A 115343-nucleotide genomic window follows, 5' to 3' on the forward strand; every position below is an offset into this window, starting at 1 on the left:
TATAGCCGTTAGTATTATTAAGTCGAATTCTAACGTAAGGTAACAAGTACGACTAGGTTTTAACGAAAAAGTTTACTAGAAACTAGGGATTAGGCGACGAATGCCTTTTTTCGTGCTGTAAGCTGTCAGATAGCCACCCCAGTTCGCCTTATTGTTGCCACAATTCGAACATGACCGTGCTACAAGGTGCCTTCAACGGTGTAGGCATTGGGGTAGCCATTTTTACGTAATTGTTCCAGTAAAACATTGGCGGCAGACTTATTTTCGATGGGCCCTAATTGAAGCTTGTAGATGTTGTCGACCCGTGGGAGGTGCGTAGGCACCTGATACAATGCCGAAAGCACATTCGAAATGGATTTTGCCCGCTTTTCATCGGACAGCGCTGCAACTTGGATATAAATGGCAGGCTGGGTGTTTGGTAACCCTGACTTTTCACTGTCTATAGCAGTGGGGCTGGCAGGTACGGTAATGCCCAAGTATTCATCATATGTGATGGTAGGGCGGTTACCCACTGTCACGTTATTGTGTTGGTCAAAGTGAATAACTTCTATTTTTACTTTCGCCGTGCCCTTGTGCTGATAGCCTAGTTTTACCGCCGCTGCATAGGAAAGGTCGATAATTCTATTGTCATGAAACGGCCCTCTATCGTTAACTCGCACAATGGCTTGTTGACCGTTTTCTAAGTTAGTCACTCTTACATAAGAAGGTAAAGGCAATGTCTTATGGGCGGCGGTCATGGCAAACATATTATAAGTTTCACCATTAGACGTCAGGTGACCATGGAATTTTTGACCATACCAGCTGGCGTAGCCAATTTCCTCGAAGCCCTTGCCCGACGCTAGCGGAGAATATCGCTGCCCCAACACTTCATAAGGGCGGCTATTAAACTGCCGGTAGGCTTCGTACTTAGGCACAGCATCAAGTGTTTCAGGTTTTTTTGCCACATAAGCGGGGGCGGTATCTTGTTGCATGGTATAGCGACTTTCTGGTGCCGACTGGCACCCACAGAGTGCAGCCATTATTGCACTTAAAAAAACAAAGGAACGTAACATCATCGAGACATAAATCGTTTCTGTGTAGCAATGGACATCAGAATGCCAAAACCTGCCATCAATGTCACCATTGATGTGCCGCCATAACTGACTAATGGCAAGGGCACCCCCACTACAGGTAATAACCCGGAAACCATGCCCATATTAACAAAGACATAAACAAAAAAGGTGAGAGTAATACTTCCTGCTAACAGCTTGGAATAGGCATCTTGTGCGCGATTAGCAATAATTAATCCCCGTAAAATAATGCATAAATAAATTCCCAACAACACCATCACGCCGGTAAGCCCAAACTCTTCACTAAACACGGAAAAGATAAAGTCAGTATGACGTTCGGGCAAAAACTCTAGCTGAGATTGTGTGCCTTGCAACCAGCCTTTACCGTCCATACCGCCTGAGCCAATGGCAATTTTCGATTGTATAATATGGTAGCCCGCGCCCAATGGATCGCTTTCAGGGTTAAGAAATGTCAGTACCCTTTGTTTTTGGTAGTCTTTCATTAAAAAGAACCACATGATAGGTGCGAATGCGCCGCCCAAGAGACTAACAAACCCAATTAAACGCCAACTCATGCCTGCCAAAAAGATGGCGAATATTCCGGAACTGGCAATAAGCAAAGACGTGCCTAAGTCGGGCTGTTTGGCAATAAGTACAGTGGGTACAGCCACCAATGTGAAACCGGTAATGATGTGAATAGTGCGGGGCGGTAAATTAAACTGGCTAATATACCAAGCCACCATCATAGGCACCGCTAATTTCATCAACTCAGACGGCTGAAAACGAATGAATTTTAAATCGAGCCAGCGCTGTGCGCCTTTCCCTACATCACCAAACAATAACACGGCGATTAACATCAGCAAGCCCACAATATAGGCGTAGGTTGAAAGTCGACGAAAAGCGCCTATGGGAATTTGCGCGAGGACAAACATGACAATAAAGCTTACCCCTAGGCGGGTAAACTGACGTTGCATTTGCCCTTCATCTTGGCCGGAGGCAGAGTAAAGGGTAAATAAGCCAACCGACATCAGCACCAGTAACCCTAATAGCAACCATCCATCTATATGGATACGTTGCAAAAAGCTGATTTTGTTGGTGTTTAACGTATTCTTTTTCATGGTTAGGGCTGAACCTGTGCTATATCAGTGTCAAAAACACGGTCTCGAAAATAGAAGTCCATAATTTCACGCGCCACCGGAGCGGCATTAGAACTGCCACCTCCCGCATTTTCCAGTACCACAGTCACTGAGATTTCGGGGGCTTCAAAGGGCGCATAGCCAACGTACATTGCGTTGTCTCGTAGGCGCTCATCCACTTTGTCGGCATCGTACTTTTCGTCCTGGCCTACGGAAAACAGCTGTGCTGTTCCGGTTTTGCCTGCCGATTGGTAAGGCGCATCTTTAAACACGCTTCTAGCCGTACCTTCGCTACCATGCACTACGTCATGCATAGCGTTTAACACAATATCAATGTTTTCTTGCTGCTTGAACTGTAGTGGACGTAAGGTTTTCAGCGGCAACACGTCCACCGAATTATCGGCTTTCTTAAAGCCGCGAATTATTTGTGGAATATAGCGTTCGCCACGATTCACCAAGGTGTTAAGTGAGTGAGCAAGCTGAATCGGCGTGGTCGTCCAGAAGCTTTGGCCGATACCGACAGGGATAGTATCGCCGATGTACCAAGGCTGATTAAAGCGGGCGCGCTTCCAACCACGACTAGGCATGTTGGCATCGGATTCTTCGTATAAGTCTATTCCTGTAAAATCACCAAACCCAAATTCATACATAGCTTCACTGATTTTATCGATACCTAGCTTGTACGCGAGGTCATAGTAATAGGTGTCGCAGGACACCTCTATGGCTTTCGAAACGTTTACTTTGCCATGTCCCCACTTTTTCCAGTCGCGCCACACATGGGAGACGTTAGGTAATTGATAACGTCCACCATCCATGATGGTGTAGTCTTCAGTAATGATGCCTTCTTCCAAACCAACCAGCGCTAAATGCGGCTTTACCGTGGAAGCAGGCGGGTATTGCCCTTGTGTTGCACGGTTAATAAGAGGGCGGTCCGGTGAATTAAGTAGCGCAGCGTAATTTTTACGGCTAATACCGTGAACAAACAAATTGGGGTCGTAGCTAGGGTTTGAATACAGTGCGAGCACACCGCCAGTTTTAATGTCAGTCACCACCACAGCACCTCGCTGATCGGCTAAGGCTTGCTGCGCAGCAAGTTGAAGCTCAATATCAATATTAAGCACAATGTCCTTGCCGGGAACAGGAGGATCTACGTTCAGCACACGAATAATGCGCCCTTGGTTATTCACCTCTACTTGCTGATAACCTACGCTGCCATGAAGCAGTTCTTCGTGATATTTTTCAATGCCCAATTTACCCATGTCGTGAGTGGCGGCGTAATTTGCTTCTTGACCGGCCTCAACCAATTTTTGTAAATCTTTTTTATTAATACGCGCCACATAGCCTAATAAATGGGTCAGTGTCTCTTTATAGGGGTAGTAACGGGCAAGTCTAGCCTCAATTTGTACGCCGGGGAAAAGATGCTTACTGGCAGAAAAAAGCGCAACATCTTCTTCACTGAGTTTAGTTCGAATTGCAATGGGCTTGAAGCGTCTTTGGCCTTTCAGTTTGCTTTCAAAGTTCTCACGCTCATCGTCTGTGATAGCCATGAGTGTCGATAAACGAGACAGAGTATCGTCTAAGTCGTTGGTTTCTTCGGGTGTTATTTCTAAGCTAAAAACCGGGCGGTTTTCTGCTAACAATACGCCATTTCTATCAAAAATGAGCCCCCGATTGGGAGCCACTGGCAGTACTTTAATTCGATTGCCATTGGACCGAGTTTGGTAATCGTCGTACTGCTCAACCTGCAATGAATACAAGTTGTTTAAAACGATGCCTAACATACAAACCACGATGAAAAATGCCACCGTCGCTCGCCGTGCAAATAAATTTGCCTCAGCGGAGTGGTCTCTTATGGTTTGACGCTTCCTTTGCATTCGCCGTTCCTGCTATTCGCGGTGGTAAGGGTGGTTTTGCGTTACAGACCATGCGCGATATAAGCTTTCAGTAAGAATAATGCGCACAAGTGGGTGAGGGAGCGTTAGCGCCGATAACGACCACTTTTGTTCCGAGGCTGCAATGCACGATGGCGCTAGACCTTCTGGGCCCCCAATTAACAGGCTTACATCTCGGCCATCCATTTTCCAACTATCGAGTTGCTTGGCTAATGTGGGAGTATCCCAAGGGCGACCTGTCACCTCAAGGGTAACAACTTTATTACCTTTAGGAATTGCCGCAAGCATCTGTTCGCCTTCTTTTTCAAGAATACGTTTAATATCGGCGTTTTTTCCACGCTTACCCGCTGCAATTTCGGTAAAGCTTACAGGCATGTCAGAAGGGAACCGGCGAATAAACTCGTCCACGCCTTGGTTAACCCAAGATGGCATTTTTGTACCCACTGCAACAATCTGAATACGCACTAGATTTCCTTCATTCGCCGTTTTACAAGCTATTTTTGAGGCGAGCGTTATTCTGCGCTCCCCAACACAACAGGTTATTACGACCAGAGCTTTTCTAGCTGGTAAAAATCCCGTGCTTCGTCTTGCATGACATGCAAGATCACGTCGCCGAAATCAACCAATACCCATTCACCTGTCTCTTTTCCCTCAATACTGCTAGGTGCAATGTCTGCTTGCTTGGCTTCTACTACTATGTTTTCGGCAATACCAACCACGTGACGTTTAGAATTACCAGAACAGATAATCATGGTATCTGTGATTGTTGATTTACCGCGTACATCAATTTCAATAATGTCACGGCCTTTCATGTCGTCAATTTTGTCTTTTACGAACTGCTTGAGTTGTTGACTCTCCAAGTGTTTTCCTCACTAATTTGATTTATCTTGGTATAAGTGGTGCATATTTATATAGTCTGCAACGGGCGTTGGCAGCCACTCAATACGCGGCGTCAAGGCTGACGTCGTTGCACTAACGGCGTCGCGTATTTGTGTTGAAGACGCTGGGTGTAGTGGGGTGTTAACCAACAGCACACAACCATTGGGTTGGTGATGTAGTTGGTTTATGTCTTCCGTTTTATTCGCGTTTAGCCATGACGTTAATGACGATGGTGGTTCAAAATTATCCCCTTCTCGTCGCATCACAACGAGGTGACAATAATCAAGCAAACGCTCCCACTCAAACCAGGACTGGATATTATACAGTGAATCCGCACCAATGAAAAAGCAGATTGTGTCGGCGTGGTGCTGGCGCAAATTTTCTAACGTGCGAACCGTATAGGACGGGCTAGGCAGGGAAAGCTCAATAAGCTCGGGATACAATCGTTTGTCGAGTTCACACGCTAACTTTACCATTTCTACGCGATGCGCTTCACTCACCGATACGGGTTTGTGAGGGGCGATTTTACAGGGCATAAGCCCTAAGGTGTTCACCTTAATATAATCGAGTAAATACAGTGCCGGCTGGATATGCCCTAAGTGCGGTGGATTAAAGGTTCCACCTAATATGGCCCGAATACTCATATGATTAGGCGTCGACCAAGGGGAGGTGAAAAATATTGATGCCCATAAACATCATACATAGATGACAGAGTTTGACGTAAGGCTTACTGATGACGTTTTGTTTAAAAGCGAGGTCAGCATCACTGAGTGCCTGTTGAATAGCATTAAGCTGAGACGCGGATAAACGTTGTAACGCAGATTGATAAAAGCCTTGTCGATTGCGCCAAATACCAAATTTTTGCCATTGGATGGGCGTACCATCTAGCTGCGCACAATGTAACTTCCAAAGGGTTTCCCACTCTCTGACCAGTGCCCATATAATAATGTTTGGCTCTAGGCCTTCACTTTCTAATCGATAAAGCATTTTTACACAGCGGTGACTGTCACCACTGAGCATAACGTCAACGAGTTGAAATACGTTGTAGCGTGATTGATCCACCATCGCGTATTCAATTTGCTCATCGGTAATGCTTTGTTGGGGGTAAAGCAGAGCGAGTTTGTCTATTTCTTGCTTGGCGGCAAGTAGGTTACCTTCACAAAAATCAGCAATAATTTTGGTACCATTGCCTGACACAGACAGCTGATGGGATTGTAAGTGCTGTGCTATCCAGCTATGAAGTTGTCGGCCTTCAAGGGGGTAGCACATAACTGAGACACCCACCTCATCAAGCACTTTAAACCATTTCCCTCGTTGAACATCTTTGCCAATTTTAGGGCCATGTACTAACAGCAATACATCTTGATGAAGCGCCTTGGCTATCTCTTGCAGCATTTTACTGCCTTCGGTGCCAGGTTTACCGGTAGGAAGTTCCAACTCAATAAATTGTTGTGACGAAAACAACGACATACTTTGTGTTGCTTCCAAAACGTGATTCCACGAGAAGCCCGTGTCGGCAACCAAAACGGTTCTCTCGATAAACCCTTGCTGTTTTGCGGTTTGGCGTATTTGCTCAATAACGTCAAATTTTTGCTGCGGTTCATCACCAAAAACTAAGTAGCAAGATTTTAAGCCTCGTGAAATCTCTTGTCCAAATTGATTTGGATAAACTTGCATCGCCTACTGGCCTTGATAAGTCATGGTGGCTTGGCTGGAAAGTCGGCGGATAATAATGTCAGCCGCTTCATTACGCATTTCGTCTAACACTATATCGAGTTCACGTGACTTCGCCAGTACATGATCTGGGTCGTCTTGATAATCGCGGATAACATCAAAGGTGGCCAAAATGGCTTCTTGGTCTGGAAACTGTACTTTATATCGCACGGTATAAATAAGTTCGTATTCAGCCACTTGTCCAGAGGGGTACACCGACAACAGTCGACGCTCTAGTTTTTCTGGCATTAAAAATACCACCACGCCGTTATCCAACGTGGTGGCATCTTGCGCGTATACGCCGTTTAAACCATACACAGTCACTCGCTTATAAAGTGCTCTGCTCAACAGGGCATGTGTTTTTGCGCTATCGACAATCACAGCATTCACATTGTCTGGTAGGTTAGGGGCGCTACGTAAATGAAACCCGCACCCAGCCAGTGTTAACGTTACTAACAGCGATATTGTGTAGAGAAATAAACGGCTCATTCTTAGTTAGCCACTATGTTAACGAGTCGTCCCGGCACCACAATCACTTTTCTAATGGTTTTGCCATCAATAAACTGCTGCACATTGGGCTGAGCTTTCGCTTCTGCTTCAATGGCTTCTTTGCTTGCGTCCGCAGCAATGGTAATTTTGGCGCGAACCTTTCCGTTGACTTGAACGATAATGAGCTTTTCATCTTCAACCAACGCTTCTTTATCTGCTTTTGGCCAAGGCGCAAGTTCAATATCGTCCTTATGGCCCAACACGTGCCAAAGCGTATGACAAATATGCGGAGTGATAGGGTTTAACAGCAACAATACAGACTCAACGGCTTCTCGCATGATAGCCACGTCTTGTGGTGACTCTTGCGGCGCCTTTTGAAGGTGATTTAACAACTCCATAATGGCTGCAATCGCGGTATTGAATGTTTGGCGGCGACCAAGGTCGTCGCTAACCTTTTCAATGGTCTTATGCACTTCTCGACGCAACGCTTGTTGGTCTTTACTTAACCCACTTACGTTCAAGGCTTCCGGCTCGCCCTTCTCTACGTGTTCAGTGGTCAGTTTCCAGATACGACGTAAGAAACGGTTTGCGCCTTCTACGCCAGAATCAACCCACTCAAGTGTTTGCTCAGGTGGAGCGGCAAACATAGTAAACAAGCGAACGGTATCTGCACCGTATTGGTCAATCACTTCTTGTGGGTCGATGCCATTGTTCTTCGATTTCGACATTTTGGTCATGCCGCCGTGGATCACCGGCTCGCCATCTTCGGTTAACCAAGCTTTGACAATTCTGCCTTTCTCATCTTTTTCTACCGACACCTGTGTGGGTGAATACCAGGTTTTTTTGCCCTTGGCATCTTCGCGGTAGTAAGAATCGGCCAACACCATACCTTGACAGAGTAAGCGTTTAAATGGCTCGTCAGAATCCACCAAGCCTTCGTCACGTAACAATTTGTGGAAGAAACGTGAATACAATAAGTGCAATATCGCGTGTTCGATACCCCCAATATATTGATCAACAGGTAACCAATAGTTCGATGAGGCAGGGTCAAGCATGGCGTCATGGTTGGTTGCGCTGGCGTACCTTGCGTAATACCAAGAAGACTCCATGAAGGTGTCGAAGGTATCCGTTTCGCGTAATGCTGCTTCGCCGTTATACGTGGTCTTCGCCCATTCTGGATCCGCCTTAATAGGGGAGGTTACGCCGTTCATTTCAACGTCTTCGGGTAAAATGACAGGCAGTTCACTTTCAGGAACGGGCACCGACTCTCCATTTTCCAGATTCAACATTGGGATAGGTGCGCCCCAGTAACGCTGGCGACTCACGCCCCAGTCACGAAGACGGTAATTTACTTTACGCTGGCCACAGCCTTTTTCTTCCAAGGCTTTAGCAATAGCGTCAAAAGCATCATTAAATGTAAGGCCATCAAATTTATCAGAATTAACAAGCGCGCCTTTTTCCGTGTAAGCCGCTTCTGTTAAATCACAGGCTTCTTTTGCATCGTCTGCAGGCTGAATCACTTGTTTGATCGTTAGGCCGTATTTGGTAGCAAATTCCCAATCTCGTTGGTCGTGCCCCGGTACCGCCATTACCGCACCTGAGCCGTAATCCATCAATACAAAGTTTGCTACCCATACAGGCAATAACTCACCAGTTAGGGGGTGAATTACCTGCATGCCGGTATCACACCCTTTTTTCTCCATCGTGGCCAACTCTGCTTCGGCCACTTTGGTGTTCCTACATTCTTCAATAAAGTCAGCTAAAGCAGGATTAGACTGCGCGGCAAATTCAGCGAGTGGATGCTGTGCTGCCACCGCCACATAAGTCACCCCATAGAAAGTATCTGGGCGGGTAGTGTAAACGGTTAGGTCGCTTATGTTGCTTGCATTTTTAGCAAGATCGAAGGTGATATCTACACCTTCAGAACGACCAATCCAATTTGCTTGCATGGCACGTACTTGATCTGGCCACTCGTCAAGTTGCTCTAAATCGCTAAGAAGTTCTTCTGCATAATCCGTAATTTTAATAAACCACTGCGGAATTTCTTTTTGCTCCACCAGCGCACCAGAACGCCAGCCACGGCCATCGATGACCTGCTCGTTAGCTAAAACAGTTTGGTCTACGGGATCCCAGTTCACAGTAGAGTTCTTTTTATACACTAACCCTTTTTCGTAAAGGCGGGTGAAAAACCACTGTTCCCAACGGTAGTAGTCTGACTTACACGTAGTGACTTCTCTGTCCCAGTCGTAGCCAAACCCTAAACTGCGAAGCTGATTTTTCATGTAATCAATGTTCGAGTAGGTCCATTTCGCTGGGGCTGTGTTGTTGTTTATTGCGGCATTTTCCGCTGGAAGCCCAAAAGCGTCCCATCCCATTGGCTGGAGTACGTTTTTTCCCTGCATACGCTGGTAGCGACTGATCACATCACCTATGGTGTAGTTTCTTACGTGGCCCATGTGGAGTCTGCCACTTGGGTAAGGAAACATAGAAAGGCAATAGAACTTTTCTTTATCCACATCGTCATTGGCTTTAAATGACTGATTTTCTTCCCAGTATTGCTGAACGCTTTGTTCTATTTCTTTAGGGTTGTACTGATTTTCGGCCATGAAACTTAGGCTTCCGCATTAATATTGGTTTAACGTTAATAAATCGTCTATGAAAAACCGAGTGAGTGAAACGGCTAAGGCCCACGGTTCAACATAGAAATTTAACTTACATATAGCCTTATAGAATACCCTAGCGACGTGTCCACGCTCAATAGCTTAGCGAGTTATAGTGCTATTTTTATCCTCACTTGTTGAAAAACTAATCATTCTTCGTGGATGGGTGGGTTAATCCCATGAAATACTGCCAACACATTAGCGTGCTTCCTCAGCATGCTTCCTCGCCAAAACGTTTAGCGCGCTTTGATTTAACGCACAGTGTTGTGTTTGCTTAGTGTGATTATTTCATCGTTAGCTAACGCGAGTTGTTGTGGTATAAAACAGCGAGCCAAAAAAAGCCATCGAGTATAGCAAAAGAGGGCTCCACTTGATGGTTTATTCATCTAATAGAGACACACAATACAATAAAGCGAGATAAGGGTTTGACAGACCTGCGCTAACGGGTTTCACTTACCACAAAGATTTAAAAAATAAGAACTATGTCAGGCGAAATTAAGCATACATCACTTACTCCTTCTTCTCTTACACCCACGATTAATCGAAAGGCGATAAATAGTGCGTTGAAAGATGATGAAGCACTCCATGCTACTTTTATTGGCCAGGAGCGTGCTCGAGAAGCGCTTACTTTTGGCTTAGGCATTAATGCGAAAGGCTACAACCTTTATGTGATGGGTGAACCCGCCACGGGTCGATTCACCTTGGTGCGCGACTATATTGCACGGCAAGTTGCTAATTTGAACGCGCCCGACGATTGGGTGTACATCAATAATTTCGCCGAAGAACGTGAACCTGTGGCACTGAAATTCCCCACCGGTGGTGGTAAAGCCTTTCATAAAGATATCTCTCAGCTTATTGATGACGTGCTAGATACCTTTCCCGTCGCATTCGATAATCCAGGCTATCAGCGAAAGCGGGCTAATATCTCTCGGGAATTCGATAAAAAGTATGACGAGGCCATTGCTGCGCTAGAGCGTTACGCACAAGCCAATGATGTGGCTTTGTATGAAGAAAATGGCGAAATTTCATTTTCTCCTATTGTTGAGGGCAAGCCACTAACGGATACGGAATTTGCGGCTTTGAATGAAAGCCAGCGTTCGCATTTTTATGCGTTAATTGACGATTTAGAAAATCGCCTCAGCGAGAGCCTACTAAGCTTACCCTCGTGGAAGAGGGAAAATTCTGAACAATTAAGAGCATTAGACAAACAAACTGCAGAGCAGGGGATTAAACCCCTCTTGAAAGTGCTAGAGCATAAGTATTCGGCAGAACTTGGTATTTTGAAGTACTTAAAGCAGTTAAAGACGGCATTGGTTAACGCCATCCTTCTCATTGTGCAAGAAGAGCGAAAAGATGAGAAAAGCGATGAGTTTGATCAACGGGTGTTTTTAGAAGAACAATTTTTGCCGAATGTTCTGGTGGCAAATAATGTTGGAGACACGGCGCCGGTTATATACGAACCAAACCCTACTTACCAAAACCTTTTTGGCAAAATCGAATACACCAATATTCATGGGGGCGTGTTCACTAACTATCGAATGATAAGACCTGGTGCGCTTCATCGCGCCAACGGTGGATATTTACTGCTTGATGTAGACCAACTCATTGAGCAGCCTTACGTGTGGGAAACCCTGAAACTTGCCGTTAAGCTTGGCAGATTAAAAATGGACTTGCCCCAGCAAGATGTCGGTATGGTGAATGCCATCACTTTGCATCCTCAACCTATCGACTTGAATATTAAAATTGTGCTTCTTGGTTCCCGGGATCTCTATTATACGTTGCAAGATTACGACGATGAATTTGATGAGCTTTTTCGAGTATTAGTAGACTTCGACTTAGAAATTCAAGTTTCTCGCCAAGCGTTGTTCGATTTTGTGGGCAAGGTGAGAAAACATTTGGCTCAACTTAACATCCAACACGTGACCGCCAACGCCATGTGTCGGTTGGTAGAATATTCATTGCGAATGGCTGAACACCAACAAAAGTTATCAGCGCATTTTTCCGAGGTGATAGAACTCGTAAACGAAGCGCACTTTTTCTGCATGAAATCTGGTAGTGACACCTTAGAATTGCATCATTTAAAAACGGCGCTGGCGGCGAAGAAACGCAGAACGGGCCGCGTTAGCCAAACCCTGTTAAACGACATAAAAGAAGGGCATGTACTCATTGCTACTGAAGGCAAAGCAATAGGGAAGGTGAATGGGCTGACGGTTTTAGACATAGGTGACACTGCGTTTGGGACGCCGGCGCGAATTACCTCTACTGTGTTCGCCGGTGCAAGTGGCGTTGTAGATATAGAAAGAGAAGTGGAGTTGGGTCAGCCCATACATTCAAAAGGGGTGATGTTGCTAACAGGGTACTTGGGTAACAAGTACGCGCAGCACTTTCCACTGACATTGTCGGCAAATATCGCCTTAGAGCAGTCTTATGGTCACATTGACGGAGACAGCGCATCGCTGGGTGAACTAGTGGCATTAATCTCAGCACTCACTGAAATACCCTGCTTGCAAACGCTTGCGATAACGGGCTCAATCAACCAATACGGTGAAGTTCAGGCGGTGGGCGGTGTAAATGAAAAGATTGAAGGCTATTTCGATCTTTGCCAACATCGAGGTTTAACGGGCACCCAAGGGGTTATTATTCCAAAATCTAATGCCATTAACTTAGTATTAGACTCTACGGTGATAGATGCGGTGAAAAAAGGGTTATTCCACATTTATACTGTAGAAACGGTTGATGATGCATTATCCATACTGATGGAACAGGAAGCCGGTGTACTAAGTTCTCGCAGCCGATACCCGAAAAACACCATCAATTACCACGCGGTGAATCGTCTTTACAACATTGCGCTGATTGTGAATGGGGGGGATGGCGAATAGTCTTAGCGCCACGCTAAAAATGAAAGCGAGCGATATCTAGCTTGCTTTCATTGAGTGGTTGGCGACTGACCTTGCCAGGTTTACTTAGGTGGCATACGTAAACCGCCATCTAAGCGAATGGTTTCCCCGTTTAAATACGCATTTTGTGCAATATGAATAACCAACTTTGCAAATTCTTCAGGTAATCCTAACCGTTTGGGAAACTGTACATTATGCGATAATGCCTGTTGTACATGCTCAGGCATGGCCAATAGCATTGGGGTGCCCATAACTCCAGGGGCTATAGTGTTAACCCGAATGCCTAATGGCGCTAAATCTCGTGCCATAGGAAGGGTAAGCCCAATGATCCCTGCTTTACTGGCGGCATAGGCGGTTTGCCCAATTTGCCCTTCATAGCCGGCCACCGACGCGGTGTTAATAATCACCCCTCGTTCCCCCTCATCATTCACTGCGGATTGGGTAGCCATGGCACTGGCCACTAAACGCGCGACGTTGAAGCTGCCGACTAAATTTATATCAATAGTGTGCTGGAAGTCCTGTAATGGGGCAGGGGCATTTTCTTTGTTAAGGATACGTTTGGCGGGGGCGATGCCTGCACAATTAACGCACAAATGAATATGATTAAATCGAGATTGACACTGACGAATTGCTGATGAGATTTCATCTTCATTGCGGACATCGGCGCGCACAAATAACGTGTTCTCGGTGCCGAGTTCCTCTACCCGTTGCTGGCCTAGTGCTTCGTTCATGTCTAGCAAGCACACTTTTGCGCCAGCCTGACTCAATGCTATGGCAGTCGCATGACCTAGGCCAGAACAGCCTCCGGTCACTAATGCAGTGACTTCAGTAATTTTCATAAATCCCCGTTAACGCTGTTTTTTAACAACATGTTAACGGGGTATCACCATAAAAACCATTTTGCCGCTGTTAAACGGCGAAAATGTTAACTTTATTTTGGCAACTGAATTTTACGCTCTTCATTAGGACGGTATAAAATAAGAGTATGTCCGATAACTTGAAGTTTTTCGGCGTTGGTTTCTCTTACAATGGCATCCATGATGAGCGATTTTTCCTCGCGATCATCTGTGGGCACCTTAACTTTAATTAATTCGTGGAAGTTTAGGGCGTTGTCGATTTCGGCTACAACCCCCTCTGTAAGGCCGTTAGCACCAAGTTGCACAACAGGCTTAAGCGGGTGTGCAAGGCCTTTAAGAAATTGTTTCTGTTTGTTTGAAAGTTTCATGTAGTCAATATTCTTACAATTTATCTATAAATTTACGCTTGAAATAACGTATTCTAACGCCATCTTCTCTACAATCCTAATGACATTGTATTGGAATGACAAAAAAGAAACACTCCGCCAGCAGTAAACGCTGGCTACAAGAACACTTTGATGACCACTATGTGCAAAAAGCGCAGAAGCAAGGTAAGCGGTCCCGTGCCTTCTTTAAACTGGAAGAAATCCAGCAAAAAGATAAGCTTATTAGACCTGGCTCTACGGTTGTTGACCTAGGTGCGGCGCCAGGTGGCTGGTCACAATTGGCTTCAGAGCTCGTGGGTGACCACGGTAAAGTCATTGCTTGTGACATTTTACCTATGGATTCAATCGTGGGTGTCGACTTCTTACAAGGTGATTTTCGAGATGATGCAGTTTTAGACGCATTATTGAACAGAATCGGCGGTAAGAACGTAGATACTGTGTTATCAGACATGGCACCTAACCTGTCTGGTAACGCGGCGGTGGATCAAGCCGGCTCTATGTATCTCTGCGAGCTTGCCTTAGATATGTGTCATCAAGTCCTAAAGCCAGGTGGTAATTTTGCAATTAAAGTTTTTCAGGGTGAAGGGTTTGATGAATTCCTGAAAGATTTGCGTAGCGCCTTTACTACCCTTAAAACGCGGAAACCAGATTCGTCTCGATCCCGTTCAAGGGAGGTGTATTTGGTGGCTTGTGGTTATAAAGTGTAGTACTCTTTCGAGTAAGCGATTTTCGTTGCGAAAGACTGTAGGTAAAGTGAACAAACTCTTGTGTGTTCACTCTAATTCTCAGGCTTTCGGTTTTTTTAGAGGTTAGTAGCATTGAGCGATATGGCAAAAAATTTAATCTTATGGTTGGTTATCGCCGTTGTGTTAATGTCTGTTTTTCAGAGCTTTTCACCCAGTGAATCAGCACGAACGCAGACCGATTACACAACATTCCTAAGAGAAGCTGAACAAGGAAATATCCGTGAAGTTCGCATCAACAATGATGGTGAAATTCGTGGTACTAAACGTTCGGGTGACACATTCCAGACGAACGTTCCTTACTTCGACGACAAGTTAATTTCAGATTTAGTTAAAAATGACGTGCGTGTCTACGGTGAGCCGCCGGAAGAGCAGTCAATTTTAACGTCTATCTTTATTTCTTGGTTCCCCATGTTGTTGCTTATTGGTGTATGGATATTCTTCATGCGTCAAATGCAAGGTGGCGGTGGCCGCGGCGCCATGTCTTTCGGTAAGAGTAAAGCGCGCTTACTGGGCGAAGACCAAATCAAGACCACATTTGCCGATGTTGCTGGGTGTGATGAAGCGAAAGAAGATGTATCAGAATTGGTAGACTTCCTTCGTGACCCATCAAAATTCCAGAAATTAGGCGGTAAAATTCCTAAAGGCGTGCTTATGGTAGGCCCTCCAGGAACAGGTAAAACCTTGCTAGCGAAAGCGATTGCCGGTGAAGCTAAAGTGCCTTTCTTCACTATTTCGGGGTCTGATTTCGTCGAAATGTTTGTGGGTGTTGGTGCATCACGTGTTCGCGATATGTTTGAACAAGCGAAAAAAGCAGCACCATGCATTATCTTTATTGATGAAATCGATGCAGTGGGTCGTCAGCGTGGCGCAGGTTTAGGTGGCGGTCACGATGAGCGTGAACAAACCCTCAACCAAATGCTTGTCGAGATGGACGGTTTCGAAGGTCATGAAGGTATCATCGTTATTGCGGCAACCAACCGTCCTGACGTACTTGATCCAGCATTACTGCGTCCCGGTCGATTCGACCGTCAGGTGGTTGTAGGTCTGCCCGATATTCGTGGTCGTGAACAAATACTTAAGGTGCATATCCGTAAGGTTCCCGTGGCTGATAATGTAGAGCCGTCAGTCATTGCTCGCGGTACCCCAGGTTTCTCTGGTGCCGACTTAGCCAACCTCGTGAACGAAGCTGCATTATTTGCTGCTCGTGGAAACAAGCGCCTTGTTTCTATGGAAGAGTTCGAGAAGGCGAAAGACAAAATCATGATGGGCTCTGAACGTAAGTCTATGGTGATGTCTGAGTCAGAAAAAGAAATGACGGCGTATCACGAAGCTGGTCACGCTATTGTGGGTCGTTTAGTACCAGAGCATGATCCAGTTTATAAGGTATCTATTATTCCTCGTGGTCGTGCATTAGGTGTGACTATGTATTTGCCAGAGCAAGATAGAGTAAGCCATTCTAAGCAGCATTTAGAAAGTATGATTTCTAGCTTGTTTGGCGGCCGAATTGCAGAGCAAATCATTTATGGCGATGACAAGGTGACCACAGGGGCCTCTAACGACATCGAACGTGCCACTGAAATTGCTCGTAAGATGGTTACTCAATGGGGGCTTTCAACGAAAATGGGCCCAATGCTGTATGCAGAAGATGAAGGTGAAGTTTTCTTAGGCAAGTCTATGTCTAAAGCAACCAACATGTCTGATGATACGGCCAGAGCCATTGATGCTGAAATTAAGTCGTTAATTGATAGTAACTACGACCGTGCACACAAAATCTTAGAAGAGAATATTGATATTCTTCATTCTATGAAAGATGCACTAATGAAGTATGAAACTATTGATGCCAAACAAATTGACGATTTAATGAACCGTACAGATGTGCGTCCTCCTGCTGATTGGGATGACCGCTCGCCGTCAGGCGGTGACAAACCAAGCGGTGGCAAGCCAGCGCGTGAAGGTGAAATTACCGACGATGGTGTGGATAAGCCGTCTGTAGGTAAGCCAGGCGATTTGCCCAGCTAAGCTTCTTAGGCTAAACGTGAAAAACGCCAGTTAATCTGGCGTTTTTTGTATGTGTTAATGCAATACGAGTGATTTTTAATGCGCTTTGCTAACCGGGAAATAGACCTCTCTACCCCTAAGATCATGGGGATTTTAAACGTGACCCCTGATTCCTTTTCTGACGGCGGTAAACACCATCATCTCGACAGTGCCTTACGCCACGCACATGACATGGTTGAAAAAGGTGCGACTTTTATCGACGTGGGCGGTGAATCCACCCGCCCTGGCGCTGCAACAGTAAGTGAAAGTGAAGAACTCGATAGAGTCATTCCAGTCATTGAACGTTTACACAGTGAGTTAGACTGTGTCATTTCCGTAGATACCAGCAAAGCGATGGTTATGAGAGAGGCTGTCCAAGCGGGTGCCGGGCTTATTAATGACGTAAGGGCTTTAGCAGAACCCAATGCATTAGAGGTTGCAGCGCATTCCTCGGTTCCTGTTTGCTTAATGCATATGAAAGGGCAGCCCACTACCATGCAACAAAACCCTGAGTACACAAGTGTAGTGGATGATGTAACAGGATTTTTATTACAGCGTGTAGACGCTTGTATTCAGGCCGGGATAAATCGCGACAATATCCTGCTTGACCCAGGGTATGGCTTCGGTAAAACCCTTTCTCATAACTATATGTTAGTGAAATATTTGCCCAAAATTATGGCGTTGGGTTACCCCGTGTTAGTGGGAATGTCTAGAAAGTCCATGATTGGCAGCTTACTTGATAGAAAAGTGGAAGAGCGCTTGGCGGGAAGTGTGGCACTCGCTACAATTGCTGCCACTATGCGAGCGCACATTATTCGTGTTCATGATGTACAAGAAACCAGTGATGCCGTGTCTATTGTTAACATGGTTCATGAAGTAAAATAAGGATTTAAAAATGGGTCAGCGCAAATATTTTGGTACTGATGGTATTCGTGGCAAAGTGGGTGAAAGTAACATAAACCCTGAATTTGTTACCAAGCTTGGCTGGGCGGCAGGTAAAGTCCTTGCTGGCCGTGGCACTAACAAAGTACTCATTGGTAAAGATACCCGTATTTCTGGTTACATGCTTGAATCATCATTGGAATCAGGGCTATCTGCTGCGGGCATCGATATTGGTTTGCTTGGGCCAATGCCCACACCGGCAATTGCCTATTTAACGAAAACCTTTCGTTCTGAGGCTGGCATTGTCATCAGTGCTTCACATAACCCTTATTACGACAACGGTATAAAGTTCTTTTCATCCAATGGCTTTAAGCTTGATGATGATATAGAACACGCTATTGAGGCTATGCTTGAGGAACCCATGACGTGTGTTGCGTCAGATAAATTGGGTAAGGCTACGCGCATTAATGACGCAGCGGGCCGTTACATCGAATTCTGTAAAGGTACATTCCCCTCTGAATTGTCTTTAACGGGACTAAAGATTGTCGTGGATTGTGCGCACGGCGCGACTTATCACATTGCACCTAACGTGTTGCGTGAATTAGGTGCCACGGTTATTGAAATTGGCACCGCGCCGAACGGCTTAAATATCAACGAAAACGTGGGCGCTACTTCTTTAGGCGCCATTGTTGAGGCGGTTAAAACGCATCACGCCGATTTAGGCTTTGCCCTTGACGGCGACGGCGATCGTATCATGATGGTAGATCATTTAGGTAACGTGATCGATGGTGATCAAATCGTGTTCATGATTGCGCGGGATGCATTAAAAAATGGCCGAATGCAAGGGGGAGTTGTTGGCACTCTGATGAGTAATTTGGGCTTAGAGGTGGCGTTGAGTCGCTTGGGTGTTCCCTTTGCACGAAGCAAAGTAGGAGATCGCTATGTCATGGAATTGTTGCAAGAAAAAGGGTGGACCATCGGCGGCGAAAGTTCTGGACATATTTTGAATTTAACGGCGTCTTCCACCGGAGATGGTATCGTGGCAGGTTTACAAGTTATTGCTGCCATGTTGCGTTCAGACATGGACTTACACGACCTGAGCAGCGGCTTCGAAATGTATCCGCAACGGCTCATCAACGTGCGCTATACAAATTTAGATGAAGACTACCTTGCTCATGATGCTGTACAAAAAGGCAAAGCAGATGCAGAAGCGGCGTTAGGTAAACGAGGGCGTGTTTTATTACGCAAAAGTGGCACTGAACCCTTAATTCGCGTTATGGTTGAATCTGATGATGAAGCCCAAACAGAGAAGTGGGCTGAACATATCGCTGAAATTGTTCGTAAAGTCGCCAATTGATTGGCATGACTGGAATTTTTGCGTTTTATGCTTGTATATTTTATTTGAAATCGTTAATATCACGCCCGCTTTAAGACAGGGCTAAGGTCTATAGTGTGAAGAATAATAGAACGCCATTCGTGGCAGGTAATTGGAAAATGAACGGTGACCGTTCACTGGTGACAACGTTTAGTGCATCGCTTGATAGTCATGCAGTAAGCAATGTAGACATTGTTTTATGTCCACCGGCTGTTTATTTACCGCTATTTTCTTCGGCTAACTTTAGTTTAGGCGGGCAAGATTTAAGTGCTCAAGAACCGGGTGCACACACAGGTGATGTGTCTGGTGAAATGCTTAAGGATGTTGGCTGCAGTTATGTTATTGTAGGCCATTCGGAGCGCCGGGAAGATCATGGCGAGTCGAACAGTGATGTTGCTAAAAAAGCCAGTAAAGCATTAGCGTGCGGCTTAACGCCTATTATCTGCATTGGCGAACCCTTAGCGGTGAGAGAAGCAGGTGAGGTTGAAGCCTTTTTATCTGAGCAATTGAAAGCGTTGGTAGAACATCTCAGTGTAGATGACTTATCTAAATCGGTTATTGCTTACGAGCCAATATGGGCTATAGGCACAGGTAAGACAGCATCACCAGAACAAGCGCAAGATGTACACAAATTTATCCGTGAGTTTTTTGCGAACGAAGACAAGACACTAGCGGAAGGGCTGCGCATTTTATATGGCGGCAGTGTAAAGCCTGACAATGCAAAAACATTATTTGCACAGGCTGATGTAGATGGCGGGCTCATTGGGGGCGCCAGCTTAAAAGTCGAAGATTTTATTTCAATTTGCCAAGCGGCAAACTGACGAGGTTATTATGGTTTATGAAGTGCTACTTGTAGCCTATTTAATTGTAGCTCTATTGCTTATTGGATTTGTACTTATCCAGCAAGGCAAAGGGGCTGATATGGGCGCTTCTTTCGGTAGCGGTGGCTCTAATACTGTTTTTGGTTCTTCTGGTTCAGGTAATTTTATGAGCAGAACAACCGCGGTTTTGGCCGGTTTGTTTTTCTTTATCAGCTTAACGCTAGGTGCGTTAACGGCGAATAAAGAAAGTGCGGAAGACGAGTGGGAAAACTTAGAGGTTCCTGCTGTCGTTGAAGCACCTGTACAAACACCAGCGGATCAAGATGTTCCAATGGGTGAAGTGCCTGAATCAGCAATTGATGATGTTCCCCAAGTGGACAAATCATCTGACGTACCTAACTAGTCGTTCATTTAAAATTTCGCGGAAGTGGTGGAATTGGTAGACACGCCATCTTGAGGGGGTGGTGAGCATAGCTCGTGCGGGTTCAAGTCCCGCTTTCCGCACCAATTTTCAAAAGGCCAGCATTATGCTGGCCTTTTTTATTTGTGCCCCTTTTTACAGCGCTAAATTTAATATTTGTAACAATTCGTAAAATAAAGTTATTTCAGCCAGTTAACGCTATTCGTTGGAAATTAATTGGGCTATGCTTGCTGCTTGTAACCGTTTATTAATCATTGAACATGCCTATTTTGAGTCGCTAGGAGCGCTAGCGTGCAGATTTCGTTAAGACAAAGCCTATTTAGAACCTTGCTTGGTGGCATACTTGTCGCGGCCTTTTTAATCATGGCTTCCGTGTGGGAGTCGGCCAATAGCCTTGTGCAGCAAAATATTAATCAAGATATTGCTGTAACGGAAAAAGTATTACACCGGCTCATTGACGACAGACAAGCCATCGTTAAAAGCGTTTCAAATGTGTTGTTGCGGTCGTACGACTTCAGGCGCGCAGTTGGCACTGAGGATACGCCTTCAATAGAAGCGGCGTTTACCAGCTACGCTAAGCGTATCAACACTGACGTGATTGCCTTAGTAGATTTAAATCATAACGTGGTGGCAAGCTATACCGACTTATTCACGCCTAATGAACAATTAAAAGCCAGTACAGCCCTTGCTGCGAAGGGGTATGAAAGTGGTTTTTTCCTCATTAATGATAGGTTGCTGCAACTGAATTTGTATCGTGTAGAAATTCCAACCTTACGGTATTACCTCATTATAGGTATCGAGTTCGATTCTGCTTTGCTAGAGGATTTAAGACGTCTAGTAGAAGCAGACATCATCATTTCAGGCAAGGGCGACCAAGGGATCATTGCCTCGACGTTGGTAGATGAACAAGCACGATCCATTTTGAATGCTCAGGAAAGCCCGTCATGGCTGGATGTTACTTTCACCAATCAACTCACGTATATGCGCCGTTCGGTAACATTATCTTCCATGGGTACGTTACCAGTCGATATTACGATTGCTATCGATGTATCTGAAGCGTATCAGTCATTTACTCATATTCAGTTATCAATTTTAATTTTTACCCTTATTGCCATATTAGTGGCGTTAGGCTTCTCTATGATTTTAGCCCGCAACGTGAGCGGCCCAGTTTCAAATTTAGTGAATGCGGTAAATCGAGTGGCAGCGGGTAACTACGGGGCTATTTTAAGTAAACCTTCAAGACTGAAAGAAATTTCTGCGTTAGCGACCGCCGTAGATAGCATGCAAGATAGTATTAAGCATAGGGAAAAGCGTATACGCTATCAGGCACAACACGACGTGTTAACAGGTTTGTTCAATCGTAATTATGTTGAACAATACTTTGAGTCTCAAATCAACAGCAATAAAAGTGTCCAAGTCCTGGCTATTACAGTTATTGGCTTTAGAACCATTAACGACTTGTATGGCTACTCAAACGGTGATACTGCGCTAAAAACCTTGGCTGAGCGACTTATGCGCTGGCCTGGCACTTCTGCCCGGCTGGCAGGCGGGGAAATTCTTTATATCAGTGAATCTCGTCTTGATGAAGCGCAATTAGAAACCCTCAAACATATTTTAGAGCAACCGGTAGAAAGTAACCTAATAGCCATACCTATTAAAATCGCCATGGCTGTGATCTCATGTCCATCAGATGCGGATAACAGCGAAGAGCTGTTTAGAAAAATCAATATTGTCTCTGACGAAGCCATTCATACTGGTCAGTGGTGTGTGCATTATCGAGCCGATCTGGAAGCCAGATATGTTCGCCGATTAACCATAACCACTGAATTGAAGCGGGCGTTGGCTAGCGAGCAATCTGAATTATCCATGGTTTATCAGCCTAAAGTGGATTTGAGCACGATGAAAGTGTGCAGTATGGAGGCGCTTATCCGTTGGAATAATGCCGTACTTGGTTTTGTGCCTCCCGACGAATTCATTACTATTGCTGAACAAGCCGGCTTGATAGAACAGGTGACTAGCTGGGTAATGCGCCGCACGATTGAAGATTTATCTTATTTCAGAGTGAAAGGCTATCGCTTTACGGTAGCGATGAATTTATCGACTCAAGATATACAAAATAAGCCGCTGCTTAATAAGCTGGTTAATTTATTAACAGAGTTTGCCCTTTATCCTTCGTCATTAGAATTAGAGATTACAGAAAGCGATCTCGTTGCTGACGCATCTCTCGCGATTGAAAACTTGAATGCATTGACCTCAAGAGGGTTCCATTTCGCGATTGACGATTTTGGAACTGGGTATTCGTCGCTGGCTTATTTGAAAAATTTACCGGTAAATACCATCAAAATTGATAAGAGCTTTATATTATCTCTTGCTACCGATGAAAATGATCAACAAATTGTTCATACCGTACTGGGATTAGCTGATGCTTTTAATTTAAAGGTAGTCGCTGAAGGGGTTGAAGATGAAGTATCTATGAACATTTTGAAGGATTGGGGTTGTGATATCGCCCAAGGGTACTTTATTAGTCGGCCACTGCCACGCGCTGATTTAGAAGCTTGGTTAGAGAATTCACCTTTCGGTGAATAGACGCCTTTTGGCTAATATATTATTGTTGGCAGCGTATATGCATTATAAAAACTAAACCTTCCAAAAGAACGTTCAAACGGTAAATTTGGTAGGTAAACTGTGAAATTACTTCAAGAACAAGGAAATTATTATGGATATTATACGCATTATCTTGTCAATCATACTTCCACCGCTGGGCGTTTTCTTACAAGTGGGTATCGGTGCGCACTTTTGGATCAATATTCTGCTTACACTGTTGGGCTATTTCCCAGGTTTAATCCACGCCATTTATATTATTGCTAAGCGTTAACATCCGAACAGTTGAAAAAGCCAGCGTCAAGCTGGCTTTTTTATGTGTGAATGAAAAGCGTAAAGTGTTGGCTTTACGCGTTAACTTCAAAGGATCGATTCTTCTTAAGAGGCGTTATGCATGAGTCAATTCTTGAGCCATTTCTTCGCGATAACCGTCGGCCAATTTTTCTTTCTGTCTTTCATTAAGCACTTTACCCGCCACTTGGAAAAACTCTTGTTCTTCATCCGCGAGGTGATGCTCAACTTTTTCTTGTAAGCTTTTTAAATAATGAAGCCAAGCTGGAGAGCTCATTTCAGTTTCATCAAGCTTTTCAATAAGCTCATCTATCTCATGATGCTCTGCAATACCATGGCGTGTCAGCTCAACAGTTTCATCGTTTTCAAGCATATGTGAGTAGAAATGACGCTCTTCTGCCACAGCGTGACTTTCCAATTGGTCTTTTAGCTCTTGAAAATACTCACGGCGAGCTGCGGTATCGCCACTGGTTTCTGCTAGTATTTTTAGCAGTAATCGTTGCTTCTCATGGTCTTTGCGTAACGCTTCAAATATTTTCATCAAGGTTCTCCAGAATTGTTAAAATAACAATTTAGAGAATGCGAGAAGTATTCCAACTTTCTAATATGGCTAACGTTATGAAAGTAATACAAAACATTGCCATCTTTAAACGGGGCGAGCTAAAAAGCCCGCCTTAAAGTGCATAAATTACAGGTGACCCTGTATGAATGGCGCCACCGTCACTCACAAAAATTAAACGCCTTGCGCTACCATAGCGTCTGCTACACGGCGAAAGGCAGCCACGTTTGCGCCTTTGGCGTAGTCTATTCCAGTGTCTGACGTTCCTTCTTGTTCACAGCGGTAGTGAATGTTTTGCATAATGGTTTTAAGTTGTGCGTCTAAGGTGTTTGCATCATCTTGAGAAAATACCGCATTTTGTGCCATCTCAAGTCCTGAGAGTGCAACGCCGCCAGCATTCGATGCTTTGCCTGGTACGAATACGACCTTTGCTTTTTTAAATGCTTGTTGCGCACGTTCTGTGCACGGCATGTTGGCGCCTTCTAACACCATTTTACAGCCAGAGTGAATCAGCGATTCAGCGTCACTATGATTCAACTCGTTTTGGGTGGCGCAGGGCAGGGCAATATCTACTTCCTCGGACCACGGCGTTTGCGCTTTATGCCATTGCATATTGCGTTCACTTTGCTGGCAAAGTGCCGTTAAGACATTGGATTCCATGGTATGGTTGTGGATAGCCCACTGAATGTCACTTTCGTGAAAACCCGACGTACAAGCGAGGGTCCCTTTGCTGTTTGACAATGTAACGACTATGGCTCCTTTCTGCTTCGCTTTTAACGCAGCATGCAGCGCGACATTCCCGGCGCCTGATATCGCGATTCTCTGGCCTTCAATATCAGTATTATGGGCTTTACATACCGCTTCAAGGAAATAGACTAAACCAAAACCAGTAGCTTCTGTACGGACGTAGCTGCCACCAAACTCTAACCCTTTACCTGTTAGTACACCTTCAAACCTGTTATTTAGCCTACGGTACTCACCATACAAGAAGCCTATTTCTCTTGCTCCAACATTAATGTCACCGGCTGGAACATCGGTTTGTGCACCAATATGACGTTGTAGTTCGCGCATGAAGCTTTGGCAGAAAAGCATAATGTCATGGTCGCTTCTACCCTTAGGGTTAAAGTCTGAGCCGCCTTTACCGCCGCCCATAGGCAAGCCGGTCAATGCATTTTTGAAGGTTTGCTCGAAGGCTAAAAATTTTAAAATTGTTAAGTTCACAGAAGGGTGAAACCGTAAGCCACCTTTATAGGGGCCCATGACAGAATTGTGTTGAACACGCCACCCTTGATTAACTTCCACCTCTCCGTGACTATTCATCCAACTGACGGTGAAATAAATAATGCGTTCAGGTAAACACAAGCGCCTGACTATATCGTAGTGTTTGTAAGTGGCATTTGCATTGTAAATAGGCATGATGTCGGTTAGCACTTCAGAGGTCGCTTGCAGGTATTCGCTTTCATGAGGAAACCGCTGGGCTAAAAATGTATTTAGTGCTTCGGTATTACTTTTTGACATTTATTTTGCGTCCTCGAATTCGTCTGCGTTACTTAAAACCTTAAGGCTGCGTGGCTGAATGTTAATTTCAATATGTTTTGCATTAAATATTTCACCGTCTAGGGCGTAAGATACTTCTTCATCAAATTCCAATGTTAGGGAACTGGCCTGGGAGTGCGTAATAGTGTCAGATTGCTGCTTCGACTCAGAGGTCGTTAGTACAAGTTCGGCGAGGGATAAAAATTGCTTATCCGCAGAAGCTTGTGGTGTGAGCCACGTAATATCTAGTTTCCCGTCTGTTACATCTGGCGGTTCACCACCTTGTGCGAGTGCGGTTGTTACAGGGGCGGCATTGGCAATAACTAAACTCGGAGTTTCAATATGTTGTGTCGGGCCATCTTCTAAAGATAAAGAAAACGACAAGTTGTCGTTTTGAGAAATTGCATCCCAAAGCCCTCGTAAATAGGCCATTTGTCCACCGTTGTCTTTTTCCCCTCTGTCTGCGGCTGAAATCATCCGCTCCTCAAAGCCTACCGCGGCCACCAATAACATCATTTTGTCGTTGCACCTTGCGGTATCCATATAGATGGCGTGGCCATCGATAATAATTTCGCAAGCTGTGCCTACGGGCATTATTTTGCTGGTGTATCCATGAAGTACCTGGCAAAGGGCATTGGCGGTACCTAGTGGAATAATGCCTAATGTGGTATCAGTGTCGGCTAACGCACTGGCAACTTCGGTAATGGTACCGTCACCACCGCAGGCCACCACAATATCCACCCCTTCTTCCACGGCTTTTTTGGCTAACGCTTCGCCGTCAACGTCTGGCGTGGTTTCTTCAACGGTAACGCGAAACTTTTCATTTAGTTGGGCTAAAATATCTGCCTTTTCTGTTTTCCACTTGCCGCCGCCTGCCACGGGGTTGGCAATGAGTGTAAGGCTCTTAGATAAATTTAAGTGGCCGCCTTGCTGTATTTTAGCAAGGGCGCTACGCTGGCGTTTGTTTAAACGTGCGGTGGTGCGTATAGATTGAATATTTGCCATGGCCTCATCAATGGTGAGGGAAGGGTGCTTGGCCAGCAAGTAAGCTGCAACCACAAGTACGGAGCGTCCTCTGCCTAACGCACAATGCACCACCACTTTTTGGCCATCAGCGATTTTTTGATCTAGCCAATTTATCGCGTGAAGTAGTTGTTCGGTGGTTGGGCTAGTATGGTCGAGTACCGGTATGTTTAAGTAGGCAAAATCTTCTTGATAAGCCGTCCAATCTAACCCATCGAACTCAGCCGTTACGTCTAATATTGCACCAATGTCATTTTCATTGAGTAAATCCACATGTTGCGTCGACATTCTGCAACCGAGGAACAAGGATTCTTCAATTTTTTGCAAAGGAGGGACTTTATCGGTGCGCCGGGCATATTCGTTATATAACCAACTCCCTAGCAAGAAGGGCACGAAAATCCAACGAATGTAAAATGGGATAGCGCCGTCTTCGCGTTTTCTAAAAAGCGCAGGGTAACGTAATAAATACGCGCTACTCACTGCAATAAGTGAAAACCCCGTCCAACCAAAAATAATGGTTAGTCCAAGGTTGGGTACATACCAGGCAAAATAGCCGGCCAGTGCGCAGGCAAGTATTGCCCCTAACACATAATATTTTACCATTTTCACGTTACACACGTCCTTTGTTAACGAAACATACCTAACAGGTACGGCTGCAACGGCCATTTCGTTTAGCCATCTTGGTATTAATTAGAGCTATAGAAGTTGAACTTTCTTTACTTCATGGCGTATTCACAAAATAATGCGTGAAACGCGCGCACAATAAGCCCTTCAACTACTCGCCATAAACGGGTAGGCAGTGGAACCCCATATGGCCAATAGCTTGTTTCTTAAAGTGATTAATTTTATCTGGTTCCAAACCATTTGGTGGCTGGTGATTTTAATGCAATCAGCCTCCATTCCTTACGTATTAGCGTTGTTTTTATTGTGGTTTGTGCTGACGCCTACAAGGAAAATCGATGGAAAATTGATGTTGCTCGTGATGTTAGTGGGCGCCACGATTGATTCCCTCTTAATGTACTGCAGCGTATTCTATTTCACGGAAGACGCGTATGTATTCACTGCATTGTCAATGTGGATAGTGCCTCTGTGGTTGGTTTTATTGTGGGGGGCGTTTGCCGCAACCTTGGCACACAGTTTAGATACCTTGCGCTCGAAACCCCTTTTGGCAGCGTTGGTTGGGGGGATTTTTGCTCCTTTAAGCTATTTGGCAGGAGCAAACTTTGGTGCGGTTGATCTCGGCTACTCCCTAATGACTACCTATATTACCTTGTGCGTGGTTTGGGGCTTCACCTTACCTGGGTGTTTTCTGCTCTTAGATAAGCTCAGCGCACCATTCGAATTGGAGTTAGCCAAGAGGAGATAGCAGTATGACAAAGAATGTCATGGTGACAGGTGGTAATAGAGGCATTGGTTTAGAAATAGTAAGGGCATTCGCTAAAGAAGGCTATAAGGTGCTAATGGCGTGTCGAGACGAAGAAAGTGGTGAAGAGGCAAAGCAAGATATTGTGGGTGGCGATGTTCACGTTATCGAAATGCCTTTAGATAAGGAAGCCACTATCGTCGACCCGTTTGTAAGAGCAGAAGCCGTATTTGGCCCCATGGATGTGGTTATCAATAATGCCGGTGTGCTCGATAAAACGTCGTGGGAAGATGTCAGTGGCGAAGACATGCGGCGTTCGTTACAAGTTAACACGTTAGCGCCACTCACGCTGATACAACAAGCGTTAACGGGCATGATTGATAGAGGCTATGGCAGAATCGTGAATGTGTCATCAGGGTGGGGATGCTTTAGTGAGGACATGAAAGGGCCCTTGGCCTATGCGGTAAGTAAAGCTGCGCTAAATGCCTTAACGCTTAATATTGCGAATCACATTCCCGATAATACTGATGTCACCATCAACGCCATGAGCCCTGGTTGGGTGCATACCCGAATGGGCGGCTCCGATGCACCTAAAACACCAGAGGAAGGAGCGGAAACTGCATTGTGGCTAGGTACCCATGAAAAGGGCGGGCCTAATGGTAAGTTCTTTAGAGATAAAGACGTGGTTGATTGGTAGGGCTTTTACATTGCGTTACGCACAAAAAACAACCGTTAAGCATTAGCTTAACGGTTGTTTTTTTACGTTCAATAAATACCCGTTGGGCAATCATGAACCGGGATATGGCAATAAGACAATCACAACGCCGTAAAAGTCCTTTGTACCTCAACGCCCATTTAATCTAGCGAATCGCTTCCACCACCGTATTACTTCGGTTATTTAAAAACTGCGAGACATCAGACACCGACTGCGACTTTTCCAAATTGATAACCAAAGCCACTTTTTTGCGTCTTACTGCATGACGAACAGTTTGAATAATCTGTGAGCGATCAGGGCGTAATCCCAGTAAACCCGCAATAAACAAGCCTGTAAATATCCCTGGGCTGATAAGTGCGATATAGGTGAATAGCGGGTTCTGCTGCGTCAACGCTGGGCCAAACTCAACCAAAATAAAAGCAAAGAGTAGCCCTACAAGCAGTCCTATTCCCCCTAACACAAGATGGGAATTCCACATATGCTTACCAATCTTTTCGCTGCTGCCCTCAAGCTTCTGGCTAAGCTTTTCATCTTGGCCATCAATAAGAGTGACTTGTTGAGGAGAGATACCTTTGTTCGCGGTAAGTTGTTCAGCAGTGGTTTGCGCCTCGTGCTTATCTTCAAAAATGGCCGCAACTTGTACCTTATTTGTCGGTGCAATGTCTGCTCTTAAATTTTCATGTTCAGACTTACTCATAAGTCCTCCTTGTATGTTACTACCGCCTTAAGCGTAAAATTCATGTCATAGAACATTCAAAAAGCGTACCGATGAAAAGGCAGGTAAGTGACAAAAAATTAATTTACTTCCTTATCGTTATGCCGCTTGAAAAGGCTAAGGCATGAATAAATAACCCCTCCTTACTTATTGATATTTAGAGAATAATTAAATATTAGTCAATGGGGCGATAATGATAGATAAAAACTTACAAAAGAAGGACGTTGGTAATAGCGTAAAATCCACCCGTACAATGAACACCAAGAAATCCTCAACCATTACCATATTGCGCTGGTTGTGAAAATATTGCTCACTTTCATTTTCTGCTCTTCATACCTATGTGGAGTATGGATTGTAGCTAACGGCGCGTTAACCTAGTACCGGCGTAACTTACAAATGCCATACATTATCAAAAGATTTAATGAGTACATTAATTGCTTGCGATGCATTAAGGCATAGCGCAAGGAACTAACATGGCAGTGGCTGAAAGAATAAACGCGAAGGCGTTACGAACATCAACAAAGAAAATCAAAAGCACCGAACCTCGAAAACAGTTTCAGCTAACTGACGAAATGGATTTGACGATTAAACGTTACCGCTGTGGGAAGTCCGGGTTTTACTACAAGTACGCATCGGGAAGGAAAGTCACGAGTAAACGTGTTTTAAATAGAATTTCCCGCCTCGTGATCCCGCCAAACTGGCAGCACGTGCAGATTAACAAGGTAGAAACTGCACGTATTCAAGCGGTAGGTGTAGACGCGAAAGAAAGGCGGCAATATCTCTATCACCCTAAATGGCATCAACAGCAGCAAGCGAAAAAGTTTGCGCGCTTGCATGAATTTGGACGCGCCATTAAAGCGTTTCGCGAAGCATGTATATCGCTATTATCGGAAGAAGAATGGACGCAGTCTCGTGCCTGTGCGCTGGTGTGTCTGTTGCTTGACTGCACAGGCGTTCGCATCGGAAATAGTCAGTACTGCAAAGAAAACAATACCTTTGGGTTAACCACCCTGCGGCGAAAGCACATTAAAAAGGCATGTGCAGATAGCGTAACATTGAATTATGTGGGCAAGCATAAGATAAATCGCGTGGTAACGGTTGATGACCCTCAATTGGCTGCATGGATACAAGAGAGTGCACAAGCCGTAGGATACAGCTTGTTTCGTTATGTAGATAACAACAACGAATGGCATGATGTTACCAGTGACGACGTGAACAGTTTTATACATCAATACTTAGGTGATGGTTTTAGTTGTAAGGACTTTAGAACGTGGGCGGCCAGTCGTTATGCGCTGAAGTGCTTACCGCAAGTGAGCAGGATGCTTAAAGAAAACAAACAAAGGAAATGGCAGCCCACATTAAGCAAGTGTGTAGCAAAAATGCTGGGGAATACGCCTAAAGTTTGCCAAGAATATTACCTTCACCCCAAGCTTTATGAGGTTCTAGCCTGCCCCAAAACGCGTGAAAAAGTAGAAAAAAAGGTCACGCAAGTGCATGAGCAATTTTGTAGCGAATATGAACAGTGTATCAAGCTAGAAAGCCTTCTTATGGATATTATTTCTTCTGAATGACATTCGTATTAAATTTCAATAACAATGGTTTATTATTTTGTTCAATTTTATCTGACGTGCTTTTTGAATGAATGCTAATGTTTCTATTCGCTTATTGGGATGTTTGTATCTATTTGTTTAATAAGCCAAATAAAGGTAAAAATACGAAGGGGTGTGTATAACGCCGTTCTTACAACAGACTTGGCTATTAGGCCATGTTTGTCTTATTTGCACAAATATTGAACTTGAAAAAATAAATAAAAGCTTTATATTATTAGAACTCTAATCATTTTTGTTCTAGTGATTTTTAACAGTATTCCATAGCACTGCTCTATTGGGGCAGTGCTTTTTATTGTCACGAGAGAACAAAGCCGTATTGAACGAGTTAAAAGGACAGTTTTACAGTTATGCCAATTGAAAGTTATATATCACTGGCTATTTATTTTGTCGCCATGTTAGCAATAGGGCTGTTTGCCTACCGACAATCAACCAGTGATATCTCTGGCTATATTCTGGGTGGCAGGCAAGTTAGTCCGCAGGTAACCGCGTTATCTGCCGGTGCCTCTGATATGTCAGGGTGGATGCTCATGGGGCTACCAGGCGCTATGTTTGTCACTGGGTTTGACGCTGTTTACATTGCCATTGGGTTGGTCGCCGGTGCGCTTGCTAATTATGTACTGGTGGCGCCTAAATTGCGTGTTTACACAGAAGTGGCTGACGATTCTCTTACCGTACCTGAGTTTTTTGCCAAACGTTTTGATAACCCGAGTGCCAGTTTACGCATAGTGTCTGCGGTTATCATTGTCATGTTTTTCACTTTGTATACCTCAGCAGGCTTGGTGGCCGGCGGAAAGTTATTTGAAAGCGCATTTTCTGTTAATTACCAACTTGGTTTGTTTATCACGTTAGGCGTGGTGGTTTCATACACATTACTCGGCGGCTTTTTAGCGGTAAGCCTTACCGATTTCGTGCAAGGCTGCATTATGTTTGTTGCGTTGGTACTTGTTCCCATCGTGGCATTCAGCGAGTTTGATAGTGTGAGCCAAATGACAGATGCTGCGTATGAATCTGTACCCAGTTTTAGTGAATCACTAGAGACGCTAACGCTAATTGGTCTGGTTTCTAGCTTGGGTTGGGGATTGGGGTATTTCGGTCAACCGCACATTATTGTGAGGTTTATGGCTATTCGTTCTGTGAATGCCATTGGTACGGCGAGAAATATCGGTATGTCGTGGATGACAGTGACCATTATCGGTGCGCTAGCGACAGGTTTTGTTGGGGTTGCGTATGCAAACCAATTTAATTTGCCAGTCGACGACCCAGAGACCATATTTATTGTGTTCTCACAGTTATTATTTCATCCACTTATCAGTGGATTTCTCATGGCGGCAATTTTAGCGGCCATCATGAGTACAATTTCTTCTCAGTTACTTGTATCTGCAAGTTCATTAACTGAGGACATTTATCGCGTGTTGTCGAAAAAAGACGTGAGCGATGAAAAAACAGTGAACATTGGACGTTTTGGTGTCGCTGGTGTGGCCATAGCCGCGTTATTACTTGCTATGGACTCAAGCAATACCATTTTATCGCTGGTAAGCAATGCGTGGGCTGGATTTGGTGCAGCGTTTGGTCCGCTTGTTTTGTTTTGCTTATATAAAAAGGATTTAACACAAAATGCAGCACTGGCGGGCATTATCAGTGGTGCCGTGACTGTATTGTTTTGGATATATGCGCCAGTACTTGAAAACGGGCAATCGCTAAGCAGTGTCGTTTACGAAATTATTCCCGGTTTCGCCGTAAGTACAGCCACATTGTGGTTGGTTACACATTTTAGCCTTGCGCCCTCAGCGCGCGTACAGGCGATGTTCAGCGAAACGAACAAAGAGTTAGCAGATCAACAATCTTAAGGTGAAAGTAAATATTATGAGTCATCCGAATTGGAAACGCGTAGTCATTAAAGTAGGCAGTGCATTAATCTCGCCGAACCAGCAGGGGTGCAGCAGTCACTATCTGCTGAGCATCGCCCAGTTCATCGTACGCTGCAGAGCGAACGGCACTCAAGTGGTACTTGTGTCTTCAGGTTCTGTCGCCGCGGGCGCACATTTGTTCCCGGAGCAAGAGAAATCAAATATCGCCGTTAAAAAGGCCATGGCGGCGGCAGGGCAAACCGAAATGATTGCCACGTGGGACAGGTTATTTGATTTCCCATCAGCGCAAATGTTATTGACCCATGCCGACTTACGGGACCGTGAGCGCTATGTCAGTATACGAGAAACGATTTTCAGTTTGCTCGACCACAATGTGCTACCGATTGTGAATGAAAACGATACGGTAACGACGGATAAACTGAAAGTGGGCGACAATGATAATTTGTCGGCCATGGTGGCCGCTGCGGCTGATGCAGATGCACTTATTATCTGCTCTGACATTGATGGGCTATACGATAAAAACCCGCACGAGCACGATGATGCCAGTTTGCTAAAAACTGTAGAAAGCATAGACGCTAGCATTTACGCTATGGCTGGCGGCGCGGTGAAAGGCGGTGTGGGCACTGGCGGTATGCGCACGAAAATTGAAGCTGCGGAAAAAGCCGTTTCGCATGGTATAGATACTTATATTATTAACGGCTTCACAGAACTGTCGTTTAATATGTTGCTGGCGGGTGAAAACCCAGGTACGCATTTTAAACCCTACGAAAAGCCAATGAAAGAAAATGTACATTGGATGACACATACCTCGAATGCGCAGGGCGAAGTGATAGTAGAAGGGGACTTCGATGAATCTCTAGTCAGAGATAGCGAGCAATTAACGAGCAGCGAAATCATCGATGTGAAAGGAGAATTCTCTGTAGGCGATACTATTTTGGTACGTAAAGAAGACGGAACCAAATTGGTGAAAGCGAAATCGAACTACAGCAGTTGTTTACTTAATTTTATTGCTAATCAGGAAAATGATGAATTCGCCAGTGAATTCGAAGAAAAGACTGGCCCGATAATTTCTGATCAGCATGTGGCAAATTTGGAGAAAGAATGAGCATTATTACCGACTTAGCACAACAAGCGAAAAAAGCAGCCCAAACACTGGCAATTCTAGATGAAGCCAAAAAAAACGCCGTACTGAAAGGCATGGCGGCGGCTATTCGCGAAAACAAAGACAAAATTAAAGACGTTAACGAAAAAGAAGTGGCGCGCGCGAGAGAAAATAACCTTGATGATGCCATGATCGATCGTCTCATTCTTGACGACGAACGCATTGAATCCATGGCCGAAGGCATCGAAGTTATTATTAGCCTAGACGATCCTGTAGGCAAAGAACGGGTGATAGGTACCCGCCCTAATGGCATCGAAATTAAGAAAATGCGTATCCCACTGGGTGTGGTATGCATGATTTATGAGGCACGCCCTAACGTTACTGCTGACGCAGGCGCTCTATGTTTTAAATCAGGGAATGCGGTAATTTTACGTGGTGGTAAAGAGGCATTAGATACCAGTTTAGCCATCGCGACGTTGATGCAAGATGTGCTAGAAGCGCATAATTTGCCAAAAGCGCTAGTGACCGTGGTGCCAAACCCAGATCGCGCGCTTATGCAGGAATTGATGGAACAGCGCGATTATATCGACGTTATTATTCCTCGTGGCGGTGAAGGGCTTATTAATTATGTCACCGACAACGCTAAAGTCCCGGTTATTCAGCATTTTAAAGGCGTGTGTCATTTATATATTGATAAAGATGCCGACTTAGACAAGGCATTGGCCTTGCTACTTAACGGTAAAACCCAGCGTACTGGTGTATGTAACGCGTTAGAAGGGTTAGTGGTGCACCAAGCTATTGCCGCTGACTTCCTGCCCAAAGCAGCCGCGGCGCTTAAACACCACAACGTAAAGGTTCATGTGAATGCGGCCGGCAGCGAGTATTTTGATAATGCTGATGTTATCGCCGATTCCGACTACGGTGAAGAATACCTTGGTTTAGAAATCGCCGTACGCGTGGTGGACGATTTTGCAGGCGCTATTGCTCATATTGCTGACTTTGGTAGCAACCATACTGAAGTTATCTGTACAGAGAACAAGGAAAGCGCTGCACTGTTTCAACGTGCTGTTGATGCGAGTGTGGTGATGGTGAATGCTTCGTCGCGTTTTTCAGACGGCAGTCAGTTAGGCCTTGGCGCTGAAATTGGTATTGCTACCACGAAATTACACGCATATGGACCTATGGGGCTTGAGTCATTAACCTCAGAAAAATACTTAGTGAACGGTGAAGGCCAAATTCGCGAGTAAAAATAGGCTAAATCAGGCAAGCTGAACTGGTCGGCATTGTACCTAGGTACACCATGCTTCATAATGAAAGCGCTGTTATTTAACAGCGCTTTTTTATTTTCTATCAATCGGTTAAATGGAGTAGATACATGGAGAATGTGTTCGACCACACATTATTATGGCAATACGCAATAAACTTTGTCACAGAATATAAGTTTCTTGCCTCAGTGGTATTGCTGGTGGTTTTGCATTTCTTCAAAAAAGGCCTCTTACGATTAATTAAACGACGAAGTTCGAGAAAGGGCGAAGATAGACGCAATCAAATCAACATACTGGAGCAGCTGGGCAACGCACTCATTATCATTTTATTAATGATGGTGTGGTCTTCAGAGATTCAAACGCTGGCAATTTCTATTGCTGCGTTTATGGTGGCGATTGTGCTGGCAACCAGAGAATTTATACAATGCTTTATGGGGTTCATTTATTACCTCAGCGCTCGGCCATTTCGCGTGGGAGATTGGATACAAATGAACAGCGTCATCGGTGAGGTGGTTGAAATGGACTGGGCGAAAACAGCCTTGTTGGAGGTCGATTCTCAAACCTTTAACTATACGGGAAAGCACGTATATGTGCCGAATAGCCAGTTGGTCACGCAAACGGTACGTAACTTAAACTTTTTGCGACGTTACAAACTTCACTCATTTGAAATTGTTAATGAGCCTACAGTGAACGCATATAGCTTATTGCCAGCGTTTCAAGCCAGAGCCCAAGCGCATTGTGAGTATTTTAGAGACGTAGCGGAACGTTATAAAGGGCTCATCGAGCGCCATTTGGAGCAAGACTTTATTCGCATTGACCCTGAAGTTGAAATTAAAACAAACGAGTTAGCCAAGGTGGTGGTTAAGGTAAGCCTGTTTTGCCCCACGGTAGAAGCCCACGAACTTGAACACAAAATGTGTTCTGACTGGCTTAGCTTATGGTTTAAAGCATTAAAAGAAGAGAATGCTCAACAGGTTAATAGTCTGAATCAGGGCCAGCAAGTTCAACACGACAGTAGCCCCGCGTCAACGACAAGTTCAGGGCTCTAGTATACAGGTTACACGCCAGCCTATTCGGCGCTTACAAACCAATCGCGGTTAGCGGTAAAATGACCTTTCAAAAATTCCATTTGGTCGGCCAGAATACGTCGGTTCATAAGGTAAAAGCGTTCGTAAACATTGGGGCGAAAGGGCACCGCGAGTAAAGGCATATTAGCTTCTTCCGGTGTTTTAGCCCCTTTTGCATGATTACAGCGCTGGCATGATGTTGCAACATTTGTCCAGGTGTCTTTGCCACCGCGGGAGCGGGGTAAAATATGGTCCCGTGTGAGCACTCTGGGTGCAAACTGCTGACCACAGTACAAGCAAAGGTAATTATCTCGCCGAAAAAGATAGCGATTGGTGAGCGCTACTTTACCGCTCAAATCTGCCACTTTGCCTTCGCAAGCAATAATGCTCGAAAGGGTGAGTGCGCTTTGGTTACCATGGTGGTCCCAACCTCCTTTTAAGGTGACAGACCCCGTGCCTAACTCAAACAGCACTTTATCCTGACAATAAAGTTTCGCCGCTTGTTCCACATGTATCCATTCTTGCGGCATACCCGCTTTATTTAGTCGCAATACCAACATAACGATCCCCTTAGCGCGCAAATGGGAAGTACTTAATTTAATTTTATGAATCACAAAGTACTAAATAGCAAAGCCAATCGAACAGCGTGTTTTGCTAAAACGTGCTTTACTAAAAATAGTGCAGAAGGTTTTATTCGCGTATCTATAGCATACGCCGTTTTATGTCATTATGATGAAAATATAGTCAATTTGTGAGAATTCATCGATATTTCACATTAGCATGTTTATTTAACCCATATTGACGTAGGCCACACGCTTGAATGTAGGCTTCCCGTGCAGTGCTAGCATAAAATGTCGCTTTCACGTTCATCGCGCGTTCCTTAAAAAAGCATTCGTCAGTAACAACGCCGAGATTGTGGGATAAATAAATTTGTTAATGGTATTAGTGCAAGTTCACCGCTATACTATGCACCGCGATTATAAGCGATAAATAAGATTGAAATTAAAGGACAAATAGTGACTCCTATTACTAAATCATTTCAGTATGGACAGCATACTGTAACACTTGAAACGGGCGTTATCGCTCGTCAGGCAACAGCAGCCGTCATGGCAAGTATGGATGACACCGCTGTATTAGTTACCGTTGTTGGTAAGAAAGAAGCGAAAGCAGATCAAGATTTCTTCCCGCTAACGGTTAACTATCAAGAAAAAACATATGCTGCGGGTAAAATCCCAGGTGGTTTCTTTAAACGTGAAGGTCGCCCTTCAGAAGGCGAAACGCTAACAGCACGTTTGATTGACCGTCCTATCCGTCCATTATTCCCAGAAGGGTTTAAAAACGAAGTACAAGTTGTTATCACAGTCATGTCTGCCAACCCAGACATCCCTACCGATATCATCTCTATGATTGGTACTTCAGCTGCGCTAGCCATTTCTGGCATTCCATTTAATGGCCCAATTGGTGCAGCGCGCGTTGGTTATACTAACGGCGAATATATTCTAAATACCCGTGTTGAAGAGCAAGCTGACAGCGAACTAGATTTAGTGGTTGCTGGTACTGAAGGCGCGGTATTAATGGTTGAATCAGAAGCTGACGTACTTTCTGAAGACGTTATGCTTGGTGCTGTGATGTTCGGTCACGAGCAACTACAAACGGTGATAACAGCGGTAAACGAATTTGCTGCTAACGTTAGCATCGACAAGTGGGATTGGAAGCCAGAAGCAGAAAACACAACTCTTAAAGAGAAAGTAAAAGCACTTGCTGAAGCTGAAATGGTTGCTGCCTACCAAATTTCTGACAAGCTAGCGCGTAAAGATGCGGTAACAGCTGCAACAGAAAAAGCGCTTGAAGCTATCCTTGCTGAAGACGAAGAACAAGATAAAAAAGAAGTACTTAACCTTCTTCATGACCTTGAGTCTGACGTAGTACGTTCACGCATCCTAGCTGGTGAGCCTCGTATCGACGGACGTGATCCTAAGATGATTCGTGCGCTAGATGTTGGCACGGGCATTTTACCACGTACTCACGGTTCTGCAGTTTTCACTCGTGGTGAAACGCAAGCCATTGTTGCTGCTACCCTAGGTACAGAACGTGACGCACAAATGATTGACGAGCTTCAAGGTAAGCGCGATAGTCGTTTCATGCTGCATTACAACTTCCCTCCATACTGTGTTGGTGAAACCGGTATGATTGGCTCTCCTAAGCGTCGTGAAATTGGTCACGGTCGTTTGGCGAAGCGTGGTATTCAAGCTGTCATGCCTAGTGAAGAAGAATTCCCGTACGTAGTACGTATTGTTTCTGAAATTACAGAATCAAACGGTTCATCTTCAATGGCGTCTGTATGTGGTACTTCACTTGCGCTTATGGATGCAGGTGTACCTATTAAAGCTTCAGTGGCTGGTATTGCAATGGGTCTCGTGAAGAGCGACGACAACTTTGTTGTACTTTCAGACATCCTAGGTGACGAAGATCACCTTGGTGACATGGACTTTAAAGTAGCGGGTACTACTGGTGGTATTACTGCACTTCAAATGGACATTAAGATTGAAGGTATTACCAAAGAAATCATGCAAATTGCCCTTAAACAGGCAAAGGAAGCACGTTTGCATATTCTTAACGTAATGGACGAAGCTATTGGCGGTCACCGCGAAGAGCTTAGTGAATTCGCTCCACGCATTTACACTGTTAAAATCGATCAGGACAAGATCCGCGATGTTATCGGTAAAGGTGGCGCAATGATTCGTCAAATTACTGAAGAGTCTGATACTAACATTGAGATTGAAGACGACGGTACAATCAAAATCTTTGCAACAGAGCGTGCTAAAGCAGACATCGCTATTAGCAAGATTGAGCAAGTCACCGCTGAAATTGAAGTGGGTAAGACTTACAACGGTAAGATCACACGTATTGTAGACTTCGGTGCGTTTGTAGAAGTACTTCCAGGTAAAGAAGGTCTTGTTCACATTTCACAAATCGCTCATGAGCGCGTGAACAAAGTGACGGATTACCTTAAAGAAGGTGAGATGGTTGACGTTAAGGTTATGGAAATTGATCGCCAAAATCGTGTACGTTTAAGCATTAAAGAGCTTCTAGAAAAGCCTGCGCCTAAGTCTGACGACGCAGAGTAATATTTAATTAGGTTGACTTAAACTTAATTAAACACATGTAAGTAAAAAGGGAGCTTGGCTCCCTTTTTTCGTTTTTCATTGCATCTTCTTGAGTAAGGACAGAATATGGATAAGCAAACCCAAACAGGGGTAGAAGCTGCGGTTTTTCGCCGTTTAGTTGAACATTTAGACGCAAATAAAGATGTTCAAAATATTGATTTAATGATCTTCGCAGATTTTTGCCGCAATTGCTTAGCTAAATGGTATTCAGCCGCCGCGAGCGAGCAGGGTGCTGACGTAGACTACGAAGCAGCCCGTGAAGTGGTATACAAAATGCCGTATTCAGAGTGGAAGGAAAAGCACCAGCTACCTGCAACTGATGAGCAACTCGAAAAGCTTGCTGCAAGACAGAAAAAATAAATCACGAAATGACGGTAGCCAGCGCAAGCTGGCTTAAGTAATACGGTTATGGGCAGACTATAGAAGACAGCCGACACGAAGAACGTGGGGCAATATAGGTAATTCTCTCTTATTGTCGCTTTCAGCGTTAGCCTTTACGCACAAATTGAAGGATATGGCCTTTAAAGTCACTTTTTAAGCATTCAATTTTATCAGGTTTAAAAAAAGACGAAGCATATCCGTTTTCAAGCATTTTTTTGGCAAGCTTGTTTTTTCTTCCGCGGCCAGGGTCAACAATAATCACTTCACATGTTGGATTCGAATGTGCCTGAATGAAATCGGATAGCAATTCGATGTGTTCATCTTCGTACAGTAGGTCACTGCCGATAATTAAATCGAAATAGCCTAAGCTGTCATTGTTATCGGCCCAACCGGTTCGCTCAAACGGGATAACGGTATCCCCATTAAGCAGAGAATTTCTATTTAAAAAGGTTTCTACTTCAGGGTGGTAGTCGGTCGCGGTTATGTCTACGTGCTGTTTATTAAGCAGTAAGCTACTCAATGCGGTACCACAACCAATCTCTAAAACACGTTTAGTGCCAATATCGTAATTACTAACAAAGTGGGCTAATACTAGGCTGGAAGGCCATAAAATGCCGAAAATAGGCCAGGTGGCTGAGGAAATGCCAAGCGCTTCTGCAGTACCTTCAGGGTCGTGAAACTCTTGTTTATTGCGAAGCGTACACAGGTGGATATCTATCTTACCAAACTCAATGGTTTGATAACTTAAACGTAGGGTTGCCATTTGGCTGCCTCAAAAATGAGCGCTCAGCCAACTACCATAGATAAATGACGAAACGAAAAAACAACAGATTATAGTTATTTTCGATAAAAGCAATATATTTCGTTTTTCTTATATTGGATGAAATTTGGCGAGAATCACAAAAAAGTGCACTTTAATTTTGACTGTGGATTTTATATTATGGGCGGGTTTTGCTGCATAAGCGTTTGAAAAAAAGGCAATACTTTATTTTTCGTTATTTTTTCGAACCATGATCAACTAGATAGTTGGCGGCAAACAGACGGCAAGGAAGCGCTTTTTGCTAGGGATTCAGGTACTCGCTTACCGATATATCTATTCATTTTTTAATGAAAGAACCACGGATACCTACTGCTTCATTACTTGCCTTAATTTTTAACAAAGCCAGTATTTAATAACAACAATTCATCTCAAATTTATGGAGCAGAAGATGAAAATAAAAACCATAGCAGCAGCGCTTGTTACCACAGGCACGTTATTCTCTTCCATTGCATCAGCGGACGATACTCAACTCTTACTAAACTCATTCCATGAATATGGTATCACCAAATGTGATAGTTTTATTGCGGAAAATAGTGGGCTCAATGGCAACTGGAACTACTTTATTAATAAACATAGTGGTGGTATTGATGGGCCGGCTACAGAAGTCACTGTAACCCAAATATATGGTTCAAAAGACGATACGGTAAAAACCGAAGATACTTATATTCAAACAGCAAAAAAATGCTTTCTTCGTTCTACTTGGACACTCACCTTTCCGGGCCCATGCTCAGACAGCATTGACGGAAACGCCTGGTACGTGGCAACAGCAATGCCCAACAAAGATTATACCACGTACAAAAATGCTGGCGGTATAGAATTACATGCCAAGGAAATTAGCATGGGTAATTTTAAAGCCTGTGTTCAAGAGGGGTCTAAGCGTATTAACGGTAATCACGGCTAGGCTACACCAGTACCTAAAAGCAAGCCTGTGCCTTGTGTTGAAAGTAGCAAGGCACTTTCATTTTTCCCGCCTCATAAAAATGCTAGTCTAGTCACGAAAATACATAATAAAGAGCAAATAATGGACTTTTTAATTAACATTCTAGTCTGGGTAGGCGTCGTCATTTTTGCGCTATTTTTTATTGCCTTTGTGGCTGCCGCAAAGCTGAATAAAAAGCAAGAGAGTCAAAAGAATAGCGATAACAAAGAACCCTAATAACACGTGCTAGCTGACCCTCTGGTAGCCAGCACATGCTTTGACGCTTTCGGCGAAAACGCAGCTTAATTACTTGCCTAAATCATGGGCACGAAAAGCATTGGGTAACAACTCACCTATGGTGGTGTCGTGGGTTGCGCCCGATTTCGTCACCATAGTGACGGGTGTCTCGTCCGGCGCAAATTCTGCAATTTTTTGTCTACATCCTCCACAGGGAAAACAAAACTCGTCGTTGGGGCTTGCTATTACGATATGGGAAATGCGTTTGCCACCGTGGGTAACCATATTGCCAATGGCGGTTGCTTCCGCGCATTGGCCGAGGGGAAATGCGGCGCTTTCTACGTTACAGCCGGAAAAAATATCGCCGCTGTCTGATTCTAGGGCAGCGCCTACCTTAAAACGAGAATAAGGGGAGTGAGAATGTTGTTGGGCACTGTAGGCCTTTTCAATAAGTAATTTTATCTTGTTATTTGTCATAGCTACCTGCTTATCACCGCTATTAGTCTTTACTTTTTATATTAAATGCGAGAAGGTTGCGACATATACGCCGCTGACATCGCATTTTTCTCTAGCGGATTGTGTTTTTCTTACTTGAAGTATGCTTTTTACCATGCACCGAAACGTTAGTCTCATCTTTTTTTTACTGGGTGTTGTTATTTTGAGCGGTTGTGCTCAAACACCTGTTGTCGCCCAAAAATCCGAAATGGGGAATTTGCTGCTCGCAGAACCGGCCCCTGTAAATCCTCGCTCGGAAATGGCTATCGCACGGTATAATCAAATACTTATGAGTTCGGCGCTATCCAATGAAGATAAAGCAGAACTGCATTTTCAACGGGGCATGCTTTACGATAGTGTTGGGTTAGGCGGCTTGGCGCAATTCGATTACAATCAAGCTATTAGCCTTAAGCCTGACTTAGCAGAAGCTTACAATTCCTTAGGGATTCATTTTGTCCAACAAAATGACTTTATTCAAGCGTACGATGCGTTTGATTCAACGCTAGATATTAACCCTGATTATCACTATGCATTCCTTAATAGAGGCATTGCTCTGTACTATGGCGGTCGCTCAGAACTCGCGGTTGCTGATTTAGAGAAATTTGCCCAGGAAGATAACTCCGATCCATTTAGAGCGTTGTGGGCGTATTTCGCCCACTACGCGGTGTCACCAGAACAGGGCGTACAGTTTTTGGCCTCTATTCGTCCAGAATTAGACAATGCCCACTGGGCAACCGCGCTTGCCGATATGTTTTTAGGCACTAAAAACGAAAATGACGTGTTAAATTCGTTGCTCGATGGGGTTAAAAGTCAACGTGGGTTAACCGACCGTTTGTGTGAAGCATATTTCTATTTAGGCAAGTATCATATGCAACACGATAACCGTGGTATTGCTTCGAATTACTTCAAATTAGCACTCAGCACCAATGTGTTCGATTACGTAGAACACCGTTATGCACGTCTTGAATTAAATCGTTTACGCCAACGTACTGCCAGCGTTTCTGAGTAAGTTCGCACAGTAATATGAGAGGGTTACTACTCGCCGTGTTGGCACTTCTGTTGGTAGCTGGTGATTCCGGACGTTATCCTTCTCAACTTGTTTATAATGTAGTGCAGGTTTACCCGGCGAACAAAGAAATTGCGTCCGCCAACAGTACCTACCTTCAATCTCTCTATTCTTCACTGTGGTACGCTGCCAAATCTGGCAATCAAAAAGCGCAATCTATGATGGTCGCATGGGCGACAGAACATGGGAGCGTGTACTGGTTAAAGAAGCTAGTGTCGCTGGAAAATGCGGAAGCTGCATGGGCATTGTATCAACTTATTGGGGAAGCAGAATCTAACGCAGAGTTAATGGCGTTGGCCGCTATTGGAAATGTGCCAGAAGCTCAACTTGCCTTCGCTATGGACACAGATAACCCCAATAAACGTGAAAAATGGCTTTTACGTGCGGCAAAATTAAATTATCTTCCGGCGCAATCTGCGTTGGCTGACTGGTATCTGTTACAAGGGAAGCTAGAACTTGCCCGTCCTTGGCTTGAAAAAACCGCCAGCCTAGATATGCAAAGCGCGTTTAAGTATGGTCGACTCTTGTGGGATGAAAATCTAAGAGAAGAGGCACGGAAATACTTTCAGCAGGCTGCTGATGCAGGGCATACAAAAGCAGCCGAAGTCATCATGTTGTTATCACAGTATTCACCTAAAGCGGCTAATAGTGTGGGTGAGTATACATGGCCTACAGATAAAACCTGCTTACAACGAATCCAAATTTTTGCCACTTCGTTATCAACAATTTCTCGGGCAAATGCCTTATACGAGCAATTTGAACAAGACCTGCGTTTACAGGCTTTACCTTTGTGTATTGCACCGCCAATCTGGCTTGAAAACAACCAATTAGATTGCCACGCCCAGTACCAGGGCAATAACCGACTTGGCTGTAATATTAAGCCATTAGGGCCTGCGGTAACCAAACGTACGCTCACCCACGCGGTGGTTGTTGCCGAGCAGGGGAAAGCCAATGTCCAAAATGGGGTTATGTTTCTCGATATGAGTGATGACTATTCGGTATTTGTGCACGAGTTAGCGCATTTTGCGGGTTTTATAGATGAATACCCTTTACCAAAATCTTCTGCTCAGCGTTACTGTCACCCCGAAAAGATATCAGATTTTTCGGTGCCAAACTTAGTGATTGAAGGGGCAATAACTTACCATCCCATGGCCACCGTGAACCAATGGCATGAGGCCGTAAACGCTGCTCATACAACGCTGACTATAGCATCAGCTCGCACTTGTGACGCGTCAGGCATAAAGGCCTACAAGCCGAGTCACCGCATTACCTTTATGGAACATCACGACGTGGGTGTTATTCCACCGTTATATTTAACGTTGTGGCGCCAACAATTGCATAACCCTGATACACAGCGGCCTATCTCAATGAACCTTTTTCAAGCCTTCCATCAAAGTGGCCGCGCAGAGCGTGCAGGGTACTGGTTAGCTGAATACGAAAGTCGCGCTTCTGTTTTGCATGAATTAAGTGAACCCGTGAGTGAATGAACCATTAATATTCGCTTAAGGCTTCTCGCTTTAACACCCCAACCCACATTGATGTAGCGCCACATATTGCCACTGGCATGACAATAAAATTCACCACGGGTATCAGTGAAAACACATTCACCATAATACCAAAGGAAAGCGCTTTGCCTTTATGGGCAGATAAATGGGATTGCATCCGCTTAAAACCCACTTTGTGGTTATCGTAAGGGTAATCACAATATTGAATAGCCATCATCCAAGCGGAAAACAAAAACCATAACAATTGGCCAAATACAGGTACAAAAATAAACAGGAGTAGAAATCCTAGCGCCCGAGGTATATACCAAGCAAGCTTTGTGAACTCACGGCCCAGGGTTCGTGGAATATCTTTGATAAGTGACATGATACCCTCGTCACCAAGATCTTGACCTGTTAGGTGGCGCTCAAGTTTTTCAGAAAGCACACCATTAAACGGCGCAGCAATCCAATTGGCTAACGTGCCAAAAATGAGCGCAAAGATGAGCAAGACACTAATAACGGCTAAAGGCCACAAGAAGAAACTAATCGCTGTCTTTATCCAGCCAAGCCATTCAGGGACAAGGTTGATGGTGTAAGCAATGGCAAATTCAATTTGGCCAAATAAAAAATAAAATGCCACGGAAAATAACACGAGGTTAATAGCCAAAGGCACAAAAACAAAGCGTTTTAGTCCCTTGGTTTTAATAAGAGAAAAACCTTCGAAAAAATAGTGTACACCACTGTGGGATTGCATTGCCGCTCCTGATGATTAAATACGTGCACGTTTCTTAAGCATAAAAATAGTATAACGCTAAAACCTTTGGCTACATTGCCATCGCTATTTTAATGGCAGTATACCCGTGCTAACACATTGCCTGAAATGGTAATTGTTACAAGCTGTTAGATTTGCTAAAGTCGATAAACAAATAAAAATAACATGACAGCCACGCTAATAATACAGGCACTTACGCTTGTTTATCGCCTTAGTATGAACAACTTTATTGTACCGATTCGACTGCTATTTTGTGCGTTTGTTCGCAAGGTGGTCTCGTGCGTCTAAAGAAAATCAAACTAGCTGGCTTTAAATCCTTTGTTGATCCCACCTCAATCCCTTTTCCCGGAGACATGACCGCGGTAGTGGGGCCTAATGGCTGCGGCAAGTCTAACGTCATCGACGCGGTTCGTTGGGTGCTGGGTGAAAGCTCGGCGAAAAACCTGCGTGGCGATGCCATGACAGACGTTATTTTTAACGGCTCATCAGCGAGAAAGCCCGTGGGGCAATGCAGCGTCGAGCTCGTGTTTGATAATAGCGCGGGGCGAATAGGGGGCGAGTACGCCTCTTACAACGAGCTTTCGGTAAAACGGTTAGTGACTCGCGATGCTCAATCCACCTATTTTCTTAACGGTGTAAAATGTAGAAAGCGGGATGTGACCGATTTATTTTTAGGCACAGGGCTAGGTCCTCGTTCGTATGCCATTATTGAACAAGGCATGATCTCTCGGTTAATAGAGTCAAAACCACAAGAACTTCGCGTTTTTATTGAAGAAGCCGCAGGCATTTCTAAGTATAAGGAAAGGCGAAGAGAAACTGAAAACCGAATAAGACACACGCAAGACAATTTAGACCGCTTAAATGATGTGCGCGATGAGTTGGCGCAACAACTTGAAAAACTACAACGGCAAGCGGCAGCAGCCACCCGTTACAAAAGCCTTCGAGGAAATGTTCGCCGTTTAAAAGGCGAACTAACAGCCCTTCGTTTTTTAAAGAACAGTGAGCATATTGAACGCCTTGAGTCGCAACAAGCGAATATTAAAAAGCAACTAGAAGCGTTAACGTCTAAGCGCGAAGGTGATGAAGCAGGTATGCTCACCTACAAAACACAGCAAAGTGAGTTGAAATCAGCGCTTGAGGCAAATCAAGAAGCCTTATTTACAACCGCCACTGCCATTACACGTATAGAGCAAAACACCCTCCATGCCCAACAGCGATTATCGCAAATTAGCCATGAGCTAACTGAGCTAAACCAACAAAAGCAGCTTCTTATTTCTTCAAAAGCAGAAGCTGAAACCGCACTAGAACAATCCACGCTGTCGCTGGAAGCATTGCTGCCGCTTCAAGAAGTCAAAGAGGAAGCGTTATACCAAGCGAAAGAACAATTCGAAGATGCTGAAAATGAACTTCGCGTTTTTAATCGTAGTGCACGTGAACACGAAGAAACTTACCATCGTATTAAGCAAGAGGTACAAAGCTGCCATAGCCAGGTGCAATCCACCATGGGTATGCAACTGCGTACTTCCCAGAGGATCAGTGAGCTAAACGAAGAGCTTACTCAATTAGGGCAAAGTGATTTGCACACTAAACTGTCCGTGCTCGACTTGAAGCAAGAGGAAGCGGAAGAAAAAGTAGCTAACGCAGAAGATGCGTACCTTCAAGCGAAACAGGCACTGTCAGAGAACCAGCAAAAGCTAAAAGAAAGAGAGCAGGAATGGCGGCACATACGTGAACAATGCCAAACGCTGAGTTCATCAATTTCTGCATTACAAACCCTGCAAGAAGATGCGACAAATACCAATAATGAGATTAACCCACAGTTGTCGATGTTGTGGCAATACTTAGCTGTACCAGAAGCATTAACCAAATGTACTGAAACGGTATTACGACGATGGCAGCAACCCTACATTAGCGACTTATCTTGCCCCACCAAGCTACTCAATCAAGATAACCTGCCACAAGATGTGCCAGTTTTTTTGCAAAGTGAATTTACCAAGAAAAAAGCAGCTGGCACATTGGCAGCGGCAATAAGCTCTAAATATGTGCCTGAGGCCTTTAATGATATATACCTTTACGACACAGATGAGGCGGCATTAGGCGCCCGCAGAGAACTAAAAACGCATCAAAGCGCACTGTCAATGTCGGGGCTTTGGTGTGGGGTAGACTGGATAAGCATACCGACTACCCGTCAGGAAACGGATAACGATGGCGTACTTAAACGGGCGCATAAAATAACAGGGTTACAAGCGCAGTTAAGCGAGTTAGAAAATACTGAGTCAATCATTAACGAGCGCATAGTCGTCGCCAGTGATTGTGTGAAGGACGCGGAAGAGCATAAAGTTGATTGTGAAAACGTATGGCAGGCGTCGAAAAGTGTTTTGTCTAATGTGGTAAACGAACGTTCACTTATTACTATGCAATTAGCACAGGATGAAGCGCGTGAGGCTAAACTTCGAAGTGAACTAGACAAACATCAAGCAATGTTGGAAAAAGAAGAGACTCAACTGGCGTCTTTGTCTGAACGATTAGCCATAGCCGAAGCGCAAATACTTGAGCATGAAGTACGGGTAGAGGATGTACAGAGAGAGCGGGAATCAGTTGAACAAAAAGTGGCGGCGTTGCGGGCAAGTGTTGAACAGTTAACGCAGGAAAAACATGAACTTGCATTAAAAATGCAACAGCTTGAGAACCACCAAAAACTCTATCAAGAACAGGTTACGCGTAACAATCAACAATGGCATACGTATGAAAAACGTATTAAAAACCTGCAAACAGAGCAGCGCAATTTACACGCACCTAAAGCTGAGCAAGACCAAGAGTTACAAAAGCTGTTGTCGAAAAGAGAAGCGTTGGAAAATGAAAAGCAGACGCTTACTGCCAAGCAGGAAAGTGTAGAAGCCCTGCTTGCTGATGCAGAAAAAGGCCATCAAGCGCTGGCGAAAGAAATGCAGGAACGACAAAGTGACATTGACAAACTGAGTGTTGACATTGAAGGCTATCGCGTAAGAGTGACGACGCTGTTAGAGCAGTTGGACGAGGTGAAGTTATCGCTCAAGGAGGTGCTTGAAACCTTACCTGATAATGCTGATGAAACGCAATGGCAACAGGAATTAGATAAAAATCAGGCCGCGCTTTCACGTTTAGGCGCAGTCAATTTAGCGGCGGTGGAAGAATATGAAGCGCAATCTCAGCGTAAACAGCACTTAGACACTCAGCACGAAGATTTGTCAGAGGCGTTAGAAACATTACAAAGTGCTATACGCAAGATAGATAAAGAAACGCGTGTGCGGTTTTCTACCACGTTCGAGCAAGTTAATCGTGATTTGAAAACCTTATTCCCAAAAGTCTTTGGCGGGGGCTCGGCCTATTTAGCATTAACTGACGATGATTTATTAGAAACCGGTGTTACTATTATGGCGCGCCCCCCGGGCAAGAAAAATAGTACGATTCACCTTTTAAGCGGTGGAGAAAAAGCGTTAACCGCTTTATCATTGGTATTTGCAATTTTTAGGCTTAATCCAGCGCCGTTTTGTTTGTTGGATGAAGTCGATGCACCGTTAGATGATGCAAACGTGGGGCGTTTTTGTAACTTGGTCTCAGAAATGTCTCAAACCGTACAATTTATATATATCACCCACAATAAGATTGCGATGGAAATGGCAAGTCACCTCACCGGGGTTACCATGGCTGAACCTGGCGTATCTAGAATGGTGGCGGTTGATGTTGACGAAGCTATGGCTTTCGCAGAAGCATAACAAAGGGCGACGAAGCTAAAATGGAAGATGAATTACGTCTATCACTACTTATTGCCGGTACGTGTTTTATCGTAGCCGTACTTGCACATGGTATTTGGAAAATTCGCAAAAATAGTAAATTAGAAGGGAAGCCAAGACAGGAGCCCCGGCAATGGAGCGACGAGCATGACGATCAAGACCCTGTGCAAGACTACGCGAGTCGTGAAGAACCAGAATTTGATGAGTTAGGTATTGGGCAGGTAAGAGTGGTTTCACCTTCATCGAAGGATGAAAATCAGACTGAACCTTACACAGACGAGCGTGAACTTTCATCACCATTGCAGGATACAATGGAAAGCGAGGATGACGCAGCAAGCACTCTTTCCCATGATGAAAGCACGTCAGGTGAGGTAAGTAAGTCAGCGTCGTCGCCCACGCAAAAGCAAACAGAACCCAGTACACCAGAACCTGAGAAGCCCAAATTATACGGTTCAGTGGTTTCCAATCCAAAGCCCCACATGCAATCGGGCAGCCGTGTTCAAGGGGAGCCTACTTCCGATAATGCGCAGGCGTTTCCAGAACCGCCTGGTTTTTTACTAAAGGACGAGGAAGATAACGAACAAGCCAGACAACCTGCGGCTGAAGAACCCACGTCTCCGTCTGTTGACACGTTTAGCCTAGATGCACAACAGCAACCGGAGCCATCATCACACTCTGATACCGATGCTCCGCCAGCCAGAGAATCCATAAAATCACCAAGTTTCGGTGATCAAGCAAAGAAACTTGTGAAGCCCAAGCGTCAAAAGTCCACAATGAAACGCCGCCAAGAACCTTCTATTGGAGACGATCAAATACGCATTGATTTTGATAAAGAGGCGACGGCGCAACAAGCTCAGGATACTGCAAAAACCCAGTCGAACCAAAGCGCTAGCAGTGGGCAAGAACAGGAAGTTTTAGTGCTAAATGTGCGTGCACAGGATGATGATCACATTAGTGGCGCTGCGCTGTTACCCATGCTGCTTACATTAGGCTTTAAATTCGGCGATCAAGATATTTTTCATCGGCACGTGAACGCAAATGGAAAAGGGCCTGTTCTGTTTAGTTTAGCGAATATGTTTAAGCCTGGAATTTTTGACATTGATAATCTTGAGACGTTTTCCACGCAAGGTGTGTCTTTGTTTATGATTTTACCGATTGAAGGCGACCCGCATCAGGTATTCAATATGATGCACAACGCTGCACGCAAATTGGCTGACGAATTTAACGCCCAAGTACTTGATGGCAGGCGCAGTGTGTTAACAAAGCAAGGCTTGCAGCAATACGTTGAAAAAATTCGCGAATTTGAACGCAAGCGTATTATTTCTCGCCACTAAAACCGGCGTAAATGTAATATAATAAAGAAGGGCCTGACCACAATCAGGCCCTTCTTTTGTGTTAGTTAAAGTTTATTGCCGACAGGCGAATATCATCAGCAGCCTTGCTGCTAATTTATCAATCAAGGTACGTGCTATAACCATGTCTGAAACCGATCTACAAGTGAAGCAACGCATAGACGAACTTCGTGCTCGACTCGCTGAATATAATTATCAATATTACGTTAAAGATGCGCCCACCGTACCGGACGCAGAGTACGACCGGGAAATGCAGGAGTTGATGGCGTTAGAGCAAGCGCACCCTGAGTTTCAAAGCGTTAATTCACCCAGCCAAAAAGTGGGCGGTCAAGCGCTAACCGCGTTTGAGCAAGTGACTCACGATGTGCCAATGCTGTCGCTAGATAACGCGTTTGATGAAGCGTCATTGTTGGCCTTTGAAAAGCGAATTCTAGACCGACTTAAACAATCAGTCACGCTGGCTTTTAGCTGTGAACCTAAGTTAGATGGTTTAGCGGTGAGTATTCTTTACGAAGACGGTCAGTTAGTGCGTGCAGCTACCCGCGGTGACGGGCAAGTAGGTGAGAATATTACCGCTAATGTACGCACCATCGCCAATGTCCCGTTATCGTTAAGGGGTAAAAATTGGCCACAGCGCGTTGAAGTACGCGGTGAAGTGTTTATGCCTAAAAACGGTTTTAAAACACTGAATGAAAATCAGCGAAAAAGCGGAGGAAAGGTATTTGCAAACCCTCGTAATGCGGCAGCGGGCAGTTTGCGCCAGTTAGATTCCAAAATAACGGCAAAACGACCTCTTATGTTCTATGCCTATTCCTTAGGAGTTGTAACCCCAAGTGAATTCGAATTGCCCGAACAGCATAGTGAACGCTTAAATACCCTTGCTTCTTGGGGCGTGCCGCTGTGCCCAGATATTACCACAGCTCAAGGGGGAAAGGGCTGCTTAGCCTATTACCAACACATTTTAGAGAAACGTGATGCCCTTCCTTACGATATCGATGGCGTTGTATTCAAAGTGGATGATATTCAGCTGCAAAACACCCTTGGTTTCGTTGCTAGAGCGCCTCGCTGGGCTATTGCACAAAAGTTTCCAGCGCAAGAAGAGGTTACTCAGTTAATTGATGTAGAATTTCAGGTAGGGCGGACAGGGGCTATTACGCCCGTTGCGCGGTTAGAGCCGGTATTTGTCGGTGGCGTAACCGTATCTAATGCCACGCTTCATAACCAAGATGAAATTGAGCGTCTAGGTGTGAAAGTTGGCGACTACGTGGTTATTAGGCGAGCTGGGGATGTTATACCGCAAGTCGTTTCTGTGGTTGAAGCTAAACGCCAGAGTAACGTGAAGCCCATCGAGTTTCCTACGCAGTGCCCGGTGTGTGATTCAAATGTTGAAAAACTTGAAGATGAAGCGGTAGCGCGTTGTACAGGGGGGCTTATTTGTGCGGCACAACGTAAACAAGCACTCAAACACTTCGCTTCTAGAAAAGCGTTTGATATTGACGGCTTGGGCGACAAACTTGTCGATCAATTAGTGGATGCGAATTTAGTACACAGCCCGGCAGACTTCTTTACGCTTTCGCTTCCAAAGCTAATAGGTTTAGAGCGCATGGCTGAAAAATCGGCGTCTAAACTTCTTGATTCACTGGAAGCGTCTAAACGTACCACATTGGCTAAGTTTCTTTACGCGCTAGGTATTCGTGAAGTTGGTGAAGCCACAGCGTCCAATTTAGCCTTGCACTTTCGTACGTTAGAAAGCATTAGGCAGGCAAGCATTGATGACCTTATCGCGGTTCAAGATGTGGGAGAAATCGTCGCTGCGCATATAGTCAATTTCTTTAACGAAAGTCACAATACCGATGTTATTGATGCTTTGTTGTCTGTTGGCATTAACTGGCCAGAAATAGAGGCGAAAGAGGAAGGTGTAACTTTACCATTGGAGGGTAAAACCTGCGTGATTACGGGCACACTAAGCACGATGGGGCGTTCCGACGCAAAATCAGCATTACAAGCATTAGGTGCCAAAGTTGCGGGATCTGTATCAAAAAATACGGATTTCTTAGTTGCAGGCGAAAAAGCGGGTTCTAAACTGACTAAAGCACAGGACTTAGGTGTGGACGTTTGGGATGAAGAAGCATTGGTTGCGTTTCTAGAGCGCCACTGAGGCTAAATAGCCCAAGGTGCTAAGAAAAATAAAAAAGGGCGATACGCATAAGTATCGCCCTTTTTTTGTATTCAACGTTTAAGCTTGTTGGGTTTTGTTTGCTCTGGCCTGCTTACGCTTTTCCCAAGCTTTTTTAACTTGTAAACGCCAAATCCAATTGAGGCTTAAGTATCCTGCCACACTAAATATAACAGAACAGATGGCACAGCCTACAAGAAAAGCCGGGCCAATTGTGGTTAAACTTTCTACCACCCATTGCCAGCTAAATTGAAATTCAAAATGCTCAGGCTTGGTCCCAAGTACAGTAGTGCCTACTTTATAAGCCCCGTAGAATATGGGCGGCATAGTAAACGGGTTTGTAATCCAAACGGTAGCCACAGATAAAGGCAAGTTCGCTCTAAATGGAATCGCCATGCCAGCAGACAGCCACATTTGAAAGGGTACCGGCCAAAAAGCAAAAAACAACCCTATACCGAATGCACCCGCAGCGGAACGTCGGTTTAAGTGCCATAAATTTGGTTCGTGTAACACACTTCCAAAGATACGTAGTGCTTTGTTTTTCTTGACCGTTTGATGGTCAGGAAGAAATCGTCTAATAAATTTTTTAGGCATAAAATTCGTTCGTTACCGTAAACCAGATGGCTAGTTTAGCCATGTACCACTATTGCTTACGTAGACTAATGGCTAATCGTATCACAATTTGGTGTGGCAGTTTTTGCACTTGCGCAATAACTAGTGTGCTTTGGCCCGCACTTCCTTCATATCCAATCCAATTTGGAATAGGCATTGCTGCAATTATTTTTGCTGCGTTTGGCTATGTAATGACACGAAAGGCACCCACTTTTAACGTAAGGGGGCATTTATATAGCGAACATTGCGCTACCTTAAGTTTCGCGATGAGTGGCGCGCTAGCAGGAACACTATGGGTGGCGAGTGTAGGGTATTCCTACCTGTCTTGGCAACTCCCAGAAGACAAAATTCAACAAGATGTCACACTTTTCGGACAAGTGGTCGCAGGGGGCTGTTTAAATAGTGTTAAAAGTGATGAAGAATTAAGCGGCGATGGGCAAAAGAAGCCAGTATTAACGTTAAGGGTAAGTCGAATAGACTCGCTTAAACTTAATGCTAGTGTAGACATGCGTTTGTATGCGTTAGATCCCCAGTTGTGCGTACACACGAACGATAAAGTCACCTTCACAGCACGAATTAAACCGGCCTACGGAAATGCCAACCCAGTGGGTTTTTCTCAGCAAAGGTATTTAACGAGTCAACACATTGTTGCCACGGGCTATATTAAAACGAATGCTAAGCAGGCATTTACCGAAAACCGCATTAGCCATCACCATGGTCTGCGTTTCTATTTAAGCGAAAGCCTCAGTGATTTAGCGCTTGTCAATAATGCCTGGTTCCAAGCACTATTATTAGGTAACAAGCAGGCCCTGTCTAACGAAGACTGGATGTTAATTCAGCGTACAGGCACAGCGCATGTATTTAGCATATCAGGTATGCATTTGGGCATAATTGCAGGGGCTGTACTGTTAATGACTCGTGCCCTGTTTCTGTTAGTTGTGCCGCTTTTTGGCCAGCGCATTGTGTTAAGTAACACGCGGGATGCGAACTTATGCTTGGTGGTGTTAGCCACATTGCTATATGCCTATGTGAGTGGACTGTCGTTGCCCGTCGTGAGGGCGTTTAGCATGCTTGTGATAGGGTGTGCGATGGTATGGAGTCGATTAGCAACAACGCCTTCAGCGCTTTTGGTGTTTATGTTGTTCTTCTGTGTCGTTCTATTTCCTTTATCTTGGCTGCATGCCAGTTTTTATCTCAGCATAGGTGCTGTGTTTATAATTATTTTATTAAACTGGCGATTTCAACTATTTCAACTGCCTTGGTATTACTCAATCATTGTGCTTCAAGTTGCACTTTCCATCTTCATGGTACCCATCACACTACTTTGGTTTGGCCAAGCGAGTTTGACGGGAATTGTCGCTAACTTGGTGTTGGTGCCCTTAATCAGCCTTTTGCTGCCCATTGCCATAGCGCTGTTTATCATCACTGCTTGCTGTGACACCTTGCTACCCCGCGCAGCGGGGTGGGCAATGCAGGGAATGTGGCTTCTTGATGATGCATTTAGCCAGCTACTTAGGTTTTTGCGGTTCCTGTCAGATTGGCCTCACAGTGCATTTTTAGTGTCTTTTGAACCTCAAGTTATGATGGCACTGTGTTTCGCGTTGATCATTGCCATCTTGCCTACCTTTTATGGCCAAAAGCGTGGCATTTTGTTGTGCCTTTTCCCTTTTATTTTCGCAATCAGCACCCCTTACAATCCAACACGCTGGTACGTTCATGTTTTTGATGCAGGGCAGGGAACTGCCATTGCGCTCACACGTGGCCATAGAGCAGGCATAATAGACACCGGCCCTGTTTATCAGGGTAAAGCGCCCATTGCTGAAAGTGTAATACCGCAATATCTCGCACAAATTAATGCGAATGATGTCGACTTCGTTGTAGTGAGTCATAGTGATACAGATCATGCTGGCGGTGTTGATGCGCTGTCGACATGGTTAAGCCAAACGATGACAAATAAAGCGCTGCCCCGTGCTCAATCAGGTCCTACGCAGTGGTTTAGCCCACTCAATGGCTGTACTCAGGGCGAGGCGTTTGAATGGCAAGGGCTTATCGTAAGCTTCCACTGGCCGCGAGCGGGGAATCACGTTAACAGCAATAATACTTCGTGTGTGGTTTCAATTTCTGACGGCCATTATCGGATATTATTACCTGGCGATATCGAACGTGAAGCAGAGTATGCGTTGATTAAAACAACACAATTACCTTCAGCAAATGTGTTAATTGCCCCTCACCATGGCAGTAAAACGTCGTCCACACAGGCGTTTATAACATCAGTATCCCCCCAGTATGTCATTTACACGCAAGGGTATGAGAACCGGTGGCAGTTTCCTTCCAAAAAAGTATATCAACGTTATGAAGCATTTGGTGCCCGTCAATTCACCACGAGTGAATTTGGCTATATACGCCTTGAATTTTCATCAAAGGGCATCATAGTAGAGCCTACACGATCAGGTTCAACAAAACGTTGGTTCATGGTTAATAAACCACCTAGGTACCTGCAAGATTAGGGAAAAAAGCAAGAAGCGAGTACAATGGTAGGGTATAACTTTAATTCCAAACAGGTTCACATTAACTGATGCAGCAAACCGATACATCCGCTTCACAGGTTAAGCGTTTTTTACGCTATTTGCGTGATTTTAAACTTCCTTTTTTCGCCGCCATTGTAGGGATGATTGGCTATTCTGCCGTAGATACCTTTGTGTTTGCGCAGTTACAGCCCATGATTGATGAGTCGTTGGGGAATAACGATCATGAATATTTGAGACTTGCCGCGTTCGCTATTGTCCCTTTGTTTATTATTCGCGGTTTGTTCAACTTTTTAGGTACATTCACGTTAACTTGGATTGGTTCTCAAGTCGTGATGCGCATGCGTCAGCAATTGTTTAGTAAGTACATTCATCTGCCCGTATCATTTCACGATACCCAAGCTGTTGGCAGCTTAATTAGTAAGGTTACCTACGATACTGAGCAAGTAGCGAATGCGTCCGGCAAAGCATTACTCACCTTGGTACGCGAAGGCGCGCTTGTAATTGGATTACTTGCGGTCATGTTTTATTACTCGTGGCAATTGTCATTGATATTTCTTTTGATAGGCCCCTTAGTGGCCGTGATTGTGTCAGTAGTTAGTAAGCGCTTTAGAGTGGTAAGTAAAAACATACAGCAATCAATGGGGAACCTCACGTCCGCAGTAGAGCAAGCGGTTAAAGGTCACAAAGTGGTGATTATGTTCGGTGGCCAAAAAATAGAACAAAAACGTTTTGCCCAGAAAAACAACCATAATCGCCAACAAACCATGAAACTGGCAGTGACACAGATTCTTAGTGTGTCGTCTATTCAAGTTATTGCCTCTATTGCTCTGGCGGTAGTGTTATACATTGCCAGTACGCCGGGCATGCTAGAAAAGTTAACCGCTGGCGTATTCATTAACGTGGTGTTTTGTATGGTGATGTTATTAAAGCCACTTAAACAGCTCACTACCATAAATAATGAATTTCAAAAAGGCATGGCGGCGTGTTCGAGCATTTTTGATATTTTAGATCGTAGCGATGAGGCCGACAGCGGTGGCTTAAAATTAGAGAGAGCCAAGGGAAAAATAGAGTTTGATAATGTTACCTTTACTTATCCAGGCAAACATACACCAGCGTTAACGAAAGTGTCATTTAAAGCCGAACCAGGTCAGTCTATTGCTTTGGTAGGACGCTCGGGGAGTGGTAAATCCACAATATCCTCTTTGCTTACTCGCTTTTACTCACCCCAACAGGGCCAGGTAAAACTGGACGATAAATCTCTAGAAACTATTGATTTAAAGTCGTTACGGGCGCAATTTGCAGTGGTTTCGCAAAATGTCACCCTGTTTAACGACTCTATTGCGAACAACATTGCTTATGGTGCAAAAGAGACCGTTAGCCGCGAGCAAATTGAGCATGCCGTTAAAATGGCCCATGTGGAAGAATTTTTAGACAACCTTCCTGATGGTTTAGATACCGTCATTGGCGAAAACGGCTTAATGTTATCGGGCGGACAGCGCCAACGAATTGCGATTGCACGGGCTATACTGGCTGACGCACCCATTTTAATTTTAGATGAAGCCACCTCTGCATTGGACACAGAGTCAGAACGTTTGATTCAAGACGCATTAGAAACGCTACAGCAAAAATGTACCAGTATTGTAGTGGCCCATAGGCTTTCAACAATAGAAAATGCTGATGTGATCATGGTGGTTGAACAAGGACGTATTATTGAAAGCGGCAAGCATGATGAATTACTTGAGAAAGGTGGTCATTATGCACAACTTCATGCGCTTCAATTTGGTGACCACTAGTGGAAACACTTGTGAGGCAATGGCATAAAGGGGCGTGGTGGGTTTGGTTGTTAAGCCCTCTAGTGTTGCTGTTTTGGAGTGTTTCGCATATTCGCCGGTTAGCTTACCGCTTTGGCATTAAGCAAAGCACCCGTGTTAACGCTAGCGTTATTATTGTGGGTAATATTTCTGTAGGGGGAAATGGAAAGACCCCGGTGGTACTGGCGCTAGCGCAATATTTTTCCCATAAAGGCAAACGTGTTGGTATATTGAGCCGAGGCTATGGTGGCAAGTCAGACACTTACCCAAGGCAAGTTTTAGAAACCGATAGCCCAGAGGAAGTGGGTGATGAGCCACGATTGCTGGCAATTCGTTCAGGAGTACCTGTGGTGGTTGACCCGCTAAGAGCACGCGGAGCTCGGTTTCTCTGCGATGAGTTGCACTGCGATATCATTATTTGTGACGACGGCTTACAGCACTATGCGTTAGCTCGCGATATAGAATTGGTTGTCATGGACGAACGGCTAATTGGCAGTGGCTTTTTAATGCCTATGGGGCCATTAAGAGAAGGGCGCTGGCGACTAGCAACCGTAGATGCCATTATACATAATCGACAGAATAACACTCAACCTCACCTAGCGAGTGGTACGACACCCCAGTTCATGATGGCGTTAAAGGCTGAACTACCAACATCGGTAAAAAATAACGTAAAGAGAACTGAGTTAACATACTTTCAAGGAAAGCGCGTTACTGCCTTAGCAGGCATTGGTGCACCTGAACGGTTCTTTTCTCAACTAACCGGGTTAGGGGTTCACCTTGATAAAACCTGTCCCTATCCCGATCATTATCAATTCTCACCAGAGGATATTCCTTCGGGAACTGTATTAATGACAGAAAAGGACGCAGTGAAAGTGGCTGGCTTTGCGCATGATGATTGCTGGTTCTTACCGGTTACGGCAAAAATAGATGACGCCGTGTTTACGCTTATCGAGAACAAATTAAACACGGCTCACCGCACTTAAAGATGAATGATTTAGGAATACAACAATGGCTTTTGATAAAAGACTCTTAGAAGTATTGGCTTGCCCTGTGTGTAAGGGAAAACTGGTACTGGCAGACAATAATACACAATTGGTGTGTCGCTTCGACCGGTTAGCGTTTGACATTAAAGACGGTATCCCTGTGTTAATAGAGAGTCATGCCACTGCACTCACGCTTGATGAAGTTGACGAAACTAGGTAGTGCATATGTCTTTTACAGTTGTCATTCCTGCACGTTACGGCTCCACACGTTTTCCAGGTAAACCTTTGGCAGATATTCAAGGTAAACCTATGATACAGCACGTGGTAGACAGAGCCCATGAAGCGGGGGCCAGTAAGGTTATTGTTGCCACTGACGATGCTCGCATTCAAGAGGTGGCGCGTTCATTTGCCACTGTATGCATGACGGCAAGCACCCATCAATCCGGCACCGAGCGAATTGCTGAAGTATTAGAAAAAGAACACATCAGCGGTGACAGTATTGTGGTGAACGTGCAAGGCGATGAGCCTTTTATACCCGCGCAGAATATTCAGCAAGTTGCGTCAAACTTGGCGGTAGCAAAGCAATGTGAAATGGCCACACTTTCAACGCCTATTTCAAACACAGAAGACGTTCTTAATCCTAATGTGGTGAAAGTGTTAGTCAATACACATAACGAAGCGATTTACTTTTCCCGTGCGGCTATTCCATTTGAACGCAATCGTATGATGGCTAACCCAAGTGATGCTGATCCAACATTGTATTTTCGCCATATAGGCATTTATGCGTACCGGGCTAATTATGTGCAACGTTACGTAAGTTATGCCCCAAGCGCATTAGAGCATATTGAATCACTAGAGCAACTACGGGCACTATGGTACGGCGATAAAATCCATTGCGATGTTGCGAAAGCGCCGCCACCTGTGGGGGTGGATACGCCGGACGATCTCGCCCGTTTGTTAAAAGGGTAAGCCTTGATTTAAAAGGGCCGCTTCCAGTGTTTGTTTCCAAGTAAAAGGAGGTCTTTATGAACGTGGTCATCACAGGTGGAAATAGAGGTATAGGTTTAGCGCTGGTTAAACACTACGTTTCACAAGGGCATCATGTTTATGCAACATGCCGAAATAGTTGTGACGACTTAAACGTATCGGGTGCCACGGTTGTGAAAGGCGTGGATGTTTCAAAGCCAGAATTTTTACCTGACGCGCTTGCGCCTTTAGCCAATGTCTCTATCGATTTGTTAATTAACAATGCCGGCGTATTGGGCAAAGAGGGGCTAGGCGATTGGGACCCTCACACTATAGATTATCAATTCAGGGTTAACGCGCTTGGCCCATTGCTAGTCACACAGGCTTTACTGCCTTCGCTTTCTTCCGACGGTAAGATTGCGCTTATAACGAGCCGCATGGGCTCCATGGAAGACAACAGTTCAGGGGGATATTACGGTTATCGTATGTCCAAAGCTGCGCTGAATGCCGCAGGCGTGTCTCTCGCTCAAGATTTAAAGCCTAAAGGGATTGCGGTGGGTTTGTTTCACCCCGGTTTTGTACAAACAGAAATGGTGAACGGTAACGGCGATATAGATGCTGATACGGCAGCGGGTCAACTGTACGAGAGAATAGCTGAACTTGCGTTAAATAATACCGGGCAGTTTTTCCATGCTAACGGCGAAAAAATACCTTGGTAACAAGCGCCGTAAGTATTACGGCGCTGCAACGGTTTGATTAGCCAAAGTAAGAGTGGCTAATCGTCCTGATCTTCTGACAACACGGCCCACACGTCGTGTTCGTTGGCATGAATAACTTCTGCCCATACACGATCACCGGGTTTGACATCATACACACCATTTAAGTGTACCAGACCGTCAACCTCTGGCGCATCGGCATACGTTCGTCCTACCGCACCTTCACTGTCCACACTGTCGATAACAACTTGATACTCGTTGCCAATTCTGTCTTGCAAACGCTGAGCACTTATTTCACCTTGTACTTCCATAAATCGGGCTAATCGGGCTTGCTTAATGTCTTCTGGCACGGGATCCGGTAGGTCATTAGCTCTTGCGCCTTCCACCGGCGAATAGGCAAAGGCTCCCACGCGGTCAAGCTGTGCTTCGCGTAAGAAGTCGAGAAGCTCTTCAAATTCTTCTTCGGTTTCGCCAGGAAAGCCAACAATAAAGGTAGAGCGAATAACCAAAGAAGGACATTGTTCACGCCATTTCTTAACGCGTTCTAAAACACGTTCCGCACTGCCTGGGCGTTTCATCAATCTCAAAATACGTTTGTTGGCATGCTGAAAAGGAATGTCTAAGTAAGGGAGTATCTTGCCTTCATTCATCAATTCAATTAAGGCGTCAACGTGGGGGTAGGGGTAAACATAATGAAGGCGAACCCAAATACCCATTTCACCTAACTTTTCACACAGCTGTTGCATGTGGGTTTTCACCGGCATGCCGTTCCAAAAGCCCGTACGGTGTTTAACATCTACACCATAGGCACTCGTGTCTTGAGAGATAACTAAAAGTTCTTTTACCCCAGCGTCTTTAAGGCGTTTAGCCTCGTCTAATACGTTGCCAACAGGACGGCTAACCAAGTCGCCTCGCATAGAAGGTATTATGCAAAATGTACAACGATGATTACACCCTTCGGAAATCTTTAAATACGCGTAGTGACGAGGTGTGAGTTTTACACCATGGTCGGGGATCAAATCTTCAAACGGGTTATGCTGAGGCTGTGGGAGATGATCATGAACTTGCTCTACCACTGTTTCATAGGCATGAGGGCCTGTAATGGCCAATACGTTAGGGTGTAATTCTCGAATTTCATCTTCTTTTACACCTAAACACCCGGTTACAATGACTTTGCCATTTTCTTTTAGCGCTTCACCTATGGTGTCTAACGACTCTTCTACAGCCGCATCTATAAACCCACATGTGTTAACGATAACGAGATCAGCATCGTTATACGTAGGCACTACATCGTAGCCTTCGGTACGCAGCTGCGTAAGGATTCGCTCAGAGTCAACGAGGTTTTTGGGGCAACCGAGGCTTACAAATCCAATTCTGTTACCCGCGGTACTTGTGCTTGGCTTAGTCTCATTAAGCACTTTTACTGGGGTTTCCAGTGTCGTGGTTTTATTGACGGCTTTTTTAGGGTCGAAAGTTTCTACTGACATTAAACATTACCAAGTAAGTGACTGCGCTGAAAATGGCCGCGGATTATACCGGAAGTCGTTATTATCCGCAGTAAATAACTTAATTTAATTGTACATATAGATGACAGGTACGAGTAGTAAATTGAACAAACATTGCGCATAATCAAGGCCTCATCGGTTTCATCTCCATTGGTAGCGATTTAATGCGGCGTGATTTTTTTCTGGTATTAGGGTTTATTACTCTATGCTGGCTAGCAGGTTGTGGCTCGACCTATTATAAACCAGAACCGCCTTCACTCGACTTAGCCCTGGTGCGCAAACCCGTTTATATTACTGACTATACTGATAAAAGCACAGTCGCGCTTTATTCTCAGTGCCTTTCCACTCCAACCCAAAGTACCCAGGGTGTGATAAATAGTTTGCTTTGTTCTCAAGCGCTTCTTGGGCGGACTGATGTAAGCAAGGCGAAAAGACAGTTTGCCTTAAAGCGTAATCGCGATGCGCTTAAACGATTGATTACGCTTAAAATCGCTAAAAAAGAAGATAAAGCGCATTTACATACCAGTATTAATTTAACGGTACCAATCCAGTTTGCTTCGTTAATGCGGGCAAAAGAACCAGCTCTACAACCTGAAATTATTGGCGAGTACGGGGTGGCCATCGTGGTGAAAGACGCAGCCTCACTTCATGCACCAAAGCATTACTACCCGCAAGAAGGTGTTTATCGGGCTTATACCTTAATATTTGAGGGAGTGAAAATAGTCAATGGCGAAGCCTTTGTTTCTTTAGATGCAAAACCCATTGATAAGCGCACTACTGTGCGCGTTGGGAACAATGCCTATCTCGCCAGGTATTCTCCGGGTGCCGCGTACCTCGCTTTACTCAACGATGCAAACATAGACGCCTTAAGTTGGAAAGGGTTTGTGGGATCAAAACTCGCTGAACAGCGTCGTGGCATATATGTTATTGGCGAGCTTTCACACCATAAGATGCCGTTAATTATGGTACATGGACTTAACTCGGATCCTTTAGTATGGCGTTACCTCACCATGGCAGTACTTAACGATGAGTGGTTGAATGAGCGCTATCAAATATGGCATGTACTTTACCCCTCTGGACAGCCTCCTTTTTACAATGCAATGAAGATTAGACGTGAATTGCACAGCCTGATTGATGACATCGATAACCCTTTGATTACCCGAGAGGCAGTGTTTATTGGGCATAGTATGGGCGGTATTATCACTAAATTGCTGAGTACGCAATCTAACGATGATTTCTGGAAAACCACATTTGTGGCACCTCCAAGCATCATTTCTCAACGGCACGAAAAAGACATTCACGATTTGTTCTTCTTCGACCCTGTGTTTGAATCAAGTACCGTGTTTTATTTAGATACACCGCACAAAGGTTCAGCGCTAGCGACATCGGCGCTGGGTTACATTGGTTCTTCACTAGTATCAATTCCGGATAACTTAAAACACCTATTTTCTGACGTGCTGGAAACCTTAGGTTTAGATATTGTACAACCCGATATGCAACCGTTTATAAAAGATGCCAAATTTAAAAGTATCGATATGCTAAAGCCTGGCCACCCGCTAATGACCGCGTTATATAAAAAGAAAATAAAGGGTAGGGCATACTCTGTTATTGGCTCACGCAAAGAAACAGAATGTGACACCCGCGAGGTGTGTTTGTTACTCAGTGATGGCGTTGTTACCTACGACAGTGCTGATATACCAGACGCTTTAGAACGACTCATTGTGGTATCCAAACATAATTCGTTTAAGTCTCCTGAAGCGGTAGCATTTATTCTTGAACATCTATGAAGCAGCGTGCTACCCATTATGTTACGAATAGTGTTTCCTAAGGAAGAGACTTAAGCGTGTTGTCACATTCAAACCCCGGATGCAGATAGACGCGCCACTAGTTTTTCTTTTATTTGATACAAGGTCGATTTATTCCCGTCGCTAGACATAATAAGGATGACCAAATCTTGTTCGAAATCGTGAAATTTCAATGTGTGATGGGACGGATTTGAGCCGTCATGTTGCCAGCTAAGCAAAGTATCCCTACTGTCTTTAGAAAACGAACCGAAATCATAGAGAGCGCGTTCACTTTGACCGGATAATTCATCACCGTCCAGTTTAGCTTGAACCAGTGAAAACGGGATTAATACATTTGATGTTAGCGCAATTTCAAATTTCATTAAATCTATCGGTGTAACATACACAGTTACGCCATTTAGAAACGTTGGGTAATCACCGTCAACCTTTTCGGGAGACTCGTCTTTCGCTGACAATTGTTGATAAGAGCCCCTCATTTGCGCTGGCTCGAATAGGTTGTTTTGCATAAAAGCTGAAAATGTCTGGTTTGTTACTGCTTCTATTACCAATGCTCGGGCAACAACATTCAAATTTGAGTATCGGTACCCGCTGCCTGGTTCAAATAAACCTTCACTGTTTAATAGTTGCGTTATCGCATCGGTGGTTAAAATTCCTTTTTTCCATTTTATCTTAGGTAAACCCGATGTGTGGCTGAGAATGTGGTGGATGGTTATGTTCTTCGCCCATTCAGGCAGATCAGCTATGAATGTTGAGATCTTGTCTTCGTAAGATAATCGACCTTGCTCTTCAAGTAGCATAATGCCAACAGTAGTAAACTCCTTACCGACCGAACCAGGGCTAAACAGGTGTTTACGCGTTAGTTTTGTGGTCTTTTGGAAATCCGCGTAGCCAAAATACTCTTCAATGATGAGTTTGTCATTTTTGCTAACTAAGACTGCCCCATTGAATCCAGTTTCATCAATGTATTTGTGTATCTCAGTAAGATTTCTATTTGCCCCACTGCTATTAGCAAAGAGCTGTGGTGAGAAACACAACAAAAATAAACATAAAAACTCTAGGTATAACTTCATACACTTCCCTCGAATAATAAGGTTAAGCTAAGAGGCGCTATCATGTGGCTAAAATTCAAATGGAGTAACTGCATTGTTGGGGAAGTGGACGGGGTGCTATGCGCCATAACTAAATACTACTGATCATTTTTACTGACCAGTCACCCCATGCTTGCCATTTGAAAATAGTGTGCATAGTAAGTACTAATAGGCAAAATAAAACAAACGATAATGCCGTGCTGGCATATAAACGGCCGTGTACTTTCCAGTCATAGAACATAAGAATTAGGTAGACTGAAAACATGAAAAGAAACATGGAATAGCCTGGTATTGAAAGCAAGTGTATAACACGGTTCAAGCCCTCTGGCATCATTTGAATTGCTGCAGCGATCATAAATCGTTTGTGGTGAGCCGGATTTTTTATATTTAGAATACCTAAAACATAAAGTACTAAGAAAATAAGCCACTGAAGAAAAGCGCCGCCTAGAAAACTACCAGCACGTAATCGGGCTTGAGCATCTTCTGGGTTAAAGACACCAAAGCCTGCCAAGCGATGGTAAAACTCATACGCCATTATTGACCCAGTTAGTAAGATTCCAAGCACTAGAAAAACGCTCAGTTTTCCGAAAATTTTGTGCGTTGAATAGTTACCTTTGCTTGCTAATTTTATTTGAGTAAGAAGTAGTAAATACCACGCTGCACTGAAACCACCGTGCAATCCAGTCCATAAGGTCACTCTACCTAGATGACTCGGATTAGATAGCCAATTTAGTGCAAAGCCACCAAATACTATGAAAGTAATAAAGAGTGCAAATAGACCAAAAAATTTACTGTCCGCATATCTGCTTTCAACTGGATTATTGCTAATTATGGTTGACTCCATGTCTAGATGATTCCTATTAGTTCTATAGAGGTAAAGTATGCCAAGTTGGCGATTAACGCGCCATTAAGAGCCTTTTAATTGTTTGGTTAGCATGTAAAGCGAAGCGGTCTCTAGCAAACTATTAAAAGCCATGCTTGGATGGTTTGTTTTACCTATTTACTTTTTACGTGATTTACGTTGTAAGCAGTGACAGAAATTGTAACTTCGTCACACTCTTTGCCCGGCGTTTTGCCTGCACAACGACCAGCAAACCATATATCACCGTAGCCTATATGCATTCCATACGAATTAACAAATAGCTCGGAGAATTTCTGACGCTTAACTCTAGCCATCATTTCCGCGGTAACGATTTTAGAGTAATGGGTTATGAATTCTTTTTCAGAGTTAAAATACTCAGTTCCTGAATCAAAATTTACTTTAATAGGATAGCTAATTAGCTTTGCTAGCTTGTTAAAATTATTGAACTTAAGATAAAACAACTCTGTGCGAAATGCCAGATGTTATAGAATGCGTGGGGTAAATGAGCGAGTTTAGAAGATTGCTGAAGCCGCCCCGCGTGTATGCGTCCCAGCGAACGAAGTGAGTGAACTTGATTTTTTCTTAGGAGACATTACCCAAATGCCTCTACTTGCGTAACTAGTATTGATGCTGGAATGTCTATGCCGGTCAGGTTTTTCCCTGAAAGGTTTATCCCAACTACTTTCTCATCATCCTGTAGGATAGGTAAGAAGTGCTCCTTAAATTGTGCCCAGCTAACACTTTGTGCTTCTACGTCTCCGAGCAGTTCAGGATTCAGTTTTTTAAGCCTCTCGATTCTAGATTTGGAAGACCATAGGGGCAAAGATACTTTGTTGTCACTAACATCAAACTCTAAGAGTATTTCGTTTGGGAGGCAACCAAACCAAACTATTTGAGTCGCTGCGACTTCTTCGTAAAATCTGTTTGCTTGTGCGACGCCTGCTGACATTACTTTGTCTCCTAACGCCCGCCTAACACGCGGGGAAATTAATTGGACGCCTTTTTGCGTCGTTTCTTTTTGCAAAAAGTCGGACAAATTGTACCGTCTGAATTTATGCGCTTGTTAGGGCTTCGTTTAATATCTAAAGTAGCTCTGAAGCGGCTTCAGACATTTTTTTATAGCTATGACCAACATTTGGCACCACTTGGAGCCGCCAGTTAAATTCAAGCTTTTTACGATTTGACACTTCTTGAGCAAAATTAAAAAAATTAGTGCCTCGTTCAAGTCGATGACCACCTTGGACCATCGCATTTTTAGTTTGCCTAAGCTTGCCTAGTTCTGCACTTTTGTCCAACTCTCCAAGTAAAACTGTTAAGTCGGTGGAAAACGATTTTTCTAGTGGAGCATTAATATTTTGCAGCCCATAAGGATAGTCAGTAGAAACATCTGTAAAAGTGTAGAACCCAGCGTTGGCAGCAATTGCTTTTTTGATTCTATTAGTAGAGCCTAAAAGCACCATTCTATGAACGAACTGCCCACCCGCAGAATGGCCAAACATACTATAACCATCAAGTGAAAAGTCATTATTTTCATTAATGTAATCGAATATGTTCTCTATGACAGTATAAGACCATTCGCTTTCTGGATTCTTTACACCAAAGAAAGTTTGTAGATTTCCTTCTTGATAATCATTTGTTGTTACTCGATAGAATTCATTCTCAAACTCTGGAGCTATAAGTAAGATGTTTTTCCTTTCGGCAATATCAACCCAAGCATCAAGGTAGTTTTCAGCATTTCGTGCCATACCATGCATAACAAAAAGTACAGTATTACCAGGCTCCCAAGAATCCGGTTTATATGTCCAAACACGGATGCTTTTTCTTTCTGTATGCTTATAGGAAGACATTACGAAGTTACCCTTGCCGATTTCAAGTGGTTTAGGAGTAGTTAACTCAGGTCCTTTAGGTAAAACATAAAGATATAAGTAACCAAAGACTACAAGAAAGGCTACGATAGTTAAAAAAGATAAGATTGTAATTTTCAATATTTTCATTGGCTCTTTCCTTGAGACCAAAATTAATTGGCCCTAACTTTCCAATAACGGGCGCAGACATGTGGGCTATAATCCGAACGAAGTGAGTCAGCCCACATGTTAGCGTCCCAGCGACCGGCTTGAGCGTTTTGTTAGCCGCGTTCGTGCCAATACCCTGTTTTCGATAATTTTATAAATAATAGAGTATGGGAACCTGCTTAAGACAAAGCGTCGATGAGTTTGCCCCATTTTTGTCCATGCCGATGGCAAAGAGCTAACTGAATCGATGGCTTCCTTGAGTTCTTGGGTAAATTCGTGACCCAACCCCAGTGACTGCTTTTGATACCAATCAAACGAATCTTTTATTTCCCTTTTAACCTCTGGGTGAAAGGAAACAGGCAGCATCTTTTAATTAAGATTCTTTTCTATCTCTTCCCAACTAATGCTTTTTACCGCACCAGACTCTAGCTCTGCGAGCTTCTGCAAGTTTTACCCACTCAGATTCCACATCGCTATCAATCTTAGTATCCATAGCCGTTAAAAGACAGTGGGCAGCAAGAGATTTCTCTTTAGTACTGAGTTGCTCGATATTTTCAAGCATCACTTTTAATGCATCAGACATAAAATAACTCCCATTGAGTATGATTTGATATTACCACTAAAAAAGAGAAGTGAAAGGCTGGATTTACAAGTAGCGGCTAACGCCTGCATTTGCGGCTGGTTTGGAGCGCAGCGGAAAACCAGTCCGACAACATGCGCTTGTTAGCTGTGATTTTTGGCATAAACACGATAGAACACCGCCATTATTAAACATACAGTCGCAGGAACAAATAAAGCCCTAAACGCAAACTTTGTGTAAAGCAATGCGCCAAACGTACCGCCAAGAATAAAGCCAAAGATTATAAATAGAAATAGCTTTGTTTTTCGCCTATCGAGTGTCTGTCCTTTGAAAACAGAGCCAAGCATTATTCCTAGATCGGTGAAAATGCCGGTGACATGAGTGGTTCGAATAATTGCACCGCTGTATGTTGTGGCAAGTGCATTTTGCAGGCCACAGGCAGCGGAAGCGAGAAAGTGGCCGTAAAACGATCCTGAAATTAAAAGCCATGAAGATACACACAACAAAATGGACTCAATGATTAATGCTGTATCGTAATGTCTGCCTAATTTTAAAGTTGAGCCATGTAGTAAGAAGCCCGCAATGCAAGCACCACCTAAAAAAGAAAGTAAAATACCAACAAGGTGAAACATCTTTTGCAATGATAGAGTGAGAAATTCTGTACCAAGTAACGTAGCCGTGCCAGACAAATGCGATACAGACTGGTGCTCAAAGCCAAGTAGACCAATTGCATTAATGCACCCTGCGATCAAAGCTAAAAAAAAGGCTCCCAGTTCTACCCATTTTGGTAGTTGTGAAATCAATCTCCGAAGTCTCCTTTACAGCTAACTTTAAGCTAAGGGGCGCAGGCATGTGGGGCATAATGGCGAAGCCACCCCGTGAGTATGCGTCCCAGCGAACGCAGTGAGTGACTTAATTTTTTGTTATGTGCACTCACTAAGAACAACCTTGATTTACAAGGCGCTGAACTAATTTTGATGTTTGCTCTGCCTCTTGAACAAATCGTTGATGACTCTTTCCGAGGAACATGCCGTCGATAGTTAGCTGATACCCACCTATTAAATTCTTAGAGTGAAGACTCAAACTAGTGCTATTTTCTAAATATGTGAATTCTAAAGATGAGTCTAAAGCGGTAACAGGCTGAAACGGTTCATACTCATTGATTGTACTAATAAGGCACGACGCTTCAATTGGAATTTCGAAGTTCACTCCATAGCCGATTTTATTGTCGATGCTGGAGCATCCGTTTAGTAATAATAAAACTGAAAGTATTTGAATTTTCATGTGCACATAACTTTTAAATAACGGGTGCAGACACGTAGGGCATAATGGCGAAGCCGCGCTGCGTGTATGCGTCCCAGCGAACGCAGTGAGTGACTTAATTTTTTTGTTAGGTGTAAATGCCAATAAAAGGACCGTACAATTTAAAACTACCATCTAAGCCATTGTGAACCAATATATAATTCGATGACTCACCTTTAGGTCTAAATAGAGTAAAAGCTAAACCATCTGAGACCAATTCACTTCTTAGTTCACACATTTCAGCAATACCAAACGTACCTCTTTTAAACTCTCTGTCTGAAATGTTTTTTTGAATTAAATTGCCGTTTTGAAGCTGAAGCTTTATATATTCGACTTCTAAAATTTCGCAGCTGCGCGCTTTTACTGCATACGCATTAAAACTGCAGAACGTAGCCATGACAACGACAAAAGTAAGTATTCTCATCATTACACCTAACACCCCACTAAGGGGCGATAACACATGGGCTAAAATTAGGAACGAAGTGACGCAGCCCATGTGTTAGCGTCCCAGCGAGCAGCGCGAGCGCCTTTAGTGTTTTGTATGGATAATTCTTCCCTAAATACACCATATTTCCTTTTCAAAGATGGGTAAAGTGAGGCCCAGACTTTGGCTGCAACCAAAGTTGGCTGTGTGGCAGTTCGATTTAGCGAAGGCTCCTCAATTGAGAGACCGATAACAAACAAGAACACCGCACAGTGCTCCAAGCAACATACTCGAATAGTCGACTGGGCCTCGAGCTCGCATTTAGCAAACCAGAGTTAGCTTATTATGAAAAAATCAGTAGTGCAAAACATAAACGTGGGTGAAGATGTAGGTAAGGATTTTCTTGATATACATATTCGTCCGTTGGGCGAATACTTAAAAGTGAGCAATGATAAGAAAGGGATTGGTGAGGCATTAAAAAGGTTAAGAAAATTAACGATTGTTCGTATTGTTATTGAAGCAACAGGGCGCTACGAAATGGCCTTTGTGAGTGCTTGTGCTAAAGCAGAATTACCTTTTAGTGTCGTAAATCCTATTCATGTTAAACGCTTTGCTGGCGCCATTGGCCGTAAAGCTAAAACGGATAAACTTGATGCGGCGTTGATAGCGCATTTTAGTGAGGTAATTCAACCTGCCTTGTCGACACTAAAGCCCGAGAACATTCAGAAGATGGCTGACACTGTAGCCCGCAGAAATCAGCATTTAGAGATGCAGACCCGTGAGAAAAACCGCCTTCAAATCATGCCGAAAACTGTTCAATCAAGCATAAAGGCAATATTAACAGTTTTGAAAAAGCAAATTCAAAAGATGGACGACGAATTAGCTGATTTAATTGAAAGCTGTCCAGAATACCAAGCAAAAAGTGAACTGGTTCAAAGTATGCCAGGGATCGGAAAGGTGTCAGCTGCGGCTCTCATCAGTTATTTACCAGAGCTTGGTATGATGAATAGTAAACAAGTGGCCGCCCTTGTTGGCGTCGCACCAATGAACAAGGAAAGCGGTCGCTACAAAGGTAAGCAAGTTACTCAAGGTGGCCGACACCAAGTTAGAACCGTTTTGTTTATGGCAATGATGTCAGCGATGCAATGCAACGCTAAATTTAAAGCCACTTATGAGAGGCTGGTAGCCGCAGGTAAGCCGAAAAAAGTCGCCATCATTGCCTGTGTTAGGAAGATGGTTGTGATATTAAACTCAATGGTTAGAGATGGTGTAATGTGGGAAGAAAAAGCGGCTTAATGTTTGAGTTGACACCATAGTCGTTTGTTAGCTGCAATTGCTCAAGTCGACATTAACATAGTTGATAACTTCGTTTGAATCTCCTTTAACAACAGCTCCAATACAAACCTTTGTGCCGGGATATAGCGGCTTGAAGCTGCCAACGCCATACGTCTCGCCTTTGTAGTTTACTGCTGCATAATAGGGATAACCTACATATTTCGAGTATATTCCTTTTCCTATTTTCGGCGCATTCCATTTCGGAAATTCGATGACTTCCGCTGGAAAGTGGTTTCTTATTTCAACTTGCGGGGTTTTATACTCGAAGAGATAAAGCCCGAATAAAGCTAGAGGCAATACTATCAACGTCATTGTTGCAATAAGCCTTACTTTGACTTTCGTTTTTATTCTGACTTTGTATCGAGTTTCCATTTTGCAGCTAACACTAAGCTTTGGGGCGCAGGCACGGGGCTATAATCGCGAAGCGGCCCCGTGTTTGCGTCCCAACGACCGAAGGGAGTGTCAACAGCGTTTTGTTATGTTTACTTACCATGGCACCCCTTCTAATTCGACAAATACTGCACAAAATAACAACAAAATGAAAGGCAAAGCTGATATTAACTTTAGTTTGAGCGTGTTTACATGCCAGCCAACAACCATTGCGATGCTATATGGGATAAACAGAAACAGACCATATAAAACCATGAAAGCAACAATGTACAGATTCTCATGCCGTAAGTCCGCTTCAGGGAACGCTAAATAGTCGTATATTGAGTATGTGGCAAATAAAAATAGTGGAAGAGCTAAAAGGCTTAAAACTATTAATAAAAACTTAGAGCCTCTCATAAAACATCCTTGTGAACATAACATTAAGCTAAGCGGCGCAGTTGCGTGGGGCATAATGGCGAAGCCGCCCCGCGTAAATGCGTCCGAGCGACCGAAGGGAGTGGTCTTAAGCGCTTTGTATGGATAATTATTCCCTAAATTCACCACATTTCCTTTTCAAAGATGGGTAAAGTGAGGCCCAGACTTTGGCTGCAACCAAAGTTGGCTGCGTGGTAGTTCGATTAAGCGAAGGCTCCTCAATTGAGAGGCCGATAACAAACATGAACGCCACACAGTGCTCCAAGCAACATACTCGAATAGTCGACTGGGCCTCGAGCTCGCATTTAGCAAACCAGAGTTAGCTTATTATGAATAAATTAGTAGTGCAAAACTTAAACGTGGGTGTAGATGTAGGTAAAGATTTTCTCGATATACACATTCGGCCTTTGGGCGAATACCTCAAAGTGAGTAACGATAAGAAAGGCATAGGGGAGGCGATAAAGAGGCTAAGGAAATTGACGGTTGAGCGTATAGTCATTGAGGCAACAGGGCGCTATGAAATTGCCTTTGTGAGTGCTTGTGCGAAAGCAGCATTACCTTTTAGTGTCGTAAATCCTATTCATGTTAAACGCTTTGCTGGCGCCATTGGCCGTAAAGCTAAAACGGATAAACTTGATGCGGCGTTGATAGCGCATTTTAGTTAGGTAATTCAACCTGCCTTGTCGACACTAAAGCCCGAGAACATTCAGAAGATGGCTGACACTGTAGCCCGCAGAAATCAGCTTTTAGAGATGCAGACCCGTGAGAAAAATCGTCTTCAAATTATGCCGAAAACCGTTCAATCAAGCATAAAGGCAATACTCACAGTGTTGAAAAAGCAAATTCAAAAGATGGATGGCGAATTAGCTTACTTAATTGAAAGCTGTCCAGAATACCAAGCAAAAAGTGAACTGGTTCAAAGTATGCCAGGGATCGGAAAGGTGTCAGCTGCGGCTCTCATCAGTTATTTGCTCAATTTTGTAGCCTGAAAATATTGGAAGGACAAAACCATACACACTTGCACAACAGAACAAAATGAAACTGATATTGCTAAGAATGACACTGTACCCCGCAATGCTCTGTAGAAGCACGATAACTATTGCTGGAAAAAGAGTACAACAAAAATATAAAGCAACGCGAACGACCTTGCCACTACGAGAACCTCTTCCTTTAAATAGCCATATTGAAGCAATAACGGTAGAAAGAACAAGCAAAACAAAAACGAAAAAAGCACCGCCAGCCATTATCTAACTCCAGAGCACATAACGCCGCCGTAAGAGGCGGAAAATGCTTGGCTATAATTAGCGACGAAGGAGCGAAAGCCAAGCTTTTTACGTCCTTCTTGACGGCTTTGTTAAGCGCTTATTCTCCATCATCCCACGAGTTAAGAAAGTCAGCTAAAACATCACCGTGACAAGCTTCTGGTTTGCAAAAACAACCCAGCCTTTTTCCTTTCAGCTTGAATACTTCTGATTTTTCTTTATTTGGAAACTTTTCATAATCAAAGTCATATTTGAACTTACGGATAACTTCTTCACGGCTTTCCCCTTCCTCGTGCATTGAATAAGGATTTCCCCAATATGACCCTCTACCTATATATTCATAGTCGGGAGTGCTTTTTTCATTCTGATATTCTGTTTCTCTTTTAATATTTATAACGCGTGTAATGGATATCTTTATTCGCCTAATCGGCTTCCCGCTAGCTTTTAACTTTACAGTTTCTTCTAGGAATTCTTCACCATCATCAAAAATCAACGCATGAGTGATATTGTCATCTTCCCACGAATCTTGTTTTCTGCACAACACGCCGAAATCATGACAATACTTTTCAATAAAGCCATTAGGATCTTGATAGTAAATGAATGTACATTCATCTAGATTGGATGTGATTTTCTCAACCTTTCTAACGAACTTGGTGTAACAATTAAAAAGAGCTGGATAAAGTAATAATACATTTGCCATTAGAATAAGTGCTTAACTTTTAGGTCTAAATCTGAGTATTGATTAAGATAGTCAACTACAAGTCTTCTATGACAAAGGTGCGGCTCATGCTCGCTACATAGTAAACAGCCATGGTCAAGTAATGCTGGTTTTATCGACTTCTCAATATTTCTCTGTCCCATCAGATTTAAAAATTTATCCTCGTAAGCTTCCCACGGCATATCCCCCTTCTTGTAGGCATTTAAAATATCCTTGGTCGGTGCTAACTCTGGCAAGTGAACGTAATCGGTACCACATAGTTCTTTTAAGAAAAACTTAAGGTCATCTCTTTTGGCAAATCCTGCTAATTGAGATACATTATTAAGCCTAACGTCAATGAGTGTTTTTACATCTGATTGTTTGATAAAACCGAAAAATGTCGAAGCATTTTTTTTAGTAAAGCCAATTGTATAGATATTCATGCAGCGTACTCTCGTTGAAGATAACCGTCAAAATCGAACACTGTCGCTACTAATTTATAATGATGATCGTCATTACCAAATCTAGGGCTAAGACTCATGCATAACACATAATTATCCCCCTTTTTCAATGGCATAATAACTGGTTCTTGACCTTCATTTGGATATTGATTTGTTAAAATTCTTCTAGTGCTAGGACATGTAACAGAAATGTTTTCGTAATTCACGCCAAGATAACTAAAACTAGCAACTATCTTTTTCTTGTAACGTTGTTCGTAGTCATTAAATTCATTAGACAATGTTATCAATAGGTTGCTAGGTTTAACCAAACATAGAGACTGAGAAATCAGACCATTTTGATCATAGTTTGCTGTAACTGTATGTGATTCAGTGTCTGGGTCATTCCATACATCCTTTATATTTTCTGAAATATTGGGAATGCTGCTTGCATTTAAAGAACTTATTTTTTTCCACTTCTTGCTATCATCAATTACATAATTTTCTGGTTGCCCAGCTATAGGAAAATGCCTAAGTATTGGTATTTCTACAATATCCAAAACTCTTGCCTCTGTACCGTCTTCATAAAGATACATTTGTTCAGTAAGCGCTCCATGTCCAGTATTATCGTTAGCAACTGGCCTTACCCATCTGCCCACTTTAACAGTATTCTCTCCAGTGTACTCAACCAGTTTCCCCGCAATGCAGCGCCCTCCGGGCTTGTACGATTTAGCAAGCACTACCATTAACAAATTTTCCATGAGTGTACTCCTTTTTCACTTGGCGCTTAACTTTTAAATAAGGGGCGCAGACGTGTGGGCTAAAATCCGAACGAAGTGAGCAGCCCACATGTTTGCGTCCCAGCCCGCGCAGCGGGCGTGCTTGATTTTTTTGTTAGGTTTACATTGCATAAACTGCGCGAAGTTCGTCATACATCGCCTTCCGTTTTGAGAGAATGATAGTGCGATAATCTTCTAAGTCTGCCTCAGTTAAAGAGGAGTTACCTTGCCAAGCTTTTCTTCTGAACTCTTTGACATAATCGCCGTAGTCTCTAAAAAGTTCTTGTGCATTCGTCGCGCCAATTAATATTAACTTACCCTCTGCACTAGCCAAGTCAGTATACTTATCAAACAATTCCTTAGCGGCTCCATCAATTCTTGCTTTTAGGTCCTCAGGAGCATCTTTTTTACGTTCGACGTACCTGACATGCTCAATCATGTATGCCCAATATTTTAGAGCAGATGTAGAGAAGTTTTCTGCTTGTGACGATATTTCTTCTAACAATTCTCGTTGTCGGTTTTGCTTGGATTTTTCGACATCCTTTTCATGGTTTAATTTTGTGACGCTATATGTTGCTACACCCGATATAAGTGCGCCCAATCCAATTTTGACTGCTGTATCAATGATATCTAAAACTGTTGCAGACATAGGTGAAACTTCCTTTGTAAACCTAACATTAAGCTAAGCGGCGCAGTTGCGTGGGGCATAATGGCGAAGCCGCCCCGCGTAAATGCGTCCGAGCGACCGAAGGGAGTGGTCTTTAGCGCTTTGTTAGAAGCAAAGCCAGTTCCTTTGGTCTGTTTAAAAACTGTTAAAGCCAGCATACGATTGATTGTTAACGCAAACAAGCAAAACGACTGAACAGTGAAGGTTTTAATTTGACTGAAGCTAGCCGCCACCTGAGCTATCGAGTGTAATGGCGCGTGCTGGCTGAAAATAAGGACATGAAGGTAAAGCGCCTATTACACCACCTTTGAATTAACTGCGGCGGGTTTACACCTACCACAAGCCAGAGCGATGCTAGCGAAAACAGGTGAGGGGAGTTGTACTGGGATTTTTATAAAGCCAAACGCAGTTTAGGCTGGCGCCTTATAACTTTTTAAATAAGGGGCGCAGACATGTGGGCTAAAATCCGAACGAAGTGAGCCAGCCCACATGTTTGCGTCCCAGCGAACGCAGTGAGTGAGTTTATTGGCTTGTTAGCTGACATTGCCAATAACTACCACCGATTCTTGGTTGATAATGAACTGATATCCAAAAGCTAAGATAATTGCAAATATACTAAGAATATTTAGATAAAATGACATTTGCTTATAGCTTTTTTCATTGTCTCTTTTGTCGTAGTGGTCAATTACGGTTAACGCTGCGTTTATAGCACTGGAGACTAATGCTACGCAGAAAAATAGTAACGGCATGCCAGTTAATTCAACAGAACCAGAGCCTCTTACGCCAGGGTAGACCAATACATCGTTAATGCCAGCGTAGAAACATATACCGATTAAAAAAAGAGCCAAAATGATATTAAAAATTCGTGTCGAATTAGGGATTTTGTTCGGAGAGTAATCTTCCATGAATCCTCTTGGCAGCTAACTTTAAGCTAAGGGGCGCAGATACGTGGGGCATAATGGCGAAGCCGCCCCGCGTATAGGCGTCCCAGCGACCGAAGGGAGTGACTTAAGCGCTTTGTTAGAAGCAGAGCCTGTTCCCTTGGCCTTTTTAAAAACTAATAAAGTCAGAATACGATTGATTGTTAACACAAACAAGCAAAACGACTGTGCACAAATGTTTTTGATTTGGAAGAAGCTAGCCGCCATCTGAGCTATCGAGTGTAATGGCGCTTGCTGACTCAAAATAAGAACTTGTCAATAAAGCGCCTATTACACTACCTTTGAATTGAAAGCGGCGGATTTAAACCTACCACAAGCCAGAGCGATGCTAATGAAAACAGGAGGGGCAGTTGCATTGGGATTTGTATTAAGCCAAACGCAGTTTAGGCTGACGCCTTATAACATTAAGCTAAGCGGCGCAGTTGCGTGGGGCATAATGGCGAAGCCGCCCCGCGTAAATGCGTCCGAGCGACCGAAGGGAGTGGTCTTAAGCGCCTTGTTATAAGCATAGCCATTTCCTTTGGTCTTTTTAAAAACTGTTGATGCCAGCATACGATTGATTGTTAACACAAACAAGTAGAACGACTGTGCAGTGATGGTTTTGATTTGACGGGAGCAAGCCGCCACTTGAACTAACAAGCGCATTGGCGGTTACTGACTAAAAATAAGAGTTTTGTGATAAAGCGCCTAATGCGCGACCTTTGAAGGTAATGCGGCGGATTTACACCTACCACAAGCCAGCGCGATGCAAATGAAAACAGGTGAGGGTAGTTTTACTGGGATTTTCATAAAGCCAAACGCAGTTTAGGCTGACGCCTTATAACAATTTAATGTACGGAAAAAATCCTTTATGCAACGTGGAAAAAATCCGTATATAACCTTAATCATCTACTCACTTTCGCACGTATTGTCATCTACATCAATATCCTGCACTTTGTATCTGAAAACGCGGTATTAAAGTACGGAATTTGTCCTTTTTATTTTTCCATCCACGAATATTTACTGATTTAGGGGTGTGTATAGAAATATTTAACACGTTTAGCGCGGGTTTATTGTCAAATAGGGGGGAGTAGATACCGTAACAGCCGGGTCTTTAAGTTAGTAAATTTGCCCCAATATGTAGGAGCAACACCCTCACAATTTTTGAAAATTAAATGCTCAAATTACCCTTGAAGTACTACGATGAGTCGGGTCGTATTTTGCCGCCAAAATGGCTGTATGTGCAGTTGGCATTCTTTTGCTTAGATTGGGTTATTTTTATATTTTCACTGGCGTCACCCTCTCAAACCGACACTTTGTTATTTCTCTTTTACCCCCAAGCGAATAGTTTGGGTATCGCACTACTGGCAAGCTTACCTATAGTGGTAAGTTTATTATTGTTAAGCCAGCGCGAGCGATTATGGAAGCGCAACCTTACTGGCTGGCCACGGGCACTGTTACCTCTTATGCTACTGGGAATAAGCTGTGCATTTTGCGTAGTCTTATATCATGAAGCCTTAGTTAAATGGCAGTTTGAACTGTTTCAGGGTATAAGATTATTAGTGTCAATCGCTAGCTTATATGTTGTATCTCAAAGTCGTCATTTACGTTGGATGGTAGAAGATTGGCAGAAAGGGAAATAACGTACGAGTTGGGGCTCCAAGCGATAAAAAATATACTTACAAAGCGGCATTCACAGGCTTTACACTATGTTGTGTAAAGCCCGCTGACCCTCTCCACCTATTGGTGATTAGCTAAGGCTTTAGTGAAATATTCCTGAACGCTTGTTTCACTGTTGTTTACTAGTCGTTCGTAACATATGCCAGCAAAGGCGTAAGTGTTTTCGCCTACACCTAAAAGCACATAGGGCGCATTGGGGTTAGATTGATCGTAAATCCACTGACTGTTATCTACAAATCTGCGCATCGTTTCACCAGTATAAGCACCAAATATATTACAAAGTGTGAATACGGCTTCGTTTTCCAATGCTTGATCGTGGTATTTATCTATAAAACTCAGCAGCAAATCATCCACATTTGCAATGCTCTGTTTTGAAAAATCCAGTGTTACGTCAAATTCATCTTTCGCCGTTTTCACTGCATTTTCAGCGCAATCGCTCATTAATTCTTCTAGTTCTTTAGGCGTCATCGTAGCTCCTTGGTGGCACCGTCTATTACCGATGTCTTGGGTATCCGTTACGTTACCGTAATTGTTTATTTTTGACCAGTCAGCCGATTAATAATACTGGCAGCTGCGAACAGGCCAAATGTGGCTGTTACTGTTACAACTGCACCGAATCCTCCAGCACAATCTAAACGGGTGCCTCCTTCCATGGCTGACTTATTGAAACAAACGCTACCGTCTGGTTGTGGGTAGCGAAGCTGCTCGGTAGAGTATATACATTCTACACCGAATCGGCGCTTGGGGTTTTTAGAGAAGTTATAGTTTCTTCTCAGTTCACTGCGAAGCTTTGCGGCAAGTGGGTCTTGTATTGTTTTGGCAAGGTCACCTTTCGTAACTTGGGTAGGGTCAATCTGACCGCCAGCTCCGCCTACCGTTACAATAGGAATTTTGTTGCGTTTGCAATGGGCTATCATGGCTGCTTTTGCACTAATACTATCTGTGGCGTCAATAACGCCATCCATATCTGTAGTAAGTAACTCACGTACATTTTCAGGTAGAACAAAGTCTTCAACGCAATTAACTTTGCATTTTTCATTGATGGTTGCTATTCGTTGCGCAATCGCTTCTACTTTGGGTTGACCTACAGTGCTAGCTAACGCGTGAATTTGTCTATTCGTATTGGTTACGCACACGTCGTCTAAATCGATGAGCGTTAGCTCACCCACGCCAGAACGCGCCAGCGATTCAGCGCACCAGCTACCCACACCGCCAATACCCGCAATGCACACATGGCTATTCGCCAGCGCATTGGCACCGTCTAGGCCATACAGTCTTACTATGCCGCCAAATTTGGGGTCATTCGACACATCAATACTCACTCGCGCTACCTATTGCATCAAAAAGGGGTTTTAAAATCTGGCGCGCATGATCGCAAAAACACATCAGAATGCAAGCGCCATTGGTACTTATACATTCATTTTATTTGCATCCGTTCAGTTTAAACTTACGGTTATTATTGCCTATAAAATTCGAATAAGTCGAATAGCCTGTCCCATTAATGTCGCCTTACTAACAAGTCTAAATATGATGCAATACCGTAACCTAATACATCATTATTCACAGAGGCAAAGCAATGGGATTACTTGTTGACGGTAACTGGGTAGATAAATGGTACAACACCAAAGAAAATGGTGGAAAATTCGAAAGGCAAGCCTCGGAATTTAGGCACAGCATAGGGGAGGGGAACTCTCGTTATTTGCCCGAATCCAATCGCTATCATCTGTATGTTTCTTTAGCTTGTCCATGGGCACACAGAGCCTTGATATTTAGAAAGCTAAAAGGGTTGGAAAATCACATAGACGTATCGGTAGTACATCCTCATATGCTAGAAGCAGGGTGGAAATTTGAACCTTACCCAGGTAGCACTGGCGATAAACTCTATGGTTATGATTATTTACATCAAGTATATACTCTCGAAAAAGACGATATTACTACACGCGTTACCGTGCCTGTTCTATGGGATAAGCACACCAAAACCATCGTCAATAATGAATCGGCGGATATCATACGTATATTTAACCACCGGTTTAATGCTTTAACCCGCAACGAAGACGATTATTACCCTGAGCAACTTTGTGCGCAAATAGATGAAATAAATCATGAGATTTACCACAACGTTAATAATGGGGTATATAAAGCGGGGTTTGCGACTACGCAAGAAGCCTATGAGGATGCGGTAACCTCATTGTTTACCACGCTAGATAATGTTGAAAAAATGCTGAGTAAGTCGAGGTATTTGGTAGGTGATATACTAACCGAGGCCGACTGGCGATTATTTACCACACTAATTCGCTTTGATGCTGTGTATTACAGCCACTTTAAATGTAACGTTAAACGTATCGTTGATTACCCAAATCTCTATGCATACATGTGTGAGCTATATCAAGTTCCCGGTGTGAAAGACACCGTGAATTTCACGCATATAAAGCAGCACTATTATGTTAGCCAAACCACCATCAATCCAACCCAGGTAGTCCCTATTGGGCCAACGCTAAACTTCACGTCAAACCACGGAAGAGAAAAGTACACGAACCGCTAAATTAAATAGCCTATTGACTGACGAATAAATGGCCTGAAACACACACAATTTCAGATTATATGTGTTCAGGCATTGCACCTGATGAAGGCCTTGATTACCATTGGTTGGAGGAATTTAAATGGGAAGTTAATTATCCCAATTTTCGATATTTGCACGTTTGCAGGGAACAGAGACCTTAAATAATGACAAAATCCATCACATGCTTTAAAGCCTATGATATTCGTGGCGAGTTAAACAGCCAACTAAACGAAGAAGTCGCCTATCGAATTGGCTATGCATTTGCACAAGAATTAAGTGCAAGAACCGTTGTAGTAGGAAGCGACGTTCGTTTAACCTCAACGCCTCTAAAGTTAGCGCTAACCGCAGGCCTTATTGATGCAGGTGCAAACGTGACTGATATTGGTATGGCGGGTACGGAAGAAATTTATTTTGCAACCAAGCACCTTGGCGTAGATGGTGGAATTGAAGTTACTGCCAGTCATAACCCAATTAACTACAATGGTATGAAGCTAGTGAAGGCGGGCTCTATCCCCATCAGTGGTGATACGGGGCTGAATGCAATTAAAGAAAAAGCAGAGCTGCTAGATGACCATAGGGTAACAACGCGCTTAGCCCACTATACTCAGCAACAGCCAATTGATGCAGATGCGTTTTTCAACGGAACCGCGCATGTGAAAAAAGACCTGCTAATAGAATCGGGTAGTTACGTAGAAGACTCCTGCATGGAGGCCTATGTGGAGCACATGCTTTCTTACGTTAACTTAGATAACTTCAAACCGCTAAAAATTGTGGTTAATGCAGGCAATGGCGCAGCAGGAAATGCACTGGATGCCATTGAGTCAGAATTAGCGAGTAGAAACATTCCTATTACCTTTATTAAAGTGCACCACGAAGCAGATGGCACTTTCCCAAATGGTATCCCTAACCCTTTATTACCAGAAAACAGAGCCGATACCGCAGATGCAGTAAAAGCCCATAGCGCAGATTTTGGTATTGCATGGGATGGCGATTTCGATCGTTGTTTCTTATTCGACGCCGATGGACAGTTTATTGAAGGCTACTACATTGTAGGCTTACTTGCGGCGGCCTTTATCGCTAAAGACAAAAACAGCAAAATTATTTATGACCCACGGGTTTACTGGAACACCGAAGACATTGTAGAAAATGCTGGCGGAACCCCTATAAAATCTAAAACCGGTCACGCGTTTATTAAAGAACGTATGCGTAAAGAAGACGCGGTGTATGGCGGAGAAATGAGTGCCCACCATTATTTCCGCGATTTTGCATACTGCGACTCAGGCATGATCCCATGGCTGCTGATTGCTGAACTAGTCAGTGTTAAGCAACAGTCCCTGGCTAGCATGGTTAAAGCGCGTATAGAAGCGTTTCCTTCTTCAGGAGAAATCAACAGTAAGCTGAAAGACGCAGATGCGGCGTTAGAGCGTGTGACCAATACCTATAAACCTCAAGCTTCTGTGGTAGATACTACCGATGGTTTAGGGCTGGAGTTTGGTAATTGGCGCTTTAATTTACGCAAGTCTAACACCGAGCCGGTGATTCGCTTGAACGTTGAAAGCAGAGGGGATATCGCATTAATGGAAGAGAAAACAGAAGAATTGTTGGCGGCAATACGGGCTGAATAATTACCTATTTGGTTAAGCAAATGTCAAAAAGCGCTCATTAGGAGCGCTTTTTTTATGAATAATTTAATTCATTACCTACGTCACAATAAAAATCATCCATGCGTGACATAAAACCACCACAGTGGTTAATGCAATGCGTAAGCTAATGTAGTCAACAATGTACGACTTAGGCAGTGATAGGGTGAATTTGTCATAAACTAAAACGCCTACGTAGCATAAAGAAAGAACGCCTAACACTTCAACCCGGTGGCTAAACACTAAACATAACCATCCCACAATAGTCGGAAGCATGGCGATATACATTTGCTTATTGAACGCTTGCTCTTTTATGGCGTCCCACCAATGAACACCCCCAAAAAAAGACAATAGCACCGCAGAGTACTGAATGAAGTACAGTGCACTTTGGGTTAGTGATAGCCAGTTAAAAACATAAGACAAAGGTAAGAAAAGGAAAGGGATTAAGCCTGCTATACCAAGAAAAACGGCAGAATAGGGCATGGGTGACTCCTAATAAAAAATAGCGCCAACAGGCGCTATTTTTACGAAGGTTTGCGAAAACCGTTCAATACTATTTGATCGGTGTATATTTACGCTGATTGTGGCCGGTATAAAGCTGACGAGGACGACCAATTTTTTGTTTAGGGTCGCTCATCATTTCATGCCAGTGTGAAATCCAACCTACTGTACGAGACAGTGCGAATATACACGTAAACATATTGGTAGGAATACCAATCGCTTTAAGCACAATACCTGAGTAGAAATCTACATTAGGGAACAATTTCTTCTCAGCGAAGTACGGGTCATTTAATGCAATTTTTTCAAGTTCCATTGCAACTTCAAGCAATGGATCTTTAACATTAAGTTCGCTTAATACTTCGTGACAGCTTTCACGCATTACTGTCGCGCGCGGATCGTGGTTTTTGTATACACGGTGACCAAAGCCCATCAATCGGAATGGATCAGACTTGTCTTTAGCACGAGCAATAAACTCTGGAATACGATCTACAGTGCCAATCTCTTCAAGCATGTTTAAACATGCTTCGTTTGCGCCACCATGAGCAGGGCCCCATAGTGATGCAACACCCGCAGCAATACATGCATAAGGGTTAGCACCTGAAGAACCAGCCAAACGAACGGTAGACGTTGATGCATTTTGCTCGTGATCAGCATGAAGCGTAAAGATACGATCCATCGCACGTTCAACCGCTGGGCTAATTTGAAATTCTTCTGCGGGTACAGAGAACATCATGTTTAGGAAGTTTGCTGCATAGCTTAAATCGTTACGTGGGTAAACAAACGGCTGGCCGATGTTGTACTTGTAACACATAGCAACAAGGGTAGGCATTTTCGCAATTAAGCGATGTGCACTACGAATACGCTGTTCTTCATTAGAAACGTCTAAATCACTGTGGTAGAACGATGACATTGCACCCACTGTTCCACATAACATCGCCATAGGGTGAGCGTCGTTACGGAAACCATGGAAGAACATATTAATTTGTTCATGCACCATAGTGTGACGAGTAATAGTGTCTTTGAATTCTTCATATTCTTCTTTCGACGGCGCATCGCCGTGTAGAAGCATATGACAAACTTCAAGGTAGTCTGCATCGCGCGCTAGTTCTTCAATTGGGAAACCACGGTGTAGCAATACACCCGCAGAGCCGTCAATGTAAGTAATAGCTGACTCGCAAGATCCTGTCGCCATAAAACCAGGGTCGTAGGTAAAATAACCGTGTTGTCCTAGTGAACGGACATCGATCACATCTTGTCCTTCGGTGCCCGACAAGATAGGAAGCTCGATTTCCTTACCGCCGGCCTTAAGAATGGCTTTCTGATCTGCCATATAATGCTCTCCTCAGAATGGTTCTGTTTGCAGCGAAAACGAACGAAAATGCTCGTCTCGTTGGGAAAAGTGGCGTATTTGTACTTTATTATGCACCATTAAGTCAATTTAATTGCATATATGCGCAATAAATATTCTAGATTACGGTAGCTTATTATCACTACGAAAAGAATACTAAATTGTATTTAATGGAGAACGCACTTATTCCAATCGGGCTAATTATCACGGTCTTTTCACAAAAGGTAAACCACCGTTTGCTAATTTAATTAACACCTTAGTCGAATATTTGGTCAATAAACGGCTGAATTGTCACCGTTCACATTAAAACACCTTAATTTCAACCACTGAACTAGTGTTATTCTACTTTAGTACTGATAAACTCTAGTGCCTTGTAAATAAAGCGGTTCATATCCGTCTTTAGGCGTAAACGGATACACGCAATTTACAGTGCTTATGAAATTTGTGTGAAAAAAGACTAAAGTCTTACAGCACCACAAAAAATTGTAATTATATACTGTGCTGGATATACTCAGCGGTGCTCAAAAACAGAATATTTATTCTGTTAGCGGCATTAAAGAATAATTCACAAATTGTTAACAACTCATTGGATGAGGCAATTAACAGGTAATAAACGAATTCACCTACACAGGACATAATAAGGTGGGTAATTCAATATCCCTACGGATTAAACAGGCATACATTGTGAAAAAGCAAAGACCAGTAAATTTAGAACTCAATACTATTAAATTTCCGCCCTCTGCTATTTCGTCAATTCTCCATCGTGTTACCGGTGTTGCAATGTTCTTCGCGTTACTTTTTGTTATTTGGGCATGGGCAGTTTCTGTTTCTTCGCCTGAAGGTTTCGCGGACGTGCAAGCAATCATGAATGGTTTCCTTGGAAAATTCGTCGCAATTGGCACAGCTTCAGCGCTGACATATCACATTCTAGGCGGCCTAAGACACGTTGTAATGGATTTAGGTCACTGGGAAGAATTAGAGTCGGGTAACCTAAGTGCGAAAGCAGTTATCGCATTATGGATTATACTGACCGTAGTATTGGGAGTTGCACTATGCTAACCAACCAAGCAAGCATGAAGCGTAATGGTGTACAAGATTACGTATCCTTACGTACTACAGCAGCAATTATTTTCGCGTACTCGGTTTTCATGGCGTGGTTCTTTATCACCACCGATAACCTTACCTTTATCGAATGGCGAGGGTTATTCTCTGGCCTAGCTATGAAAGTTTTCACATTGGCAGCATTGATTGCAATTATGATTCACGTACGTATCGGCTTATGGCAGGTACTCACTGATTACGTTAAGTCGTCAGGTTTACGTGCAACGTTGCAATACGTTCTAAACCTTATTGCGTTTGGTTACGTTGCTGTCGGCCTATTTGTACTGTGGGGAGTGTAAGATGAGTTTACCCGTTCACGAGTTTGATGCAGTAGTAATTGGAGCTGGTGGCGCAGGCATGCGTGCAGCACTACAGATTTCGCAATCTGGTAAATCATGTGCACTGTTATCAAAAGTTTTTCCAACCCGTTCTCATACTGTGTCTGCACAGGGTGGTATTACCGTCGCATTAGGTAATTCACACGAAGACAATTGGGAATGGCACATGTACGACACCGTGAAAGGTTCTGATTATATCGGTGACCAAGACGCGATTGAATACATGTGTAAAACTGGCCCAGAAGCGATTATCGAAATGGAGAACATGGGTTTACCCTTCTCACGTTTCGAAAACGGTAAAATTTACCAGCGTCCTTTTGGTGGTCAGTCTAAGAATTTTGGTGGAGAGCAGGGCGCCCGTACTGCGGCAGCCGCTGACCGTACAGGTCATGCACTTCTTCATCTTCTTTACCAACAAAACGTAAAGAACAAAACAAAGGTATTTTCTGAGTGGTATGCCCTCGACCTTGTTAAAAACCAAGATGGCGATGTTGTTGGTTGTACTGCTATCGATATCGAGACAGGTGAAGTGGTTTACTTCAAATCACGCGCTGTTGTGTTAGCAACAGGTGGGGCAGGTCGTATCTATGCGTCTACCACTAATGCACACATTAATACCGGTGACGGTGTGGGCATGGCACTTCGTGCTGGTGTTGCTGTTCAAGATATGGAAATGTGGCAATTCCACCCAACAGGTATTGCTGGCGCAGGGACATTGGTAACAGAAGGTTGTCGTGGTGAAGGTGGTTACCTTCTTAACAAAGACGGCGAACGCTTCATGGAGCGCTATGCGCCAAACGCGAAAGACTTAGCGGGTCGTGACGTTGTTGCTCGTTCAATGATGACTGAAATCCGCGAAGGTCGCGGGTGTGAAGGCCCATGGGGAACTCACCTTAAGCTTAAGCTGGATCACTTAGGTAAAGACGTACTTGAGTCACGCTTACCTGGTATTCTTGAATTATCGCGTACGTTTGCCCACGTCGACCCAGTCAAAGAACCTATTCCGGTTATTCCAACTTGTCACTATATGATGGGTGGTATTCCAACTACCGTTGACGGTCAGTGCTTAACTGTTGATGCCGACGGTAATGACAAAGTTGTTAACGGTTTATTCGCTTGTGGTGAGATTGCATGTGTATCTGTTCATGGTGCAAACCGCCTTGGTGGTAACTCTCTATTAGACCTTGTTGTATTCGGTCGTGCGACTGGTTTACACCTTGGTACTACGCTTTCAGAAATGGCACCAACACGTGATGCTTCTGAGTCAGACTTAGACGCATCTATGACGCGCTTCAATCGTTGGGAAAATTCTGAGAAAGGCAAGGGCGAAGATCCTGTTCAAATTAAGAAAGACTTGCAGCAATGCATGCAGCTTAACTTCTCAGTATTCCGTGAGGGTGACGCCATGGCAGAAGGGCTTAGAGAGCTTAGCGAAATTCGCGAGCGTCTTAAGCATGCGCGCCTTGACGACAAGAGTTCAGACTTTAACACTCAGCGTATAGAGTGTCTTGAACTAGATAACCTTATGGAAACCGCGTACAGCACAGCAGTAGCAGCGAACTTCAGAACGGAAAGCCGTGGCGCTCACAGCCGCTTCGACTTCCCAGATCGTGATGATGAAAACTGGTTATGCCACAGTATTTACGATCCGAACACTGATAAAATGCTCACACGTGATGTCAATATGGCGCCTAAGCTTAGGGAAGCATTCCCGCCTAAAGTGCGTTCATATTAAGAGAGGCAACGATCATGCAAAAAACTTTTTCGATTTATCGTTATAACCCAGAAGTAGACGCTAAGCCTCGCATGCAAGACTACACTCTAGAAGTAGAGGAAGGTCAGGACATGATGGTGCTCGACGCACTACTAGCACTTAAAGAGCAGGATCCGACGCTTTCATTCCGTCGTTCTTGCCGTGAAGGTGTATGTGGTTCAGATGGTGTTAACATGAACGGCAAAAACGGCCTAGCATGTATCACACCATTATCGGCATTGGGTAATGGTAAGGTTGTGGTTCGTCCATTACCGGGTTTACCTGTAGTACGTGACCTTGTCGTAGACATGACACAGTTCTACACTCAATACGAAAAGATTAAGCCATTCTTAATCAACGACCAAAAACAGCCGCCTGCACGAGAACATCTTCAGTCTCCTGAAGAACGTGCTAAGCTTGATGGACTATACGAGTGTATTCTTTGTGCATGTTGTTCTACGTCGTGCCCGTCTTTCTGGTGGAACCCTGATAAATTCATTGGTCCTGCTGGTTTGCTTCACGCTTATCGATTCTTAATTGATAGCCGAGATACGGCCACTGATGAACGTCTTAACGACCTTGATGACGCATTCAGCGTATTCCGCTGCCACGGCATCATGAACTGTGTAAGCGTATGCCCGAAAGGATTGAACCCGACAAAAGCAATTGGACATATTAAGTCTATGCTTTTACAACGGGCTGTTTAGTACCATAATCTGACACGGTAGTGTGACAGATAGCAATGCTCTAAATGGCCATCCGGACGGGATGGCTATTTTTTTTTGTATTCATCGGTATAACACTTGGTTATGTTAAGAATAACCTTATAATAGACACTGATGGTTAATAGAATTTACAAAACGTAGCAAGGCAAATTAAATGCAAGAAAGCGTGATGAAAGCGTGGTGGGATTCCTCGCACATGGCAGGTGCCAACGCTGCCTATGTTGAGGAGTTGTACGAATCGTATCTGGAGGACCCCAAAAGCGTATCCGATACTTGGCGTCAAATCTTTGATAACCTCCCTAAGGTTGAAGGCGTTGAGTTAGAAACCAATCATACAAGTGTTAAAGATCAGTTCAGGAAACTTGCTGCGCTAGGCCCTACAGCCAGAATGTCGAGTGTTCCTGTTGACGGCGCAAGTGTATCAGACGACAGGCAGGTAAAAGTTTTACAGCTTATTAATGCTTATCGTTTCCGCGGCCATCAACACGCTAATCTCGACCCACTCGGTTTATGGAAACAAGAGCGAGTTCGCGATTTAGAGCTTTCTCACCATAGCCTTTCCGAAAAAGATTTTGACAGTGTGTTTAATGTTGGGTCGTTTGCCATTGGTAAAGATTCAATGTCATTAGGCGAACTGTTTAAATCGCTTAATAGAACCTACTGCGGTTCGATTGGTGCAGAATACATGCACATTACTGATACCGACCAAAAGCGTTGGTTACAGCAGAAGATCGAATCAGTGCAAGCCAAACCAGAAATTGCTAAAGAAGAAAAAATTAGCATTCTAAAAGGGTTAACGGCTGCCGATGGTATGGAAAAATACCTGGGTTCTAAGTTCCCTGGTGCAAAACGCTTCTCTCTTGAAGGTGGTGATGCGCTCATCCCAATGCTGAAAGGTTTAATTACCAAGGCTGGGACTGCGGGGACCAAAGAAGTGGTTATAGGTATGGCTCACCGTGGTCGCCTTAACGTACTTGTTAACGTACTTGGTAAAAACCCCTCTGTTTTATTTGATGAGTTCTCGGGCAAGCATGATGATTCTCTTGGTGCTGGTGACGTAAAGTACCACGCAGGTTTCTCGTCTGACTTTGCAACCCCGGGTGGCAATGTGCATTTAGCGCTTGCGTTCAACCCATCACACTTAGAAATCGTTAATCCTGTTGTGATGGGGTCGGTTCGTGCACGTTTGGTACGAAGAGACAACGACACAAATACTGTATTACCTATTACCATTCACGGTGATTCTGCTATTGCTGGTCAGGGTGTTGTACAAGAGACGTTTAACATGTCTCAAACCCGCGGTTTTGCGGTTGGTGGCACGGTTCGTATCGTGGTGAATAACCAAGTTGGTTTTACCACGTCTAAAACAGAAGATACCCGTTCTACTCAATACTGTACTGATATTGCAAAAATGGTACAGGCACCTATATTTCATGTGAATTCCGACGACCCAGAAGCAGTAGCCTTCGTCACTGAATTAGCACTTGAATACAGAAATAAATTCAAGAAAGACGTGGTTATCGATTTAGTTTGCTACCGTCGTCATGGTCATAATGAAGCTGATGAGCCAAACGCAACTCAGCCGCTTATGTACCAAAAGATCAAAAAGCACCCTGTGCCACGAGCGATTTATGCTGATCAGCTTATCGCTGAAGGTATTATTGAGCAACGTGATGCTGACCGTTACTTAGAAGAGTATCGTGCAGCGCTAGATCACGGCGCTTGTGTGGTTGAAGAGTGGCGACCAATGACGGAACACAGCGTAGACTGGACACCGTATTTAGGTCACGACTGGGATACGCCTTATGATGGTTCAGTAAGTGTCGAAAAACTTAAAGAGTTAGGCACGTCTATTACTACCTTCCCAGAAGGTCATAAACTTCAATCTCGGGTTAATAAACTCTATCAAGACCGCAAGGCGATGGTAGCCGGAGAGAAGAAACTTGACTGGGGTATGGCGGAAAACCTTGCCTACGCAACCTTGGTTGATGAAGGCGAAGATATTCGTATTACCGGTCAAGATTCTGGCCGTGGTACTTTCTTCCATCGTCATGCTGTGCTTCACAATCAAGCTGATGCTAGTACCTATATGCCATTGCAGCATATTCGTGAGGGGCAGGGCGAGATTGAAATTTACGACTCGGTTTTGTCTGAAGAAGCGGTAATGGCTTTTGAATACGGTTACGCTACGGCAGAGCCAACTTGCTTAACCATTTGGGAAGCACAGTTTGGTGACTTCGCGAACGGTGCTCAAGTTGTTTTCGACCAATTCTTAAGTTCAGGTGAAGCAAAGTGGGGCCGCTTGTGTGGCTTGACGGTTCTACTTCCACACGGTTATGAAGGCCAAGGGCCGGAGCACAGCTCTGCACGTCTTGAGCGTTTCTTACAAATGTGTGCCGATCACAATTGGCAAGTGTGTGTTCCCTCAACACCTGCTCAAGTTTACAACATGCTTCGTCGTCAAGTGGTTCGCCCTATGCGTAAACCGCTTATCGTCATGTCGCCTAAGTCATTGTTACGTCATCCTCTTGCGGTATCTTCGCTAGAAGAATTAGCGGAAGGTAAATTCCACAATGTTATTGGCGAAATTGATGATATCGACCCGAAAAATGTTAAGCGCGTGGTTATGTGTTCAGGCAAGGTTTATTACGATTTGTTAGACCAACGCCGAAAGAACGAACAAACCGACGTTGCGATTATTCGTCTCGAACAGCTTTATCCATTCCCGCAAGAAGAATGCGCTAAAGTTGTGGCGCAATACAGCCACGTTACCGATTGGGTTTGGTGTCAAGAAGAACCCCAAAACCAAGGTGCTTGGTATTGTAGCCAACACCATTTCTGGCAAGCAATTCCAGATGGTGCCAAATTAACATATGCAGGTCGTGAAGCATCCTCTTCTCCTGCAGTAGGTTATGTTTCCGTTCACAACCAGCAACAAAAAGCCCTGGTTGAAGACGCACTCACTATTAAATAAGGAACAGTAATGACAATTGAGATAAAAGTTCCGGTTCTACCTGAGTCAGTTGCCGATGCCTCCATTGCAACCTGGCACGTAAAAGCCGGTGACGCAGTTAAACGAGACCAGAACCTGGTTGATATTGAAACTGATAAAGTGGTTTTAGAGGTTGTAGCGCCAGCGGACGGTACAATGGGTGAGATCTTAAATGAAGAGGGTGCGACAGTTTTAGGTGAGCAAGTGATTGCTAAATTAGAAGAGGGTGGCGCGGCTGCTCCCGCTAAGTCTAATACTGATAGCGCGAAAAAAGAAGAAACCAAAGAAGCTGCACCAGCGGCTTCAGGAAAAGCGTCAGACGTAAAAGTACCGGTTCTACCAGAATCAGTAGCAGATGCTACGATTGCTACATGGCACGTTGCTGTTGGTGAAGCTGTGTCTCGTGACCAAAATCTCGTTGATATTGAAACAGACAAGGTAGTACTAGAAGTTGTTGCTCCCGCTGACGGTTCATTGTCTGAAATTATTGCAGAAGAAGGCGCAACGGTTACTGCTGAAGAAGTTATCGCAAAATTTGTTGAAGGCGCAGCAGGCGGTGCTTCAGCATCTTCTGATACCGCTGAAGCCGACGAGAGTGATGACAGCAGCGATGCGCTAAGCCCTTCTGTACGTCGTTTGCTTGCCGAAAAAGGTGTTGATGCATCTAAAGTTAAAGGCACGGGTAAAAACGGCCGCATTACTAAAGAAGACGTAGAAAAATACCTTAAAGGTGGCGACAGTGCTGCGAAAGCCGCACCTGCTGCATCTGAAGCTGTTACTGCAGACCTTCCTACTGGCAACCGTACTGAAAAGCGTGTACCAATGACACGTCTTCGTAAGACCATTGCTAATCGTCTACTTGATGCGAAAAACTCTACGGCAATGTTGACCACGTTTAACGAAGTTAACATGAAGCCCATTATGGAACTTCGTAAGCAGTATCAAGAAAGCTTCGAGAAACGCCATGGTATTCGTCTTGGCTTTATGTCTTTCTACGTTAAGGCCGTGACTGAAGCGCTTAAGCGTTTCCCTGAAGTGAATGCGTCTATTGACGGTGATGATATTGTTTATCACAACTACTTCGATATCTCTATCGCGGTATCTACGCCTCGTGGCCTTGTTACGCCAGTACTTAAAGATACTGACACGCTTGGTATGGCAGGGGTAGAAAAAGGAATTAAGGAACTAGCACTTAAAGGTCGTGACGGTAAGCTGTCTATGGCTGAACTACAGGGTGGTAACTTTACTATCACCAACGGTGGTGTGTTTGGTTCACTTATGTCTACGCCAATCATTAACCCGCCGCAAAGCGCAATTTTGGGAATGCATAAAATTCAAGATCGCCCAATGGCAGTTAATGGAAAAGTAGAAATTCTACCAATGATGTACCTAGCGCTTTCTTACGACCACCGTATTGTGGACGGTAAAGAATCTGTCGGTTTCTTGGTAACAGTTAAAGAGATGCTTGAAGATCCTACTCGTCTATTGCTAGACGTGTAAGGCTTTCGTCTCACGTTATTGTGGTGAGATGCTAAGCTTGTTTAGGCAAGCTTAGCGTTCCACGCAACGCTGATATTTGCCCTATAATATCAGTCAAACTAATCAAGTCGCGAAAGCGGCTTTTGTCTTAAAAAAAAATCGGATAGAAACACCATGAATTTGCATGAATACCAAGGTAAGCAGCTATTCAAAGAATACGGTTTGCCTGTTTCTGAAGGATACGCAGCAGACACTGCTCAAGGTGCTGTAGAAGCCGCTGATAAAATTGGCGGAGAAGAGTGGGTAGTTAAGTGTCAGGTACACGCGGGCGGTCGCGGTAAAGCTGGCGGTGTTAAGCTAGTTAAAGATAAAGACGCGATTAAAGCTTTCGCTGAAAACTGGCTCGGCAAAAATTTGGTGACGTTTCAGACTGACGAAAATGGTCAGCCTGTAAGCAAAATCTTAGTTGAATCTTGCACAGATATCGCTAACGAGCTTTACCTTGGTGCAGTAGTTGACCGTACAACCCGTCGCGTTGTATTTATGGCTTCTACTGAAGGTGGCGTAGAGATTGAAACGGTTGCAGAAGAAACCCCAGAGAAGATCCTTAAAGCTGAAATCGACCCAATTGTAGGTCCTCAGCCTTACCAAGCACGCGAAATGGCGTTTAAACTTGGTCTTACTGGCGTTCAAATCAAGCAGTTCACCAAGATTTTCCTTGGCCTAGCTAAGATGTTTGAAGATCTTGATATTGCCCTTATCGAAATTAACCCTCTTGTTATTAAAGAAGACGGTGACCTTCACTGTCTTGATGCTAAGCTAGCTATTGACGGCAACGCGTTGTATCGTCAACCTAAAGTTAAAGCAATGCAAGATCCTTCTCAAGAAGACGAACGTGAAGCGCATGCTGCTCAGTTCGAGCTTAACTATGTTGCTCTTGACGGTAACGTAGGTTGTATGGTTAACGGTGCCGGCCTAGCAATGGGTACAATGGACATCGTAAACCTACACGGTGGCAAGCCAGCTAACTTCTTAGATGTTGGTGGTGGCGCAACAAAAGAACGTGTTGCAGAGGCATTCAAAATCATCCTATCTGACGACAACGTTAAAGCTGTTTTAGTTAACATCTTCGGCGGTATCGTTCGTTGTGACATGATTGCTGAAGGTATCATTGGCGCAGTTAAAGAAGTTGGCGTTAGTGTTCCTGTTGTTGTACGTCTTGAAGGTACAAACGCAGAGCTTGGCCGTGAAGTTCTAGCGAACTCAGGTCTAGATATCATTGCTGCTGAGTCGCTAACTGATGCAGCTGAGAAAGTTGTTGCTGCTGCGGAGGGCAAATAATGTCTGTATTAATTAACAAAGATACCAAAGTAATCTGTCAAGGTTTCACTGGTGGTCAAGGTACTTTCCACTCTGAGCAAGCTATTGCTTACGGTACGCAAATGGTTGGTGGTGTTACACCAGGCAAAGGCGGCACTGAGCACTTAGGTCTTCCAGTATTCAATACAGTACGTGAAGCGGTAGAAGCTACCGGCGCAACAGCAACGGTTATCTACGTACCAGCTGCGTTCTGTAAAGATTCAATTGTTGAAGCTGCTGATGCTGGCATCGAGCTTATCGTTTGTATCACTGAAGGTATTCCTACGCTAGATATGCTTTACGTTAAAGAATACGTAAATGCTAAAGGCGTTCGCATGATTGGTCCTAACTGCCCAGGTGTTATTACTCCTGGAGAGTGTAAGATTGGTATCATGCCTGGTCATATCCATAAGCCTGGTAAAGTAGGTATTGTTTCTCGCTCTGGTACGCTGACGTACGAAGCCGTTAAGCAAACTACTGACGAAGGTTTTGGCCAGTCTAGCTGTGTTGGTATCGGTGGTGATCCTATCCCAGGTTCTAACTTCATTGATATTCTTCAGTTGTTCCAAGACGATCCACAAACTGAAGCTATCGTTATGATTGGTGAAATTGGTGGTACCGCAGAGGAAGAAGCTGCTGAATTCATCAAAGCTAACGTCACTAAGCCGGTTGTGTCTTACATCGCAGGTGTTACAGCACCTCCGGGTAAGCGTATGGGTCATGCTGGTGCAATCATCGCAGGCGGTAAAGGTACTGCTGATGAGAAATTTAAAGCACTAGAAGATGCAGGCGTTAAAACGGTACGTTCACTTGCTGAAATCGGCAAAGCGCTTCGCGAAACTACAGGTTGGTAAGCTAACGCTTATTGATGAATTTAAAAGCCCGCTTTTAGCGGGCTTTTTTGTATCTCAAATTTATTATTGCTTCGGTTTGATGTAACAAAATTACTACATCCTGATCAGTAAGGCCTCATTTTCTCGCCATATGTAGTTAAATTACCTCATTAAATACAAACGCTTTGTTAATGCAGTGTTGCATAAATTTTATTGAATACGTATGCAGGCAATTGTGCATTCAACGTGTCCTCTATAGCATTATGCCGACAATGTTTATTGTCATTTAATTGTCATAACAATAACAAAAAGACAACAACTATAACCGTATGGGACACCCGTTTTATGAAACAATTCAAACCCAATCTCATTAAAGCTGCGCTTATTTCTGGCGGTGTAGCCTTTGTAAGCACACCGACGTTCGCACAAGAAAGCAACAGCGATTCTATTGATGAAAGTAATGTTGAAGTTATTCAAGTAAGTGGTATCCGAGGTAGCTTGCAACGTGCCCAAGCAATTAAGATGGACAACACGTCAATTGTAGAAGCCTTGTCAGCAGAAGATATTGGTAAATTGCCTGATACCAGTATAGCCGAATCTATCGCACGACTACCTGGCGTTACGGGTGAGCGTAGAAACGGGCGTACGAGTGGTATCTCTGTACGTGGTTTTAATGAAAACTACGTAGGTACGTCATTAAATGGTCGCGAATTACTGGGAATGGGCGACAACCGTGGCGTTGAGTTCGACCTTTACCCAACGGAAATTATTTCAAATATTCTGGTATACAAAACGCCAGAAGCCGGTATGACCACGCAGAACATTGGTGGTTCTATTGATCTTCAAACCGTTAAGCCTCTCTCGGCGGAAAGTACATTTACGGTAAACGGTAGCTTTGAAAAAAATGCAGAAGACTCACCAAACCCAGATTTCGACAATTCGGGCCACCGTGTGTCAGTTAACTACGTTGATCAGTTTGCCGATGACACATTAGGTTTAGCGTTAACCGTAGCGACTATGGAATCACCAAGACAAGAACAGCACTTTCGTGGTTGGGGCTATGCTGATGTTAACTTAGCTGCAGAAAATACATTTAATGATGATGGCGATCCTGTTTGGAACCCTCGCCGTTACGATGGTCAAGATACGGTAAACGTTCCTGAAGGTACTGTTGTGCTTGGCGGACACGATTCGTTCCAACGTTCTGCAATGTTAGAACGTGATTCAATTGCTGCGGTAGTTGAATGGGCGCCTACGGAAAAACTTAATATACAACTTGATGCACTATATATCGATTTCGTTGAAGACGATGTTCGACGTGGCCTTGAGGAAGGTGGTGCAGAGTGGGGCACAAGTGCTTACACAGTCACTGGTGTTGAAGACGGTTTGGTGACCTCTGGTTACACCGATGGCTTTTATTCTGTTGTACGTAATGACGCAAGGCGTCAGGAAGCTGATTTAACCACCATAGGGATAAACGCCGAGTATCAAATTAACGACTCTTGGAGCGTAGAGCTTGATTATTCTACTGGATCAGTAGAGAAAGAAATTATTGATGTCGAGAGTTACTCAGGTGTGGGTCGTGCTGGTACAGATGGTCGTTCTTTGTCGGCGCGAAGCTGGGAAATGACGTCTACGGGCGTTATGTATTCAGACCACCCAACGGCTGATGCCGTAGACCTTACCGACCCTACTCTTATTCGTTTAGCTGGACCACAAGCATGGGGCGCGCGTCCTCTTCTTGAATCTGATGCGCAAGATGGCTTTGTGAATCAACCTCTGTTTGAAGAAGACCTAGACACAATACGTCTCGACCTCAAAGGCTATGTAGAGTGGGGAATCGTCACCGGCGTTTCTACAGGTATCGTTTACTCTGACAGAAGTAAGTCAAAAGACAATAACGGCGCTTACTTAACGGCGCCTTCTTACCCTGATGATGCAGCGATTCCTGATGTTCTTGGCGTAGTAAATTTAGATTTCATCGGTATAGACGGTATTTTGGCTTATGATTCTTTAGGCCTTTATGAGAGCGGATACTACATTGAAAGTGACGCTAGCCGTGTTCAAAACGATCGCTTGGGTGATACCTACACCGTTGATGAAGAACTTATTACGCTTTATTCTAAATTCGATTTAGAGATGGAATTAGGTGACGTTTGGGTTCGTGGTAACGTTGGCGTTCAGGTCGTTAAGGCAGATCAGCAATCTACAGGCTTCTCTACCACTTCTGATGCTGATGGCTACACCATCGCAACGCCAGTGACCGGTGGCGCAGATTACACAGATGTATTACCTACTTTAAACCTTTCAGCCGAAGTTGCTGACAATCAATTCGTTCGCTTAGGTTTAAGCAAGGTGATTTCTCGCCCTCGTATGGACGACATGCGTCCAAATACACAGGTAACGTTTTCATTCAATGACAATCAAATTACCAGTTCTGATATAGAAAATGGCCCTTGGGGCGGCAGTGCAGGTAACCCAGATTTACGTCCACTTGAAGCGAATCAGTTTGATTTAGCCTACGAGAACTACTTTGCAGACTCCGGATATGTGGCGGTGTCATTCTTCTTTAAAGATATAAAGAATTGGCATAGAGATACGTCGATAATCGCTGATTTCTCTGATTACTACGTTCCTGATTTGCATCAAGGTTCTGAAGGACAGGTGCCTGTGTTGTTTACTGGCCAAGTAAGCAGTGTTCTTGATGGGTTTGAAGGATTTGTGCGCGGGTACGAGCTACAAGGCTCACTACCATTTGATATTATCCATGATTCACTAGAAGGGTTTGGTTTGTTTGCCAGTGCCACTTTTATGGATGGTGAGGTAGACCCAGCGCCAGGCCAAACGGAAACGCGTATTCCTGGTTTATCTGAAGAGTCTTATAGCATGACATTCTTCTATGAAAACAAAGGGTTTGAATTCCGTTTAGCAGCAACTAAACGTGACCAATACCTTACCGAAGAGCGAGGTACAAGCCTTGCGCTTGTTGATGCAACTAAACAAGGTGGTACCTTGGTTGATGCTCAAATTGGCTATGACTTTAGTGAATCAGGTATTGATTACCTGGATGGTTTGCGTGTAACGCTACAAGCCCAAAACCTAACAGATGAAGATGATATTCAAGCATCTAGCACCGATCCACGTCAAATTACACAGTTCCAGTCTTATGGAACCAACTATTTACTAGGGTTTAACTACAAGTTCTAACTTTTCCGTGTGTGTTAAAAGCCACCTAAAGCTTTTTGTATTAGCTTATGCTAAAACAAAAGCAAGGTGGCTTTTTTATTTTCTGAAGCTACAACTAAGGTTTAGTGGCTTGAATGAGTATTAGCGAGAATGACATGCAAAACCCAAAAAAAAATCCAATAAAGCGGGTCGTCATCGCGGGCGGTGGCACTGCAGGATGGCTGACTGCATCCCTCATGAAAAAGGTGTTGGGAGAGGCCGTCAATATAACGTTGGTTGAGTCAGAGGTCATAGGAACCGTAGGGGTAGGTGAAGCCACTATTCCACCTATTCGTTTAGTTAACCAAGTTTTGGGGATAGACGAAGCCCAGTTTTTATATGAGACAAAAGCGACCATCAAGCTTGCCATTAAATTTGAAAACTGGAAAACCAAAGGGCAAAGCTACTACCACACCTTTGGTGCACCAGGTAAGGCCATGGCCTTTTGTCATTTTCACCATTACTGGTTAAAAGGCCAACAGTTGGGGAAAACCCAAGATTTATGGGATTATGACTTAAACTATCACGCCGCTGAGGCGGGTAAGTTTGCCCCTATTAATGCCAAAGATCCCGTACTAGAACTGCCTTTTGCGTATCACTTTGATGCGAGTTTGTATGCAAAGTACCTACGCAAACTTAGTGAAAGTATGGGTGTTGTTCGTATTGAGGGAAAAATTAGCAGCGTAGAAAGAGATAACGTAAATGGTTATATTAAGGCGTTGCGGTTAGATAATAAAAACCGCATAGAGGGAGACCTCTTTATTGATTGTACCGGTTTTAAAGGCTTACTTATTCAAGAAACCCTTGGAACAGGCTACGACGATTGGTCCCATTTGCTCCCTTGTGATAGTGCGATAGCAGTGCCATCTGAGCGGCACGAATCCACACGCCCCTTTACGCGGTCAATTGCCCATGATGCTGGCTGGCAATGGCGCATTCCATTACAGCATAGAAACGGTAACGGACATGTATTTTGTTCTCGCTATGTTAGCGAAGATCACGCCTTAGATACGCTAATGGGCAACCTTGATACAAAACCGCTCGCCGACCCTAAACTTATAAAGTTTACAACGGGCCGTAGACGCAAGCAGTGGAATAAAAATGTGGTGTCAGTAGGGTTGTCGAGTGGCTTTTTGGAACCATTAGAATCTACCAGCATACACCTCATTCAATCAGCCATTGTGCGCTTAATTCAACTTTTCCCTCACAATGGAATAACCCCTAGTTTAGAGGCAGAATATAACAAACAGTCAGCGTTAGAATTCGAACAAATTCGAGATTTCCTGATACTCCATTATTCGGTAAATGAACGAACTGATAGTGCTTTTTTTAACGATATGCGGAATTTAGACTTACCCGATACCTTAAGGCACAAAATCGCACTTTTCAAAGAAAATGGCAGTTTGTTTAGAGATCAGAATGACTTGTTCTTAGAGAGTTCTTGGCTTCAAGTCATGTATGGGCAGGGTATTACTCCGAATGATTATCATGGTTTGGTTAATACATTTAGCGATGAAAAATTAAAAGAAATGTTAACAAGGTTGCTAAAAATAAAACGTGAACCGCTTTCACAATTACCGAGTCATGATGAATACCTAAATGGGATGGTAAAACGTGCGAAGCAGGACATGAGCGCTAACGCGTGATAAAAATGAGTGAAAATGCTCCTAACACCCTAGAAATGGTATGAAATTCGCTATTTCCACTTAACACAAAAAAGAAAGCAGCTAATAGGCTGCTTTCTTTTTTTCCTTCGCCACTTCCCTTAAATGTTACTTTATTGTCAGTTATATGCCTTATATGTAATTTATTTGTAAATGAATACGTATGCATAGCATTGCTCCCTTTTTATACAAACCAGTAATATTTGTTGTTGAACCATCACACTCCTTCGCCATTAACGAGACGGGGCAAACATGCCCATTATGTCGCGATAAAAACGAATGGGAATAAGTAGCACTTTTAATTGTTGTCGTGCTTAAAGTGCTTATAAAAAACAAGGAATGGGACACCAATGAAAACTTTTAAACCCAGCACCATCATGGCGGCATTGTTGAGCAGTGGGGTTGCGTTGTACACGCATCCAGCGCTTGCTCAAACAGCCCCCGACGCACCCACAGATGAAATTGAACGCCCTCAAGAAGATACGGTAGAACGTATAGAAGTGAGGGGATTTAGTACTAGCCTCATCCAATCCCTTAATCAGAAACGCTTTTCCGACATGGTTACGGAGCAAATATCTGCAGATGATCTCGGTGGGTTACCCGATGTCTCTATGGCGGATGCATTAACTCGATTACCGGGTATTTCTGCTGTACGTACCGGGGGACAAGCTGCACAAATCAACATTCGCGGCCTATCTGGCGACTTTGTTTTTTCAACATTAAATGGCAGAGAGCAGGTGTCTACCAGCGGCAGTCGCGCCATTGAATTTGATCAATATCCCTCTGAACTTATCAGTGAAGCGGCGGTGTATAAATCGCCCAAAGCCTCTTTAATTGAAGGAGGAATAGCGGGCACGGTTGAACTCAAAACAGCTTCACCTTTAGCCATTGAAGAGCAACATAAATTTAGTGCTAATATGCGCGGTATGTATAACGACCGCGCCTCAGAAGTGAGTGACGCAACGGAATATGGCCACAGGCTGAGTTTTTCATATCAAGGTAAATTTCTTGACGATACGCTAGGTATTTCCCTTGGCTATGCCAGATTATTCCAACCCAGTGTCTCTACTCAGTTTATTGGCTTAGCCTATAATGGTCAGGTTGATGTAGATGGTCTTGAAGGGGATACAGACGGCCCAGAATCTTGTCCAGAGTGTGAGTACATCTCAGAAGGCTTTGAAATGCAGCATAAAGGTGGGGAAGAAACCCGTGATGGATATGTGGCAGCGTTTGAATGGGCACCCATTGACACCTTTACACTAAAAGCAGATGCCTTTATTTCAAAGTTTGATTCAGAAGCCTTTGCCCGTGGTTTTAGGGTCAAACTGGGCGGCGTCAATGCAGGTATTACTAACCCTGTCGTGGTAAACAACAGCGTAGTGGGGGGCACGTTTACGCGCACCGACAGCAGCTTCACTCGTATCGAATTAGTCAACGACGATAATCAAGACTTCGACAGTGTCACCAATTTAGGGGTCAATGCGGCCTGGGAAATTACGCCAGACTTTGCGGTTCAATTCGATGTGTCACGCTCCAGTGCTGAAAGTGATTTTAGAAACGGTCTGCTGTGGTCGCTCGTAGGAGAAGACGCAAATGCCGCAAACCCAGTGTTTGATGAAAATATTCAAATTTCCTATTTACTCAACGGGTTAAATTTACCGGATATTGGGTTTAACCAAATGAATGACTTTACAGATTTAGATAAAGTTATGGTAAGTAAATACGGTATCTACCCTTATGAAAATAAGGATGAATTAGATGCCTACAGGGTCGATTTTCAGTACTTCCTAGATGTTCCTATTATTTCTGGTATCGAGTTTGGTTACCGCTATTCTGACAGAGAATATAGAAATGATCGCTCTGTTTTCGAGTACGGCAATGACAGCGCCTTTTCGGTTAGTGAGCCGCCATTACAACTTACTGATGCCATGGTAGAGGAAGTGAATTGGAGCGGCGATTTTTCTTATTTCCCAAGTTATCTTTCTGTAGATTTAGACAGTGCGTTAGATGCATGGTTTCCTAATGGACGACCTGAGCCCATTCAAACCTGGGGACCTGGCGCAGCTGGGGTCATTAATGGCCCAGGTACTGGCGCTGCTACTGCATGGACATTGCAGGAAAGCGGCACCGTGTTTGAAACGGTGAATTCCGCTTATCTAATGGCCAGTATTAATACCGAGCTAGGTAGCTTACCCATCACGGGTAATGTGGGTGTGCGCTATGTGAAAAGTAAGCAAAGCTCCACCACTTTGCAGCGTGCCACGCAACTTATCACTGATGTAGAAACGGGTACGTCTGTTGAAGTGAGTGACCCAACGGCAGGCGCACAAAATATTACTGATGATGCAGGCCTCATTAATAATTTTTACCGTCCTGCAATTATATCGCATGAATATAACGATGTACTTCCATCAATCAACCTGAATTTTAAATTAACCGATGATATGCAATTGCGCGCTGCAGCCGCGAAAGTGATGGGGCGAGCTCCCATTAACCGCTTTGCAGCCAACGCCTCAACTACCATTGAAACCGTCACCGCATTTCAAGATAGAGACTCAGGGGAAATTACCCTTTCTAACCCCACTGCAAAAGTAAGTGGAAGTGCAAGAAACAGCCCCTATTTAGAACCATTTTATGCTACTCAGTATGACCTTTCATGGGAATACTACTTCTCAGAATCTGAAGGTGCCTTAGTGGTGGCAGGTTTTTACAAAGACATTGAGTCTTTTGTAGAAGATGTGGAAATTGAACCCTACGACTTCGAGGCCAATGGCATTGTTATTCCAGATAACGTGCAAGTACCGGTTTACCTTACTCCTGAGTTTACTGGGCAAGAAGCCGAACTTGCGCGAGATGAAAATGGCGACCCCATTTTTATTACCGTACCTACTGAAAATGGCAGCTATAGCACTGCGGTTAATAATGCAGAAGGCGGTTACATTCGCGGAGTTGAAGTTGCCTACACGCAAATTTATAGCATGTTACCGGGTATGTTCTCTGGATTGGGGGTAAGCGCAAGTTATTCGTATACCGAAAGTGAAATTCAGCGAACTTTAGGTGACGGCGTATACGCTGCTAATTTACCTGGCCTATCAGAAAACGTAGCGACAGTAACCGTGTTTTGGGAATATGAGGGCTTTGAAACCCGCTTATCTGGTCGTTATCGAGATGCATTTGTTTCACAGCAAGTAGCGGTGAACGATCAAGTGGTTAATTTTGATGAGGAACTGGTCATTGATTACCAAGCGTCATATGAAATAAACGATAACTGGAGCGTACTGTTCCAAGTAAATAACCTCACAGACGAACCCACGAAAAGCTACTTCGCTTCCGAAGAGCAAACAGGCACCATTCAATACTTTGGCACGCAATACTACCTAGGGATGACATACCAACTATGAAAAACATCACCTTAGGATTACTTAAATGTGTTTCGTTTGCCAAACCTTGTGAGATGACTCAGGAGAATTCTATGTTTACTAATACACGAGTATGGCGCGCAGCTCTACTCCTAGTAGGCGCAATAATGTTAGCCGGTTGTGGAGGTTCAGACGTTGAGTCTGGCACCAATACCTTGTTAACGTGTGAGGTACCTAATGTTCCTAATGATTCAGGAACGGCGTGCGTACCTCCACCCCCAATTCAGTGTGAGGCACCTACCGTGCCCAATGAAACCAACGACGCATGTGTCGTAGGCGCAGACCCTGCATTACCAGACCCTGTGTTTACACCTTCAGAAAACCAGGCCGTGCTTTACTATAACCGTGCAGCAGTGGATGCTGATAATTCAAGCAACGATCCAGCATATGAAGGTTGGCGATTACACACGTGGAATAACGACACCTGCGATGCCTATGCTGATGCCGATACAGACTGGGCAAATGGCCGTACACATACAGGTATAGACCCTAATTATGGTGCTTATTGGATACTGGAATTAAAAGAAGGGTATGGCGACTGCCACAACTTCATTATTCACAAAGGAACCGATGATGCCGGTAAAGAGATGGGCGGCGGCGATTTTCAGGCGTCGCTTGTTCAGGATGACGACACCTTTGTTCGTATGAACTTTACTTTATCGGGGGAACCAACGCTTTTTGAATACCCCATTATGTCACTTGGCCCACAGCCGGTGGATATTGACGGGTTTGCAGCGCATTGGTTAGACGCCAACACCATTTTGTGGAATGTTCCAGATACCGTAGCAGAAGTTAAGCTGCACTATTCAGCGCAAGCTGATTTAGAAAGCAGTCTAGAGGAAGGCATTAATGGCACAGCAGTCACTCTGATGTCCAGCAGCCTCACTGAAGCGCAGGCATCACGTGTGCCGCATCTTTCAAGTATGCAGGCCTGGGAAGGGGATTGGTCGGTTGAAGATGCAAAAACCGTCTTGACCACACAAGCGGTTGTTGGTGGGTATGATGCCGATGGTACGTTAGTGGTAGCAACGGGTATTCAACTTGCGAATGCGATTGATGCACTTTACACCCAAGGTGAGGACGACGCTGATGAAGCACAACTTGGCGGCATTTACACAGACTCCGGCATAACGGCCGCACTGTGGGCACCGACAGCCACAAACGTTGATCTTTTGCTGTACAGTGAGAATAAAACGCTAAACCAGCGTATAGAAATGCTGCGTGATGACGTATCAGGCGTATGGCGCTACGAGGGGGATATGTCACTATATAGGCAGCTTTATCGTTATGAAGTCACTGTTTACCACCCCATTACCGAAACAATAGAAACCCTGTTAGTTACCGACCCGTATTCAGTATCGTTAAGTACCAATGGCCGCTTTTCACGTTTTGTAAATTTAGCTGATGAAGACTTAAAACCCGATGGTTGGGACACCCACGATATCCCTACAGTTGATCACTTTGAAGATGCGGTAATTTACGAAGGGCATGTGCGCGATTTTAGTGTACGTGATATGTCGACGTCGCCAGAAAATCGCGGTAAATATCTGGCCTTTACTGAACAGGGAACCGCCCCGGTTGAACACCTTAAAAAATTAGTAGAGGCGGGCTTAACCTATTTTCACGTGCTACCCGCTAATGACATAGCGACTGTCGACGAAGACCCCGCTAATACGATAGATTTATATGATACTGTTGGTGATTTATGCCGCCTAAATAGTGAAGCTGCGGTGTGTGAAGAAGAAAGTGAAGATGCGTTAATCATTGATGTTTACAACGCTTATGACCCACTATCTCAAGCAGGTAAGGCACAACAACTCACGCATGACTTACAGGCTATCGATACCTTCAATTGGGGGTACGACCCTCACCACTTTAACGCGCCAGAAGGCAGTTATGCTTCCAGTGCAGAAGGTGTTGAACGAATCATCGAAATGCGTGCGATGATTCAAGCTTTGCATGAAATGGGGCTTAGGGTGGCGTTAGATGTGGTGTACAACCATACCAATGCGTCAGGCGTATTTAGTAAATCTGTTCTAGACAAAGCCGTGCCAGGCTATTACCACCGTTACGAGGTAGATACCGGAGCTATCGTTCGGGAAACCTGTTGCGATGACACAGAGCCACGTAATGTCATGATGGAAAAGTTCATGGAAGACTCTTTGTTAATGTGGGCTGAGCACTATAAGTACGACTCGTTTCGCTTTGACATCATGAGTCAAGCAACAAAAGAGACCATGGTTCGCTTACGTGACGCCGTACACGCTATTGATGAAGACAATTATTTCTATGGCGAAGGGTGGACTAAAATTGACCGCGGGTACGAACAAGCTAGCCAATTGAACATGGCAGGGACAGAAATTGGTACCTATAACGACCGAATTCGGGAAGCTATCCGTCAAGGCAATATCTTTAATCCAGACTCTGATGCACTGTTAAGCGATCAAGACCGCGTAAAAATGAGCATGATTGGAACACTTAAGGATTATGTTCTTGAAACGTCCGCGGGTACTGCTGTGGCCACCAGTAATTTAGGGGGGTACGCTGAAGACCCTGCAGACATCATTAATTACGTGTCAAAGCATGATAATGAAACCCTGTGGGATCAGCTTAATTATACCTTACCTCAAACGATTACCTTGGAAGAGCGGGTACGGGCCCAAAATGTGGCCATGGGTATTAACCTAGTGTCTCAGGGCATTCCATTTTTACAGATGGGCGGCGACATGCTGCGTTCTAAATCCATGGACAGAAATACTTACGATTCTGGCGATTGGTTCAACTATGTAGACTTTACCTACGAGACGAATAACTGGAACGTAGGTTTGCCGTTAGCGCAAGACAATGAAAGCCGGTGGGAAGAAATGGGCGAGTTTATTTACAGCCCCGACCGCGCAGCCTCTATGGCCGACATTATGTTTGCATCCGATGTCTTTGCTGAACTTCTCAGTATTCGTATGAGTAGCCCATTGTTTAGACTAACCACAGCAGACGATATTATCGACAGAGTCGGGTTCCATAATATAGGTGCAAGTCAACAACAAGGCTTGATTGCCATGAGCATCGATGATGGTGTGACTGACGGTGATGAAAGTCGTACCGATCTCGACATGATGAACGATGCAATCATGGTGCTTGTAAATACCGGTTATGAAGAGAAATCGATTGCTGTTAACACTGCAACAGGCTTTTCACTGCATGTCACTCAAATGAACTCTGTCGATGCCGCTGTGCGTGGGGCTAGCTTTACTGAAGGTGAGGATGGAAACGGAATTTTCACGGTACCAGCGCTAACCATTGCAGTTTTCGTTAAACCGCAATCTGGGGCGCAGGGTTACGGATTATCAGCGTTCGCCACCTCGGGTGCGCCAGACGTGGTGCCTTACGGCGATACTGTTACGTATTTACGCGGCGACATGAATGGTTGGTCTACTGATGATGCATTTACATATCAAGGCGATGGTAAATACACGGTAACGGTTGCATTAGAGGCCGACACCCCTTACGGCTTTAAGTTTGCTTCCGAAGATTGGGCCACGGTGAATTTCGGAGCAGGCGAGGGCGAAGATGTAAATGTGGTTGCACAAGCGGATAAAGTATTAGCTCGAACCAATAATAATTTGTCGTTCACGCCAACCGTATCTGCAACCTATTTGTTTACGATTGATGCGACAGACAGTGAGGCGCCGGTGCTTCTTGTTGAAAATGAAGAGCCCTATGTTGGCACACCCGTGTACCTTCGTGGTGCAATGAACGGATGGGGAACCGACGAAGAGTTTGTATACCAAGGGGGCCGCATTTACACGTTTGCCCGTGACATTGACGCGGGCAGTTACGAGTTTAAAGTTGCGTCAGAAGATTGGAGCACCGTCAATTTTGGCGCACTAACAGGTAATGATGCCGACCGTATTTTAACCCCTGGGCAAACGTTATCCGTCGCAGCGACGAATGACAACTTGGTCCTAAATGTTGAATCGGCTGACCGTTATGTCTTTGTATTTAATGTCACCGATGTCAATGCCCCAACCCTAGGCGTATTTAAAGAAAACTACTGGGGTGACACAGACGTGTATATTCGCGGTGGCATGAACGGCTGGGGCGTTGAAGATATGTTTAGTTATCAGGGAGAAGGCGTGTATACCACCGACATTGAACTTAGTGCAGGTAGCATTGAATTCAAAGTTGCCTCTGAAGATTGGGCCACTGTTAATCTTGGGAATCCCAATGATGCGGTGTCGAATCTGGTCGTTGAAGGGGTGGCAAAAACCTTAGGTAGCAGCAACAATAACCTAACCATTGAAGTAATAGATGGTGGTTTATATGAGTTTAAGGTAAGTGGCCCAGATGGAAATGCACCTACGCTAACGGTGACGATGAAGTAATATTAATTACGTGTAGTTAAAACTCAAAAGATAAAAACCGCGGCTAGCTCGCGGTTTTTTTATTCGCTTTTTTTGATTTCACCAATCGCAAATTTTCATCACCTAATTAATCCAAATAGCGCACAATACTTGTAATAAGACTGATGTGAACCTCCATGGCACAGTACTTGTAAACAAAAAATATACCGACATAAGTTAGTTAGCCGTTAATGGAAAAATCTTACCTATTGCATGTGAATGCGAGTGTAACAAGGAGATGATATGAAAAGGGCAATTGTAGTAGAAGGCGGCGCCATGCGCGGAATTTTTGCTGCGGGCGTACTCGATAAGTTTATGGAAGAAAACTATTACCCTTTTGATTTCGCTGTAGGGGTTTCAGCTGGTGCAACGAACCTGTCTACTTATGTGTCACGTATGCATGGGTTAAGTAAAACCATCATCACGCAATATGCTACAAAGCGCGAATTTTTCAGCCCCCTTCGCTTTATAAAGGGCGGACACATGACGGATGTACACTGGCTATGGCATCATTCTAAACAATCTCTGGGTATCACTGGGCCAAACAGTAGTGCAGCGATGCCACTGTATGTAGGTATCACAAACACGCAAACAGGGCAGTGCGAATACCATCAGGCTACAGAAGACAATGTAGATGCCCTTATGGTTGCTTCTTGTGCACTGCCGACAGCATTTAGAGAGCAGCCTATTATTAATGGAACGCGCTACGTGGATGGCGGCGTGGCCGATGCCATTCCAGTCAAACAAGCGTACGACATGGGTGCCAGGGATATTACCGTGGTGCTTTCACAACCCCATGGGTTTACCAAACCCGAAGTTAAATCCACCTGGCTAATGGAAAAAATGTACGGTGACCAGCCTGCGTTGCTCAAGACGATGCTAGCGCGGGCAGGTATTTACAACGATACTCTCAAGTTTCTTTCCAACCCCCCGGATGATTGTAAATTAACCTTAGTGGCCCCCGACAGCGGCTTTTGCGTAAAGCGCCTTACTATGGATAAACGAAAGCTGCTTAAAGGGTATGCACAAGGCCGTCGTATGGCGCGGCGATTAGTTAAAGACACAGTAGCCATAGCAAGTTGATTGCCGTGATAAAACGCATTGTTAGCGCTACGTCATATTAGGCTAGAGGTCTAGTCGCTATCATGGCACACTCTCGCTATTCATTCGTTAGCGAGAGTATTCACCTCGTGCAGTTAGAAAAACAGCAAATAAGTATTGGGCTGAGTAACCCTAAAAACCCTGTAAATGTTGCCTCTATCCTAAGGGCAGCAGGGTGTTATGGTGTAGCCAGCGTATTTTATACTGGGCAGCGTTACCGCTTTGCCAAAGACTTTAATGCAGATACCAAAGCCTTTCATAAAACCATCCCTACTATTGGGGTCGAAAACCTCAAAGAGGTGGTACCTAAGGGCGCTAAAGTAGTGGCGGTAGAGTTGGTAGAAGGCGCCACGCCTTTGCCTTCATTCACACACCCTGACAATGCGTTTTATATATTGGGCCCAGAAGATGGAAGTTTAGATAGTCGCGTGCTCTCATGGTGTGACCATGTTGTTTATATTCCGACGTTTTCTTGTATGAACTTAGCAGCCACCGCAAATGTTCTTCTCTATGATAGGTTAGCTAAGTCTAACTACAAACACGGTGATGGCTTAATTCGTAAAAGTAGAGATAACAACAATCAAACCAAAATTTAGCCGTTGGTGGAGTCGCTAGCGGCAACATGAATAACAAGTTTTGGGTGAATACGTATGCATGTTTGTTAACATGTAATTAACGCGTATGCTGTATTAAATTTTACCCATGCACGTTAATTTCTATGTACACACCGACATTTTCACGTTTTCGCCGCCACATTCTCGTTGCTGTCACCTCTGTATTTTTGTCTTCTTGTGGTGGGGGAGAAGTCGCTAATGAAGCGGACTTATCAGACAATTATTTATCTTCAACGATGCAACACGATGACGTGTTGAAGGAGGCTAGCCTGGAAAGCCGTTTAGCAAGTGTGCCTACAGTGCAAGCTAAGCCCGTGGTTTATCAAGTGTTTACTCGCCTATTCGGCAACACGAATAGCACCAATAAACCTTGGGGAACCATTGACGAAAATGGCGTGGGTAAGTTTAGTGACTTTACACCTCAGGCACTTAAATCTATCAAATCATTGGGCACTAGCCACATTTGGTTTACCGGTGTTCCCCATCACGCTTTAATTAGCGACTATACAGAATACGGAATACGCGGTGATGATCCTGACGTGGTTAAAGGCCGCGCAGGTTCGCCTTATGCGGTTAAAGATTACTACAATGTTAACCCCGACCTTGCCGATGATCCCGCCAAGCGTTTAGAAGAGTTTGAAGCTCTCGTTGCCAGAACCCATGAGGCGGGAATGAAAGTCATCATTGATATTGTGCCTAATCACGTGGCCCGCGACTATGAATCACTGTCAGCGCCAGAGGGAGTCAGCGACTTTGGTGCCCATGATGATACCTCTGTTGAATATGCCCGCGACAACAACTTTTATTATGTGGTTGGCGAAGCGTTTGAAGTTCCTGATGGTGGTGACTATAAGCCCCTTGGTGGTGACAGTCATCCCTTATCCGATGGCAAGTTTGATGAGTTTCCAGCTAAGTGGACAGGTAATGGGGCACGTGCTGCTCAGCCCGATATTAATGACTGGTATGAAACCGTTAAGGTCAACTATGGCGTAAGGCCCGACGGTACATATGATTTCCCAACCCTACCTGAAGGTTTTAGCGAAAAGTCTTTTGCGGAACATGCGGCGTTCTGGGAAGGAAAAGACGTACCGGATTCCTGGTACAAGTTTAGAGATATAGCGCATTATTGGCTCGATAAAGGGGTAGACGGGTTTCGCTATGATATGGCCGAAATGGTACCCGTTGAATTTTGGTCATTTTTAAACAGCAGCATAAAACAAAAGGCGCCAGACGCCTTCCTGTTGGCTGAAGTTTACCAACCAGATAAATACCGTGCTTATATCCAGCAAGGTAAAATGGATTATTTGTACGATAAAGTAGGTTTCTACGATACGTTGAAAACAATTATGCAGGGCAGTGGTGCAGTAAGTGATTTGGTCGCTATCCATGACGAAGTTCGCGATATAGCGCCACATATGCTGCATTTTTTAGAAAATCACGATGAACAGCGCATAGCCAGCCCAGATTTTGCCGGAGACGCTGACAAAGGAAAACCTGCATTAGCCGTAAGTGCACTAATTAGTCGCGCTCCTACCTTGCTTTACTTTGGACAAGATGTTGGTGAAGACGGTAGCGAAGAGGCTGGGTTTGGCGACCCAACACGAACCACTATTTTTGACTATGCGGGCGTACCGGCGCATCAACGTTTTATGAACAACGGCAAATTTGATGCAGGGCAGTCAACAGATAAAGAAAAAGCGTTGCATCGCTTTTATAAAGACGTCATGAACATCGCTGCAACCAATAGCGCAATTACTGGGCGTTATCAAAGTCTACATGCCCTGAACCTAAGCGTTGAAGGATCTGCGTATTCTGAGCAGCAGTTTGCATTTGTACGCGAGAAAAACGGACAGGGGATTATTGTTCTTGCCAACTTTAGCGAAACGCCTACGGGCCCCATTTCACTCGCGGTACCGGCCTCTGCGATACAGGCCTCGGGCAACAAGCTTGAGCTTAAACCTTTACTTTCTCATGACGGTTTAATGCTTGAGCAAGGCGAGGTGAACTACCGCGCTACAACAACGTTAGACGCATTGGAAACCAAGGTGTTTGCTTTTTAAGCAAGCACGGTGATTCCCACCAAGTCAGCGCAAGCGTTCAACGTGGAAGGCTATTGTTTTTTACATGGTGTTTTTACAAGGTGTTCTTAAAAGGACTTCGGTGAATACGTATGCATAGCGTTGGTCTGGTTACGTGGACAAGGTAGTATCTCGATATAATCTTGCACTTAACGTATTTTTAACATTGGTGTTCATGTGTTTAATTTTAACAGCGTAAGCCAATCTATTTGTGTAAACCGCTATCGCGCATTACCGTTATTCATCACTTCGGCTGTATCACTAGCATCGGTTCCCGTTTATGCATTGCAGCAGGGTGAAATTGAAGTATACCCACCTAATTGGTGGGCAGGTATGCAAAATCCTGAAGTCGAGTTGATGATTTACGGTGAAGACGTAGCTGATGACGCCGTCTCTCTCGCTACGGGAAATGTAAAAGTTAGCCGAGTTAAGGCACTTGATAGTGAAAACTATCTTTTCGTAACGCTTGATACTTCAGGCGCCCAGGCACAAGACCTCGTACTTACATTAACCGACAATGATGGAAGCCAACGTACGGTGCATTACCCGCTTGAAAAACGCAAAGAAGGCTCTGCGTCAAGAAAAGGCTTTGGACCAGAAGACGCTATCTACCTTATTGCACCTGACCGCTTTGCAAATGGTAATACCGCAAATGATAACGTTGACGGTTATCAAGATAAGGTAGACCGCCAATTTAAAGGTGGCCGTCATGGCGGCGATATCCAAGGTATCGTGGACAACTTAGATTACATTAAAAGCATGGGCTTCACGCAGATTTGGACCATGCCTATGCTTGAAAATGCGATGGACAAGTACAGCTACCATGGCTATTCAACCACAGATTACTACCGCATTGACCCGCGCTTTGGGTCTAATGACGCCTTTATAGATTTCAGTGAAAAAGCAAAATCCGAAGGGGTTGGCGTTATCATGGATATGGTGCTTAATCACATCGGTAGTAATCATAAGTGGATGGAAGATACGCCATCAAAGGATTGGATCAATAATGAAGGAAAGTTCGTCGGCACCACCCATAAAAGAGAATCTCTGCACGACCCTCATGCAATAGAAAGCGATATCAAAGGGTTTAGCGATGGGTGGTTTGTGCCTACCATGCCAGATTTAAATCAACGCAATCCACACTTGGCGAACTATTTAGTTCAAAATGCTATTTGGTGGGTAGAAACTGCAGATTTAAGTGGTATTCGCGTAGATACATACTCTTACCCTGATAAAGCGTTTTTAAGTGAATGGACAAATCGCTTAATGGACGAATACCCTAAATTTAATATCGTGGGTGAAGAATGGTCTGTAAACCCTGCAATCACGGCCTATTGGCAAGCGGGTAGTCAGCGCCACGATGACTATGATAGCGCGCTACCATCCGTGATGGATTTTCCATTGCAAGCTGCCGTTGTTAAAGCGTTAAACAGCGATGAAAGTTGGAACTCTGGTTTTATTACGGTTTATGAAACCCTGGCTACCGACTTTTTATATGGCGACCCGAACAATCTGGTTGTCTTTCCCGATAACCACGATATGAGCAGAATCTTTACGCAACTTGGACACGATAAAGCCAAGTGGAATATGGCGATGACTTTATTGCTTACAACCCGAGGGATCCCACAGGTATTTTACGGAACGGAAATTCTAATGGGTAACGAAGGCAGTGACGATCACGGTATTATACGCTCTGATTTCCCCGGCGGGTGGCCTTCAGATAGTGATAAAAACGCCTTTACGGGTAAGGGGCTTAACAGCGATGAGCGTTGGGCTCAGCAGCGAATTAAAGCCTTATTGCAGCTGCGCCAAACATACCCGCAACTATTTCAAGGCAAGTTAAAGCACTATGCGCCCGTTGACGGTGTTTACACCTATTTTCGAGAGGCTGAAAAGGGGGCTAAGCGCAGTGCCCAATCAGATAACGGAAACAATGTTGAAAGCATCATGGTAATTCTTAACAAGAAAGCGGTAGATTTGCCTTTATCGGACTACGCAGAGATGCTTGAGTCGAACGATTCGATTACAAGAATAAGTGACGGTAAAAAGTTCAAGCCAACAGATACCATTAGCCTTCCGGCGATGTCAGCAAATGTTTTCATTGTGCGATAACGGTATCCATTAAACTAAAACAATAAATAGAGCAAAGTATGCAAGCAAACCAACCCCGCCTGAGTTTTTGGCAAATATGGAATGTCAGTTTTGGCTTTCTTGGTGTTCAATTTGGATTTGCCCTCCAAAATGCAAATGTGAGTCGAATCCTCACGGATTTGGGCGCAGACCTTCACTCCTTGTCCCTATTTTGGTTAGTGGCACCCATCATGGGGCTTATTGTACAGCCCATTGTGGGTTCAGCCTCCGATAGAACATGGAATAAATTAGGTAGACGACGTCCTTTTATTCTCGGTGGCGCCATTGCCGCAGTAGTCGGTATGGTGTTATTGCCCAATGCGCCATTATTCGTGGTGTTTATTGCTCCCATGCTGATGGGCGCCCTCATGGTCGCCCTTATGGATGCTTCTTTTAATGTTTGCTTCCAGCCATTTAGATCTCTTGTGTCGGATATGGTGCCGCCATCTCAACGGAATGTAGGGTATTCCATTCAATCGCTGCTTATTAATATAGGCGCGGTTATTGGTTCCATTCTTCCTTTTGTTCTGACGAACGTAGTAGGGCTTGAAAATACCGCACAAATGGGTGAAGTCGCGCCGTCTGTGATATGGGCATTTTACATTGGTGCGACGGTATTACTGGGCAGTGTTATTTGGACGGTGTTGCGCACGAAGGAATACAGCCCTGAAGACTACAACCGCTATAAAGGTATTCATGCAAACGCAGCAGCGGTAGAGAAAAAAGCTCCTTTTGTGACACGGATGAAAGGATTTTTCTCATTAGTGATCCATATGCCTAAAACCATGCGTCAATTGGCCATTGTGCAGTTTTTTTCGTGGTTCGCGCTCTTTATTATGTGGGTGTACACCACGCCCGCTATTACGCAACATATCTGGAACGTGGACAAACAATGGTTTGACCCCGCGTATATTGCGTCAGTACCCGCAGTACCCCTTGCTATTACCCAAGCTAGAGGGGAGGCCGGCGATTGGGTTGGTATATTATTCGCTGCTTATTCTGTATTTGCCGCCATTTTTTCCGTTTTCCTAGCGCGCTTAGCGGACTCGTTAGGAAGGAAGGTGGTATATGCAGGTGCCCTAGCTATTGGTGGTGTGAGCTATATGAGTTTCTTACTGTTTCAGGATTTAACCTTGGTCAATGTGAATTTGTGGATCACCGAGGTGACCGTACCTATGGGGGCAGTGAAGTTGCTTATTCCAATGATTGGCATTGGTATCGCATGGGCGGCCATTCTTGCCATGCCGTATGCAATGTTAGCCGGTTCATTACCCGCAGAAAAAACCGGTGTTTATATGGGAATTTTCAATTTCACCGTGGCAGCGCCTCAAATTGTTTCAGGATTAACCGCAGGTTGGATTTTAAATCACATTTTTGACAACGATGCTAAATACATCATTGTGCTGGCGGGGGTTTCTATGGTGTTAGGTGCTATTGCCGTTTTCTTTGTCGATGAAGTCACTACCCAGCATGCTACAGACGCGCAAAACAACCCTAACTCAAATGAACACCCGCTTGAACAAGGGAAGTAAAGGAAACAAAATAATGAATAAAAAAATGACACTAATTGCACTTGCCGTCTCCGCGTTGATTAATACTGGATGTGCCGTATCTAACCAGAATGCGTCTTCGAATGCACAAGTGAGTACTGCCGCCGTCGAGGTATACGGTACGCAAACCCCTTTTGCCAGTGAAGCGGTGTATTTTGTCA

At 44.2% G+C, this 115343-nt stretch carries 97 protein-coding genes, 1 tRNA gene and 1 pseudogene (1 of these 99 only partly in view); 56 read left to right on the forward strand and 43 right to left on the reverse strand.

Annotated elements, in window-relative coordinates; all coding sequences use genetic code 11:
• Positions 1-179: 179 nt before the first annotated feature.
• The 9 genes from EP13_RS08905 to leuS form a co-directional block, all read right to left on the reverse strand.
• Positions 180-1052, reverse strand: a complete 873-nt coding sequence (locus EP13_RS08905) for a septal ring lytic transglycosylase RlpA family protein (RefSeq protein ID WP_044058863.1) — start codon at positions 1050-1052, stop codon at positions 180-182.
• Positions 1052-2167 (reverse strand): rod shape-determining protein RodA, encoded by a 1116-nt coding sequence (gene rodA / locus EP13_RS08910; protein WP_044056982.1) that lies wholly within the window; start codon positions 2165-2167, stop codon positions 1052-1054. The genes EP13_RS08905 and rodA overlap by 1 nt, the downstream gene beginning before the upstream one ends.
• A gap of 2 nt (positions 2168-2169) precedes the next feature.
• Positions 2170-4059 carry a penicillin-binding protein 2 gene (mrdA, locus tag EP13_RS08915; protein ID WP_044056983.1) on the reverse strand — a complete coding sequence of 630 codons (1890 nt, stop codon included), beginning with the start codon at positions 4057-4059 and terminating at the stop codon, positions 2170-2172.
• 12 nt (positions 4060-4071) lie between these two features.
• On the reverse strand, positions 4072-4542 hold the full coding sequence (gene rlmH, locus EP13_RS08920) for a 23S rRNA (pseudouridine(1915)-N(3))-methyltransferase RlmH (protein WP_044056984.1): 471 nt from the start codon (positions 4540-4542) through the stop codon (positions 4072-4074).
• A gap of 77 nt (positions 4543-4619) precedes the next feature.
• Positions 4620-4937 (reverse strand): ribosome silencing factor, encoded by a 318-nt coding sequence (gene rsfS, locus EP13_RS08925; RefSeq protein WP_044056985.1) that lies wholly within the window; start codon positions 4935-4937, stop codon positions 4620-4622.
• Between the two features lie 12 nt (positions 4938-4949).
• The gene (gene nadD, locus EP13_RS08930; RefSeq protein WP_044056986.1) at positions 4950-5600 is read right to left on the reverse strand and encodes a nicotinate (nicotinamide) nucleotide adenylyltransferase; all 651 of its coding nucleotides are present in this window, start codon (positions 5598-5600) and stop codon (positions 4950-4952) included.
• A gap of 4 nt (positions 5601-5604) precedes the next feature.
• The gene (gene holA, locus EP13_RS08935; protein ID WP_044056987.1) at positions 5605-6633 is read right to left on the reverse strand and encodes a DNA polymerase III subunit delta; all 1029 of its coding nucleotides are present in this window, start codon (positions 6631-6633) and stop codon (positions 5605-5607) included.
• A gap of 3 nt (positions 6634-6636) precedes the next feature.
• Positions 6637-7158: an LPS-assembly lipoprotein LptE gene (locus EP13_RS08940; RefSeq protein ID WP_044056988.1), complete on the reverse strand. Its 522-nt coding sequence runs from the start codon at positions 7156-7158 to the stop codon at positions 6637-6639.
• Positions 7159-7160: 2 nt separating this feature from the next.
• Positions 7161-9764, reverse strand: a complete 2604-nt coding sequence (gene leuS / locus EP13_RS08945) for a leucine--tRNA ligase (protein ID WP_044056989.1) — start codon at positions 9762-9764, stop codon at positions 7161-7163.
• A 536-nt stretch (positions 9765-10300) separates the two neighbouring features.
• On the opposite strand from leuS, the gene EP13_RS08950 reads away from it, so the two are divergent.
• Complete coding sequence (locus EP13_RS08950) at positions 10301-12697, forward strand: Lon protease family protein (RefSeq protein ID WP_044056990.1); 2397 nt, start codon at positions 10301-10303, stop codon at positions 12695-12697.
• An 80-nt stretch (positions 12698-12777) separates the two neighbouring features.
• Here EP13_RS08950 and EP13_RS08955 read toward each other — a convergent pair whose 3' ends face one another.
• Both EP13_RS08955 and yhbY read right to left on the reverse strand, forming a co-directional pair.
• Complete coding sequence (locus EP13_RS08955; RefSeq protein ID WP_044056991.1) at positions 12778-13554, reverse strand: SDR family NAD(P)-dependent oxidoreductase; 777 nt, start codon at positions 13552-13554, stop codon at positions 12778-12780.
• A 92-nt stretch (positions 13555-13646) separates the two neighbouring features.
• Entirely contained in the window at positions 13647-13940 is a 294-nt protein-coding gene (yhbY, locus tag EP13_RS08960; RefSeq protein WP_044056992.1) for a ribosome assembly RNA-binding protein YhbY, read from the reverse strand.
• Positions 13941-14035: 95 nt separating this feature from the next.
• On the opposite strand from yhbY, the gene rlmE reads away from it, so the two are divergent.
• The 9 genes from rlmE to EP13_RS19085 all read left to right on the forward strand — a co-directional run bounded on the left by rlmE (position 14036) and on the right by EP13_RS19085 (position 23115).
• The gene (rlmE, locus tag EP13_RS08965; protein ID WP_044056993.1) at positions 14036-14665 is read left to right on the forward strand and encodes a 23S rRNA (uridine(2552)-2'-O)-methyltransferase RlmE; all 630 of its coding nucleotides are present in this window, start codon (positions 14036-14038) and stop codon (positions 14663-14665) included.
• Positions 14666-14776: 111 nt separating this feature from the next.
• Positions 14777-16723: an ATP-dependent zinc metalloprotease FtsH gene (gene ftsH / locus EP13_RS08970; RefSeq protein ID WP_044056994.1), complete on the forward strand. Its 1947-nt coding sequence runs from the start codon at positions 14777-14779 to the stop codon at positions 16721-16723.
• 78 nt (positions 16724-16801) lie between these two features.
• Positions 16802-17626 carry a dihydropteroate synthase gene (folP, locus tag EP13_RS08975; RefSeq protein ID WP_044056995.1) on the forward strand — a complete coding sequence of 275 codons (825 nt, stop codon included), beginning with the start codon at positions 16802-16804 and terminating at the stop codon, positions 17624-17626.
• 10 nt (positions 17627-17636) lie between these two features.
• Entirely contained in the window at positions 17637-18980 is a 1344-nt protein-coding gene (glmM, locus tag EP13_RS08980) for a phosphoglucosamine mutase (RefSeq protein ID WP_044056996.1), read from the forward strand.
• Between the two features lie 95 nt (positions 18981-19075).
• The gene (gene tpiA / locus EP13_RS08985) at positions 19076-19819 is read left to right on the forward strand and encodes a triose-phosphate isomerase (protein WP_044056997.1); all 744 of its coding nucleotides are present in this window, start codon (positions 19076-19078) and stop codon (positions 19817-19819) included.
• A 10-nt stretch (positions 19820-19829) separates the two neighbouring features.
• Positions 19830-20222: a preprotein translocase subunit SecG gene (gene secG, locus EP13_RS08990; RefSeq protein WP_044056998.1), complete on the forward strand. Its 393-nt coding sequence runs from the start codon at positions 19830-19832 to the stop codon at positions 20220-20222.
• Positions 20223-20240: 18 nt separating this feature from the next.
• Positions 20241-20326 (forward strand) — tRNA-Leu (locus tag EP13_RS08995).
• A 205-nt stretch (positions 20327-20531) separates the two neighbouring features.
• Positions 20532-22826 (forward strand): putative bifunctional diguanylate cyclase/phosphodiesterase, encoded by a 2295-nt coding sequence (locus EP13_RS09000; protein ID WP_044056999.1) that lies wholly within the window; start codon positions 20532-20534, stop codon positions 22824-22826.
• 130 nt (positions 22827-22956) lie between these two features.
• On the forward strand, positions 22957-23115 hold the full coding sequence (locus tag EP13_RS19085; protein ID WP_044057000.1) for a YqaE/Pmp3 family membrane protein: 159 nt from the start codon (positions 22957-22959) through the stop codon (positions 23113-23115).
• A gap of 114 nt (positions 23116-23229) precedes the next feature.
• Here EP13_RS19085 and EP13_RS09010 read toward each other — a convergent pair whose 3' ends face one another.
• The 3 genes from EP13_RS09010 to EP13_RS09020 form a co-directional block, all read right to left on the reverse strand.
• The gene (locus EP13_RS09010) at positions 23230-23673 is read right to left on the reverse strand and encodes a hemerythrin domain-containing protein (RefSeq protein ID WP_044057001.1); all 444 of its coding nucleotides are present in this window, start codon (positions 23671-23673) and stop codon (positions 23230-23232) included.
• A 192-nt stretch (positions 23674-23865) separates the two neighbouring features.
• The gene (gene gdhA / locus EP13_RS09015) at positions 23866-25209 is read right to left on the reverse strand and encodes an NADP-specific glutamate dehydrogenase (protein ID WP_044057002.1); all 1344 of its coding nucleotides are present in this window, start codon (positions 25207-25209) and stop codon (positions 23866-23868) included.
• On the reverse strand, positions 25210-26859 hold the full coding sequence (locus EP13_RS09020; protein ID WP_044058864.1) for a diacylglycerol kinase family protein: 1650 nt from the start codon (positions 26857-26859) through the stop codon (positions 25210-25212). It lies immediately after the preceding gene.
• Between the two features lie 202 nt (positions 26860-27061).
• On the opposite strand from EP13_RS09020, the gene EP13_RS09025 reads away from it, so the two are divergent.
• Positions 27062-27616: a DUF2878 domain-containing protein gene (locus tag EP13_RS09025; protein WP_044057003.1), complete on the forward strand. Its 555-nt coding sequence runs from the start codon at positions 27062-27064 to the stop codon at positions 27614-27616.
• Between the two features lie 4 nt (positions 27617-27620).
• Complete coding sequence (locus EP13_RS09030; RefSeq protein ID WP_044057004.1) at positions 27621-28310, forward strand: SDR family NAD(P)-dependent oxidoreductase; 690 nt, start codon at positions 27621-27623, stop codon at positions 28308-28310.
• 163 nt (positions 28311-28473) lie between these two features.
• Here EP13_RS09030 and EP13_RS09035 read toward each other — a convergent pair whose 3' ends face one another.
• Entirely contained in the window at positions 28474-29025 is a 552-nt protein-coding gene (locus tag EP13_RS09035; protein ID WP_044447240.1) for a hypothetical protein, read from the reverse strand.
• A gap of 491 nt (positions 29026-29516) precedes the next feature.
• Here EP13_RS09035 and EP13_RS09040 point away from each other — a divergent pair, with 491 nt between their 5' ends.
• The 5 genes from EP13_RS09040 (at position 29517) to EP13_RS09060 (ending at position 35937) form a co-directional block, all read left to right on the forward strand.
• Positions 29517-30614, forward strand: a complete 1098-nt coding sequence (locus tag EP13_RS09040; protein WP_044057006.1) for a DNA topoisomerase IB — start codon at positions 29517-29519, stop codon at positions 30612-30614.
• Between the two features lie 386 nt (positions 30615-31000).
• Entirely contained in the window at positions 31001-32500 is a 1500-nt protein-coding gene (gene putP / locus EP13_RS09045) for a sodium/proline symporter PutP (RefSeq protein ID WP_044057007.1), read from the forward strand.
• A gap of 16 nt (positions 32501-32516) precedes the next feature.
• Positions 32517-33626 (forward strand): glutamate 5-kinase, encoded by a 1110-nt coding sequence (gene proB / locus EP13_RS09050; protein ID WP_044057008.1) that lies wholly within the window; start codon positions 32517-32519, stop codon positions 33624-33626.
• A complete protein-coding gene (locus EP13_RS09055; RefSeq protein ID WP_044057009.1) occupies positions 33623-34870 on the forward strand; it encodes a glutamate-5-semialdehyde dehydrogenase in 1248 nt (415 codons plus the stop codon). The genes proB and EP13_RS09055 overlap by 4 nt, the downstream gene beginning before the upstream one ends.
• A 128-nt stretch (positions 34871-34998) precedes the next feature.
• Positions 34999-35937 carry a mechanosensitive ion channel family protein gene (locus tag EP13_RS09060; RefSeq protein WP_044057010.1) on the forward strand — a complete coding sequence of 313 codons (939 nt, stop codon included), beginning with the start codon at positions 34999-35001 and terminating at the stop codon, positions 35935-35937.
• Between the two features lie 20 nt (positions 35938-35957).
• Here EP13_RS09060 and EP13_RS09065 read toward each other — a convergent pair whose 3' ends face one another.
• The gene (locus EP13_RS09065; protein WP_044057011.1) at positions 35958-36515 is read right to left on the reverse strand and encodes an HNH endonuclease; all 558 of its coding nucleotides are present in this window, start codon (positions 36513-36515) and stop codon (positions 35958-35960) included.
• 456 nt (positions 36516-36971) lie between these two features.
• On the opposite strand from EP13_RS09065, the gene pnp reads away from it, so the two are divergent.
• Positions 36972-39083, forward strand: a complete 2112-nt coding sequence (gene pnp, locus EP13_RS09070) for a polyribonucleotide nucleotidyltransferase (RefSeq protein WP_044057012.1) — start codon at positions 36972-36974, stop codon at positions 39081-39083.
• A 105-nt stretch (positions 39084-39188) separates the two neighbouring features.
• Positions 39189-39482 (forward strand): DUF1244 domain-containing protein, encoded by a 294-nt coding sequence (locus tag EP13_RS09075; RefSeq protein ID WP_044057013.1) that lies wholly within the window; start codon positions 39189-39191, stop codon positions 39480-39482.
• A gap of 127 nt (positions 39483-39609) precedes the next feature.
• Here the strand turns inward: EP13_RS09075 and EP13_RS09080 are convergent, their stop codons facing one another.
• The gene (locus tag EP13_RS09080; protein ID WP_044057014.1) at positions 39610-40266 is read right to left on the reverse strand and encodes a class I SAM-dependent methyltransferase; all 657 of its coding nucleotides are present in this window, start codon (positions 40264-40266) and stop codon (positions 39610-39612) included.
• Positions 40267-40711: 445 nt separating this feature from the next.
• On the opposite strand from EP13_RS09080, the gene EP13_RS09085 reads away from it, so the two are divergent.
• The gene (locus EP13_RS09085) at positions 40712-41224 is read left to right on the forward strand and encodes a hypothetical protein (protein ID WP_044057015.1); all 513 of its coding nucleotides are present in this window, start codon (positions 40712-40714) and stop codon (positions 41222-41224) included.
• Between the two features lie 120 nt (positions 41225-41344).
• Entirely contained in the window at positions 41345-41479 is a 135-nt protein-coding gene (locus EP13_RS19370; protein ID WP_269746493.1) for a hypothetical protein, read from the forward strand.
• 69 nt (positions 41480-41548) lie between these two features.
• On the opposite strand, the gene cdd is transcribed toward EP13_RS19370, so the two are convergent.
• On the reverse strand, positions 41549-41956 hold the full coding sequence (gene cdd, locus EP13_RS09090) for a cytidine deaminase (protein ID WP_044057016.1): 408 nt from the start codon (positions 41954-41956) through the stop codon (positions 41549-41551).
• 133 nt (positions 41957-42089) lie between these two features.
• On the opposite strand from cdd, the gene nlpI reads away from it, so the two are divergent.
• Entirely contained in the window at positions 42090-42983 is an 894-nt protein-coding gene (gene nlpI, locus EP13_RS09095; RefSeq protein WP_044058865.1) for a lipoprotein NlpI, read from the forward strand.
• A 14-nt stretch (positions 42984-42997) separates the two neighbouring features.
• Entirely contained in the window at positions 42998-44527 is a 1530-nt protein-coding gene (locus EP13_RS09100) for an SEL1-like repeat protein (protein ID WP_052364344.1), read from the forward strand.
• Positions 44528-44531: 4 nt separating this feature from the next.
• On the opposite strand, the gene cysZ is transcribed toward EP13_RS09100, so the two are convergent.
• Entirely contained in the window at positions 44532-45278 is a 747-nt protein-coding gene (cysZ, locus tag EP13_RS09105) for a sulfate transporter CysZ (protein WP_044057017.1), read from the reverse strand.
• Between the two features lie 296 nt (positions 45279-45574).
• Here cysZ and smc point away from each other — a divergent pair, with 296 nt between their 5' ends.
• From smc to ligA, 3 genes are all read left to right on the forward strand, one after another.
• Complete coding sequence (smc, locus tag EP13_RS09110) at positions 45575-49051, forward strand: chromosome segregation protein SMC (protein WP_044057018.1); 3477 nt, start codon at positions 45575-45577, stop codon at positions 49049-49051.
• A gap of 20 nt (positions 49052-49071) precedes the next feature.
• Positions 49072-50403, forward strand: coding sequence for a cell division protein ZipA (gene zipA / locus EP13_RS09115; protein WP_044057019.1), 1332 nt, complete (start codon positions 49072-49074; stop codon positions 50401-50403).
• A gap of 142 nt (positions 50404-50545) precedes the next feature.
• Positions 50546-52579 carry an NAD-dependent DNA ligase LigA gene (ligA, locus tag EP13_RS09120; RefSeq protein WP_044057020.1) on the forward strand — a complete coding sequence of 678 codons (2034 nt, stop codon included), beginning with the start codon at positions 50546-50548 and terminating at the stop codon, positions 52577-52579.
• A gap of 78 nt (positions 52580-52657) precedes the next feature.
• Here the strand turns inward: ligA and EP13_RS09125 are convergent, their stop codons facing one another.
• The gene (locus EP13_RS09125) at positions 52658-53191 is read right to left on the reverse strand and encodes a DUF2062 domain-containing protein (RefSeq protein ID WP_044057021.1); all 534 of its coding nucleotides are present in this window, start codon (positions 53189-53191) and stop codon (positions 52658-52660) included.
• A 68-nt stretch (positions 53192-53259) separates the two neighbouring features.
• On the opposite strand from EP13_RS09125, the gene EP13_RS09130 reads away from it, so the two are divergent.
• The 6 genes from EP13_RS09130 to EP13_RS09155 all read left to right on the forward strand — a co-directional run bounded on the left by EP13_RS09130 (position 53260) and on the right by EP13_RS09155 (position 60216).
• Positions 53260-55716 (forward strand): DNA internalization-related competence protein ComEC/Rec2, encoded by a 2457-nt coding sequence (locus tag EP13_RS09130; RefSeq protein WP_231497941.1) that lies wholly within the window; start codon positions 53260-53262, stop codon positions 55714-55716.
• Positions 55717-55784: 68 nt separating this feature from the next.
• On the forward strand, positions 55785-57530 hold the full coding sequence (msbA, locus tag EP13_RS09135; protein WP_044057022.1) for a lipid A export permease/ATP-binding protein MsbA: 1746 nt from the start codon (positions 55785-55787) through the stop codon (positions 57528-57530).
• A complete protein-coding gene (gene lpxK / locus EP13_RS09140) occupies positions 57530-58531 on the forward strand; it encodes a tetraacyldisaccharide 4'-kinase (RefSeq protein WP_044057023.1) in 1002 nt (333 codons plus the stop codon). The genes msbA and lpxK overlap by 1 nt, the downstream gene beginning before the upstream one ends.
• 25 nt (positions 58532-58556) lie before the next feature.
• Positions 58557-58751: a Trm112 family protein gene (locus EP13_RS09145; RefSeq protein ID WP_044057024.1), complete on the forward strand. Its 195-nt coding sequence runs from the start codon at positions 58557-58559 to the stop codon at positions 58749-58751.
• Between the two features lie 5 nt (positions 58752-58756).
• Entirely contained in the window at positions 58757-59500 is a 744-nt protein-coding gene (gene kdsB / locus EP13_RS09150) for a 3-deoxy-manno-octulosonate cytidylyltransferase (RefSeq protein ID WP_044057025.1), read from the forward strand.
• Between the two features lie 56 nt (positions 59501-59556).
• The gene (locus EP13_RS09155) at positions 59557-60216 is read left to right on the forward strand and encodes an SDR family oxidoreductase (protein ID WP_044057026.1); all 660 of its coding nucleotides are present in this window, start codon (positions 59557-59559) and stop codon (positions 60214-60216) included.
• 56 nt (positions 60217-60272) lie between these two features.
• Here the strand turns inward: EP13_RS09155 and rimO are convergent, their stop codons facing one another.
• The gene (gene rimO / locus EP13_RS09160; RefSeq protein ID WP_044057027.1) at positions 60273-61700 is read right to left on the reverse strand and encodes a 30S ribosomal protein S12 methylthiotransferase RimO; all 1428 of its coding nucleotides are present in this window, start codon (positions 61698-61700) and stop codon (positions 60273-60275) included.
• Between the two features lie 182 nt (positions 61701-61882).
• On the opposite strand from rimO, the gene EP13_RS09165 reads away from it, so the two are divergent.
• Positions 61883-63505, forward strand: a complete 1623-nt coding sequence (locus tag EP13_RS09165; RefSeq protein ID WP_052364346.1) for an esterase/lipase family protein — start codon at positions 61883-61885, stop codon at positions 63503-63505.
• A 68-nt stretch (positions 63506-63573) separates the two neighbouring features.
• Here EP13_RS09165 and EP13_RS09170 read toward each other — a convergent pair whose 3' ends face one another.
• The 9 genes from EP13_RS09170 to EP13_RS09210 all read right to left on the reverse strand — a co-directional run bounded on the left by EP13_RS09170 (position 63574) and on the right by EP13_RS09210 (position 69794).
• The gene (locus EP13_RS09170) at positions 63574-64593 is read right to left on the reverse strand and encodes a serine hydrolase domain-containing protein (protein WP_044057028.1); all 1020 of its coding nucleotides are present in this window, start codon (positions 64591-64593) and stop codon (positions 63574-63576) included.
• Positions 64594-64702: 109 nt separating this feature from the next.
• Positions 64703-65455, reverse strand: coding sequence for a hypothetical protein (locus tag EP13_RS09175; protein ID WP_044057029.1), 753 nt, complete (start codon positions 65453-65455; stop codon positions 64703-64705).
• Positions 65456-66065: 610 nt separating this feature from the next.
• Positions 66066-66422, reverse strand: a complete 357-nt coding sequence (locus EP13_RS09185) for a DUF2750 domain-containing protein (RefSeq protein WP_044057031.1) — start codon at positions 66420-66422, stop codon at positions 66066-66068.
• Between the two features lie 133 nt (positions 66423-66555).
• Positions 66556-67467 carry an alpha/beta hydrolase gene (locus tag EP13_RS18890; RefSeq protein ID WP_052364347.1) on the reverse strand — a complete coding sequence of 304 codons (912 nt, stop codon included), beginning with the start codon at positions 67465-67467 and terminating at the stop codon, positions 66556-66558.
• A 99-nt stretch (positions 67468-67566) separates the two neighbouring features.
• Positions 67567-67851: a type II toxin-antitoxin system RelE/ParE family toxin gene (locus EP13_RS19090; RefSeq protein WP_081869482.1), complete on the reverse strand. Its 285-nt coding sequence runs from the start codon at positions 67849-67851 to the stop codon at positions 67567-67569.
• Positions 67852-67885: 34 nt separating this feature from the next.
• Positions 67886-68068 carry an addiction module protein gene (locus EP13_RS09195; protein ID WP_231497942.1) on the reverse strand — a complete coding sequence of 61 codons (183 nt, stop codon included), beginning with the start codon at positions 68066-68068 and terminating at the stop codon, positions 67886-67888.
• A gap of 140 nt (positions 68069-68208) precedes the next feature.
• The gene (locus EP13_RS09200) at positions 68209-68868 is read right to left on the reverse strand and encodes a YoaK family protein (RefSeq protein WP_044057032.1); all 660 of its coding nucleotides are present in this window, start codon (positions 68866-68868) and stop codon (positions 68209-68211) included.
• A 133-nt stretch (positions 68869-69001) separates the two neighbouring features.
• A complete protein-coding gene (locus EP13_RS09205) occupies positions 69002-69349 on the reverse strand; it encodes a hypothetical protein (RefSeq protein ID WP_044057033.1) in 348 nt (115 codons plus the stop codon).
• A 106-nt stretch (positions 69350-69455) separates the two neighbouring features.
• The gene (locus EP13_RS09210) at positions 69456-69794 is read right to left on the reverse strand and encodes a hypothetical protein (RefSeq protein WP_156026745.1); all 339 of its coding nucleotides are present in this window, start codon (positions 69792-69794) and stop codon (positions 69456-69458) included.
• 342 nt (positions 69795-70136) lie between these two features.
• Between EP13_RS09210 and EP13_RS09215 the strand changes: the two genes are divergently transcribed.
• Complete coding sequence (locus tag EP13_RS09215; protein ID WP_044057035.1) at positions 70137-71087, forward strand: IS110 family RNA-guided transposase; 951 nt, start codon at positions 70137-70139, stop codon at positions 71085-71087.
• Positions 71088-71114: 27 nt separating this feature from the next.
• Here EP13_RS09215 and EP13_RS09220 read toward each other — a convergent pair whose 3' ends face one another.
• Together EP13_RS09220 and EP13_RS09225 are read right to left on the reverse strand one after the other, a co-directional pair.
• The gene (locus EP13_RS09220) at positions 71115-71438 is read right to left on the reverse strand and encodes a hypothetical protein (RefSeq protein WP_231497943.1); all 324 of its coding nucleotides are present in this window, start codon (positions 71436-71438) and stop codon (positions 71115-71117) included.
• Between the two features lie 174 nt (positions 71439-71612).
• Entirely contained in the window at positions 71613-72056 is a 444-nt protein-coding gene (locus EP13_RS09225) for a hypothetical protein (protein WP_044057037.1), read from the reverse strand.
• Positions 72057-72259: 203 nt separating this feature from the next.
• On the opposite strand from EP13_RS09225, the pseudogene EP13_RS19095 reads away from it, so the two are divergent.
• A pseudogene (locus tag EP13_RS19095) lies at positions 72260-72901 on the forward strand (IS110 family transposase); the annotation flags it as partial.
• Between the two features lie 391 nt (positions 72902-73292).
• Here the strand turns inward: EP13_RS19095 and EP13_RS09235 are convergent.
• The 6 genes from EP13_RS09235 to EP13_RS09270 all read right to left on the reverse strand — a co-directional run bounded on the left by EP13_RS09235 (position 73293) and on the right by EP13_RS09270 (position 77358).
• Entirely contained in the window at positions 73293-73892 is a 600-nt protein-coding gene (locus EP13_RS09235; protein WP_044057038.1) for a DUF4326 domain-containing protein, read from the reverse strand.
• The gene (locus EP13_RS09240) at positions 73892-74332 is read right to left on the reverse strand and encodes a DUF488 domain-containing protein (RefSeq protein WP_044057039.1); all 441 of its coding nucleotides are present in this window, start codon (positions 74330-74332) and stop codon (positions 73892-73894) included. Before EP13_RS09240 ends, EP13_RS09235 begins: the two co-directional genes overlap by 1 nt.
• Positions 74329-75087 (reverse strand): dual OB domain-containing protein, encoded by a 759-nt coding sequence (locus EP13_RS09245; protein ID WP_044057040.1) that lies wholly within the window; start codon positions 75085-75087, stop codon positions 74329-74331. Before EP13_RS09245 ends, EP13_RS09240 begins: the two co-directional genes overlap by 4 nt.
• Before the next feature lie 139 nt (positions 75088-75226).
• Positions 75227-75754, reverse strand: a complete 528-nt coding sequence (locus EP13_RS09250; RefSeq protein WP_044057041.1) for a hypothetical protein — start codon at positions 75752-75754, stop codon at positions 75227-75229.
• A 551-nt stretch (positions 75755-76305) separates the two neighbouring features.
• Entirely contained in the window at positions 76306-76677 is a 372-nt protein-coding gene (locus EP13_RS19245) for a hypothetical protein (RefSeq protein ID WP_044057043.1), read from the reverse strand.
• Between the two features lie 432 nt (positions 76678-77109).
• On the reverse strand, positions 77110-77358 hold the full coding sequence (locus EP13_RS09270; protein WP_044057045.1) for a hypothetical protein: 249 nt from the start codon (positions 77356-77358) through the stop codon (positions 77110-77112).
• 509 nt (positions 77359-77867) lie between these two features.
• On the opposite strand from EP13_RS09270, the gene EP13_RS09275 reads away from it, so the two are divergent.
• The gene (locus EP13_RS09275) at positions 77868-78335 is read left to right on the forward strand and encodes a DUF2919 family protein (protein ID WP_044057046.1); all 468 of its coding nucleotides are present in this window, start codon (positions 77868-77870) and stop codon (positions 78333-78335) included.
• A 97-nt stretch (positions 78336-78432) separates the two neighbouring features.
• Here EP13_RS09275 and EP13_RS09280 read toward each other — a convergent pair whose 3' ends face one another.
• Together EP13_RS09280 and tcdA are read right to left on the reverse strand one after the other, a co-directional pair.
• A complete protein-coding gene (locus EP13_RS09280) occupies positions 78433-78840 on the reverse strand; it encodes a hypothetical protein (protein ID WP_044057047.1) in 408 nt (135 codons plus the stop codon).
• Positions 78841-78905: 65 nt separating this feature from the next.
• The gene (gene tcdA / locus EP13_RS09285; protein ID WP_044058870.1) at positions 78906-79682 is read right to left on the reverse strand and encodes a tRNA cyclic N6-threonylcarbamoyladenosine(37) synthase TcdA; all 777 of its coding nucleotides are present in this window, start codon (positions 79680-79682) and stop codon (positions 78906-78908) included.
• A gap of 266 nt (positions 79683-79948) precedes the next feature.
• Here tcdA and EP13_RS09290 point away from each other — a divergent pair, with 266 nt between their 5' ends.
• On the forward strand, positions 79949-80914 hold the full coding sequence (locus tag EP13_RS09290) for a glutathione S-transferase family protein (RefSeq protein WP_044057048.1): 966 nt from the start codon (positions 79949-79951) through the stop codon (positions 80912-80914).
• 182 nt (positions 80915-81096) lie between these two features.
• Positions 81097-82557: a phosphohexomutase domain-containing protein gene (locus tag EP13_RS09295; RefSeq protein WP_044057049.1), complete on the forward strand. Its 1461-nt coding sequence runs from the start codon at positions 81097-81099 to the stop codon at positions 82555-82557.
• A gap of 75 nt (positions 82558-82632) precedes the next feature.
• Here EP13_RS09295 and EP13_RS09300 read toward each other — a convergent pair whose 3' ends face one another.
• Positions 82633-83055: a DUF3429 domain-containing protein gene (locus EP13_RS09300; RefSeq protein WP_044057050.1), complete on the reverse strand. Its 423-nt coding sequence runs from the start codon at positions 83053-83055 to the stop codon at positions 82633-82635.
• Between the two features lie 70 nt (positions 83056-83125).
• Entirely contained in the window at positions 83126-84403 is a 1278-nt protein-coding gene (locus EP13_RS09305) for a citrate synthase (protein WP_044057051.1), read from the reverse strand.
• Positions 84404-85105: 702 nt separating this feature from the next.
• Between EP13_RS09305 and sdhC the strand changes: the two genes are divergently transcribed.
• From sdhC to EP13_RS09355, 10 genes are all read left to right on the forward strand, one after another.
• Positions 85106-85480 (forward strand): succinate dehydrogenase, cytochrome b556 subunit, encoded by a 375-nt coding sequence (gene sdhC, locus EP13_RS09310; RefSeq protein WP_044057052.1) that lies wholly within the window; start codon positions 85106-85108, stop codon positions 85478-85480.
• A complete protein-coding gene (gene sdhD, locus EP13_RS09315; protein WP_044057053.1) occupies positions 85474-85821 on the forward strand; it encodes a succinate dehydrogenase, hydrophobic membrane anchor protein in 348 nt (115 codons plus the stop codon). The genes sdhC and sdhD overlap by 7 nt, the downstream gene beginning before the upstream one ends.
• A 1-nt stretch (position 85822) precedes the next feature.
• Positions 85823-87595, forward strand: a complete 1773-nt coding sequence (gene sdhA / locus EP13_RS09320) for a succinate dehydrogenase flavoprotein subunit (RefSeq protein WP_044057054.1) — start codon at positions 85823-85825, stop codon at positions 87593-87595.
• Positions 87596-87609: 14 nt separating this feature from the next.
• On the forward strand, positions 87610-88320 hold the full coding sequence (locus EP13_RS09325) for a succinate dehydrogenase iron-sulfur subunit (RefSeq protein ID WP_044057055.1): 711 nt from the start codon (positions 87610-87612) through the stop codon (positions 88318-88320).
• A gap of 172 nt (positions 88321-88492) precedes the next feature.
• Positions 88493-91312, forward strand: coding sequence for a 2-oxoglutarate dehydrogenase E1 component (sucA, locus tag EP13_RS09330; protein WP_044057056.1), 2820 nt, complete (start codon positions 88493-88495; stop codon positions 91310-91312).
• Between the two features lie 9 nt (positions 91313-91321).
• Positions 91322-92830, forward strand: a complete 1509-nt coding sequence (odhB, locus tag EP13_RS09335) for a 2-oxoglutarate dehydrogenase complex dihydrolipoyllysine-residue succinyltransferase (RefSeq protein WP_044057057.1) — start codon at positions 91322-91324, stop codon at positions 92828-92830.
• A gap of 153 nt (positions 92831-92983) precedes the next feature.
• Complete coding sequence (gene sucC, locus EP13_RS09340) at positions 92984-94150, forward strand: ADP-forming succinate--CoA ligase subunit beta (protein ID WP_044057058.1); 1167 nt, start codon at positions 92984-92986, stop codon at positions 94148-94150.
• The gene (sucD, locus tag EP13_RS09345; RefSeq protein WP_044057059.1) at positions 94150-95022 is read left to right on the forward strand and encodes a succinate--CoA ligase subunit alpha; all 873 of its coding nucleotides are present in this window, start codon (positions 94150-94152) and stop codon (positions 95020-95022) included. The genes sucC and sucD overlap by 1 nt, the downstream gene beginning before the upstream one ends.
• A 324-nt stretch (positions 95023-95346) precedes the next feature.
• Positions 95347-98208, forward strand: a complete 2862-nt coding sequence (locus EP13_RS09350) for a TonB-dependent receptor (protein WP_044057060.1) — start codon at positions 95347-95349, stop codon at positions 98206-98208.
• 134 nt (positions 98209-98342) lie between these two features.
• Positions 98343-99872, forward strand: a complete 1530-nt coding sequence (locus EP13_RS09355; protein WP_044058871.1) for a tryptophan halogenase family protein — start codon at positions 98343-98345, stop codon at positions 99870-99872.
• Here the strand turns inward: EP13_RS09355 and EP13_RS09360 are convergent.
• Positions 99862-100059 carry a hypothetical protein gene (locus EP13_RS09360; protein ID WP_044057061.1) on the reverse strand — a complete coding sequence of 66 codons (198 nt, stop codon included), beginning with the start codon at positions 100057-100059 and terminating at the stop codon, positions 99862-99864. The two genes, EP13_RS09355 and EP13_RS09360, sit on opposite strands and share 11 nt — an antisense overlap.
• Before the next feature lie 181 nt (positions 100060-100240).
• Here EP13_RS09360 and EP13_RS09365 point away from each other — a divergent pair, with 181 nt between their 5' ends.
• The 8 genes from EP13_RS09365 to EP13_RS09400 all read left to right on the forward strand — a co-directional run.
• Positions 100241-103291, forward strand: coding sequence for a TonB-dependent receptor (locus EP13_RS09365; RefSeq protein ID WP_044057062.1), 3051 nt, complete (start codon positions 100241-100243; stop codon positions 103289-103291).
• A gap of 71 nt (positions 103292-103362) precedes the next feature.
• Entirely contained in the window at positions 103363-107691 is a 4329-nt protein-coding gene (locus EP13_RS09370) for an alpha-1,6-glucosidase domain-containing protein (protein ID WP_044057063.1), read from the forward strand.
• A gap of 261 nt (positions 107692-107952) precedes the next feature.
• The gene (locus EP13_RS09375; protein WP_044057064.1) at positions 107953-108792 is read left to right on the forward strand and encodes a patatin-like phospholipase family protein; all 840 of its coding nucleotides are present in this window, start codon (positions 107953-107955) and stop codon (positions 108790-108792) included.
• 62 nt (positions 108793-108854) lie between these two features.
• Complete coding sequence (locus tag EP13_RS09380; protein WP_197035954.1) at positions 108855-109406, forward strand: RNA methyltransferase; 552 nt, start codon at positions 108855-108857, stop codon at positions 109404-109406.
• Positions 109407-109528: 122 nt separating this feature from the next.
• Positions 109529-111484 (forward strand): alpha-amylase family protein, encoded by a 1956-nt coding sequence (locus EP13_RS09385; RefSeq protein WP_231497944.1) that lies wholly within the window; start codon positions 109529-109531, stop codon positions 111482-111484.
• A 195-nt stretch (positions 111485-111679) separates the two neighbouring features.
• Positions 111680-113614 carry a glycoside hydrolase family 13 protein gene (locus EP13_RS09390; RefSeq protein WP_044057065.1) on the forward strand — a complete coding sequence of 645 codons (1935 nt, stop codon included), beginning with the start codon at positions 111680-111682 and terminating at the stop codon, positions 113612-113614.
• Between the two features lie 38 nt (positions 113615-113652).
• Positions 113653-115164 carry an MFS transporter gene (locus tag EP13_RS09395; RefSeq protein ID WP_052364350.1) on the forward strand — a complete coding sequence of 504 codons (1512 nt, stop codon included), beginning with the start codon at positions 113653-113655 and terminating at the stop codon, positions 115162-115164.
• Positions 115165-115177: 13 nt separating this feature from the next.
• Positions 115178-115343: the beginning of an alpha-amylase family glycosyl hydrolase gene (locus EP13_RS09400; protein WP_044057066.1), read on the forward strand. Its footprint extends 1538 nt past the window's final position; 166 of the gene's 1704 nt are visible here — the first part of the coding sequence; it begins with the start codon at positions 115178-115180; the stop codon falls past the right edge of the window.

The organism is Alteromonas australica (assembly GCF_000730385.1).
In the GTDB taxonomy this organism is placed as follows: Bacteria; Pseudomonadota; Gammaproteobacteria; order Enterobacterales; family Alteromonadaceae; genus Alteromonas; species Alteromonas australica.

What these genes read in the sequence shown, in the direction of transcription:
- EP13_RS08905 (WP_044058863.1), bottom strand. Translation starts at nt 1,052, where the DNA reads ATGTTACGTTCCTTTGTTTTTTTAAGTGCAATAATGGCTGCACTCTGT.
- rodA (WP_044056982.1), bottom strand. Translation starts at nt 2,167, where the DNA reads ATGAAAAAGAATACGTTAAACACCAACAAAATCAGCTTTTTGCAACGT.
- mrdA (WP_044056983.1), bottom strand. Translation starts at nt 4,059, where the DNA reads ATGCAAAGGAAGCGTCAAACCATAAGAGACCACTCCGCTGAGGCAAAT.
- nadD (WP_044056986.1), bottom strand. Translation starts at nt 5,600, where the DNA reads ATGAGTATTCGGGCCATATTAGGTGGAACCTTTAATCCACCGCACTTA.
- holA (WP_044056987.1), bottom strand. Translation starts at nt 6,633, where the DNA reads ATGCAAGTTTATCCAAATCAATTTGGACAAGAGATTTCACGAGGCTTA.
- EP13_RS08940 (WP_044056988.1), bottom strand. Translation starts at nt 7,158, where the DNA reads ATGAGCCGTTTATTTCTCTACACAATATCGCTGTTAGTAACGTTAACA.
- leuS (WP_044056989.1), bottom strand. Translation starts at nt 9,764, where the DNA reads ATGGCCGAAAATCAGTACAACCCTAAAGAAATAGAACAAAGCGTTCAG.
- EP13_RS08950 (WP_044056990.1), top strand. Translation starts at nt 10,301, where the DNA reads ATGTCAGGCGAAATTAAGCATACATCACTTACTCCTTCTTCTCTTACA.
- EP13_RS08955 (WP_044056991.1), bottom strand. Translation starts at nt 13,554, where the DNA reads ATGAAAATTACTGAAGTCACTGCATTAGTGACCGGAGGCTGTTCTGGC.
- yhbY (WP_044056992.1), bottom strand. Translation starts at nt 13,940, where the DNA reads ATGAAACTTTCAAACAAACAGAAACAATTTCTTAAAGGCCTTGCACAC.
- rlmE (WP_044056993.1), top strand. Translation starts at nt 14,036, where the DNA reads ATGACAAAAAAGAAACACTCCGCCAGCAGTAAACGCTGGCTACAAGAA.
- folP (WP_044056995.1), top strand. Translation starts at nt 16,802, where the DNA reads ATGCGCTTTGCTAACCGGGAAATAGACCTCTCTACCCCTAAGATCATG.
- glmM (WP_044056996.1), top strand. Translation starts at nt 17,637, where the DNA reads ATGGGTCAGCGCAAATATTTTGGTACTGATGGTATTCGTGGCAAAGTG.
- secG (WP_044056998.1), top strand. Translation starts at nt 19,830, where the DNA reads ATGGTTTATGAAGTGCTACTTGTAGCCTATTTAATTGTAGCTCTATTG.
- EP13_RS19085 (WP_044057000.1), top strand. Translation starts at nt 22,957, where the DNA reads ATGGATATTATACGCATTATCTTGTCAATCATACTTCCACCGCTGGGC.
- EP13_RS09010 (WP_044057001.1), bottom strand. Translation starts at nt 23,673, where the DNA reads ATGAAAATATTTGAAGCGTTACGCAAAGACCATGAGAAGCAACGATTA.
- gdhA (WP_044057002.1), bottom strand. Translation starts at nt 25,209, where the DNA reads ATGTCAAAAAGTAATACCGAAGCACTAAATACATTTTTAGCCCAGCGG.
- EP13_RS09025 (WP_044057003.1), top strand. Translation starts at nt 27,062, where the DNA reads ATGGCCAATAGCTTGTTTCTTAAAGTGATTAATTTTATCTGGTTCCAA.
- EP13_RS09030 (WP_044057004.1), top strand. Translation starts at nt 27,621, where the DNA reads ATGACAAAGAATGTCATGGTGACAGGTGGTAATAGAGGCATTGGTTTA.
- EP13_RS09035 (WP_044447240.1), bottom strand. Translation starts at nt 29,025, where the DNA reads ATGAGTAAGTCTGAACATGAAAATTTAAGAGCAGACATTGCACCGACA.
- EP13_RS09040 (WP_044057006.1), top strand. Translation starts at nt 29,517, where the DNA reads ATGGCAGTGGCTGAAAGAATAAACGCGAAGGCGTTACGAACATCAACA.
- putP (WP_044057007.1), top strand. Translation starts at nt 31,001, where the DNA reads ATGCCAATTGAAAGTTATATATCACTGGCTATTTATTTTGTCGCCATG.
- proB (WP_044057008.1), top strand. Translation starts at nt 32,517, where the DNA reads ATGAGTCATCCGAATTGGAAACGCGTAGTCATTAAAGTAGGCAGTGCA.
- EP13_RS09055 (WP_044057009.1), top strand. Translation starts at nt 33,623, where the DNA reads ATGAGCATTATTACCGACTTAGCACAACAAGCGAAAAAAGCAGCCCAA.
- EP13_RS09060 (WP_044057010.1), top strand. Translation starts at nt 34,999, where the DNA reads ATGGAGAATGTGTTCGACCACACATTATTATGGCAATACGCAATAAAC.
- EP13_RS09065 (WP_044057011.1), bottom strand. Translation starts at nt 36,515, where the DNA reads ATGTTGGTATTGCGACTAAATAAAGCGGGTATGCCGCAAGAATGGATA.
- EP13_RS09075 (WP_044057013.1), top strand. Translation starts at nt 39,189, where the DNA reads ATGGATAAGCAAACCCAAACAGGGGTAGAAGCTGCGGTTTTTCGCCGT.
- EP13_RS09080 (WP_044057014.1), bottom strand. Translation starts at nt 40,266, where the DNA reads ATGGCAACCCTACGTTTAAGTTATCAAACCATTGAGTTTGGTAAGATA.
- EP13_RS09085 (WP_044057015.1), top strand. Translation starts at nt 40,712, where the DNA reads ATGAAAATAAAAACCATAGCAGCAGCGCTTGTTACCACAGGCACGTTA.
- EP13_RS19370 (WP_269746493.1), top strand. Translation starts at nt 41,345, where the DNA reads ATGGACTTTTTAATTAACATTCTAGTCTGGGTAGGCGTCGTCATTTTT.
- cdd (WP_044057016.1), bottom strand. Translation starts at nt 41,956, where the DNA reads ATGACAAATAACAAGATAAAATTACTTATTGAAAAGGCCTACAGTGCC.
- nlpI (WP_044058865.1), top strand. Translation starts at nt 42,090, where the DNA reads ATGCACCGAAACGTTAGTCTCATCTTTTTTTTACTGGGTGTTGTTATT.
- EP13_RS09100 (WP_052364344.1), top strand. Translation starts at nt 42,998, where the DNA reads ATGAGAGGGTTACTACTCGCCGTGTTGGCACTTCTGTTGGTAGCTGGT.
- cysZ (WP_044057017.1), bottom strand. Translation starts at nt 45,278, where the DNA reads ATGCAATCCCACAGTGGTGTACACTATTTTTTCGAAGGTTTTTCTCTT.
- zipA (WP_044057019.1), top strand. Translation starts at nt 49,072, where the DNA reads ATGGAAGATGAATTACGTCTATCACTACTTATTGCCGGTACGTGTTTT.
- ligA (WP_044057020.1), top strand. Translation starts at nt 50,546, where the DNA reads ATGTCTGAAACCGATCTACAAGTGAAGCAACGCATAGACGAACTTCGT.
- EP13_RS09125 (WP_044057021.1), bottom strand. Translation starts at nt 53,191, where the DNA reads ATGCCTAAAAAATTTATTAGACGATTTCTTCCTGACCATCAAACGGTC.
- EP13_RS09130 (WP_231497941.1), top strand. Translation starts at nt 53,260, where the DNA reads ATGGCTAATCGTATCACAATTTGGTGTGGCAGTTTTTGCACTTGCGCA.
- msbA (WP_044057022.1), top strand. Translation starts at nt 55,785, where the DNA reads ATGCAGCAAACCGATACATCCGCTTCACAGGTTAAGCGTTTTTTACGC.
- EP13_RS09145 (WP_044057024.1), top strand. Translation starts at nt 58,557, where the DNA reads ATGGCTTTTGATAAAAGACTCTTAGAAGTATTGGCTTGCCCTGTGTGT.
- kdsB (WP_044057025.1), top strand. Translation starts at nt 58,757, where the DNA reads ATGTCTTTTACAGTTGTCATTCCTGCACGTTACGGCTCCACACGTTTT.
- EP13_RS09155 (WP_044057026.1), top strand. Translation starts at nt 59,557, where the DNA reads ATGAACGTGGTCATCACAGGTGGAAATAGAGGTATAGGTTTAGCGCTG.
- rimO (WP_044057027.1), bottom strand. Translation starts at nt 61,700, where the DNA reads ATGTCAGTAGAAACTTTCGACCCTAAAAAAGCCGTCAATAAAACCACG.
- EP13_RS09165 (WP_052364346.1), top strand. Translation starts at nt 61,883, where the DNA reads ATGCGGCGTGATTTTTTTCTGGTATTAGGGTTTATTACTCTATGCTGG.
- EP13_RS09170 (WP_044057028.1), bottom strand. Translation starts at nt 64,593, where the DNA reads ATGAAGTTATACCTAGAGTTTTTATGTTTATTTTTGTTGTGTTTCTCA.
- EP13_RS09175 (WP_044057029.1), bottom strand. Translation starts at nt 65,455, where the DNA reads ATGGAGTCAACCATAATTAGCAATAATCCAGTTGAAAGCAGATATGCG.
- EP13_RS09185 (WP_044057031.1), bottom strand. Translation starts at nt 66,422, where the DNA reads ATGTCAGCAGGCGTCGCACAAGCAAACAGATTTTACGAAGAAGTCGCA.
- EP13_RS18890 (WP_052364347.1), bottom strand. Translation starts at nt 67,467, where the DNA reads ATGAAAATATTGAAAATTACAATCTTATCTTTTTTAACTATCGTAGCC.
- EP13_RS19090 (WP_081869482.1), bottom strand. Translation starts at nt 67,851, where the DNA reads ATGCTGCCTGTTTCCTTTCACCCAGAGGTTAAAAGGGAAATAAAAGAT.
- EP13_RS09195 (WP_231497942.1), bottom strand. Translation starts at nt 68,068, where the DNA reads ATGTCTGATGCATTAAAAGTGATGCTTGAAAATATCGAGCAACTCAGT.
- EP13_RS09205 (WP_044057033.1), bottom strand. Translation starts at nt 69,349, where the DNA reads ATGAAAATTCAAATACTTTCAGTTTTATTATTACTAAACGGATGCTCC.
- EP13_RS09210 (WP_156026745.1), bottom strand. Translation starts at nt 69,794, where the DNA reads ATGATGAGAATACTTACTTTTGTCGTTGTCATGGCTACGTTCTGCAGT.
- EP13_RS09215 (WP_044057035.1), top strand. Translation starts at nt 70,137, where the DNA reads ATGAAAAAATCAGTAGTGCAAAACATAAACGTGGGTGAAGATGTAGGT.
- EP13_RS09220 (WP_231497943.1), bottom strand. Translation starts at nt 71,438, where the DNA reads ATGACGTTGATAGTATTGCCTCTAGCTTTATTCGGGCTTTATCTCTTC.
- EP13_RS09235 (WP_044057038.1), bottom strand. Translation starts at nt 73,892, where the DNA reads ATGGCAAATGTATTATTACTTTATCCAGCTCTTTTTAATTGTTACACC.
- EP13_RS09240 (WP_044057039.1), bottom strand. Translation starts at nt 74,332, where the DNA reads ATGAATATCTATACAATTGGCTTTACTAAAAAAAATGCTTCGACATTT.
- EP13_RS09245 (WP_044057040.1), bottom strand. Translation starts at nt 75,087, where the DNA reads ATGGAAAATTTGTTAATGGTAGTGCTTGCTAAATCGTACAAGCCCGGA.
- EP13_RS09250 (WP_044057041.1), bottom strand. Translation starts at nt 75,754, where the DNA reads ATGTCTGCAACAGTTTTAGATATCATTGATACAGCAGTCAAAATTGGA.
- EP13_RS19245 (WP_044057043.1), bottom strand. Translation starts at nt 76,677, where the DNA reads ATGGAAGATTACTCTCCGAACAAAATCCCTAATTCGACACGAATTTTT.
- EP13_RS09270 (WP_044057045.1), bottom strand. Translation starts at nt 77,358, where the DNA reads ATGCGCTTGTTAGTTCAAGTGGCGGCTTGCTCCCGTCAAATCAAAACC.
- EP13_RS09275 (WP_044057046.1), top strand. Translation starts at nt 77,868, where the DNA reads ATGCTCAAATTACCCTTGAAGTACTACGATGAGTCGGGTCGTATTTTG.
- EP13_RS09280 (WP_044057047.1), bottom strand. Translation starts at nt 78,840, where the DNA reads ATGACGCCTAAAGAACTAGAAGAATTAATGAGCGATTGCGCTGAAAAT.
- EP13_RS09290 (WP_044057048.1), top strand. Translation starts at nt 79,949, where the DNA reads ATGGGATTACTTGTTGACGGTAACTGGGTAGATAAATGGTACAACACC.
- EP13_RS09295 (WP_044057049.1), top strand. Translation starts at nt 81,097, where the DNA reads ATGACAAAATCCATCACATGCTTTAAAGCCTATGATATTCGTGGCGAG.
- EP13_RS09300 (WP_044057050.1), bottom strand. Translation starts at nt 83,055, where the DNA reads ATGCCCTATTCTGCCGTTTTTCTTGGTATAGCAGGCTTAATCCCTTTC.
- EP13_RS09305 (WP_044057051.1), bottom strand. Translation starts at nt 84,403, where the DNA reads ATGGCAGATCAGAAAGCCATTCTTAAGGCCGGCGGTAAGGAAATCGAG.
- sdhD (WP_044057053.1), top strand. Translation starts at nt 85,474, where the DNA reads ATGCTAACCAACCAAGCAAGCATGAAGCGTAATGGTGTACAAGATTAC.
- sdhA (WP_044057054.1), top strand. Translation starts at nt 85,823, where the DNA reads ATGAGTTTACCCGTTCACGAGTTTGATGCAGTAGTAATTGGAGCTGGT.
- EP13_RS09325 (WP_044057055.1), top strand. Translation starts at nt 87,610, where the DNA reads ATGCAAAAAACTTTTTCGATTTATCGTTATAACCCAGAAGTAGACGCT.
- sucA (WP_044057056.1), top strand. Translation starts at nt 88,493, where the DNA reads ATGCAAGAAAGCGTGATGAAAGCGTGGTGGGATTCCTCGCACATGGCA.
- odhB (WP_044057057.1), top strand. Translation starts at nt 91,322, where the DNA reads ATGACAATTGAGATAAAAGTTCCGGTTCTACCTGAGTCAGTTGCCGAT.
- sucC (WP_044057058.1), top strand. Translation starts at nt 92,984, where the DNA reads ATGAATTTGCATGAATACCAAGGTAAGCAGCTATTCAAAGAATACGGT.
- sucD (WP_044057059.1), top strand. Translation starts at nt 94,150, where the DNA reads ATGTCTGTATTAATTAACAAAGATACCAAAGTAATCTGTCAAGGTTTC.
- EP13_RS09350 (WP_044057060.1), top strand. Translation starts at nt 95,347, where the DNA reads ATGAAACAATTCAAACCCAATCTCATTAAAGCTGCGCTTATTTCTGGC.
- EP13_RS09355 (WP_044058871.1), top strand. Translation starts at nt 98,343, where the DNA reads ATGCAAAACCCAAAAAAAAATCCAATAAAGCGGGTCGTCATCGCGGGC.
- EP13_RS09360 (WP_044057061.1), bottom strand. Translation starts at nt 100,059, where the DNA reads ATGCATACGTATTCATTTACAAATAAATTACATATAAGGCATATAACT.
- EP13_RS09365 (WP_044057062.1), top strand. Translation starts at nt 100,241, where the DNA reads ATGAAAACTTTTAAACCCAGCACCATCATGGCGGCATTGTTGAGCAGT.
- EP13_RS09370 (WP_044057063.1), top strand. Translation starts at nt 103,363, where the DNA reads ATGTTTACTAATACACGAGTATGGCGCGCAGCTCTACTCCTAGTAGGC.
- EP13_RS09375 (WP_044057064.1), top strand. Translation starts at nt 107,953, where the DNA reads ATGAAAAGGGCAATTGTAGTAGAAGGCGGCGCCATGCGCGGAATTTTT.
- EP13_RS09380 (WP_197035954.1), top strand. Translation starts at nt 108,855, where the DNA reads ATGGCACACTCTCGCTATTCATTCGTTAGCGAGAGTATTCACCTCGTG.
- EP13_RS09385 (WP_231497944.1), top strand. Translation starts at nt 109,529, where the DNA reads ATGTACACACCGACATTTTCACGTTTTCGCCGCCACATTCTCGTTGCT.
- EP13_RS09395 (WP_052364350.1), top strand. Translation starts at nt 113,653, where the DNA reads ATGCAAGCAAACCAACCCCGCCTGAGTTTTTGGCAAATATGGAATGTC.